Source organism: Paraburkholderia largidicola, from assembly GCF_013426895.1.
Lineage (GTDB): Bacteria > Pseudomonadota > Gammaproteobacteria > Burkholderiales > Burkholderiaceae > Paraburkholderia > Paraburkholderia largidicola.
Genome location: NZ_AP023174.1, coordinates 3,618,400 through 3,733,742 on the forward strand (window position 1 = coordinate 3,618,400; position 115,343 = coordinate 3,733,742).

A 115,343-nucleotide genomic window follows, 5' to 3' on the forward strand; every position below is an offset into this window, starting at 1 on the left:
AAATAGATCCACGGCTGCGATCTTTTCCTCGCGAGGAATCCGTCGGCTGCTAGATGTGGGAATACGCTTCATTCGTGGCTAGATTATGTGTGTAGCTGTTGGATCCAGCGTAAGTTTAACAGGGCTTTGTTTTTCGCTGACATACGGAATAATCGCCGCTCCGTGAGGATCACGGTGCGGCGTCTGGTAGACGAAGCCGGGTTCCAGAGCGACCCACTTTCTTGCATAACTCAGTCTGCCGATCGAGTGGGCCTCCAACTGACTCGCGCATCAATTGGGTTGCTTGGCGGATTCGAAGACTCAACGACCTCTTAAAGAAGATCGTCCCAACGTTGGGGATAGCCCGGCTACCGCACTCGGGCCGCTAGCTCATTGCTCCGTTCCAGACTGCCCGCGAAATCGTCCCAGAGCAAAAATGGCTCGAAATGCCTCGATCTAGGGCCGCCACGAAGCGACGCATTTGCTCGAGGCGGTCTCGAAAATCTACGAGGCTGAACCCCGGCGGTACCTTTCCTTCATGCGCTATACCGGTTCGTAGGTCGTTGAGTGACGTCAGAATCAACTCGCCGTTCATTTTTCCCGCTTTGCCGACTACTGCCCAAATTTTCTCCACCCCCAGTCTTTTGAATAGTTGTGGCAGATTTTTCGGCGATGGGTACTTCTTCTTCTCAAGAAAGTCTGCAGCATCAGCCGCAGTCAGCCCGGGGACGCCAGTGCTCCATGATGCGATCTTCCTCGCCGCCTGGGCGACTTTGCCTAGTATTGCACCTTCGTCTTCGTCAACGCTGTAGCGCCGGTAGTCGGCGGCTAGCTTCTCGCTCTTATGCAGCAAGTAGCCCAGCATCAAGTCGGGCCATTTGTCGAACGGCGGCGATGAGGCGGCCAACGCACTGAGGGAGTCCTCCACGAAGCTTTTGATGTAAACCTCAAGCTGCGAATATGCGAAAACATAGTATGCCGCTAGCAGACGAGAACCGCCGCCATGCTTGTGCGCGAACTTGTATAAGGGGGCCAGTTCTTGCATTGCTAGGTCTAGCTGCGTTTCGAACTCGCGACGAGCCCGGCTCCATCGATAGCTCATAGAAAATTCTTCAGCAGCATCGAGACCTTGTGGATTCGCCCCTGCAAAGCAGCCTTATCGCTGGTCGCAAGAGTTACGCTTCTAGCGAATTCGGGGTTCTTTTGAAGCTTTTCGTACGACTCCCGAATAGCATCAAGTTGACCTTCGAGTGTTTGGAACTTGGTGTCCGTGAGCTTGGAACAAGCAATCATTTGTGCATCAAACACCGCAGCATTGAATCTAGAGGTTCCCTCCTTTGAGAAGGAGAAGCAGTGTGGACCGAAAAGTTGAACGGCGCGGGCGTGTGTATCCCGAATGTTTTTGCTTAATGCTTCTAATTCATCGTCGCTTGGGTTTCGGTTTGTCTCCGCATAGGTTGAGATGAACGATGCGAGCGGCTTTTCGTAGGCACCAATGCCTTCGCTAAGAGCCCAATATCTGATGACCAACTCCTCCGCCTTCATGCGCTTGTCTTTGCGGCCGCCGAAGTGGCTGTCAAGTTTTAGCTCCTTTGCCACAGACGAAGCGGCCTTCAACAGGCTTCCATAGTAGAGACCGTGCCTAAGTTCCTGCCGCGTCAATGCGACTGCGCCTGAATTGAGACGCTCGAATACATCGAACTTAACCTGTGGGTGCGTCTCCTTAAGGATGACAGTACACCGCAGAACCCGGTTACTAATGTGCCGCTGGAACCGTTTGTCGAGCTGAGAGTACTTCAGCCCAGCAAGTTCGGGATAACTGGTTAGACCAATTAATGGGAAGGCATCTCCCACAAACCGTTTCAGACTGTTTAGTCGCTGATTCCCATCAATCACCGAGAAGGTCTCGTCTTTTTCCTGATTCAGATAGATGACTGGGATTGGACATTGGATGATGAGCGATTCGACCAGTCTTGACGCTTGCCGGTCGCTCCAAACATATCGGCGCTGGAATTCTGGGATCTCCACCTCACCTTTGTCCATCATTCCGACGAGGGTGGATACGGAGAAATCGTATTGCTCTGTACGAAGGATCCGTTTCTCAGGGGGAATCGAAAGGATTGCCTCCTCAAACTCCTCCTCTTCGATGGGGAACAGCGCATCTGCAAGAGACTCTTGATCGTGTGCCAGCATCTTTTTGGTAGCCATGCCGCTCCTTGATTTTTACAAACTGTCGTTTCTAGCCCGTAGAGGATATCGATATGTGCCGGCGCGGCACAACCTCATGGCTACATCCATACGGACGCACCCCAACACGGGGGATTTCTCCGAGTGCCTTAAGTCCGAATGCACCGAAATCAGCGCCAGACAGCCACCGCACTAGAACTACGAAGCCATCCTGCAAGTCGGTGCCGACATTCGCTATTATCGAACCCTATTTGCCAGAGGAAGGATTATGCTTCAGAAAGGGGCGTCGGCGTGCCTAGCAATATTCCTTGTCACCATGTGCGCCTGAGCACAAGAACCGAAGCTGCCTCAGCCCGAAATGCCGGTCATGCTGAAAGCCGAAAAGCTTCAGTCGTTCGAGGTCTCGCCAGGAACGATCATCTCGCTAACGTTAGAGATTGCGGCCCCTGACATACTGGTCGCCGGCGTGGTTAGCAACGACGTCTACGATGCTTATGCCAACCTTGCTATCCCCAAAGGGAGCCGCTTGATCGGGAAGCAGATGCGTCAGGTCAACGACCGGCAAGAGGTTGTCTGGAATGGGTTGCAAATCCCCGCTTACGGAGGGACGCTGCGCCTAGATCCCCCTATTGAAGCAACTATGCCGGACGGAACGTCAGGTTTAGTTGACCTCGTAGCCGGCGCACGAGCCAGTGCAATCGTCGGGCATCCGTTCATCGTGCCACATTGACTCGGTTTCAAGCTTTCCCCGTTTGAAGCTCTGTCGCTTTCAAACTCAGCGTGTGAGGTTATTTGGTCGCATCTGTATAAGCTTGCCCTTAACAGGAAAGTCTTTCCCTTGCTGGGCAAGTACGTTCCATACGCTTTACATCGCCTGAATACGGGCGAATTCTTTTGCCCGACATAATAGCGCTTATGTCAGATTGCGGCCGCCGATCGTTATAATCATGACGTTATACGTAGTCGCGAATCGGCACGTCATGGTGTGACGACGCGAAGCGATGCCGCTTGGCCGTAGTAGCTGGACTCCCATCCCCCTTTTGCCGGGGTATCCACGGGTGATTTGCCACGGCGGCGTGGCGAATGCGTCGCAACGCAAGTGGCTGCCGAGCTGTCGCCGAACGGCCACAAGCGGCTGCTCGGCCAGGGCAGGAAACTGCCATTTGAACGGCTCGTCTACTCCCAAAGCTGCCCAATACTGTCGCTAGCCTTATTCACGGCGACCCGCAGCAACGCACATTCGAGACGGTCGACGCTGATGCATCCCTCGATACTGGTTGCGCCAATCGAACACCTGATTCGCGTTCACCTCGTGAATGCACGCGCAATCTCTGCAGCCGAACGGCCACCGGATAGCGCCTTGTCGGAGCGCCTCCTGACAGCAGTGCATTTCGACCCAAGCATTGCCTCAAGACCTACTGCAGCAATTTTCCGAGGCGGACCGGCGCCGATCCAAGGCTGTCTATTACCAGCAGCAGCTTCCTTAGCTGCTCTGCGTTTTCCAGTAAGGTGTCGCGGCGCGTATTCAGGCCCCGAACCATGACCTGCGTTCGTCCGTAGGCACCGCTGGCCCCGGCGACCATCGCCCAAACTGCGAGGCCCCCACAACCTACCCCGGACACACTCCAAGGGAACGGAAAGCGGTCAGCCTTTTCCAAGTTTTCGACGGTGTACGGTTCTAAGTCCATTCTCACGATCACAAACGGTTTGTCGACGCCTCCATCAATAACGCCAAAAACCAAGGTATTGCCACCTTCTCGAGGGTCGTACTGGCGGCCTGTACAGTCGAACTGGCTGTTTCCATGAAGACCGCCAATTTCCAGAGCTCCGCGGTGCGGGTAACTTGTCAAATAGGCCGTTTCCGCATTCACTGTGACGAGCAGACCATCTGCATCGGCCTTCAAAATGCTTCGCCACTCCGCAAAAGTTTTGGCGTATGTTTCAATTTGCGCCCTAGTCGTGGCCTTCGGAATTTCTAGGACGTTATGCGCGATGACCAGCATTATCAGCCCGGCCTCAATGGACGCGTAGAGCGGAATGCCCAACGGTCGGGCCGAATCCGGTTCTTGATAGTTTATGACCCGAGACAGGCCCAGTGTGAGGTCGTTCGTTGCAAGCTCGAACAGGCTCCTAAGACGTGGGTCTAGCTTTTTTGCATGTCGAATCCCCACCATGTAATCGGTCAAGGTTGAGATTGGCCCGACAAGATCGGCTTGAAGTGCCGCGCGGGTGTTAGCCCTATTCGCGTCCCTTATGTATTTCCTCAGTTCGCGGATCTCGTCGAGGATAACGTCAAGCTTTCCGATGATGGTCTGAAGATCTGCCGAGATCTGTCTTTCCCACTCGGTCGGGCCTAGCAGTGTCTTAACGACCCCTGCGGCGATCCCTCCCGCCGCGGATTCTGCTGCTCGTTGTAGTATGGTATCCCAATCAAGCGCTTCTAGCGCGGCCACGAGATCCGCGTTTGCCGAAGGCCGTCCTTCGGCAGCGAAAGTCTTGTCATTAAAGCGGTACCTGAACGGCAGGGAACTATGCTCGATCGTATTCATGCTCGCCCCAAGGAATGGTTGACCCGATTGAACCGATTTTTTCCCGATAGAGAGTGGTACCGCAGAGCGCTCTCCCAAAATTGCCCGCAAATCGCAAGCTATTTATAGGCGACTGGTAAGCTTCAGGCCGATGCAAAGTTGATCGAATCTGTGCGGTTGACCACACAGGAATCTCGAAACCGGGCCGGCCACGTAAGTTTCGCGTCCGCGAAAATGTGGATCCGCCGGTGCCGCGTCTAAACAGGCCGCCTACTGGCCGGCCAATACGGCTGATCGAATGGCCGTTCGAGTTCGGAAGCTGTCGTAGTGGTCGCGCTAGCTCGAAGGACGGCTATGGGTCGAGGCCGTGTGAAAACGCGCTCTGCCGGAAGCCTTCTTAAAAGTCGACCCTTCAGATCGCCGCGTAACAGGCTAGTGGCGACTCGTGAAGGGTAATGCGACACCCGAAAACCGAGTACTTTTGTGTTTTTACACGGCCTCGGTCGCAAGTACTCATTCGCTCGGATCGGTACTTGACATTCGAGGCTACGACGGCGCGAACGGCGGCAAAGCGCCAATCAGCTGCCTCACGGTGGCCAACACTCCAACGTCAGCTGTGGCCGAACTGTACTCGACCGTCATCAGACCGACCCTTTTTGACGGTCTGCCACCTGACAACTCTCAATCACACGGTTGTGGAGTTTGCAAGTTCAAGCACTCTGCTGAAATGGGCCTTCAATTGCGACGTTTCCCGGTCCGGGTACTGCCGGATCATCGAGTCAACAGCTTCCTTTACCTTTTCCAGACTGGATACCGAACTGACCCCGATTGCAGCCTGAAGCAGCCAGCGTTTGCGTCGCCATTCATTCGCCTGGTCAAACATTCTGATCAACAGGATCGAACTTCGTGTACCAAGTTCTTCGATCAAACTACCGTGAATGAGCCGCGCCATCTTCTGGGCAAGGCCAAAATCCGACGCCGACCACACGTCGACGGATTCCAGAAAGCTGATAACTCGGGGCACGAGAATCCGCGCAACATCGATATCATCCGATCGGTTTGTGAGCCGGACGGCGGCGCGTAAATCGTCCGCGGTATCCTCCCGTGCTTTCAGAAAGAGGGGAATTAGTGGCACCGTTTGCTTGGCTATCGACGCGTCCGAAGCATAGGTGGCGAGATAGAAGAGAGCCCTCGTTTCTTCAGAAGGGAACTGCTGCGCTATCAACCAGTTTCCGGTCTGCTCGACAGTCTGCCGCTGCTGATCAGGCGTTCCAAAGTGCTGTATTCGTTGAAGAAACCGCCGTCGACCTTGCGCTTTTTCCTGACGCCCAAAGTAGTCAAAGAGAACTGGGAACAGTGCGATAAACTCCTCGCGCACACTGGAGCGACTTAAAGCTATGCCGACGTCGACATCGTCCCTGATGCGATCGACGGATGCAGCCATAAGAACCCGCGCGGCACGCTCTTGCTCACCGATCAACTTCAATACATAGCCTAGTCGATGCACATCCGCGAAAGAAGAAGAGTCGAGCAGGCGTTCAACGGCAGCGACAAAACGCTGGTTGTAACGCACCTGTCCACGCAATGTCTGGTCCTCCGCGACGCTAAGCAGCAGACGGATGACAAAGCGTCTTTCCTGCAAGTCTGCCCGATCGCATCTTTCGCAAAAGCTGATCATACGAGCGACTATGTCCACGTTCGCCACGCTGACGACCGCCCCAGCTACAAGAGCATGTCCGACTCTCAGTCGTCTCGAGGTTTTTCCTTCCTGAATGTATACAAGCCCCTCAAAACTATGGTCAGTCCAGAATCGGGAGTCGACAGGCGTCGCTCGATCGAAGAACGAGAACGGTGCGGAATGATCGTAGGCGCCGGCAACACACAAATCTAGAAACGCGTCATACGATGCGCCTTTGTGCGTGAGTGGCTCAATAATGCTTTTCGCAAATCCGTTCAATGAACCTCGCTGCAGTGTGAGCGATAGCGCAAGTATTTGCCCAGACGCAAGAAATCGCTGGATTGTGCCTTCAGGCACCTCTGTCCCAGCTTGTGCGTCCTCGCTGACTAGTACGCGCAGCGCAGCGACTATGTCGTTCGATAGTTCGCCCATTGAGAAGCGGTGAATGAAGAGTCGTTCCGGCTCTGTCACGGGACTCCCTCCCGGTCTAGCGGTTGCCAGTACGCAAAGATTTGTACATACCCTTCGATCGAGCGCGGCAATAAACTTTTGATGGCGCCACACATCGTCGAGAACTAGAAGGACCGGCTTACCGGCAAGTTTGACGAAGTGCAAAAGAGCGCGCCACGAGGAATCATCAAAGTCCCCGGGGAAAGGCGCATGGACCACGAGAAATGCCCCACTCAAATGCGCATCCCATGCGACCCGGCGTGCCAGCGTAGATTTTCCGGATCCTCCAGCGCCCTCCAAGAGCAGTAGTCCACCCGTCGCTATCAGTTGTTTCAGTTTTTCCGCTATAACCCCCGCTTCGTTGCGCTGTACGTCCAGATCGTTCGCGACAGCGCACCACAAGGTTTGTGAGGAACCGTGAAGAAACTGGGTTTTCAAGTCCGGAGTCAAGGTGAGTTCGCGACGTGAAGGTAGTATCCGGCAAGGTGAATCATCCCTGCCCGGATGCCCCTCGGGAAGTCCTGTCAACAACCGGACAACGTCTGATAGCAGGAACGTCGCCCTAGGGGTGAGCGCCTTCTCGAGTTGCGCCAGAGACGCCGGAACGTGATCGACGGGGACGCCAAAGCACGCGAGATTCCAGGATGCCTGAGACTGGAGCGCGACCAGGACATCGTCGCTCCCCACCACTTCGTAAGTCGTTCTGCTGATTGCCTCCCGTGCAAGTCGGAGCACCTCCGCGTCGCTGTAGCCCTTTCGGTATTCAGCCTTTACCTTTGAGGCGACTGAAACCGCGTGATCCTTCGTCCTCACACCGCGAAAAAGCTCCAGCGCTTTCGGCTGATCTGGTGGATTGGTGCAGACCAGCCTGAATTCCGGCAATAGGAAGTTCTGTTCCGCACGAACACTGGCACTGATCAGATCTCGCGCGAAACCTGCGAGCACGTCATGAAGCTCCTCCGGCGTGAGATTTACAGGTTCGTAATCTTTCGCCTGCGTCAATACTTCTCGACAGTCTCCATATCTGAGGTCGACATCCTGCGCACCCTCATATCGAAGTTCGACAAGACCGCGATGTTGAGTGAGCAGCCAAGTCAGCCGCAGCAGCGCATATGCTTCCTGAAACGCGAATCCCGCCAACGCATGCACGCCGCCCATCCGGGGGCGATCATTCAAGTCGGTCCCGTCTATCGACCAGCTAGATTTCATTCTTCGCTCTGTTGTTTATGCTGACACGCGGTGTCACGTGCCCGTTTGAAGGTCCGCTTCCAGTTCCCAGAGATTGCCGTCAACATCGTTGATAGCACGTGTCGAATGTCTTTCCGCAACCGCTCGCCGCCATTCTCGACCGACCGGTGATAGCCATGCCGCGTGGTGGGGCGCCCACGATACTCGCAAACGCAATCTCTAACTGCCACCAGTTCAGGGGGGGAATGACAGGCGCAAGGCCTGTCAGATATGGGTTGCTACCCTTGCTGTAGCAGATCTGTAGCACGTGAAACTTCCCCACTTACCGCTACAGTCGGCAATTCCGCGCCTCGACTCGCGCACTCATCCGGCGATAATCGGCCATGAAGCGACCGTCGCTGCCCTACTCCTAAAGACCGCTGCGTTAGCAAGAAGCGCGATTCGCTCGCACCGTTACTCAGTCGTTGAAGCGTCGGATCCACCCTGGAAGCCGTCATTGATGTCGCGCCAGTCCAACTGGCTGCTCCGGGTCGGGTGGCGCCGATCGTCGCCTTAACGAGCGCTCGCAAACACGCGCATAATGCGTGAGGCGGTGAGCGGCAATGAAGCGTCATTCGCCCGTTGGGTTAGTCGGACACCGCAATGAAGCGTCGACTGGCAATGGGCAGGTAGACGAAGCCCGTTGCGCGTTGGATCGGGTCTCCCAACGCGCCGTCATCTGCATCGCGGCGAACTGTTTCCGCGGCAGCCGACCGGGCTGCTCCATTCACTTGCCGAAGCGCTCCATCTTCACGTTGAGAAGGTCGTTTGCGAAGCTCCGGACAAGCAAAGCCTCCAACTCGTTGATCAGCGCGTCGTCCACCCTATATGCGGAAAAATACGTCGCGAGGTGACTCAAATGACGTGTCGTCAACCTAACCTGGCGGGCGTATTCATCCGATGTCTTGAACTCGCCGCGTTCCGGATGCTGAACGCGATACACCCGTTGGGTCGTGTCGCGGTCCCGATTAAAAGCAAGATTCATCTCCTTCCACAGACTCTGGCGTTGCGCCTTGCCGACATACAGACCCCGCCCCCGCGAGTCGTAAAAGACATAAATTCCGCGACTTTCTTCCAGTGCGCTCTTGAGGCCCAGCAGCGCCTTGGTTGTACCCGGCGCACGCGTTGGAAACAGTTCAGCAGTCCCGTTAGCTGATCTTCGAGAAGCCGAAAGCTGGAAATACTCCACGACAGGCGCAATCGCGCATTCATGCGCCGACTTGACTGCACGTTGTCTCGCCTTCTGCAGCCCATCGGATATCTTTCTGCCTGTTAGGCCGTACTTCAACCAGTTGTTTACCGTCCCGGTGGAGATGCCGAGTTCGTGACTGAATCGCCCGTTCGTGCCGACGTCGAACTTGTCGCGTAGGCTGGCAATCGCTTCGTTCGCTATTTTGACACGCTCATTCTGCTCGCTGGACCGCATCGTTTTTACGATGGCACGCGCTAACTTTTCTTCGGTCAGCCCATTTGATTCCCAATCGCGGAAATTTGCCTGACTAAGACCTAATAGATTCCCGAGTTCCTGTGTGTTTTGAACGTCGAGTTTTCGCTTGAGCGCGCTAATAAGACGGTGGGCGTCTATCGAATTCTTGGTCACTTTCTCGATTCCCGTCCGATCTAGGTTTTCTGGTGGATTCATCGTGCGTCAACCGCCTTGTCATCGGCAAATTTACGAGAAAGTTTAGAGTCCCGCGTGTCCGGGCGCGGCTGTTCGGTCGTTTCTGAACTGAATCGAGCGGCCGGTGAGGTTCGGAATCCGGCCGTTCAATTTTCCGTACTCGACCGGCCGCTCCGGGTCGAAATACGTCCGCAGAGCGAGTGCGAGTAGTGTCTCAAGTCTTTGTGATGCAGCAGAGGTCGCTGGCGTCGGCCGGATACGCCGACTACCAACTTAGTATTAGTCAACATTGCGAGGTTATTTGGTCGCGCGTCGCCTTCGTGACTGTTCGATTACGACGGTCCGCAGTGCCATCCTGGCGCTATTTGCGGTGGCTTCGACGCTCTGCAAGGGTTCATGGGAGCGGCAAGCCAGCCGAACGGCTCCTGAGGCTCCGTATTTTTCCCGATTCTTTCTGCTAATCGAGGTTATTTGGTCGCACCTGCGCGCCGTGAAGCTTGAAGTCAACAAGGTTCCGCGCAGTGGCGCATGCTCGTGTCAAAAGGAGACGCGGTCATGCCAGCCGATAAACCGGGGGACTTTAAGCAAAGCCCAGAGTTTTTGAAGCCACACACGGTCGTGGCGCGCACGGACCGTAACGCGTCGCCCGCACGCCATTCCTGATGTAATTGCGAATGGTCTCGCAGTCTGAACGACGGGTGAGGGCCGCACGCGAGCGACGAGGGATAGACTGCCTGACAACAGGTGTTATGCCGGCTCGTCGGGCGACAGCAGCCCAAGCTGCTTGGCGGTGGTGGTTGGGAGGCGCAGAAGCACCGTGCCCGCCTTTGCCCATGCGCTGTCGATCATTACTATGTCTGCCAGCACGCCTTCCAGTTCGAGATAGACGACGTCGTCCTTTTCGAACGCTTCCGCATAAAGATGCCACGACGGCTCCCCGCCCTCGCCGTGGTGATGTTTGATTGATGACTTGGTGCTCATAGGATGACCGTCGCTGTATGAGTGACGATTGCCAGTGTAGCGGGGGTTGGACGCCCAACCGATCGACAAGTCTGAATTATCTCTAGCTGCTCGGTCTATGTTCGCTTCGCCAAGTGCAGGCGATGCGAGGAAATCGCAGCCACCTACCCGCAATTGCTCGATGGAACGCTCCAGATGCGCGGCGTTAGCCGGAGAGCGCAGTAAATGCGCTGTGTCCATTGACGCCTCGTAACGCTCAACAAGGATGCTCAATATCTCCAGCCTGTCGCCTTCCGGTGTGCCGGGTTCCGGGTCCTGATTGGCTAGCGCTGACACTTCTACCAACGCTGCCCGATAGTCATCCTCAGTGTGCAGCGGTCGAATATCCATTTTTGCCCCGGTGTCGCATGCCCCGAGTGTAGCCGCCCCGGCCACCGTCGCGCGAGAAGGGTGGTATGCGACGTGATTGTGACGATACGGACAGGATGTCCAACGGTCTGCAGCAGCCGCGAGGTTAATTGGTCGCGCCTGCGCGGTGCAGCAGGCCAAATCAACACTTTCGAGGGGGCGGGCAGTCGGCGTATGCTTGTACCAAAAGGAGAGCACGCCATGCCAGCCGACAAACTAGGCCGCTATATGAAGAGCTCGGGATTTCTGGTGCGAGCCAATGCGGCCGTTGCAAAAGCCGTGCGTGAGTTGGAAGCAAAGGGTATACAACCCGCCTATCTCGACAGGAAGACGGGCCGAATTGCTGGCCAATGTGATGACGCCGCGCACGCAAACGACCCTTGCGAGGGTAGGCGAGCTCCCGATATATTGAACGGCGAAGATCAGATCCAAGGAGCCAAGAAATGAACGATAACGGCGCAGCACTTGGCAGGGCGTTCGCCGCTGAGCGGAATGCGGCAGACTGGAAGGCGTACGCAAAAAAACTCGAACAGCAGCTACTAGCCGTCGAGGCAAATCTCGCGGGCAACAAGGCGTTAAAGGACGCGGCCCTTCGCGAACTAGCCAAGTCCGATCCTGCGAATTACTTAATGGCGCAACAAAATCGCCAGCGGATCTATGACAAAGATTTTGATGCTGTGATCGCGTCAACGCGTCGTTAAGCTTAGCCATGTCTATAGCATAGGGCTCGGTTGATTGACGAGTTTGCTCTACACGCGCTCGCGGGGAATATGATCGGTGTCGCGGGGATCGGTGGGCGCGCCATTGCCTCCCAAACTGGCAGGTACTTGGCTCCGTCCGGTATTGCCCCCGTGCCCGACACCTGCGCCGAACAACCTGTTGACGCGATCCTCCATTTCCGGCATGCGCGACGCCATCTGACCACCGACCCATGAGAACACCTGGTCAGGAACAATGTGGATCAGGCTGAACGTGCTGTTGCACAACGTCTGGCACATACCGACGTATAGAACGATGTAACCGATGATGCTCACGAGGCCCGTCGTGGAGTCAATTTGGGCGTTCGCCAAAGCAACCCCGAACATCGAGTTCAGCAGTGTCCCAAGCACCACGATGCCCGCTCCGGCCAGTACAAAGCCGATTTCCATGAAGACTGGTCGGAACATGACGTTCAACAGGAAAATATAGCCGTGCGTCGGCCTTTGTCCCAACCCTTCACCCTCGCCATCCAGGTGCGTCATCGCCCAAAGCGGCGACGCGACCATCGATTCACCGACGACGGCGTACCACGACACGACGCCACTAAACCAGATAATGAACGGCAGCATCGGGATGTAGATCGACAGCATCGCGCCGAAGAAAAACAGCGTGATCATCGTAACAACCACGAACGGAGCAAGCGCTTTCAGTGCGCCGCTAGCGGCGCCTGAAACGACATCCGAGAGGCCAAAAGTGGCGACGGACGTTGCAGTTGACACGATCTTTCCGGCCGAGGTCTCCTTGACCGCCGCTATACCTTCCACTGCGGTGTATGCGGCAAGTGCGGCCCACCCGGCATCAAGGATGTAGTCGCCGAGGTTCTTCATGCCGATGAGCGGATTGGTTGCGCCTACCTGCCCTTGGTCGGAGTTCAGGCTGACCATCCGCCGGATCCAGCCTTGGCCATCGAAGATCTTCCCGAGAATGCTCTTCGGGTCGGTCATGCCTGTAATCCCGCTTCCCGACAGGTTAGCGAGACCTTGCGATGTCGTCACCGATGCGTCACGCTGGTTCTGCTGCGCATAGGTCGCGATGACCTTCCGGTATACCTGCGGGTACGGCATGTTATCGGGATCAGTGCCCGGCACAGGGGCTGCTGTCGCGTTCGCGAGGCTCGTGAGCTGCGAGTTCGCCTGCGCGAACGTTTGGTACCACGCCCCCATCATGATCCAGCCATCGCGTTGAAGGTTCGACTGGATGACGGTTGCAAGCTGACTGATGTCACTTGATGAATCTGCGATCGCCTTCGTGATCGTGGCTTGGTATTGCAGCGCTGCTTGGCTGATTGTGTTCGCCGGTTCGGCGGGCTGAGCCTGCCCGTTGATCGCGGACACATAGGTTTGCGCAGCAGCGGCCAACGTTGATTGCATCGCCGTGAGCGCGCTCTGGTGCGCGGCCAGCAGTCGTGAATATGCCGGGTTTGGATCGATCGCGTAAACGGCCATGCCATCGTATTGCGGAATCGACGGCGGGGCCGTAATGTCAATTTCCGCTCCACCGCAAGAAAGACCGCGCTGATTCATTAAGACAATCTTCGTGCCGGTCGCGAGCGGGGCGAAGTTTTCGGCGGGATCAACCGACACGCCCGTATCATTTGGCATGTTCGCGATTGCCGTGTTTGCGGCCTGCGCACAGAGATTGGCCTCGAAAAGCGCTTTCGCCAAAGTAGTTGCATGAGGCGCGGCCGGGGTGGCGATCATCGAGCCGCCACTGTTTAGCACCGCTACCGCAGCGTCGAGCGACAGGTTGGCGATACCCACACCAGCCATCGTTCCCCAAAGCATGGCCATCTGCGCGCCACAGTACCCACCAAAGATCGGCACCAAACCCGTGAAGCCCACGCCTAGGCGAATAATGAACCAGGGCGAAGATTTCTTCTGTCCCATGAATTCTCCGTCCTGCCCGGTAGCGATCATTGCGGAGCCAAAGTGATACGTGGCCCAAATCGCACCAACCGCGAGCATGCACGAATTCAGCACAAGGAACAGTTGCGAAATCATGCCGCCCGAGCCGCCACCGGCTGCAAGCGGGTTGTGCACGATCGAGCCGTAAACCAGCTCGAGCAGTGACATCGACTTGTCGCCGCTTCGGTTTGCGGCGTTCTGGATCTCGCCCATCGTCACGGACGATTGGGCAAATGACGTTGCTGATGTGAGCGTGATCGATACCGCTGCTGCGGTTCGCTTGACGTTATTCATTTTTGAAACGACTCGGCGTAAGCAGAGGCCAGCTCGCGCGAAACAGCGCCTAACAAGGTCTTTGCGTGATTCCCTGCAACTCATCGTCGGATCTCCCGTGCCACCGCGTTTTCGAGCGCTATGTATGCCTGTTTCAAGAGGAACGACCAGAAAAAGACGGCCGACGCGATGGCCATCGCAACGCCGAGCCAGTTCGTCCAGCTTCCCGCGTCGCCGTCGTGATTGCGCGCCCACCACAAGGAGGCCGGCACGAAGCAATGTACGAGCGCGCCAATCTGGACAATCAGGCAGGCGTCCTTGAACTGCTCATGTGTGAGGCCGCCACGTGCGCGACGACGCCGCACGACGCGCGAAAAGGCCGCGAGCACGCGGAACACATCGTTGATCGTTCGGGTCATCCCCTCACCTCGCGTTCGTTGTGCGCACACGCTGTAGCTGCGTTTCGATCGCAGTGCGATCCGCCCCGCGCTCATTGGATGCAAGCAGTTGCCCCAAGAGCACATTCGTTTGGCGCTGTAGGTCGACGTGCACGTGCGTCTGATCGGCCAGGAACGCTGTGGTGAAAACCAGTTCGCGCATAAGCTTCGTCGGGTCAGCCAGTGCCGCAAACTCAACTTGCCAGTACGGATTACGCCATCGCCGGCCGGCTTCGAAATCTTCAAGTTCGGCGAGACTCATCGTGCCTGTGCTCTTGGCGACGCTCGATGCTGTCGCGCTGAAATACTGCGCGGCGGCGTCCGACTGCTTGAGATCCTGAATCAGTTGAGCGCTGCCGTTGAACGGCTGACGTGAGCCGATGAGGTCGTTGAGCGGCTTGATCGCGCTCGACATGTTCGCCTGATAAGCCTTCTGCATCGCAATGTACAGCTTGCCTACTTCCGTTCCCGCCTCAGCCTTCGTGATGCTCTCCGGCGGTTGCGGATCGATCGACATGCGTGCGTAAGCGCGCGCCGCGTCCTGCTGCTGCTGCGTGAACGTCAGATCAACGCCTTTTCCGGGCACGCCCGCGCCGATCAAAACGCTATCCACATCCGCATCGCCATCGGGCATCTGGGACGCCTTGCAACCGGGATAACCGAGCTGCAACTCGAGCGGCGTGCAGTAGTTATCGGCGTGAATACTCGCCGAGGCTCGACGCGACGCTTCAACCGCCGGGACCGGCGAGTTGAGCGCTTTATCGAGAGGCGTATATCCGACATGTGTACCGCCCGGACGCAGCGATGACGATGCCGAGGCAGCACCGCGAACTGCTTGCAGCGCATAGTTACTCGATGACGTGGCGCAGGGATCGATCGGCAACTCTGTTTCACGGGCGACCCGATCCATTTCCTGCTGCCGTTGAACTTCCAGCGCCATTTCGCGCTGTGTGTTCGCAGCCTGGACGACGCTATTGGACATCTTGGAGCCGACGCTGGCGATATCGGTATCGATCTCGTTGAGGAGTGTGCTCAGGGATGAACCGAGGGACGTGATCGCCGTTTGAAGCGTCAGTTGCGCCTCCGTGATCGCGCTCACAACACATCCATCGCAAATGGCAAACGCGCTGTTGCTGAGGGAAAGCAGCGCGGCCCCGGCGAGCGTGGTGCTCAATCTAGTGTTGATGACTTTCAAAGAAGCACCTCTAGTGACAATTCGACGCAAGACGCATCGCAAGCGTGGCAGGAACCAGGATTTGGAAAAGCTTTACCTTTCGTTCAAGAGCTTTGCCCTCGACCAGGTATTGCCGGATCGTGGTCTGGTGGAATGTCGAGACGCCGTTTACACAGGAGCAGGCCGTGATGGTTGTGTCGTAGTAGCGTTCCCATGCGGCCCGCTCGCTCGGGTCCGCGATGACTTCCACGCCAAGAGGATCGTTGGCCGAGTGCGCGCTTGTCAGCGGCGATATCGCGAGTAATGCGAGGCTCATCAACATAGTTTTCACGCCGGCGTCCCCAGACATGCAGCAATGGACAGACGCATATCACGCACGCCGTGCAGGTATGCACGGATTTCATTTGAAGGTGAAGAAGCGATAAGGCACTCCAGGTTGGAGGCAGACATAATCGTTACGTCAGCTAGATCGAGGAGGAGGATGGCCAAATCTGAATCAGGCGACAAAGTGGAAAACGGATGCGACGATACAATCGAGTCGATCATGACTTTCACCTCTTAGCAGGTGGGTTGTGGTCAGGCACACCGGCCGGTAGCCGCCGGTCGGCGTGCCACAGTGAGAAGTCTTCAGCCCAGTTTCAGCGCGATGTCCGTCGCACGCGGGTGGTAATACCGCTTAAGCATCTGGACACTCTTATGCCCTGTGACGGATGACAGTTCCAAGATGTTGTCGAGCCGCTCCGCAATACGGGAAGTCGCCTCGTGACGCAAATCATGAAAATGCAGATCTTCGATGCTGGCTCGCTTACACGCCCGCGTGAACACCCGCTTCAACGCCTCGCCTGTGATTGGAAAGACACGCCCGCTAGCGTCTCTGGGCAAGCGTTGAAGGGTTTCCACTGCCCGGCTTGAGAGTGGGACATCTCGCGCTTCCCCATTTTTGGTGTCGTGGAGGCGTGCGAAGCGCTGATCGAGGAATACATCGTCCCAAAGAAGCGCAAGAATTTCGCCTCGCCTCATGGCGGTCTCAATCGCAACGATGACGGCCGGAAGCGCCCATTCGTTCCTACACCCACCGTTAGCGAACCGACCGTGATGGTCACGCGGGCTATACGCCAACTCAGCAAGGATGCGTTGTTCCTCGCCAGGTGAAAGGCGGCGGGTACGGGCGCGGTTTTCGCGCGGCCGACGAATGACGGAGACTGGATTAACGTCCATATGCACGCCCCACTCTCTCCGCGCCACGTTCAACACGTGGCCCAGCAACGTGAGTTCGCGGTTGACGGTCGATCCGGTAACCGGTCGATGTTTGGCGTCACCTTTTAGACGGCGATCCCTGTACTCAGACAGGATCTTGCCGCTCAGTGCGGCAACCTTGTATTGGGCGATCGGATCGCGGCAGACCTTTCGAATTCGCAAGATCTCGTCGGCGCCTCCCTTCTTCAAGGGCGACACCTCTTTGGCGTACCGCCGCAGTAAGTCTCCAAACGTGTTGCGCTCGGCTTCAGTGCGATCAACGAAGATCCCACGGTCCATTTCCGACTCGATGCGCCGCGCCCACGCATCTGCTTCGGCCTTCGTGTCGAAGGTGCGCCATTGGGGCGGATAACCCACTCGACGAATCTCTGCTCGCCAGTATTTGCCCCGTTTCCAGATTCCCGCCATCTCAGCTCCAGACATTGAGTAATTCTTGTTGCGTCTGGACTATTCTCAACTCCGCCGCTTTTCCGCCAAATGGCGCATAAGGGGGGTTCCTGGCGGCGCACAAAATGAAAAAGGCCCTTGGCATACGCCTGAGGGCCTTGATATCTCTAGGTCATGCCGACCTAGCGTCACTTTGTATTTTGGCGCGCCCGGCTGGGATCGAACCAGCAACCCCTGCCTTCGGAGGGCAGTACTCTATCCATTGAGCTACGGGCGCATTCGGCAAAAAGCGCTGCAAAATCACACAGTTGATGCGAGATATGGCGCTAAAGCGAGACCGAGAGCATACCCGGTTTCGTGCTGCCCGTCCACCGCGAGCGGGCTTGCACAAAGCGCTGGACGCCCTGGAATTGCCACGACTAGGCCAGCCTACCCCGTCCAATCATGCAGCGAGCCCAGAAAATGTTCGCGTAAACGCCTACTGAACACCGTCCGGCCCGCTCGCCGACGCCGAAACCTTCCGTCTATAATCGTCCGTGGCTGATCAAGAACAAAGTTGTTGCCGTCGCGCTGTACCGCTCACAATACCCACGGGAGACGAGACAAGCATGAGCGAAGCACCACACGGAGCCCCGATCAAAACCCCCGGACAGCTGATCGCCGCAGTCATCGCTGGTTTTGCTGTCCCCATCATCATCATCATCCTGCTCGCCTATTACGTCGACAATTCGACCCGCACGGGAGCGGGCACCGACGGTCTGTCAGATGCTGCAGTCGATGCGCGCACCGAACCCCTCGCCAAAGTCGACATCCGCGACGCCAATGCGCCGCGCGTCTACAAGACAGGCGAGGAAGTCTACAAAGCCGTGTGCTCGACGTGTCACGCGACGGGCGCAGCAGGCGCGCCCAAATTCACCAACACGGGCGACTGGGCGCCGCGCATCGCCGAGGGTTTCGACACGCTCTGGCACAACGCGCTGACGGGCAAGGGCGCGATGCCCGCGCGCGGCGGCACGAGCCCGGACGATTACAGCGATTACGAAATCGGCCTCGCCGTCGCGTACATGGCGAACAACGCGGGCGCCAAGTTCGCAGATCCACCGAAGCCTGTGCCCGGTCAACCGGCTGCGGGACCGGCCGGCGCTTCGGGCGCAGCGGCGGCTTCCGGCGCCGAAGCCGCGTCGGGTGCCGCGGCATCGTCAGGCGCAGCGGGTGCTTCCGATGCAGCAGGCGCCCAGGCCGCCGCCGCGATGGCTGCCATGGCCAGCGTGCCACAAGGCGCGGCGCCCGCATCGGGCGCGACGCAGAGCGCGGACGCATCGCAGGCGGGCAAGGCGCTGTATCAGCAGGTCTGTCAGGCCTGCCACGCGGCGGGCGTGCTGAATGCGCCGAAGTTCGGCGACAAGGAAGCCTGGGCCCCGCGCCTGAAGGAACCGATGGAAACCGTCTACAACTACGCGCTGCACGGCAAGGGCGCGATGCCGCCAAAGGGCGGATCGAACGCGTCGGATGCCGATGTGAAGGCCGCCGTCGACTACATGGTCAACGCGTCGAAATAAGCAGCTCGCAGCTTTCAAGACGCAAACAAAAATCCCCGCTTCGAAGAGCGGGGATTTTTTTATGCCTTCAGCATGTACGCACAGCGGGCGTTCGTGCCAGTCAAGCCTTCTGCAACAGCGCCTTGAGACTCGCCAGACGATCCTTCGGCGACATCGGCGCTTCTTCCGGCGTCGGCGGCGGCGCTTCGTCGAGACCCATCTCGGGGATGAAGCGTGACGGTTCGCACACTACCGTCTCGCGCGCCCGCTTGCGCTTCTTGCACCAGTTCAGATGCAGGCTGCGCTGCGCACGCGTGATCGCGACATACATCAGCCGACGCTCTTCCTCGATGCGCTCGTCGTCGATCGGGCCATCGTCTTCCGTGCCGCCTCGATGCGGCATGATGCCTTCCTCGACGCCGACCAGGAACACGTGCGGATATTCGAGCCCCTTCGATGCATGCACCGTCGACAGCCGCACCGCATCGGGGTCTTCGTCCTTGCCTTCGAGCATCGACATCAACGCAACCGTCTGAATCAGTCCGAGCAGATTCTTGCCAGTGTCGGCCAGACCATCGGCGTTGTCGTAGCCGGTCTGCTCCGTGCCCGCTGCCGGTTCAGGCTTCGTGCCCTTGCGCTTCAGCCACTCCAAAAACTCCAGCACGTTTTGCCATTTCGACTGAGCCTGACGCTCGTCGAAAGCGTCGTACAGATAGGCTTCGTAGTGGATCGCTTCCATCATGTCATCGAGCACGGACGTCGCCGCATCCTTGTCCGCCCGGTCTCGCAGACGCTGCATGAAATCGCAGAACATGCGCAGCGGCTCGACCTGACGCGCCGACAACCGCGCTTCGAGGCCGCCCATGTACACCGCTTCGAACAGCGACACCTTCGCCTGCCCGGCGAACGCGCCGAGCGCTTCGAGCGTCGTGTTGCCGACGCCCCGGCGCGGCGTCGTGATCGCGCGGATGAACGCAGGATCGTCGTCGGCATTGGCGATCAAACGCAGGTACGCGCAGATGTCCTTGATCTCGGCCTTGTCGAAGAACGACTGGCCGCCCGACAGCACATACGGAATCCGCTCGCGGCGCAGCACCTGTTCGAAAATGCGCGCCTGGAAGTTGCCGCGGTACAGGATCGCGTAATCGCGAAACTGCGCGCGCCGCTCGAACTTGTGCGCCGACAGGCGAAACACGACCGATTCCGCTTCATGCTCTTCGTCGTTGCAGCCCGTCACGGTGATTGAATCGCCCATGCCGTGCTCGGACCACAGCTTCTTCTCGAAGAGCTTCGGATTGTTCGCGATCACATTGTTCGCCGCCGTCAGGATGCGGACCGTCGAGCGGTAGTTCTGCTCCAGCTTGATCACGTGCAGCTTCGGAAAGTCCTTGCCGAGCTGCGCGAGGTTTTCGAGCGTCGCGCCGCGCCAGCCGTAGATTGCCTGATCGTCGTCACCGACGGCCGTGAACGCGGCGCGCGGGCCCGCCAGCAGTTTCACCAGCTCGTACTGACACGCGTTGGTGTCCTGATACTCGTCGATCAGCAGATAGCGCAGCTTGTTCTGCCAGCGGTCGCGCACCTGCTCGTTGGCCTTGAACAGCTCGGCGGGCAGGCGGATCAGATCGTCGAAATCGACGGCCTGATAGGCGTGCAGCGTCGCGACGTAGTTGCGATAGACGATGGCCGCCTGGTGCTCGTCCTCGTTCGAGGCGATCGCCATCGCTTCGTCCGGCATGATGAGGCCGTTCTTCCACAGCGAGATGATCGTCTGGATCTTGCGGATGAAGCCTTTGTCCGTCGAGCCGACCTGCTCCTGGATCATGCCGAAGCAGTCGTCGGAATCCATGATCGAGAACTGCGGCTTCAGGCCGACATGCTCCGCCTCCTGACGCAGAATCTGCACACCGAGCGAGTGGAACGTGCACACCGTCAGCTGATTGACGGGCACCTTGCGGCCTTCCTTGCCGGGCGTCGTGAGCGTCTTGCCTTCGAGCAGCTTGCTCACCCGCTCGCGCATTTCGGCGGCGGCCTTGTTCGTGAAGGTGACGGCGGCGATATGGCGCGGCTCGAAGCCTTTGTTTTCGATCAGGTGCGCGATCTTCTGCGTGATCACGCGGGTCTTGCCGCTGCCCGCGCCGGCGAGCACGAGGCACGGACCGTCGAGATAGCGCACCGCTTCGCTTTGGGCGGAATTCAGGCCTGCGGACATCGTGTGTGGATGAGTAGTCGATTGAGGGCGCGATTCACAAGGAATGGCCCGAGAACATGCAGCGAGACGGCGCTAGCGGCGCAGCGTGGCGGGTGGCCGCGCGGTACATTGCCGAACCATCAGCCGATGCGCCACGCAATTGATTCCATGCGCTTTTTGCCGTTCGCGTGAGAACCGCGATGTTAACACGAATGCCCTTTCCGATGCCTCGGCTCATGCCTGTCGGACGACGTCTGCGAGGCGCGCGCCACCCGCTGCGCCACGAACCGAAGTGCGGCTATGCCAAAATTGCGATGTTGTGCGCCGCCCCCGCGGCGCGCCGGTTTTGCAGGGAACACGCATGTCTTCATCGCTGAAAATTGGCTTGATGGGCTACGGCTTTGCTGGCGCCACGTTTCACGCGCCGGTGATCGAACACTGCGGACGCGCGAGCGTCGCGGCGATCGCCACGGGCCAGCCGGACAAGGCGCGTGCCGACTATCCGAACGCGAAGATCGTCGCCGATATCGACGCGCTGCTCGCGCTGTCGGACGTCGAATGCGTCGTGATCGCGACGCCGAACGACACGCACTTCAATCTCGCGCGCCGCACGCTCGAAGCGGGCAAGCATGTCGTCGTCGACAAACCCGTCACGCTCTCCGCCGCCGATGCACGCACGCTCGCCGATCTCGCGCAAAGCAAGGGGCTCGTATTCGCGCCGTTCCACAACCGTCGCTGGGACGGTGATTTCATGACCGTGCGCGACCTGATCGCAAGCGGTGAACTCGGCCGCATCACGCATTTCGAATCGCACTTCGACCGCTTTCGTCCGGGTATCCGGCAGCGCTGGCGCGAAGAGGCGTCGCGTGGCGGCGGCCTGTTGTTCGATCTCGGCCCGCATCTGATCGATCAGGCATTGTCGCTGTTCGGCGCGCCCGAAACGGTCTATGCAACGGTGAAGGCGTATCGCGATAACGCGAGCGCGCCGGATTACGCGCATCTGCTGCTCGGTTATGCGAATCACGAGGTGGTGCTGCACGCGAGCGCGCTGACGGCAATCGTCGCACCGCGCTATACGATTCACGGCACGCGCGGCAGCTACGTGAAGAACGGGCTGGACACGCAGGAAGACCAGTTGAAGGCGGGCTTGCGTCCGGGCGATGCCGGTTTCGGCGGCGGCAACGAAGCGGGCACGCTGCGCGTGCTCGAAGGCGAACAGGAAGTACAGCGCGAACTGCCGACGCGCGATGGCGCGTACGTCGAGTTCTATCGCGCGTTGGCTGCATCCATTCAGGATGGCGCGCCGTTCCCGGTCAGCGCTGCCGACGCGGTGGATGTCATGGCCATCATCGAACTCGCTAATAGAAGCGAGCAAGAGGGCGTGCGACTGCCTTTCCGGCGCGGCGCGTGATCCGTGGGCGGCGCTCACGCCGCCTTTTTTGGATCTGGCCTTCATTGCACCTTCAGGGGCGCGCACCTCGCCAACCCTTTTGCTCTCGCCCACGATCGGCAACCAATGGTTACACACTGTGCCTGCGACGCGTCATCGCGCGTTGCGGGCCGACCGTTGCTTCCCATACTTACCGGGATCAACCAGAAAGGAGAATTCCATGCAACGTATCGTTCGCGCGCTCGGTAGCTTCGCGCTAGTTTCTTCGCTCGCCGCATGCGTGGCCCCACCGTCGCGACAGCTTGCCGAGCCAGGTAACGCGCCGAATCCGCACGAACTGGCCGTGCACCGCCTCGAACAGGTCGACGGCCGCATCGACAATATGGGCCGGAATATCGACACGCGCGTGAGCCAGGGCCGTTATCCGCCGCCCGAAGGCGCCGCGCTGCATCACCGGCTCGATACGATCCGCCACGAAGCGCACGACATGGCCGGCCAGCACGGCGGCGGCCTCACGGGCGACGAGCAGCGCGTGCTGAATCAGGAACTGGATACGGCGTCGGCGGCCATCAACCGCTAGAGACGACAACCTTTCACTTCCAGTCATCGCCACATCGGCGCGTGGGCAGCATTGAAACGCCCATGCGCCCGCCTATGCCGTCACATCGCGGCGACCACACGCTCCCGCAACTGGGTGTAGACGGTCAGGTATTCGCCGCGCCCCGTCGCAACGGCCGATCGCTTCAGCGCGTCGAGCATCACCAGTTCTTGCGCGGCACGCGCTGAATTCGGGTAGACAAGCGGGAGCGCGATCGGGTTGAACGAGACCGTGCGCCACCCGTTCTGCGTGGCAAGTAGCAAAGAGATCAGTCGCTCGATGACGAACACCTTGACGGGCGTTTCGCTCAGGTTATGCCGCGTTCCTTCGTTCAGGGCGTGGCCAAGCGGGGAGCAATTGCTCTCTGCGATATTGAATATGATCTCTGCCTGACTGAACCAGTGCCGCCAGAAACGAGGCTTTGCAACAAAATAGTTGCAGTACACCGTGTTCGAAGAATCCATGATCAGCGTGCGGAGATCGACACCGGGCGTCAACAGCGATGCGATTTCCACGAACGACTCCCATGCGTTCGGATGCTCGGCTCTTCCCTGCAAGAAAACGTTGGGGAACAATGCGCCCGCATCGAAAAACGGCGAGAAGGAGACAATATCTGTCGATTCAGGCTGAGTCGCGAGGAACGCGTAGACATCGCTTGCCTCGAGATTCGTCTTCATCGCGAACTTGGGCGACAGAAATCCATAGAAAGCGTTGTCGTCCAGTTCGTTGCCGAGAAGAAAGTTCCGGATCGGCCAGTACTCACACCAGTCGGGCCGTTGACCCACGTTGTCGAGCGGAATAAAGCCCTTATCCAGAATGGCTCGGGTCGGCTCCGAGTAGAAGATCTGATAAATGTGCGCTTGGGTCATCGCTTGATGTCGAACTAATTGGGGACGCAAGTTGCCACCTTGTCAGAAGTATCCAACACGTCCTTCCTTGGTAATTGGTCAATCAATTGCCATGTTCGAGGTCAATTCGGTCGATAGCGCGTCCCTGTAGACGACCATATTTTTGAAATCATTGTCGCGTCCGCGGCCGCTACGCTTGCGTCCGCGCAGGCCCGGCGCCGCAATTTGACATCCCTCCGCCCCTCGCGTACATTCGCCGCACGCGTCGGGAGAGCGCGCCGTCCGCTGTCGTTTTCAGAACGCCCAGCAGCCAGCGCCGCCGAAGGGGCACACCCGCAAACTCTCAGGCAAAAGGACCGACCGCGTCGAAAAACCCGCTCGTCATCCGGTCATAGCGACCCCAAATTGACTGAGCGCCCGTTTTTCGCACTCTGGAGAGCGGCAGTAGCGCCGGTGCACTCAACCGCACGCGCAGGCTGCCCACCGAAGGGGCGCGCGCCAGCCCATCAGCACTCGCTGACGGCAGCGCAATCTCTCAGGTATCGAGGACAGAGGGGGCATGCAGTTATCGCTCGTTGGCCCGAGATGGGATCAGGCCGCGAGGGTTTCGCCGCATGGCCTTTCCTGTTTAGCGACGCCCCGAGGCCCCGATGACCGAACTCAAACACACCCCGCTCCACGCCACGCACCGTGCGCTCAATGCCCGCATGGTCGACTTCGGCGGGTGGGACATGCCCGTCAACTACGGCTCGCAGATCGAAGAGCATCGCGCCGTTCGTACGGACGCCGGCATGTTCGACGTCTCCCATATGTGCGTCGTCGATTTCACGGGCGAGCGCGTCCGCGCTTTCTTCGAGCGCGCGCTGGCGAACAACGTCGGCAAGCTGCAAGCCCCGGGCAAGGCGCTCTACTCCTGTCTGCTGAATCCCGAAGGCGGCGTGATCGACGATCTGATCGTCTATTACTTCGGCGAAGATCATTTCCGCGTCGTCGTGAATGCCGGTACGGCTGAGAAAGACGTCGCGTGGTTCAACAAGCTCAATGACGACAAAGGCTTCGGCCTGACCATCAAGCCGCGCCGCGACTACGCGATCGTCGCCGTGCAAGGCCCGAACGCGCGCGAAAAAGTCTGGGCGACCGTGCCGCACGCACGCGCCGCCAGCGAAGCCCTCAAGCCCTTCAACGCCGCGCGCGTCACCGATACGCCGTTTGGCGAACTCACCGTCGCGCGCACCGGCTACACGGGCGAAGACGGTTTCGAGATCATCGTTCCCGCCGATCACGTCGAAGCGCTGTGGAACGCGCTGCAGGCACAGGGCGTGCGCCCCGCCGGTCTCGGCGCGCGTGACACGCTGCGCCTCGAAGCCGGCATGAATCTGTACGGCCAGGACATGGACGACGACGTGTCGCCCCTCGACGCCGGTCTCGCATGGACGGTCGACCTGTCCGCGCCGCGCGATTTCATCGGCCGCGCAAAGCTGGAAGCGGACGGCTCGAAGTCGTCGTTCGTCGGCCTGATCCTGCACAAGGACAACGGCAAGGCGGCGGGCGTGCTGCGCGCGCACCAGAAGGTCGTCACGGCCGCTGGCGACGGCGAAATCACGAGCGGCACCTTCTCGCCGACCATGCAGGAATCGATTGCGTTTGCGCGCGTGCCGAAGGGCGTGCAGCCGGGCGATGTCGTCCACGTTCAGATCCGTGACAAGGCACTTCCCGCCAGCGTGGTTAAACTGCCATTCGTGCGCAACGGCAAAGTGCTCGTCGGCTGATCGGTCACTCGATGAGCGTCACGAGACAGACACCGGACAGACACGAAAGCGTCGCGTGCGACCCACCATTTAAACCAACCGAATTACCGCATAGGAGCATCCGATGAGCATCCCGGCCGATCTGAAATACACCGAATCGCACGAATGGGTCCGCACCGAGGCGGACGGCACGCTGACGGTCGGCATCACCGACCACGCGCAGGAAGCGCTCGGCGACATCGTCTTCTTCGAAGTGCAGCAACTGGGCCAGACCGTCTCGGCAGGCGATACCGTCGCCGTCATCGAATCGGTGAAGGCGGCTTCCGATATCTACGCGCCGGTTTCGGGCGAGATCATCGAAGCGAACCCGAACGTCGCCGATACGCCGGACGCCGTGAACAGCGCGCCGTACGACAACTGGCTGTTCAAGATCAAGCCGGCTGCGGGCGCATCGGAAGACCGTCTGATGGACGCCGCCGCCTACGGCAAGTCGATCGGCGAATAAGCCACTCACTCACGACAGGCGCGGCGTTCGCCACGACAGAAGAACGCCGCGCCAGCAGGAACATTCAATGAAGCTCGAACACCCGGATCGTCTGATGAACCGCACTCCTCTCTCGCTCGCCGCGCTCGAAGTGCATGACGCCTTCGCCGAACGGCATATCGGCCCGGATACGGCCGATCAGCAGTCGATGCTCGAAGCCCTCGGCTTCGCATCGCGCGCCGCGTTGATGGACGCGGTGATTCCGAAGACGATTCGCCGCCTGGACGCGCTGCCGCTCGGCCCCTTCGCCCAGCCGAAGAGCGAAGCCGAAGCGCTCGCCGCGCTGCGCGAACTCGCGGACAAGAACCAGGTGTTCCGCTCGTACATCGGTCAGGGCTACTACAACGCGCACACGCCCACCGTCATCCTGCGCAACGTGCTCGAAAATCCGGCGTGGTACACGGCTTACACGCCGTACCAGCCGGAAATCTCGCAAGGCCGCCTCGAAGCGCTGCTGAACTATCAGCAGATGATCGTCGACCTGACAGGCCTCGCGATCTCGAACGCGTCGCTGCTCGACGAATCGACGGCCGCCGCCGAAGCGATGACGCTGCTGCAACGCGTCGGCAAGCCGAAGTCGAACATTTTCTACGTGGCAGACGACGTGCTGCCGCAAACCATCGAAGTCGTGAAGACGCGCGCGAAGCCCGTCGGCATCGAAGTGAAGGTCGGTCCGGCTGCCGAGGCGGCGAGTTCGAATGCGTTCGGCGTGCTGCTGCAATATCCGGGCGTGAACGGCGACGTGCTCGACTACCGCGCGCTCGCTGAAGCGATCCATGCAGCGGGTGGCCACGTGGTCGCCGCCGCCGACCTGCTCGCGCTGACGATGCTCACGCCGCCGGGCGAATGGGGCGCGGACGTGGCCGTCGGCAACTCGCAGCGCTTTGGCGTGCCGGTCGGCTTCGGCGGCCCGCACGCGGCGTATCTCGCCGTGCGCGACGAATTCAAGCGTCAGATGCCGGGCCGTCTGGTCGGCGTCACCGTCGATGCGCAAGGCAACCCCGCGCTGCGTCTCGCGCTGCAAACGCGCGAACAGCACATCCGCCGCGAAAAGGCGACGTCGAATGTGTGCACGGCGCAAGCACTGCTCGCGATCATGGCCAGCATGTACGCCGTCTATCACGGCCCGCGCGGCCTGAAGATGATTGCGCAACGCGTGAACCGCATCGCCGCGCTGCTCGCGGAAGGCGCGAAGCAACTTGGCTATACGCTCGTCAACGAATCGTTCTTCGACACGCTCACCTTCGAAACGGGCGCACGCACCCAGGCGCTGCACGACGCCGCGACGGCCAAGGGCATCAATCTGCGTCACGTGAGCGAAACGCGCGTCGGTCTGTCGCTCGACGAAACCACCACGCGCGCCGATCTCGCCGATCTGCTTGCCGCTTTCGCGCAAGCCGCATTCGTCGAAGCCGTGCCGCAAATCGACGAACTCGACGCAAAGCTCGGCGCGTCGAACACGTTCCCGAAGACGCTCGAACGCGAGAGCGCGTATCTGACGCACCACGTATTCAACCGTCACCATTCGGAAACGGAAATGCTGCGCTATCTGCGCAGCCTGTCGGACAAGGACCTCGCGCTCGACCGCTCGATGATCCCGCTCGGCTCGTGCACGATGAAGCTGAACGCGACGTCGGAAATGCTGCCCGTCACGTGGCCCGAGTTCGGCCAGATCCATCCGTTCGCGCCCGCCGAGCAAACCGTCGGCTACCGCGAAATGATCGATCAGCTCGAACAGATGCTGGTCGCCGCCACCGGCTACGCGGCCGTGTCGCTGCAACCGAACGCCGGCTCGCAAGGCGAGTACGCGGGTCTGCTGATCATCCACGCGTATCACGAGTCGCGCGGCGAAGGTCATCGCAATGTGTGTCTGATTCCCGCTTCGGCGCACGGCACGAACCCCGCGTCGGCGCAGATGGCAGGCATGCAGGTCGTCGTCGTTGCGTGCGACGCGCAAGGCAACGTCGATATCGAAGACCTGAAGAAGAAGGCCGAACAGCATTCGGCCAAACTCGCGGCGATCATGATCACGTATCCGTCGACGCACGGCGTGTTCGAGCAGAACGTCCGCGAAGTCTGCGAGATCGTGCATGCGCACGGCGGCCAGGTGTATGTGGACGGCGCGAACATGAACGCGATGGTGGGTCTCGCGGCGCCGGGCCAGTTCGGCGGCGATGTTTCGCACCTGAACCTCCACAAGACGTTCTGCATTCCGCACGGCGGCGGCGGACCGGGCGTTGGCCCTGTTGCCGTCGGCGCGCATCTGGCGAAGTTCCTGCCGAACCAGACGTCGACGGGCTATGAACGCGACGCGAACGGCATCGGCGCCGTCTCCGCTGCGCCGTATGGCTCGGCGTCGATCCTGCCGATCTCGTGGATGTACATCGCGATGATGGGCGCGAAGAACCTGACGGCCGCTACCGAAACCGCGATCCTCAACGCGAACTACGTCGCGAACAAGCTCGCGCCGCATTACCCGGTGCTGTATTCGGGCCCGGGCGGACTGGTCGCGCACGAGTGCATTCTCGATCTGCGCCCCATCAAGGAAACGAGCGGCATCTCCGTCGATGACGTCGCGAAGCGCCTGATGGACTACGGCTTCCACGCGCCGACGATGAGCTTCCCGGTGCCGGGCACGCTGATGGTCGAGCCGACCGAATCGGAATCGAAGGAAGAGCTGGATCGTTTCATCGAAGCGATGATCGCGATTCGCAACGAAATCCGCGATGTCGAGGAAGGCCGCAGCGATCGCGAAGACAATCCGCTCAAGCACGCACCGCATACGGCGGCAGTGGTCGTCACGAACGACTGGAAGCATGCGTATGCGCGTGAAACGGCGGCGTATCCGCTGCCGTCGCTGATCGCGAAGAAGTACTGGCCGCCCGTCGGTCGTGCGGACAACGCGTACGGCGATCGCAACCTGTTCTGCTCGTGCGTGCCCGTGGCAGACTACGAGGCATAAACCATCCTGCGGAACGCCCCACGAGGCGTTCCCCCTGAACGGCCGCTGCTTCCGCCTGAGTGCGGGGACAGCGGCCGTTTTGTCTGGTTAGCGCTTTTTCGCGGGTTCCGTTGGCGGCCGACTCGCCGTTCCCTCTCCCTCCCTCCTTCCCCTGCGCTGACCGCCTCCCGGCTCACGCCTGAGCAGCCGGCTTCCACGCCTCTCCGCTGCTGCCGCCCATGCGATGCCCGCGAAATGGGCCGGAATCCCGTCGCTATTCGCCGAAATGAGTAAACGGTGATTCCGTAAACTGCCCATCAGATTCCACTAATGCAGTTCCCATTCGACGCCTCGAACTATCACCATGACGCACATTGCCATTACCGGCGCGACGGGCTTTATCGGTCGGCATGTACTCGCGCAAGGGGCAGCTCAAGGCCTCGACGTCGTGGCCGTTACGCGTGGCCCCGCGCCAGCCCGGCAGGACAACGTCAGGTGGGTTTCGCTCGACGTCGCGTCCCCTCCCGATAACGCGTTCGACTTGCTGGGCAGGCCCGACGTACTCATCCATCTCGCATGGGGAGGCCTGCCGAACTATCGCGCACGGCGTCATTTCGAAGTCGAGCTGCCGACCCATTACGCCTTTCTGCGCCAGCTCGTCGAGGCGGGGCTGCCGTCGCTCGTCGTGGCGGGAACCTGCCTGGAATATGGCCTGCGCGATGGCGCGCTCGACGAGACCCATCCCGTTGCACCCGTGACGCCATATGGCTTCGCAAAGGATGCGCTGCGCCAGCAGCTTGAATATCTGCAACGCGATCACGCATTCAATCTGGCGTGGGCGCGGCTTTTTTACATGCACGGCGACGGCCAGGCGCCCACGTCGCTCCTGTCGCAACTGCGTGCTGCCGTCGAGCGCGGCGACCATTCGTTTGCCATGTCGCGCGGTGACCAGTTGCGCGACTACCTGAGCGTGACGGATGTCGCGCGGAATCTGGTGGCTCTCGCCACGAGCGGCAAGAACGTCGGCACAGTCAACGTCTGCTCGGGCACGCCGCGCTCGGTGCGCGGCCTGGTCGAGCAATGGCTGCATGACCACGACTGGAATATCCAGCTGGAACTGGGCCGCTATCCGTATCCCGACTACGAACCAATCGCCTTCTGGGGAACCCGGACCAAGCTCGACCGCGTACTGGAGACCTTATGACTGTCGTACGAGAACTGTATCGCGCAAACGCCCTGCCCGTGTTTCAGAACCGCATGTACGAGACCAGCACGGAAGCACGCAACTCGCCCGTCGGCGATGTACGCCTGGTGGAAGACCTGAGAACGGGCCTCGTCTACAACGAGGCGTTTCGCCCAGAGCTGCTCGACTATGACGAGCACTACCAGAACGAGCAGGCCGTCAGCGCCAATTTCCGCCAGCACCTCGAGGAGGTCGCGGACATCGTCACACGCACGCTCGGCAAGCACTCGATCATCGAGGTGGGCTGCGGGAAAGGCTATTTTCTGGAGATGCTGGAAGAGCGCGGCTTCGACATCACCGGCTTCGATCCCGCCTACGAAGGCTCGAACCCGGCAATCGAAAAGCGCTACTTCGACGCTCACGCGGGCATGCAAGGCGAAGCTCTGGTGCTACGGCACATCCTCGAGCATGTCGCCGACCCCGTCACATTTCTTGCACAGCTACGCGACGCCAATGGAGGCTGCGGCAAGATCTACATTGAAGTGCCGTGTTTCGACTGGATCTGCGAGCGCGGTGCATGGTTCGACATCTTCTACGAGCACGTCAACTACTTCCGGCCCATTGATTTCGAGCGCATGTTCGCCGTCGTGCATGAAAGCGGACACCTGTTCGGCGGGCAGTATCAATATGTCGTCGCGGAACTCAGCAGCTTGTGCGCACCGAGTTACGACGAGCGCGCCGCCGTAGATTTTCCCGCGATCCTGTCCCCAGTGGTCGAGCGCCCCGCTCAAGGCGATGCCGCTGTGGTCATCTGGGGTGGCGCGTCGAAGGGTGTGATCTTCGCGCTGAACTGCCTGCGCAACGGCACGCCCGTATCCGCCGTCATTGACATCAATCCCGCAAAGCAGGGCAAGTATCTGCCCGCGACCGGGCTGCTCGTGCAGGCGCCGCACGATGTGCTGCCCAGCCTGCCCGCCGGCTCTGCGATCTACGTCATGAATTCGAACTATCTCGACGAAATCCGCGCCCAGGCCGGGTCTCAATTCACCTATATCGGTATCGACACATGAATACATTCGAACAGGAAGTCCGCCAACGCATCGACGCAAACGGGCGCGATGCGGCTTTGCGCGAGGTCGGCCTGACCTTCGTCCGCGAGACGACCGGGCCGCGCTACTCCTATAACTTTTCCTGGTTGGGCCGCCCGATCATTCAGTATCCGCAAGACATGGTTGCCATGCAGGAACTGATCTGGGAGGTTCGCCCCGACATCATCATCGAAACGGGTATCGCCCATGGCGGCTCGCTCATCCTGAGTGCCTCGATGCTCGCGATGCTCGATCTGTGCGATGCCATCGAGCGAGGCGAAATGCTGGACCCGTCGAAGCCGCGCCGCCGCGTCGTGGGCGTCGACATCGATATCCGCGCACATAACCGGGCGGCAATCGAAGCGCACCCGCTCGCGAACCGCATCGATCTGATTCAGGGCTCGTCCGTCGCGCCCGACGTGCTCGAACAGGTCTACAAACACGCCGAAGGTTGCAAGAGCGTGTTGGTCTGCCTCGATTCGAATCACACGCACGAACACGTGCTAGCCGAACTCGAGGCCTACGCGCCGCTCGTCACGCCTGGCAGCTACTGCGTGGCATTCGACACGATTATCGAAGACCTGCCTCGCGACGCATTTCCGGACCGCCCGTGGGATCACGGCGACAATCCGAAGACGGCCGTATGGGCGTTCGTCGAGAAGCATCCCGAGTTCGAGATCGACCGCCAGATCGATAACAAGCTTTTGATTTCAGTCGCGCCGGAAGGTTATCTGAAGCGCGTGCGTTGAACAAGCGCGCACTGCCGTCACGGACCCACCACGTACTCATTCACGAAGCATACCGAAATGAAAGTTGTCATTCTCGCTGGCGGACTGGGCTCGCGCCTGTCCGAAGAGACTCAGGCACGTCCGAAGCCGATGGTGACCGTTGGCGACCGCCCCATTCTGTGGCACATCATGAAGATCTATGCGTCGCACGGCATGACGGACTTCATTATCTGCTGCGGCTACAAGGGCTACGTGATCAAGGAATATTTCGCCAACTATTTCCTGCACTCGTCCGACGTCACGTTCGACCTCGCGCAAAACAAAATGGAAGTGCATCAGCGCAATGCCGAACCGTGGCGCGTCACGCTGCTCGATACCGGCGAGCATTCGATGACGGGCGGCCGCCTGAAACGTGCGTCGCATCTGCTGCGTGAAGAAGAAGCGTTTTGCCTGACGTACGGCGACGGCGTCGGCAACGTCGACATCACGCGCCTCGTCGAATTCCATAAGCGTCACGGCAAGCTGGCGACCGTCACGGGCGTGCAACAACCTGGGCGTTACGGCGTGCTTCAGCTGGCCGACGACGAACGCGGCGTGATCGGGTTCGCCGAGAAGCCGCAGACGCAATCGTCGTGGATCAACGGTGGCTTCTTCGTCCTGTCGCCGCGTGTGCTCGACTATATCGACGACGACAGCATCCCGTGGGAAAGCGAGCCCATGCAACGGCTCGCATCGACCGGTCAGTTGCAAACCTATCGCCATGACGGCTTCTGGCAGCCGATGGACACGCTTCGCGACAAGCATCAGCTCGACGCGATATGGGCGACGGGCAAAGCCCCCTGGAAGACGTGGTGATGAACCCATCCTTTTGGCACGGACGACGTGTGTTCGTCACCGGGCACACGGGTTTCAAGGGAAGCTGGCTGTGCCTCTGGCTGCAGCGCCTGGGCGCACAGGTCACCGGGTACGCGCTGCAGCCGCTCACTGAACCATCGCTATTCGACGCCGCTCAGGTCGCGTCGGGCATGAACCACCTGGCTGGCGACGTACGCGACGCGGCGGGCGTGCGCCACGCGCTCGAAGCGGCGCGTCCCGAAGTCGTTTTTCACCTCGCGGCGCAATCGCTCGTCCGGCAATCTTATGCGGACCCCATCGAGACGTACTCGACTAATGTCATGGGCACGGTACATGTGCTCGATGCAGTCCGTCATGTGAACAGTGTGCGCGCGGTCGTCAACGTCACTAGCGACAAATGCTATGAAAACCGCGAGATCACACGCGGATACGATGAAAGCGACGCCCTAGGCGGACATGATCCTTACAGCAACAGCAAGGGCTGCTCTGAACTGGTGACGGCGTCGTACCGACAATCGTTCTTCAATGGAAACTCCCACGCCGCCATTGCCAGCGCTCGCGCCGGCAATGTGATCGGCGGAGGCGACTGGGCGCGCGACCGCCTCGTGCCGGATCTGCTGCGCGCGTTCGATCGCGGCGAGCATGCCGTTGTGCGCCGGCCGCATTCGGTCAGGCCCTGGCAACATGTGCTCGAGCCGCTTGCGGGTTATCTGATGCTGGCGGAACGTCTCGTCGAAGGCGACGCGTCGTTCGCGGGTGCGTGGAACTTCGGCCCGCTCGCCGACGACATGCGATCGGTCGAAGAAATCGCTTCGCAACTCGTTTCGGCGCTTGGCAACAATGCCGCATACGAAGTGCAACAGGAAGCGAACGCACCTCACGAAGCGGGCCTGTTGTTACTCGATGCGAGCAAGGCGCGCCGCGAACTCGGCTGGAATACGCTGCTCAAGCTCGATGAAGCATTGCAATGGATCGCGCAATGGCATCTTGCATACCGTACGGGATCGGGGGCGAGGGTCGCCACGCTGGCGCAGATCGAACGCTACGAGGCTCGAATCAATGCGGCGGCTGCCGTGCAATACTGAGGAACACATCTTGAACTGCCGTCACTGTGGTGAACCGCTCACCCTTCCATTCGTCGATCTCGGCTTCGCGCCACCGTCGAATGCCTATCTGACAGCCGACGACCTGACACGCCCCGAAGGTTACTACCCGCTCAAGCTGTTCGTCTGCACGGATTGCTGGCTGGTGCAGACGGAAGACTATGCGGCGCGCGAAGCGCTGTTCGACGCCGACTATGCCTACTTCTCGTCGACATCCGAAAGCTGGCTCGCTCACGCGCGCCGCTACGTGTCGTCCATTACTGAAGATCTGTCGCTCGACCGCGACTCGTTCGTCATCGAGGTCGCCTCGAACGACGGCTACCTGTTGCGCAATTTCGTCTCCGACGGTGTGCCCTGCCTCGGCATCGAACCGACGGCGAGCACGGCTGCCGCAGCCGAAAAACTGGGTGTGCCCGTGCTGCGCGAATTTTTCGGCGCTGCGCTCGCCCGAGATCTCGCGGAACGCGGCCAACGCGCCGACCTCATTATCGGCAACAACGTGTTCGCACACGTTCCGGACGTCAACGATTTCACGCTAGGCCTGAAAATCGCGCTGAAGCCCACCGGCACCATTACGCTGGAGTTTCCTCACCTCGTCTGCCTGATCGATGAAGGTCAGTTCGACACCATCTATCACGAGCACTTTTCGTATTTCTCGCTTCTCGCCGTCGATCGCATCTTCGCGAAAGCGGGCCTGCGCGTGTGCCGCATCGAACAGCTGCCTACCCATGGCGGAAGCTTGCGTGTCTATGGCTGCCACGCGGATGACCCGCGCGCGGACGACGCATCGGTCGCACGCATCCGCGCGCTGGAAAGCGAACGCGGAATGGAAAAGCGGGAGACCTATCAGGGCTTTCAAAGCCGCGTCAACAAGACGAAAGATGGACTTCTGCGATTTCTGATCGACAGCAAGGAAGCCGGCCTGGCCGTCGCTGCATACGGCGCGGCAGCAAAGGGCAACACGCTTCTGAACTACGCGGGTGTCAAACCCGATCTGCTCGCCTACGTGTGCGACTTCGCTTCGTCGAAGCAAGGCAAGTTCATGCCCGGCAGCCACATTCCCATCGTGTCGCCAGAAGAGCTTGCGCAATTGCAACCCGATGTCGTGCTGATCCTGCCGTGGAATATTTCTGAAGAAATCGTGTCGCAGCATGCTGCGACATTCGGGAAGCATGCACGCTTCGCGGTCGCCGTTCCCGAGGTGCGTTACCTCTGATGCGTCGTGGCGCCGGCGTATCGGCGCCTCCCGACTCAAACGTCGAGCCACCCTGCGTTTGCGCTAGCGGAGATCGCTCAGATATTGCGCGACGCCCGGCAGCGAACGGTCGCGCTCGGACATCATCGTCACCGCTCGCGGCCACGCGATCGCAAGCTGCGGATCGTCATGCGCAACGCCGCGCTCGGCGGCGGGCGCATAAAACTGCGTGTGCAGATAGAGAAGACGGCTATCGGACTCGAGGGTCTGGAAGCCATGCGCACAGCCTTCCGGAATGAATACGGCACGCGCGTTATCCGGCGCAAGCTCAACGGCATGCCAACGCATGAACGTGGACGACGCCGGCCTCAAATCGACGATCACGTCCCAGACGCGACCTTCCATGCAGCGCACCCACTTCGCATCGGCATTTTCGCCCGCCTGAAAGTGCATGCCGCGCACGGTTCCTGCCGTCACCGTATGCGACCAGTTGATCTGCACGATATCGCGCGTGCCGTGCGCGTCACCGAAATCGTGCGCGCAAAAAAGACGCATGAAGCTGCCGCGCGAATCCGCATGCGGCTTGCTCTGTGCGACGTATGCGCCTTCGATGGGTAGCTGCGTCAGCTCGTTCGTACTCATGCGCCACCACTGCCGGTGACATAGATCGCCGCCCCGTCGCTGTTGAACAGATTGAGCTGGCCGACAAATCCCGCTGCGGCATCGATCTTGCCATAGCGCATGGCAATGTATTTGAGCAAAAGATAGCTGCCGAGACGTTCGACGCAGAATGCCCACTGCCGTGTCTGGTAACCTTCGCGCGGCGTGGGGTAACGTTTGACACAGGCAAGCACGACACGCTCGATCGCGTCCATTGCCGCCAGCCAGAATGCAGTCGGGAAGACACCCATTTCAATGCCGCCGGGAATGAAGACCGTCGCATTGAAGAACAGCGCGACTTCCTGCGGTCCGAGGACGCCGAGTTCTACCGCTTCCGACACGAAGCGCAGCATATCTTCGACATGATGCGCAGTGCTGTACTGGTTGAGATAGCCGTCCGGCAGGGTGAGCAACTTCCCGATCAGCAGATCGTCGTTCGCGGGCAGCATCGCCGCGGCCAGATCGACGCTGGCGAGAATGGAATTCCCGATCACATCCATCACAGGATAGTTGGGCGCAGGCGCGCCCCCGATCTTCGACGTCGAGACGAACTTGCGGTATTGACACATGCCGACGCGACGGAACTGCTGTCCGCTGTGGATGAGGTAGTTCTTCAACGCGAAGCAGCCGGCCAGCGAGCCGAGCTGGGGATGATAGGGCTCCCACGCGGGCGCCAGGTCGCGCAGGTTGGTACGACCTGGCGCCTGCGACTGGCCCAGGTAAATCGGCGTGACGAACGACGGATACTCGAAAGGTAAGTCGACGTGCGTGTAGCACACGTACAGCACATCCTGCACGTCGAGCTGCGCGGTCGTCATGAAGCCGTCTTCCGCGTGTCTGAAGCGTTGGCCATCGCATGCCTTCAGAATCGCGCCGCGCAGCTTGAGAAAATTTCTCAGGAACGCCTCGTTGTTCGACTTCAGGTACTCGCGCTTGATCTCGTTCAGAAACGCGACCTGATTGGCGAACGGCTGCATCGCCGCATTCGTCCATGGCATGCCAGACGCATCGAAGCCGCGAACCTGAATGTCCGGGCACATCGCCAGCACCAGCGCGGCGAAGCGCTGCACGAGCGCCTGCTTGAGCGTCGCGCGCGGCGTGTGCTGTTCGGCCTTTGCCAGCACGGCGTCGACTTCGGCATCGCCGGACTCCAGAATTTCGTGGAGCTTTTCGGTCAGCGCAAACCAGGTTGTCCAAAACGACCGGCGCGCAACGATTTCAGAGCCGATGACCGTAGAGCGGGCATCCATGACCAGGGTTTGCAGGTCGATATCGAGGCCGATCCGTCGCAGGCAAACCGATGCCGCTTCGACCAGACCAGGATACGCCGCATTGGCCTGCTCGAACACGTTGAAGTAGCAGGCTCCCTCCCGCGACGCCGCAGAGAACACAAGCACATCGGCGTCTGGGTTGCCGGCGATGAACGCATGGACGTCCGCCGCACCGAGCCCCGTCGTCTGCCGGAAATCCGCGCCGAAGAAGCCGTAAAGCTCGTCGTCCTGAACGGGATGACTCAGAAAAAACTGACGAATCGCGTGATATTCGCCCCAATCGCTCCCACTGAGACCCGTTGCGTCGAGCGTGACAAAGCCCGCGTCGCATTGGCCGCGGGCCGCTTCATCGAGGAGAATCTGGAACGTGTTTGCTTTCATAGTGGGTCGCCCGGTCGGGATGCGCGACGGACCTGACCGTTGCGCATCCATGCGGGAAAAGCCGGTTTAGACGTGGAAATAGCCAGCGGCTGCGTCGAAAGGCAGACGCTTGAGCTCGACCTTGTTCAGATCGAGGACCTCGCGCAGCGCCTTCGTTTCGCCCGGGAAGTTCCGGTAGGCCACTTCGTCCAGAACCACGACGGCGCCCTTCGGCATGTAAGGCAAGAAGGTTTCCAGCGCGACCTTCGTCGACTCATACAGGTCGGTGTCCAGAATCAGCATTGCGACGACGAGATCCGGGCGCGTCTTGACGAACTCCGGCGCCGTCCTGGCGATATCGCCCTTGACGAGTTCGCAACGCGGAATGCGATTGACGGGACGGACCAGGTCGTTCGCTTCGATCATCTGCTCGATGAGCGACATATCCGTGTCTGAGAACATCGACGTATTGATGTCGCTCGGATCGTGCTCGGGATCGATGCCGGTGAAACCGGAGAACGTGTCGAAGCCGACGATCGAGCGATTGATCGCGTACGGTTCCAGAATGGTCGACAGATGCATGTAGAGCATCAGCGAATTGGCCTTGTACACGCCGCATTCGATGATCGCGCCGGGAATGTCCTGAATTTTCTTGAACAGCTCGATGCGCGACAGCGCTGCCGTGACGGTGATCCGGTCGGCAAACACGAACGGCGCGCTCGCCACGTAGGCCGCGTCGACGCGGTCCAGCACCTCGGCGCGCTTCGCTGCGAATGCCTTTTCGGCTTCGGTGAGTCGGCGCTTGGTCATGCAGATATCTCCTGAAAACGGTCGAAGTTGCCAGCGTAAAAATAGTCCTTGAAGCCGGCCTCGGGATCCGGGCAGCCGTTGTCGACGTTGATCGCGCCCCGTCCGGCCTTCAGGTCTTCGATATGCATGAGACGGAAATCGATGCTGAAGCGCGTCTGGCCGCTGCGGTTCGGCACGGTACCGTGCAGGTGCGCGCCAGAGAACACGATCATTTCGCCGCCGTTCAGACCGATGCGCAGTTCGTTCGACGTATTGATGTCTTCGAGCGGTACCGGGTGAACACGCGCTTCTTCGTTCAGCGACTGCGAAGCCTTCCAGCGTTCGTTGTTGATCCAGTCCGCAAGATGCCAGTCGACCGAGGAGTTCTTGACGGGTACGCTGAAATATTCGGGGTTGATGCTCATGGTCGTGTCGGGCGTCACGCCGTACACGGGCATCCATGTGTTGAGCTGGCATTGCACGGAGCCGTACCAGGTATCACGATGCGGTTTGTACGCGTAGCTCACGCCCGCGTGCAGGTAGTCATAATGCGGCACGACGCGCAGCCGGGGCACGTCGAAAAGATAATCCGCGGGATTCTCGCCCAGTTCGACGATGAAGTCCCGGATGATCTCTTTCGCTTGCGCGCTGTTGGTAAACTGCCCTTTGATGCGCGAGACAACCTGGACGAACTCCTTCACAGGCATGAGCGTGTGAAGAAGACGCGAGTCGGTGTCCTGCCCGAGCTCCCGGGTAATGCTGTCCTTCGCGAGCTCACGCAACTGCTGTGCTGTCTTCAGTTGTGTTTCGAGAAAGATGGCGCCTGTATAGATAGCATCCTTCAGACTGCCGTGACTTCGAGCTTGATTGATATGTAGATCCATCGTGGTCCCTCGAGCGCGCCGTCACGCCGTCGGCATCCACTGTGGGCCGACAGCTGACACGCAAACATTTGCATCATCGCGAAGTATCGGCTAGGTTTGCGGGTCGTCAGGCGTCAAATTGAGGCCATAAGCGGGTCCAGTTCACCGATTGGAGCGTCCTGGCGCGGTGATACTGGATGGAACGGCGAACTGGGAACCAAAAAGTCATGCCTCTGTCACGACCGTGACAGTACAAGAACCGTTAATATCACACCCCATTCCGCCCATTGAAGGAGCGTCGAAGAGTGCAACCGGTGCGAATGCTCAAAACCCGTCTGGCGCCGTCAACGGGGACGGCGCGGAAGTTTGCCAGCCGGATGACGGCGACGTCGATTCTGGCGAGCTTCGCAATGCTGTCCCTGCACGCCCACGCCGCAATGAACCTCTGCGCCGCGCCCGCGCTGCAAACCAGCGAGCGCACCAATTCCGATCCGGGCGTCAAGGCTTTGGTGAGCAATGTCCAGGCGCATCTGAACGAGCCTGCGCACGCAGTGCGTCAGTTGCACACGGAAGGCACGCTGCCTCACGAAGGCATCTACGACCAGAGCAAGGAAGCGGAGAAAGACCTCGACCTGTTGCGCGATGCCGCCCTCGCATGGCGTGCTACCAGCGACGACCGCTATCTGAAGCTGGTCGACCGCCTGCTGTATGCGTGGGTCACGACCTACCAGCCGTCTTTCAATCCCATCGACGAAACGCCGTTCGAAGGGCTGATTCTCGCGTACGACATGACGGCGAGCGCGCTGCCCGTGAAGACGCGCAACGCGACGATGACGTTCCTCGCCAAGCTCGCGAACGGCTACATCGCGCAGATCGACGCGCAACAGCGGCCGCTGACGGGCACGTTCCGCAACAACTGGCAAAGCCATCGCGTGAAGCTGATCGCCATGGCGGCCTTCACGCTCGACAACCGCAAGATGATCGAGGCGGCGCAGCGCCTGTACGTCGAGCACGTGAACGACAACATCGCGCCCGACGGCACGACCGTCGATTTCGGCGAGCGCGATGCGCTGCACTATGTGACCTACGATCTTCAACCGCTCGTGACGGCCGCGCTCGCCGCGCGCCGCCACAACCGCAACTGGCTCAACGAACGCGCGCCGAGCGGCGCGACGCTCGCCGCCGCGTTGAACTGGCTCACGCCGTATGCAACGGGCGCGAAGACGCACGACGAATTCGTGCGTTCGACCGTGCCTTTCGACGCAAAACGCCGCGAGGCCGGTTTGCCGGGCTATAGTGGTCAGTGGGACCCAAAAAATGCGGCCGAACTGTATCACCTCGCCGCGCGGCTCGACGGACGCTACACGCCCGTCGCGCTGAAACTGGCACCGACGCCGCCCGCGTGGCTCGCCGTGTGTCTGCCCTTGCCGGCGCGTTGATCACGCGCGGCATCTTCTGCTGCCGCGCTACCCGCGCAGTGCAGCACAAACGAATTTCCAGTTAGCAGGAGCAGTGATGGCAGTCAGCGTTTTCGATCTCTTCAAAATCGGCATTGGCCCGTCGAGTTCACACACGGTCGGTCCCATGCGCGCGGCGTTGATGTTCGCGCAAGGGCTCGAGCGCGACGGCCTGCTCGACAACACCGCATCGGTGAAGGTCGATCTGTATGGTTCGCTCGGTGCGACGGGCAAAGGCCACGGCACCGATCGCGGCGTGATGCTCGGCCTGCTCGGCGACGCGCCCGACACCGTCGATCCCGACACGATTACGGCCCGCCTCGAACAGGTCCGCACGTCGCGCACGCTCGCGCTGCTCGGCACGCACGTCATCCCGTTCGTGCAGAAGGACCACATTTCGTTCTACCGCCAGGCGCTGCCGGAGCATCCGAACGGCCTCAAGCTGCGCGCGTTCGATGCGAACGGTGAAACGCTGCGCGAATCGACGTATCTGTCGGTTGGCGGCGGCTTCGTCGTGACGGCGGGCGCGCCGAATACGAAGGTGCTCGCCGCCGTCGAACAGTTGCCGCATCCATTCCGCAGCGGTGCCGATTTGCTGGAGATGTGCAAGACGACGGGCAAGAGCATCGCGCAACTGATGTGGGAAAACGAGCGCGCATGGCATACAGATGAAGAAACGCGCGCGGGCCTGCTGAAAATCTGGGACGTGATGCAATCGTGCGTCGCGCGCGGCTGCGGCATCAACAACCCGGGCGCGGACGGTAATCTGCCCGGCCCGTTCCAGGTGAAGCGGCGCGCGCCGCAACTGTATCGCGCGCTGACGGGCAATCCGGAGCGCGGATTGCAAGATCCTCTTTCGATGATCGACTGGATCAATCTGTACGCGATTGCCGTCAACGAAGAAAACGCAGCGGGTGGCCGCGTGGTCACCGCGCCGACCAACGGCGCGGCGGGCATCATCCCCGCCGTGCTGCATTACTACACGCGCTTCATGCCGAACTCGAACCAGCAGGGCGTGTTCGACTTTCTGATGACGGCAGCCGCGATCGGCATTCTGTACAAGCTGAACGCGTCGATCTCCGGCGCGGAAGTGGGCTGCCAGGGCGAAGTGGGCGTCGCGTGCTCGATGGCGGCGGGCGCGCTCGCGGCCGTGATGGGCGGCACGCCGTTGCAGGTCGAAAATGCTGCGGAAATCGGCATGGAACACAATCTCGGCCTCACGTGCGACCCCGTGGGCGGCATGGTGCAGATTCCGTGTATCGAACGTAACGCAATGGCGTCGGTGAAAGCCGTGAACGCCGCGCGCATGGCGCTGCGTGGCGACGGCAGCCATTATGTTTCGCTTGATTCCGTCATCAAGACGATGCGCGAGACGGGCGCGGACATGAAGACCAAGTACAAGGAAACGTCGCGCGGCGGGCTGGCCGTGAACATCATCGAATGTTGATGCCGCTTTTACGAATGACATCGGCGAGGGTCTCGGCGTAAGCTGTCGAAGCTCTTCTGACTGGAGGTGTCTTCGCAATGTCGCTGTCTTCCGATGCTTCAAATATGACTACTGGCGCGCGGCTCATGGTCGACGCGCTGCTGACGCATGGCGTCGAGCGCGTGTTCTGCGTGCCCGGCGAGAGTTTTCTGGCAGTACTCGATTCGCTGCACGACGAGACGTCGCAAATTCAGACGGTCGTGTGCCGCCACGAAGCGGCCGCCGCCAACATGGCGGAAGCCGTCGGCAAGCTGACGGGCCGGCCCGGCATTGCAATCGTCACGCGCGGCCCGGGCGCGACGCACGCGTCGATTGGCGTGCACACCGCGTTTCAGGATTCGACGCCGATGATCCTGCTGATCGGTCAATGCGCGCGCGAGCATCTGGACCGCGAGGCGTTCCAGGAAATCGACTATCGGCGCATGTTCGGCCAGATGGCGAAGTGGGTCGCGCAGATTGACGACGCACGCCGCATTCCCGAATACATGAGCCACGCGTTCCACACGGCGACATCGGGCCGGCCGGGCCCTGTCGTGCTGTCGCTGCCGGAAGACATGTTGAGCGATGCGTGCGCCGCGATGCCGGGCGCACCCGCTTATCAGCGCGTTGCAGCAGCGCCTGCGCCGCAGCAAATCGAGCGTTTGCGCGGCCTGCTTGAACGCGCAAAAAAACCGATGGTGATTGCAGGCGGCAGCGGCTGGACACCGCAAGCGTGCGACGACTTGCGCACGTTCATCGAAAACTGGCAGCTTCCGATTGGCCTCGCGTTCCGCTTCCAGGACACGCTCGACAACGAGCATCCGAACTACGCGGGCGACGTCGGACTCGGCGTCAACCCTGCGCTTGCGAAGCGCATCCAGGACGCGGACGTACTGCTCGCGCTCGGCCCTCGCCTGGGCGAAGCGACGACGAACGGCTACACGCTCTTCGACATTCCGAAGACGAAGCAGACGTTGATCCATGTTCACCAGGGCGCGGAAGAACTGGGCCGCGTCTATTCCGCCGATCTCCCCATCGTCTCCGGCATGCCGGAAATCGCGTCGATGCTGGCGCAACTGAAGCCGTCGACGAAGCCCGCGTGGGAAGGCGCTGCAAAAGAAGCGCACGACGCGTACCTCGAATGGCGCAAGCCGCGCAAGATTCCCGGCGACGTACAGCTTGGCGAAATCATGTTGCAGTTGCGCGAGCACTTGCCGAAGGACGCGATCCTGACGAACGGCGCGGGTAACTATGCAACGTGGCTGCACCGGCACTTTGCGTACCGCCACTTCCGCTCGCAGCTTGCGCCGACGAGCGGCGCGATGGGCTACGGCGTGCCGGCGGCGATTGCGGCGAAGTCGCTGTATCCGGACCGCGCGGTGGTGGCTTTTGCGGGCGATGGCTGCTTCATGATGTCGTCATCGGAAATCGCGACGGCGATGCAATACGACCTGCCCGTGATCTTCATCGTCGTGAACAACAGCCAGTACGGCACGATCCGCATGCATCAGGAGCGGCACTATCCGAACCGCGTGCACGGAACGGGGCTGACGAACCCGGACTTCGCAGCGTTCGCGAAATCGTTCGGCGCGCATGGGGAAACAGTGGAGCGAACGGAAGACTTCATGCCGGCGTTCAAACGCGCACAGGAATCGAAGAAACCGGCGGTGATCGAAATTCGCCTGCTTCAGGAAGCGAGCACACCGGGCGCAACGCTGGAACAGGTTCGCGAGCAGGGCAAGAAGTTGCGCGGGGAGTAACGAGGCACGCGCACCATACGCAGCCCCGGGCCGTTGAGGGCCCGTGGGCAAACGTCAGGCGGCTCGGTGTGAGCCGCTTTCTTTTTGCCTGCTTTTCTTTGCGGCGGCAAAGAAAAGTAGGTGCCGCCCCGCACAGGGGCGACGCTTGAAGCACCAATAACAAAACGCGGACGCCATCGCCAGGCTCAAAAAACACAAAAGCCTCGCAGAGCAAAAAACCCTGCGAGGCTTCGAAAAATCAGCAACGCTCAGCTAATCACCAAGCGCCGCAAAGGCAAAAAACTTACTTACCGCCCACGCTCTGCAGCGTCGTCCACTTCCCATCGACGACCTTATACAGCGTGATACCGCCGTTCTTCAGATCGCCCTTCGGGTCATAGGCCAGATCCTTGGTGGTGACAGCCGGCATGCTCGTCTTCGCCAGCACCGGCAGGTACTTCGCCGGATCCGTCGAATTAGCCTTCTTCATGGCATCGAACATGGCCATTGCGCCGTCATAAGCGTACGGCGAGTACGTCTGAACGTCTTCATTGAAACGCTTCTTGTACTTGGCAACATAGTCCTTGCCGCCAGGCATCTCTTCAAGCGGCAGACCAGCCAGCGAAGCAACCGTACCATTAGCCGCATCGCCTGCGACTTGCAGGAACGTCGGCGTGTGCACCATTTCGCCGCCCATCAGCGGAGCCTTGATGCCCAGCGTCTTCATCTGCTTGACCATCGGCGCAGCTTGCGAATCAGCACCGCCGTAGTAGATCAGATCCGGCTGAACCGACTTGAGCTTCGTCAGGATCGACTTGAAGTCGACAGCCTTGTCGTTCGTGAATTCACGATCGACGATCGTGCCGCCTGCAGCCTTCGCTGCCTTCTCGAACTGGTCGGCGAGGCCCTGGCCATAAGCCGTACGGTCGTCGACGATCGCGATCTTCTTCATGCCCAGCGTCTTCACAGCGAACGTGCCCGCGACGGAGCCTTGCTGCGTGTCCGAGGTCATCATGCGGAACGTCGTCTTGAAGCCTTGCTGCGTGTATTCCGGCGCCGTCGCCATAGCGATCTGCGGAATGCCCGCGTTCGCGTAGATGCGCGATGCCGGGATCGTCGTGCCCGAGTTGAAGTGGCCGAGCATGCCCTTGATGTTGTCGTCGACGAGCTTTTGCGCGACCGTCGTGCCCGTGCGCGGGTCAGCCTGGTCGTCCGCCGTGTCGAGCACGAAGCGAACCTGCTTGCCGCCGATCATCGGCTTCGTCGCGTTCATGTCTTCGACTGCGAGCGTGATGCCGTTCTGGAAGTCCTTGCCGTAGTGCGCCTGCGCGCCCGTCATCGGGCCGGCGAAGCCGATCTTCACGTCTTCGACCTGCTGTGCATGCGCAGTCCCCGCCAGCGACATGGCAGCGAACAGCGTCGCGCCTGCCAGCTTTTTCATCGTATGTTGCATAGCTTCTCCTTGGTACCAGGTGTGGACGGCGCGGTGATCGGGGTCGCCGTCTCGCGCCATTTTTTTGAATCGATCAAGCAAGGTTCGCTCAGCCGATCGTCATCAAATTCGCATTACCGCCTGCTGCTGCCGTATTCACGCTCACCGAACGCTCCGTCAACAGACGTTCGAGCGCGTAATCTTCATCGCCGCTTTCCAGCGCCCGCGCCGCAACGCCCTGCACCGACACGATCGGGCCCGCGCGTTTCGCGATGTCCTTCACGAGCGTCAGCAGCTCGTCGCTGTCGCCTTCGAAGAGCGCGGCATCGAACGATGTTTCCGCGTTCTTCTTCACGCTAGCGTACTGCTTGAGCGGCACCGGCAGCGCAGCATACAGCTGCTCGCCCGCCGCGCCTTCGAACAGCGCCTTGTTGCCCGTTGCAAGCGCCGCCGCGAACTGCACGCGTGCGCCGCTTGCCGTCGACGCAACGCACAGCACCGTGCCGCGCGCACCGAGCGTGTACGTGTTGCGCTCGCCCGTCGGGCCGGACAGCACGGCCGTCGCGCCCGCCGGAATGTTTGCCAGATAACCGTCGCAACGCGCGGCCAGCACAGGCTCGCGTTCCGCGATCAGCCAGTCGCGCAGCGCTGTCAGCGCTGCGGCAGGATTATCGCTTGCCGCGTTGCCGTTCTGTGCACCATTCGACGCAGCTTGCGAACCGTCGACCATCAGCGTTTGCGCGAGCGACTTCGGCAGACCAGCGGGACGCGTCGCGAGCAGACGTTGCAGATACAACGCGCCGCCCGCCTTCGGACCCGTGCCCGACAACCCTTCGCCGCCGAACGGCTGCACGCCGACCACGGCGCCGATCACGTTGCGGTTCACGTAGATGTTGCCCACGTGCGCGCGGCTGATCACATGCGCGATGGTTTCGTCGATACGCGTATGGATGCCGAGCGTCAGGCCATAACCCGTCGCGCGGATCTGCTCGAGCAGTTTGTCGAGCGCGCTGCGGCGATAACGCACCACGTGCAGCACCGGACCAAACACTTCGCGCTTCAATTCGTCGATGCTGTCGAGTTCGATCAGCGTCGGCGGCACGAACGTACCGGCGTTGCAGCCATCCGGCATCGGCAGTTGCGTGACCTTGCGGCCCTTCTCGCGCATCGTGGCGATGTGCGCGTCGATGCCGCGCTTCGCTTCTGCGTCGATCACGGGGCCCACATCGGCCGACAGACGATCCGGGTTGCCCACCGCCAGTTCCTTCATCGCGCCCGTCAGCATTTCGAGCGTGCGGTCCGCGACGTCGTCCTGCAGACAGAGAACGCGCAGCGCCGAACAACGTTGACCGGCGGAATCGAACGACGACTGCAGCACATCCGCCACCACCTGTTCCGCGAGCGCCGACGAATCGACGATCATCGCGTTCTGGCCGCCCGTTTCGGCGATCAGCGGAATCGGCTTGCCTTCGGGGTCGAGACGGTTCGACAGCGTCTTGTTGATCAGACGCGCGACTTCCGTCGAGCCAGTGAACATCACGGCACGCGTGCGCGCATCGGCCACCAGCGCAGCGCCGACCGTTTCACCATCGCCCGGCAGCAGTTGCACCGCGCCCGCTGGCACGCCCGCTTCGCGCAGAATGCGCACGGCTTGCGCGGCGATCAGCGGCGTCTGTTCAGCAGGCTTCGCGAGCACCGTGTTGCCTGCTGCGAGGGCAGCCGCAACCTGACCCATGAAGATCGCCAGCGGGAAGTTCCACGGGCTGATACAGACGACGGGACCGAGCGGACGGTGCGTGTCGTTCGAAAATTCGTCGCGAATCTGCGTGGAGTAGTAGCGCAGGAAGTCGATCGCTTCGCGGATTTCAGCGACGGCGTTCGGCAGCGACTTGCCCGCTTCGCGCACGACGAGGCCCATCAGCGTATGCATCTGCGCTTCGAGCAGATCGGCGGCACGCGCGAGGCAATCGGCGCGCGCTTCGACAGGCGTCGCCTGCCAGATCGGCGCGGCGGCGACAGCGTGCGAGAGCGCGGCGCTCACATGTTCCGGCGTCGCTTCGACAACCGTGCCGACGAGGTCGCGATGATCCGACGGGTTGCGCACGTCGCGCGCATTGCCGACTGCGATCTCGTTGTCTTCGAGCATCGGCGCAGCGCGCCACGGATGATTCGCGCTCGCCAGCAGCGCTGACGACAGCGACGCGAGACGATGCTCGTTCGACAGATCGAGGCCCATCGAATTGGTACGTTCCGTGCCGTACAGATTGCGCGGCAGCGGAATCTTCGCGTGCGGCGCGCCGAGCGGCACGACCCTGGATGCCTCTTCCACCGGATCGGCAACGAGATCCTTGATCGCCACGCTTTCGTCAGCGATGCGGTTCACGAACGACGTGTTCGCTCCGTTTTCCAGCAGACGACGCACGAGATACGCGAGCAGCGTTTCATGCGTCCCGACGGGTGCATACACGCGGCACGGACGGTTCAGCTTGTCGCGGCCCGTGACTTCTTCGTACAGCGGTTCGCCCATGCCGTGCAGGCACTGAAACTCGTACTGGCCGGGATAGTAGTTCTGGCCCGCGAGGTGATAGATGGCCGACAGCGTGTGCGCGTTGTGCGTCGCGAACTGCGGATAGACGGCATCCGGCGCGCCGAGCAGCTTCTTGGCGCAAGCGAGGTACGACACGTCCGTATAGATCTTGCGCGTGTACACCGGATAGCCTTCGAGACCATCCACCTGCGCGCGCTTGATTTCCGTATCCCAGTACGCGCCCTTCACGAGACGGACCATGATGCGGTGACGGCTGCGGCGTGCAAGATCGACGATGTAGTCGATCACGAACGGGCAGCGCTTCTGATACGCCTGCACGACGAAGCCGATGCCGTTCCAGCCTTGCAGCTCCGGATCGAAGCACAGCGCTTCGAGCAGATCGAGCGAAATTTCGAGGCGGTCTGCTTCTTCAGCGTCGATGTTCAGGCCGATGTCGTAGCGGCGCGCGAGAATAGCGAGCGCGCGCACGCGCGGCAGCAGCTCGTTCATCGTGCGTTCCTGCTGCGAACGCGAATAGCGCGGATGCAGCGCGGACAGCTTGATCGAAATGCCGGGGCCTTCGTAGATGCCACGGCCGCCTGCCGCCTTGCCGATCGCGTGGATCGCCTGTTCGTACGACGCGTAGTAGCGCTGCGCGTCGGCTTCCGTCGTCGCGGCTTCGCCGAGCATGTCATACGAGTAGCGGAAACCGCGTGCTTCGAACTTGCGGCTGTTCGCCAGCGCTTCGGAGATGTTCTCACCCGTGACGAACTGCTCGCCCATCAGGCGCATCGCCATGTCGACGCCCTTGCGGATCAGCGGCTCGCCGCCCTTGCCGATCATGCGCGTCAACGCCGACGAAAGCCCCGTTTCGCTATTCGTCGTCACCAGCTTGCCGGTGATCATCAGGCCCCACGTCGCCGCGTTCACGAACAGCGACGGTGCATGGCCGACGTGCGAGCGCCAGTCGCCCTTGCTGATCTTGTCGCGGATCAGCGCGTCGCGCGTGGCGCGATCGGGAATGCGCAGCAGCGCCTCGGCGAGACACATCAGCGCGACGCCTTCCTGGCTCGACAGCGAGAACTCGTGAATCAGCCCTTCGACGCCGCCGCCCTTGCTCTTGCCGCGCAGCGTTTCGACGAGCTTGCCCGCCAGGGTCTGCACGTCACTCGCGATGTTCGCGGGCAGGCGCGCCTGGCCGAGCAGGAACGGCACGCACTCCGGCTCGGGACGGCGATACGCCGCCGTGATCGCCGCGCGCAGCACCGATTGCGGCTGCACGCTCTGCGCAAATTCGAGGAACGGATGCAGCCCGTCGCTTTCGTCGGAATCGGCGGCACTGTCGGTCAGTTCGGTCGCGTGATGGTGGCCCGACAGTTCGGCGGGCAGCTGACCGTGTTCGATCTTCTCCAGATACGCGAAGATCGCCTGCTTGATCAGCCAGTGCGGAGTGCGTTCGAGACGCGTGGCGGCATCTTTCAGCCGGGTACGCAACAGGTCGTCGACTTTGACGCCAAGGGTGGTGCTCGCCATGGTTCCTTCTTTATGCGCCGACGGACGCCGGCCAAAGACTAAAAAGTTGGCCGAATCGTACCCCTCTCAATAAAAAGGTGCAACCAGTTGCGAGAAACGGTTGCACCCTTCGGTGAGGCTTGTTGCACAAGGCTGAGCGGAGAACGTGCACCGCCACGAGGCACGCGGTTGCGCTCGGTGTTTTCCCTGGATCGGTTTATTTTCTGGCAACCCTTATCGAAACGAAAATCCCGCCGTTATACCGGTTATGAGATGCGCAATGACGCACGGTACGGGGTTTGAAGTCTCGCTATACGGGGTGACCAAAATGGAAAAATGGCTGGTAATAACGGGCGTCTGGATGATGTTCGCAACATGCATGGTGCTGTTCATTCGCGGGGCGACGGGCGTGTCGCGCAGTGAACTGGTGCCCGTCGAAGTACGCGACGACGAGCACGACGCGCAGCCGAAGTCGATTCGCGGCTAAGCCTTTCGAGGTGAGAGGCGCGCTGCACGCGCGCCTCGATGACGCGGATGCCGTCTCAGCGCATCCGCGAGAACTGGCTGCAGCTGTCGCGTGGAGCGACGAGCTGGTCGTGAATCAGGCACAGACGGCTGTCGGCGACACTGGCGCCGAAGCCCGACCCGAACACTGCGAGGCCCGGAATGCTCTGCTCAAGCGAATGCCGATCGTCGGCGCGAAACCGGCAATCCGCGCAGCACGGCGGGCGCTCGCCGCGTTGCGCGCCGATGGCTTCGTCGAGGACAGGCGTGCTCATGAGCCCTGCCCCAAGCTATTCCAATACGGTGCGAACACGTGCGCGGACAGCGCGTAGCCGATGGCGATATTGACGGCGACGCCGACCGTGAACGCGATAAACGGCTTGATGCCCGTGGCCGCCAGTGAACGTACTCGCGTCGTCAGTCCGATGCTGAAGAAGCAGAAGATGAACGCCCACGTGCGCAGCGCGGTAATCGGCGCGACGAATTCGGGCGTCACCACCTTGCGGTAGTCGGCGAGCGAGTAATGGCTCGCGATCCACGTGACGAGCGCCGACGCGATCACGAAGCCGATCACGAACTTCGGAAAGCGCGCCCAGATTTCGCGCGCGTCGGCCTTCGCGCTCACGCCGCTTTCACTGGACTCCCAGCGCGTCGTTGCGACGATCGCAAGCAGGAACGCCCAGATGCCGATCCAGATGTCGCGGCCAACCACCTTCATCAACGTGAACGCCTGAAGCGACGCTTCGGGCGATCCCGCGATCGCGCCGCCCGCGTGCTTCGCGAAGTCGCCGTAGGCTTGCGCGGCGGCGATACCCGCCGCGTCGGCGAATTCCGAGGTGCCGATCCATGCACCCGCGACAGCCGTCGACAATCCCAGCGACCGCGACGCGAATGGCAGCACGAAAATCATCACGATCGCCCACAGGATCACGAGCGTGATCGCCACCGAAGCATGCTCGCGCTTCGCGCGGACCGCGCCCGCAATCGCGATCGCCGCCGACACGCCACACACCGCGCCGCCAACGCCGAGCACCGCAGCGAAGCGCTTGTCGAGCCCGAGCGCCTTCGCGGCGAAGAAGATCACGAAGAACGTGACGAGCGACACGATGGTCGCCTGTCCCACGGCAACCGGGCCCGCCCAGACGAGCAGCGTGAACGGCAGCGTCGCGCCGAGCAGCACGATCCCGACCTTGATGTAAAACTCGACGCGCAATCCCGCCGAAAACCATTCGGGCAAACGGAACACGTTCGAGATCAGCAGCCCGAGGGCGAGCGCGACGAGCGGCGGTTCGAGGTTGTACTTCGATGCATTGGCCCACGCGCCGACTTCGAAGATCAGCACCGACACGGCGAACAGGATCGCGAACGACGCCACGAAATGCACGATGCGCTGCTTCAGCACGCTCAGGCTGACCCCGAACAGCACGGCAAACACGACGAACAGCGCGACGTAGTTCGGCAGATGTTTCACCAGGTCCTGTGCGGCTGCACCGGGATCGGACCATTTCGCGGGCGCAGTCGCAAGCCACTTGATGCTGCTGCCCGACGCGAACAGCGCCCACGCGACGACGATCACCAGCAGGCCGACCCACACGGCCCACCAGTCTTCCGTCGAAAAAAGCCCGCCGCCGCCTGTCGTGCTTTCCCGTCGAGAAGGCTGCGCGCCTGCCGGCAAGGTATGTCTCGTATCGCTCATCGTTGTGCCCCGATCAAGGTTGGCGGCGCACGCGCTATCGATTGTTGTGATTCATGCGCCGATCCGGCGAAATATAGTCGAGCGATGTCGCGAAACGAAACGACCTTTCGTTTTATCGATATGACTTAAATGGATTTGCTCGCAGATGCGTGCAGTTTGCCGACAAACGGCTTACAGCACGGCTCGCTAGATGTCGAGCGGATCGACCTCGATGCTCCAGCGCAGCACGCCCTTGAGCGTGCGCAACACGGGTTGCCAGGCGCGCAGCGTGGACTGCAACGCCGCCCGCGACGCGCTTTCGATCAGCAATTGCGCGCGATGCACGTGCATCACCTTGACGATGGTGAGCGGCACCGCGTCGTAGACGGTCACGCGGCTGGCGGCGGGAATGTCGGTCAAGGCCCCGGCCGCCTGCTGCAGGAACGTCAGCGCGGCGTCCAGTGTGCGGCCTTCGGCGCGAAGCATCGCCTGATAGACGAACGGCGGAAGATGCGCGTCGCGCCGTTCGGCCAGCGTCGAATTGGCGAAGCCGACGTAATCGTGACGAGCCAGCGCGTGATACAGCGCATGGCGCGGATAGCGCGTTTGCACCAGCACTTCGCCCGGCAAACCGCCGCGGCCCGCCCGGCCGCTCACCTGCATCAGTTGCGCGAAGAGGCGCTCGCTCGCGCGGAAGTCGTGGGAAAACAGTGCTGTGTCGGCGTTCAGCACGCCTACCAGCGACACCCGGCGGAAATCGTGCCCCTTCGCGATCATCTGCGTGCCGACGAGAATATCCACTTCGCCCGCGTGCACGTCCGAAAACAGCGCTTGCGCGCTGCCCTTGCGCCGCGTGCTGTCGGCATCGATACGCAGCACGCGCGCGCCCGGCACCGCGCCGGCGAGCGCTTCTTCGATACGCTGCGTCCCGCGTCCGAGCGGCGCGATATCGACGTTGCCGCACTCGGGGCACGAACGTGGAATGCGCGACTCCCAGCCGCAATGGTGACAGCGCAACGCGCGCTCCGGCTTGTGCAACACGACATAGGCGCTGCATCGCGGGCAGCCCGCGACCCATCCGCATGCGTCGCACGCCAGCTGCGGCGCGTAGCCGCGACGGTTCAGGAACACGAGGCTCTGTTCGCTTCGCTCGAGGCGCGCCTTCAACGCCGCGATCAGCGGCCCCGACAAGCCTTCCACTGAAGCACGTCCGCGCCGCCGCTCGTCTTCCAGGTCGACGAGGCGGACGGTTGGCAGCACTGCGTCGGCGACCGCGCGGCGCGATAACGTGAGCCGCTTGTAGCGTCCTTGCTCGACCTGCCACCAGCTTTCCAGCGACGGCGTCGCAGAGCCGAGCACGACGGGCACGCCGAGTTGCTTCGCACGCCAGATGGCGAGATCGCGCGCGGAATAGCGCAAGCCTTCCTGCTGCTTGTACGCCGGGTCGTGTTCCTCGTCGACGACGATGATCGCCAGATGCGGCAACGACGCCAGCACCGCGAGCCGCGTGCCCAGCACGATGCGAGCGCGACCGGTGTGCGCAGCAAACCAGTTGCGCGCGCGCTCGCCCTCGGCGAGACCGCTGTGCAGCGTGACGATTTCGGTATCGTCCATCGACGCGAACCGCGCGCGAAACGCGGCCTCGAATTGCGGCGTCAAGTTGATCTCGGGCACGAGGACGAGTGCCTGCGCCTGCGGATTGGTCGCCAGCAGTCCCGCCAGCGCACGCAGGTACACCTCCGTCTTGCCGCTGCCCGTCACGCCATGCAACAGGAACGGCGCGAAGGATTGCGCGTCGCGGATTGCTTCGACGGCTGCCGTTTGCTCGTCCGTGAGCGTCGGCAGCGTCGCGCTGTGCGGTGTGTGATCTCGCGACAGGCTGTGCGCGGCAGGATCGACCACTTCCAGTGCGACCCAGCCTTCCGCTTGCCACGCTTCGAGCGTCGCGGTTGCCTTCGCGTGCAACGCGCGGGCATCGGCGGCGGGTAATGTGTCGGCTTCCGCGAGCGCGGCCGCAAGACGGCGCAGCGCCGTGGCGCGCGCCGGAAGCGCGTCGGGTAGCGCGGCGCGGCCTGCGGGCAACAGACGATAGCGTTCCTCGGGCGCGAGAAGCCGCGTCCAGCGCGCCGCATCGCGCAACGCCTGAGGGAGCGCGGGCAGCGCGACTTCACCGATGCCGCGCTGGTAGTAGTCGGCGGCGAACTGCGTGAGTTGCAGCCAGTGTTCGGATAGCGGCGGGCATGCGGCGCAGACGCTATGGACCGACTTCAGACGGTCGGCGGGCACGTCACTGTGAGCAGTCACTTCCATGACGAGGCCCACGATATGCCGCTTGCCGAACGGCACGCTGACGAGCATCCCCGGCGCCGGCGCCAGTGAGGCGTCACAGCGGTAGTCGAACAGCGTCGCCAGCGGGTGGTCGAGTGCGACGCGGACGTAGGTGCTGGTCAGATCGACGACCCGCATAGGCACCGTTCGCAGGGAAAGTTATTCACAGGCCGGGAACTGCCGCCGACACACTTAAAGTAAAACTTCAATTTCGGCGCTAAGTTTTGATTTTGCATCGACAATTGCGCCCGACCTCGCCTGCCTGTGGATAACTTTGTTGAGAACTTGGCCCGGGTGTCCCGCAAGCGCCGTCGTACGGGCCTCTGTGTGGGAAACCGCACATTTGTCTTAGGAACCCGGAAACCCTTGTCGCTCAAGGCCTTCAACAGATTTCCGCGAACTTTTCAAGGCGGCTGCGACGATCCATCCCTCTACCGCGCCGCAGCGTGACAAGTGTGCATAAGTCAAGTCTTGACAACGCCAAGAGGGCCTCGGGGCGGACTTTGGAACGCTATTTTCCCCTCACGCCGAGAGCCCACGTCGTTGCATCGCAACAAAAACGTCACAATCCGGACGATGCCTCATGCCTTGGCATCGCCACCTGCCGCCCGGATCGTGCGGCTATGCCGGTGCACTTCGTCGACCAGCTCGGCGACGTTCTCGGGCGGCGTGAACTGCGAAATACCATGCCCAAGATTGAAGACGTGACCGGGGAAATTGCCGAAGCTGTCGAGCACCGCACGCGCTTCGATGCGAATCGTCGACGGCGGCGCGAACAGCACGGAAGGATCGATGTTGCCCTGTAGCGCCACCTTGCCGCCGACGCGCTCGCGCGCCTTGCCCAGATTCACCGTCCAGTCGAGCCCGACAGCATCGACGCCCGTCGCGGCAATCTCTTCGAGCCACAGGCCGCCGCCCTTCGTGAACGTGATCACGGGCACGCGGTTGCCGTCGTGCTCGCGCTTCAACTGATTCACGACCTGCTGGATGTAGTGCAGCGAGAAGCGCTGATAGATGCCGTCGGCGAGCGCGCCACCCCACGTGTCGAAAATCATCACGGCTTGCGCGCCGGCTTCGATCTGCGCGTTCAGATAGGCCGCGACGGCCTTCGCGTTGACATCGAGGATGCGGTGCATCAGGTCCGGACGGCCGTACAGCATCGACTTCACGGTTCGGAAATCGTCGGAGCCGCCGCCTTCGACCATATAGCACGCGAGCGTCCACGGGCTGCCCGAAAAACCGATCAGCGGCACGCGCTGCCGGCCTTGCGCGTCGGTGAGCGCAGTGCGGATCTGGCGCACGGCGTCGGTGACGTAACGCAGCGTGCTGTCGATATCCGGTACGGCCAGACGTGCGACATCTTCTTCAGTACGCACCGGACGCGCGAACTTCGGCCCTTCGCCGACCTGGAAATCAAGGCCCAAGCCCATCGCATCGGGGATGGTCAGGATGTCGGAGAAGAGAATCGCAGCGTCGAGCGGATAGCGGTCGAGCGGCTGCAGCGTGACTTCCGTCGCGTAATCGGGATTCTTCGCGAGGCCGAGAAAACTGCCCGCGCGGCTACGCGTCGCGTTGTACTCGGGCAGATAGCGCCCTGCCTGGCGCATCAGCCAGATCGGCGTGTACTCGGTCGGCTGGCGCAACAACGCGCGCAGGAAGGTGTCGTTGAGGAGGTTGTGGGCCACGGCGCTCGCGACTGAAGGCAAAGAGACATTTTAACCGTTGCGCGCCCGACGCCGCCTCCGTAATCCTGGCAATTGCTGTTTGTCCTATGCCTTCCGGTCGATGGTCACAGGCAGTGGCGCGGACTATTATCGATTCCGTTGCACCCACATAGATAACGATAAAGGAGACTCAATGAAGAAAGCTGCTTTGGCGCTTCTTGGCGCCATATGCTGTGTCGGCGCGGTGCAGGCGCAAAGTGTCGCACCTGCGCCGGCGTCGCGGCTGGATGAGATTCTCGCGCGCGGCACGATGCGGGCGTGCACGACGGGCGACTACAAGCCGTACTCGTTCTATAAACAGGACGGCCAGTTCGAAGGCATCGACATCGATATGGCCGAGTCGCTGGCGAAATCGCTCGGCGTCAAAGCGGAGTTCGTAAAAACGTCGTGGTCGAACCTGATGACCGACTTCGTGGCGAAATGCGATGTCGCCGTCGGTGGTGTGTCGACGACGCTGGATCGGCAAAAGCGGGCTTTCTTCACGGTTGCGTATCAGGTGGACGGAAAGTCGCCCATCGTGCGTTGCGACGACGTCGACAAGTACCAGACAGTCGCGCAGATCGACCAGTCGACTACCCGCGTGATCTTCAATCCGGGCGGCACCAATGAGCGATTCGCAAAGCAGTTCTTTCCGCATGCGAACCTCGTCGTCTATCCCGACAACGTGACGATCTTCAAACAGATTCTCGCGGGCAAGGCGGACGTGATGGTGACGGACGCGTCCGAGACGCTGTTGCAGCAAAAGCTCAATCCCGGTTTGTGCGCGGTGCATCCCGACAAACCGTTCCAGTACGGAGAAAAAGCGTGGCTGGTGCCGCGCGGCGATGTGGTGTTCCAGCAGTACGTCGACCAGTGGTTGCACCTCGCTCGCGCGTCGGGGGAATACCAGTCGATATCTGACAAATGGCTGAAATGACGCCGAGATTGTGACGGCCGAGGCAGTCGCACTTACCGATTGGTACGAGCGGCTGCCTTGTGCTCCGTGTGACGTATTGGAGTATTTGTGGAGTCGCTGACAATTCCCGTCAGGACGGTCGGTGATTGCTGCAATGCACCATTTCAACGTCCGATGGCAAACACCAGTTTTAAACAAGTAGCGGCGCAATCCGTATGAGCATTGGACTTCGAACCCTTGCGCAGATGAAGTGGACACATGATGAACGGCTAAATATGCGGTAGCGCAGCGCAGTATCCGATTCGAACGGGTGGGCGAAAGATGAGCCAATGGCCCCGAAAGGTATCGGTAATAATTGCCGAACATGCGTTTCGATATCGCAAAAAATCCCGCAACGCCTTATCTGGCGGGCGTTACAACCTGAAACACTTTGTTACCGCGCGAGCGGGGTAATTCGCCCACAATGCCTTTCACGGGTTCAGCACGGATGCGGCCGGGTAGTGGTGTCTTTGAAGACCATTTCCTGGACGGTCGACGGAAAGCGTCGAAGCTCTTCACAGGGGCATCTCTGCTGGAATCGTGATCGGCGTCGATCGCGCCGAGTAGTCGGTTCCTCCAATGGTCTCCTCGCGCTAACCCCGTAGCGTGTGGTTTTTAGCGGGCTCCAGGCCCGCTTTTTTTTTGCCCTGCCAAACGTTTGCGCGCTATCGAGCTTCTGTGCGCGAGCGGGCACTTCCCCTGTAAGCGAAACGCCGTGTGCAGTGCACACGGCGTTTCGCCTTTTCTGCTTCGGGATACAGCTGCGCTACGTTACGCAGTCTTGTCTTCTTTCAAGCGAAGCTCATCGATCATCCGTTCGCGCATCACGAATTTCTGAACCTTGCCCGTCACCGTCATTGGAAGCTCGTCGACGAAGCGGATGTATTTCGGAATCTTGTAGTGGGCAATCTGGCCGCGGCAAAACTCCTGCACGTCTTCAGCTGTGAGATGCTCGCCAGCGCGCACGACGATCCACGCGCACACTTCCTCGCCGTACTTCGAATCCGGCACGCCGAACACCTGCGCGCTCTGAATCTTCGGGTGGCGGAACAGAAATTCTTCGATTTCGCGCGGGTAGATGTTTTCGCCGCCGCGAATCAGCATGTCCTTCAGGCGGCCGACGATGTTGCAATAGCCCTCGGCGTCGATCGTCGCCAGGTCACCTGTGTGCATCCAGCCGTCGACAACGCTTTCACGTGTCTTCGCCTCGTCTCCCCAATAGCCGTCCATCACCGAATAGCCGCGCGTGCACAGCTCGCCCGTTTCGCCCACGGGCACGATGTTGCCGAGCGGATCAACCACCTTCACTTCCAGATGCGGTTGAATCCGGCCAACCGTGGTCGTACGCTTGTCCAGGGGATCGGTCGTCGAACTCTGGAACGACACCGGGCTTGTCTCGGTCATTCCATAGGCGATCGTGATTTCGGCAAGGTGCATCTGGGATACGACACGTTTCATCGTTTCGATCGGGCACGGCGAGCCTGCCATGATGCCGGTGCGTAGCCGCGTCAGATCGAAAGTCGCGAAGTCCGGATGATCCAGCTCGGCAATGAACATGGTCGGCACGCCATGCAGCGCCGTGCATTTCTCCTCGGCGACGGCCTTGAGCGTCGCGCCGGGATCGAATGCCTCGCCCGGAAAGACCATTGCGGCTCCCACCGAGACGCATGCCAGCACGGCGAGCACCATCCCAAAGCAGTGATACAGCGGTACCGGGATGCACAGGGAATCCTGCTCCGAGAGCCGCATCGCCATCGCGATATAGCGCGCGTTATTCACCACGTTCCGGTGCGTCAGCGTCGCGCCTTTCGGATTGCCCGTCGTACCGCTCGTGAACTGGATGTTGATCGGGTCGTTCGCGTTGAGCGTCGCGCCGATTGCGTCGAGCTTTGCGGGATCGAATGCGGTGCGCCCCTGTTCGATGACATCCGAGAACGTCAGCATGCCTGGCGTCTCGGTGTCGCACATCCGGATCACGATGCGCAAGTCGGGCAGCCGCGCAGCGTGCAGATCTCCCGGCGTTGCCGACGCCAGTTCGGGCGCCAGCTCCTGCAGCATCTGCAGATACATCGACGACTTGAATTTCTCGGCCGAGATAATCGCCTTGCAACCCACCTTGTTCAGCGCGTACTCGAGCTCGGCCAGGCGATATGCGGGATTGATGTTCACGAGCACGGCACCGATCCGCGCCGTCGCAAATTGCGTCATTAGCCACTCGACGCGGTTCGGCGACCAGATGCCGACTCGGTCGCCCGTCTGGATGCCAAGCTCCAGCAATCCCGCCGCCAACGTGTCGACTTCTTGCTGAAACTCCCTCCAACTCCAGCGAATCTCCTGCTCACGAAACACCACAGCCTGCCGTTCGGGGAAGCGTCGTGCCGTATCGACAAGAAATTGTCCGACGGTCGACTCACTCAGCGGCACGTCAGTCGAACCCCGCACGTAAGACAGCCCGTCTTTCGGTTCGATGACTGCGCCCACTCCTGTCGCTTGCGTTGCCATGGTGTTGTCTCCAGAGATGAATCCCAGTATTGGAATGAGTTTGCGACCGATTGTGCCCCGCGGATGATCCGTCCGGCATCAAGTCTTACCCGCAGCTTTCTAGCTGTTTCGGGCATCGGTACGATTTTGCTGACCTTTCCGTAAACGTCAAGTAGACGACGAAAAAAAAGCAGCCACGAGGGCTGCTTTTCAATTGTGCTGCTTATTGCTGTCCGCGCAGCTTGCGCAGACGCTGGATCGCGGCCAGCTGAGCCGTCGCGTACGCGAGTTCCGCTTGTGCAGTCGCGTATTCGAGGTTCGAGCCGGTGTTCTGCAGCGCTTCTTCTGCGCGCTTGCGAGCCTGCTCGGCCTTCGCTTCGTCGAGATCCTTGCCGCGGATCGCCGTGTCGGCCAGAACCGTCACCGCGCCCGGCTGAACTTCGAGAATGCCGCCAGCGACGAACACGAATTCCTCTTCGCCGTTTTCAGCTTCGATGCGCACCGCACCCGGACGAATCCGGGTGATGAGCGGCGTGTGGCCCGGCAAAATGCCGAGTTCGCCCGCCTCGCCCGGTAGCGCAACGAACTTCGCCTCGCCCGAGAAGATCTGCTCTTCCGCGCTGACGACGTCTACCTTGATGGTTGCCATTTATGTCGACTCCTGTCGACCAGAGTTGGCGCTTGCGTGCCTTGCTCTGGTCCCATGGTTGAGCGTAGGACGTGGCGCCCGCTTTGCCCGACAACCGTCTTGCGACGGCAGCCGCGCGCGAGCCGGCGCCCGCTTCATTACACCCAGCCGTTACTGGATCTTCTTGGCCTTTTCGAAGGCTTCGTCGATCGTGCCGACCATGTAGAACGCCTGCTCCGGCAGGTGATCGCACTCGCCGTCGACGATCATCTTGAAGCCACGGATCGTTTCCTTCAGCGGCACGTACTTGCCCGGCGAGCCCGTGAACACTTCAGCGACGTGGAACGGCTGCGACAGGAAACGCTGGATCTTACGAGCGCGCGCGACCGACAGCTTGTCTTCCGGCGACAGTTCGTCCATGCCCAGAATCGCGATAATGTCGCGCAGTTCCTTGTAGCGCTGCAGCGTCTGCTGAACGCGGCGCGTGATCGTGTAGTGCTCTTCGCCGATCACGTGCGGGTCGATCTGACGCGAGGTCGAATCGAGCGGATCGACTGCCGGGTAGATACCCAGCGAAGCGATGTCACGCGACAGAACGACGGTTGCGTCCAGGTGGCCGAAGGTCGTTGCCGGCGACGGGTCCGTCAAGTCATCCGCAGGGACGTACACGGCCTGAACCGACGTAATCGAGCCCGTCTTCGTAGACGTAATACGCTCTTGCAGCTTGCCCATTTCTTCAGCCAACGTAGGCTGATAGCCCACTGCGGAAGGCATACGGCCCAGCAGTGCCGACACTTCGGTACCGGCCAGCGTGAAACGGTAGATGTTGTCGACGAAGAACAGCACGTCGAGGCCTTCGTCACGGAAGTGCTCGGCCATCGTCAGGCCCGTCAGCGCGACGCGCAGACGGTTGCCCGGCGGCTCGTTCATCTGGCCGTACACCAGCGCGACCTTGTCCAGAACGTTCGAGTCCTTCATTTCGTGGTAGAAGTCGTTCCCTTCACGGGTACGCTCGCCCACGCCCGCGAACACGGAGTAACCGCCGTGCTCCTTCGCGATGTTGTTGATGAGCTCCATCATGTTGACGGTCTTGCCCACGCCAGCACCGCCGAACAGGCCAACCTTGCCGCCCTTCGCGAACGGGCAGATCAGGTCGATAACCTTGATACCCGTTTCGAGCAGTTCCGTCGACGGCGACAGCTCGTCGAACTTCGGCGCCTTCTGGTGGATCGAACGCGTCGTTTCGCTCGAGATCGGGCCGGCTTCGTCGATCGGACGACCCAGCACGTCCATGATGCGGCCAAGCGTCGGCTTGCCGACGGGCACGCTGATCGGCTTCGCGGTGTTCTTCACCACGACGCCGCGGCGCAGGCCGTCCGACGAACCCAGACAGATGGTACGGACGATGCCGTCGCCCAGCTGCTGCTGGACTTCGAGCGTCAGGTCCGAACCTTCGAGAATGAGCGCGTCGTAAACCTTCGGCATGTTCTCACGCGGGAATTCCACGTCGATCACCGCGCCGATGCACTGTACGATCTTGCCTTCTACCAAAGCAGTAGTACTCATCGCTTTTCCTTTAGATACTCAATTCTTCACTCGCGCAACGGCGCAGTTTCGGTGGAATCGCCCTAAGGCGCTTCCGCGTGTCGACGTTAGCGTCAGACTGCCGCGGCGCCACCGACGATTTCCGACAGTTCCTTCGTGATCGCTGCCTGACGGCTCTTGTTGTACACGAGCTGCAGTTCGTTGATGACCGTCTTCGCATTGTCCGAAGCGGCCTTCATTGCGACCATCCGTGCCGACTGTTCCGATGCCATGTTTTCCGCGACGGCCTGATAGACCAGCGCTTCGACATAACGCACCAGCAGTTCGTCGACGACGGTTTGCGCGTCCGGCTCGTAGATGTAGTCCCACGACGTTTTCGGCGTCGGACCATCCTTGTCGTCCTTGCGTTCGAACTGTTCCGCCGACAGCGGCAGCAACTGCTCGATCACCGGCTCCTGCTTCATCGTGTTGACGAAGCGGGTGTACGCGATGTACACGGCGGAAACCTTGCCTTCCGAGTACATGTCGAGCTGAACCTTCACCGCGCCGATCAGCTTTTCGAGGTGCGGCGTGTCGCCCAGTTGCACGACGTTCGACACGACCTTCGCGCGCAGACGGTTCAGGAAACCGAGACCCTTGCCGCCGATTGCCGTCGCTTCGACCGTCTTGCCCTGGCCTTCCAGCTCCTTGAACTTCTGGAGCGAAGCGCGCAGCACGTTCGTGTTCATACCGCCGCACAAACCCTTGTCAGTCGTGACGAGGATGAAGCCTGTCGACTTCGCCCCTTCGTTCGTGACCATGAACGGGTGACGGTACTCCGGAGTAGCACTGCTCATGTGCGCAGCGATATCGCGGACCTTGTCGGCATACGGGCGAGCAGCGCGCATGCGCTCCTGAGCGCGGCGCATCTTCGATGCGGCCACCATCTCCATCGCTTTCGTGATCTTGCGCGTGTTTTGCACGCTCTTGATCTTGCCGCGAATTTCCTTCATTCCAGCCATTGCTTGCTCCTTGATCGAAGCAGCGCGGATGCGCTTTCACGCGCCCACGCTGCTTCAAGGTCCGTTTATGCCTTGCGGATCACTCGCGGATCAATAAGCGCCCGACTTCTTGAAGTCCTTGAGAGCGGCATGCAGCGCGCCTTCGTCGTCCTTCGAGAGGTCTTTGTTGTCTTCGATGCGCTTGATCAGGTCAGCGTGCTTCGACTTCAGGAAATCGCGCAGGCCCTTTTCGAAAGGCAGCACTTGCGACACTTCCAGATCGTCGAGGTAGCCGTTGTTCGCTGCGAACAGCGACACCGACAGTTCCCACACTTGCAGCGGCTGATACTGCGGCTGCTTCAGCAGTTCCGTCACGCGGCGGCCGCGCTCCAGCTGCTTGCGGGTGGCTTCGTCGAGGTCCGATGCGAACTGCGCGAACGCTGCCAGTTCACGGTACTGTGCGAGGTCGGTACGGATACCGCCCGACAGCTTCTTCACGACCTTCGTCTGCGCCGCACCACCAACGCGCGACACCGACACGCCGGCGTTAATTGCCGGGCGGATACCTGCGTTGAAGAGGTCGGTTTCCAGGAAGATCTGGCCGTCGGTAATCGAGATCACGTTCGTCGGAACGAATGCGGTCACGTCGCCTGCCTGCGTTTCGATGACGGGCAGTGCCGTCAGCGAGCCGCTCTTGCCCTTCACTTCGCCGTTCGTGAACTTTTCGACGTACTCTTCCGAGACGCGAGCAGCACGCTCCAGCAAACGCGAGTGCAGATAGAACACGTCGCCCGGGTAAGCTTCACGGCCCGGCGGACGGCGCAGCAGCAGCGAGATCTGGCGATATGCCCAAGCTTGCTTGGTCAAGTCGTCATAAACGATCAGCGCGTCCTGGCCGCGGTCGCGGAAGTATTCGCCCATCGTGCAGCCGGCGTACGGTGCGAGGTACTGCATCGCTGCCGATTCCGAAGCCGAAGCGGCGACGACGATCGTGTATTCCATCGCGCCCGTTTCTTCGAGCTTGCGAACCACGTTCACGATCGACGAAGCCTTCTGGCCGATTGCGACGTAGATACAGAAGAGGTCTTTGCCCTTCTGGTTGATGATCGTGTCGACTGCGACGGCCGTCTTGCCGCACTGGCGGTCGCCGATGATCAGCTCGCGCTGGCCACGGCCGATCGGCACCATCGAGTCGATCGACTTCAGACCCGTTTGCACCGGCTGCGACACCGACTTACGCCAGATCACGCCCGGAGCGATCTTTTCGATTGCGTCGGTTTTCTTCGCGTTGATCGGGCCCTTGCCGTCGATCGGGTTGCCCAGTGCGTCGACCACGCGGCCGATCATTTCCGGGCCCACCGGCACTTCGAGAATGCGGCCCGTCGTCTTGACGATGTCGCCTTCCGAGATGCTTTCGTATTCGCCCAGAATCACCGCGCCGACCGAGTCACGCTCGAGGTTCAGCGCGAGGCCGTACACGTTGCCCGGGAATTCGAGCATTTCGCCCTGCATCACTTCCGACAGGCCGTGGATACGCACGATACCGTCGGTCACGGAGATCACGGTGCCCTGGTTGCGAACGTCTGCGCTCGCTTCAAGGCCCTGGATCCGGCTCTTGATCAGCTCGCTGATCTCAGAGGGATTGAGTTGCATTATTCGCTCCTGATAGTCAATTCTGTTGCGTGCCAGCCGTCACAACCACGTGAGGGCTTCAGGCCGTCAGAGCCGTCTGCATGCTGGCGAGCCGCGCGCGGACCGAGGTATCGAGCACTTCGTCGCCAACCGTCACGCGAACGCCGCCGATCAGCGACGAGTCCACCTGGACCGTCGGCTTCAGCTTGCGCTTGAATTTGCGTTCGAGGCTTGCGACGAGGTCGTTCAGCTGCGCACCTTCGAGGGGGAATGCGCTGACGATCAGCGCATCGGCCGCACCTTCGCGGGCGTTCTTCAACTCTTCGAACTGCGTGGCGATTTCCGGCAAAAGCGGCAGACGATGATTGTCGACCAGCATCTGAACCAGATTCTTCGCCTGCGGGTTGTCCTTGAGCGGCGATTTCACCGCGGCCAGCAGCAGTTCGCTGATCTGGGCACGGCTGACTTTCGGGCTCGAGGCAATCGACAGCACTTCGGGCAGACGCGCAACCTGTGCCAGCTCCTGCACGAGCGTGGACCAGGCGGCGGTGTCACCAGCTTCGGCCACGCCAAACAGCGCTTCTGCGTACGGACGGGCGATGGTTGCAAGTTCGGCCATGATCAGAGCTCGGCTTTGAGTTGATTCAGCAGGTCAGCGTGAGCTGCCTGGTCGACTTCGCGCTTCAGGATCTGCTCGGCGCCCTTCACGGCGAGCGCAGCGACTTCGCCACGCAGCGTTTCACGGGCCTTCACGACCTGCTGTTCCGCGTCGGCTTTCGCCTGAGCGATGATGCGCGCCGCTTCGGCTTGCGCCTGTGCCTTGATTTCGTCAGCGACCGCGACTGCACGCTTTTCGGCGTCAGCAATACGTTGCTGGCCGTCGTTGCGTGCCTGAGCGAGTTCCTGGTCGACGCGCTTGTGCGCGGCTTCGAGTTCCAACTTGCCCTTTTCAGCGGCCGAGAGGCCGTCGGCGATCTTTTTCGAGCGCTCGTCGAGGGCGTTGATCAGCGGCGGCCACACGAACTTCATCGTGAACCACGCGAGGATCAGGAACACGACCATTTGCGCAAACAGGGTTGCGTTGAGATTCACGGTGTTTCCTTAAACGTTGCTTGGTCGGAGGAGGAAACGGCAAGGCGCTCATCGATTCGTTGGTCGATCAGCGCCTTAGTGCCCGTTCCGCTTCGCGCCTTATCAGTTATAGATCAGGCGCACACTTCCGAGGAACCTCAGCCTGCCAGCTTCGACAGCAGCGGGTTCGCGAACGCAAACAGCATTGCCACACCAACGCCAATCAGGAACGCCGCATCGATCAGACCAGCCAGCAGGAACATCTTGGTTTGCAGCGGGTTCATCAGTTCCGGCTGGCGAGCGCATGCTTCGATGTACTTGCCGCCCATCAGACCGATACCGATACAGGCGCCGATAGCACCCAGGCCGATGATGATGCCGATACCGATGGCGGTCAGACCCTGGATGTTGGCGATGAAAGCTTGCATGATCACTCCTTTGTGAAAAGTCTTTTTGGAACTGGGATTTAAAAAACTACGATTCTTTCTTTACGACGCCACGTTAATGGGAGTCGTGTGCCTGGCCGATGTACACCAGCGTCAGCATCATGAAAATGAACGCCTGCAGCAGAACGATCAGGATGTGGAAGACCGCCCACACGCTGCCCGCGATCACGTGGCCGATGAAGCCAAGCACCGTCGTGTCCGCGCCGAAGCTCCAGATGCTGCCGAGCAGGGCAATCAGCAGGAACAACAGCTCGCCCGCGTACATGTTGCCGAACAGCCGCATGCCGAGGGAAACCGTCTTCGCGACGAACTCGATGATGTTCAGTGCAAGGTTCGGGATCCACAGCAGCGGATGCGCGCCGAACGGAGCGGACAGCAGCTCGTGCACGAAGCCGCCTGCGCCCTTGATCTTGAAGTTGTAGTAAATCATCAGCGCGAACACGCCGAGCGCGATGCCGAGCGTGCCGTTCAGGTCGGCAGTCGGAACGATGCGGTGGTGCGGGATGACTTCCGACAGACCCAGCCAGCCAATCACGCGGCCCGGCAGGTCTACGGGGAGAAAGTCGAGCGAGTTCATCAGCGCGACCCAGACGAACACGGTCAGCGCGAGCGGTGCGATGAAAGTGCGGTTGCCGTGGATCATCGACTTCGATTGATCCTCGACCATCTCGACCAGCATTTCGATTGCGCACTGGAAGCGGCCCGGCACGCCGGACGTCGCCTTACGCGCAGCGAGACGCAAGATGAGGATGGTGACGAGACCGCATACGATCGACCAGAAAAGCGTATCGAGATTCCAGACGTGAATGTCGAAAATCGACGTCTGATGAGCGGTGGAAAAATTCTGCAAGTGGTGCGCAATGTACTCGGACGGATCCAGAGCGCGCGTTCCTTCGCTAGCTGCCATATCGTTAATGCCACCCAAATTGTCGAAAATCTTTCTGGGCCGCTCCCGCCGCAATGCTCTATTGCGGGAACACGCCAGCGCGGACCTTTGTCGAACCCGCGCGCCTCGTTGGTGACGCCGCGCCGTTCGCGCCTTGCATCAACCTGTTTGTCTCGTTTGCTTCACCGCCAGGCGAGCGCAATCCAGTACGTCTTGAGAGCGATGAGATAGGTCACGAGCAGCGGAATCCACCGTACGTCGTGATACCAGAAGGCGATGGCAATAAACATCGCGATCGTTGTCCCCATCTTGAGCGCTTCGCCGATCATCCAGCTCATCGCTGTCTGGGCGCCGCTCAACTTCTTAAGACGTGCCGCGAACAATGCGCTCGGCACCCAGCAAATCGCTCCTCCCAGAAAGGCGGACAGCGCAGCATCGCCCGGCGGCTTGTAGAACAGCCACCACAGCAGCGTCGCACCCAGGGACAAAACCATTTGCGCAATCACGACCTTGAACGGTGTAACGCGCGATGGACGACTCACGTTCGGGCCAAACAGTTTTTCGGCCTCGGCCCGCGTGAGCGGAACGATATTGTTATCTTGCTGCTCGGCATCCCACGCCTCGTCATGCTCGGCGCGCTGACCACCAGTCGCATGCGGGCCGCTGCGCTCGTCGCGGTGTTCGTCGTGCCGTTGTTGCGGCGTTTGGTTCGACGTTTTGACCGCCATCGCAGTGTTCCGCAGAGTCCTGTTCAGTCCGCGAGCTTTCGCACCGCTTACGGGATTGCCTAGCAAATAAATCCGGGCGATTGTAAGCGATAGTTGCAGGCAATTCAAGACTTTAGCCCGACCAATAACCCGCATGAAACGGTGCTTCACGATACGGGAAAACTCCGATTTTCATGCTGTCGGACTGCAAATGTAAGGAGGTCGCGGCAGAGCAGGAAATGCGGGGCAGACTGTGCTAAGTCGGCGGGTTGAGATGCGTGTTTTCGCCGCACTCAGCAGTGTCAAAAATGCAACAGAAGCCACCCGCCGACGGCACCACCGATCACCCAGAACGGGATCGAAAAGAGGTGAAATTGCGCCCACATTCCTCGCTGTCCTGAAAGCCTCATTGCAATCAGATTCGCCAACGAACCGATCGCGAATCCAAAGCCGCCGACGCTGACACCGAACGCAAGCGCTCGCCAATCCTTCGAAAACTCGGCCAGCATGATCGCAGCGGGCACGTTGCTGATGAACTGCGAGAGGACCGCGCCCGCCGCGTAGGCGCGCAATGGCGTCGAGAGATGCAGCTCCCCGACGGCGTTGTGTACCCAGGGCAATGCCGCGACGCTTCTCAACACAATGAACATGAACACGAAGATCAGCAGCAGAAGCCAGTCGATCTTCAGGACGATTCGCGGTCGCCAGAAGATGAATCCGATGCCGACGCCAATCAGTCCGATGCCCGCTCGATGAGAATCGGCGAGCAGCACGAACGCCGCAAACAACACGACAGCCACGCCAAGCAGCGGACGATCGACAGGATGCGGTTCGGTGTCTTTCGACAAATCAAGCTCGGTGCGCTTGAACGACACCGTGGCCAACGCGTACAGCATCGCCATTAACGCCAGACACAAGGGCGCGAGCGCCAGCACGAATCCGCCGAACGAGACGCCGCTCGTCTGCCAGAGAAACAGATTTTGCGGATTGCCCAAAGGCGTGAGGATCGAGCCTGCGTTGACCGCTATCGCGATGAAAATGACGAGACGTTTGAGCGGCAGCGGCGTCAATTCATTCAACGACAACGCGAGCGGTACGACGACGAACAACGCGACATCGTTGGTGAGCAATGTCGACAGCGCAGCGGCAAGCGCGATCAACAGATACGCGAGTGCGCGCTGCGACCGGATGTGATGGACGACGCGATGCGCGAGCCACATCAGGAATCCTGAATATTCGACGGCCTTCGTCAGGATCAGGAGACCGGCAAGCGTCATCACCGTCTGCCAGTCGACCAACCCGGGCAACGATTCCCATGGACGCGGATGAAAAACCTGCAACGCGACCAATGCAACGACGAGCACGGTGAGAACCGGCTCCTTCGTTGCACAGTGGATGATCGTGCGTAGCAGGTTGCGATGTGGTTTTAGCGCTTGCTCGGCAGCGGGCATTGGCGACGTTGCTTATGCAGCCGCTGCGTTGCCCCGCAAGCGGGCGAGAATCCCTTCCAGCGCATCGAGGTCGCCGAAATCGACGAGCACCTGCCCTCGCCCCCGGCGTCCGAGCTTGATCTTCACCGTAGCGGCGAGCAGATCCGACAGTTCCTCTTCGAGCCGTCGCGTGTCGCGGCCACCGTCGTTGTTCGCTTTCGCCTTGACAGCGGGTACCGCCTTCGTCGTCGCCGTGACCAGCTTTTCGGTTTCACGCACCGACATGCGCTTGTTGACGACCTGGTTCGCGAGTGTGATCTGCGTGGCACCGTCCACGGCAAGCAGTGCACGTGCGTGGCCCATGTCCAGATCGCCGGCGAGCAGCATCGTTTGCACGGGCGACGCCAGATTCAGCAGACGCAGCAGATTCGACACCGCACTGCGCGAGCGCCCTACCGACTCGGCCGCCTGCTCGTGCGTGAAGCTGAACTCATCGAGCAGCCGCTGGATACCCTGCGCCTCTTCCAGCGGGTTCAGGTCCTCGCGCTGGATATTCTCGATAAGCGCCATCGCGGCAGCAGCCTGATCGGGCACATCGCGTACGAGGACAGGCACTTCTTCGAGACCAGCAAGGCGCGCAGCGCGAAAACGCCGCTCACCCGCAATGATTTCAAACTTTTCCGCAGAGACAGGCCGCACCAGAATCGGTTGCATCAGACCCTGCGCGCGAATGCTAGCCGCCAGTTCCTGCAGTGCACCCTCGTCCATGCGGGTGCGCGGCTGATACTTGCCCGCCTGCATCTTGTCGAGCGGCAACGTGTGAGGTGCGCCGTTGATCTTCACCGCTTCCGTGATATCCGCGCTTCCGCCGAGCAGTGCCTCCAGCCCCCTGCCCAACCCCTTCTTCCGTGCTACTGCGTTCATCGTGGTTCCTCGATCCGCTTTGGATGATTGACGCTGCGTCATAGCAGGCGCACCCGCTCGATCATTTCCGCGCCGAACTGCACATAAGCCTGCGCGCCGCGCGATGCGCGGTCGAACACGACACCCGGCAGGCCGTAACTCGGCGCCTCGGCGAGTCGCACGTTGCGCGGAATGACGACGTCGAACACCTTGTCTCCAAAATGCTCTTTCAGTTGTTCCGATACCTGCTGTTGCAGCGTGATGCGTGGATCGAACATAACGCGCAACAGGCCGATCACCTTCAAGTCACGGTTCAGGTTCGCATGCACCTGCTTGATCGTATTGATGAGGTCCGACAGGCCCTCGAGCGCAAAATATTCGCATTGCATCGGGATAACGACGCCGTGCGCGGCGCAAAGGCCGTTCAGCGTCAGCAGCGAGAGCGCGGGAGGACAGTCGATCAGCACGAAGTCGTAGTCCGCCACGACGTGAGAAATCGCCTCCTTGAGCTGACGCTCGCGATTCTCCATGCCCACGAGTTCGACTTCGGCACCGGCAAGTTCGCGGTTCGCCGGCACGACATCATATGAAACGGCTTCCGACTTCACTCGCGCGTCGGCCACCGACACGCCGTCGACCAGCACTTCATATACCGTGTTCTCGCAAGCGGCCTTGTCGACGCCACTACCCATGGTGGCGTTGCCTTGCGGATCGAGATCGATGAGCAGGACCCGCTGTCCCTGCGATGCGAGGCTCGCGGCGAGATTGACCGCGGTCGTCGTTTTGCCGACTCCACCCTTCTGGTTCGCAACGCAGAAGATTTTTGCCATCTGTTAGGTGTCCCTTTGCAGCCTGTTTAATGAAATTTCGATGTGGAAATCAGCCTACCGTGACTTCGATCAGATGCCGCTCGGCATCCAGCGCAGGCACTTTGAGACGAATCACTTGCTTCACGTGGGCGCCATCAGGCAAGCGCTCGATTTCCCCGTCCGGTCGAACGCCCTTCATTGCCCAGATCGCGCCATCGTCCGCGACGAGGTGACGGGCCAGTGTAACGAAATCCGCAAGCTCTGCGAACGCGCGCGAGACAATTACATCGAACTTTCCTGGAACCTCGGCTCCCGGCCGCAGATTTTCGACGCGCCCCGTGACAACCGACAGATTTCCCAAGCCTAGCTCCGCCTTAGCCTGAGACTGGAACGCAGACTTTTTCTGAACGATGTCGTTGACGGTGATCGACCATTCGGGAAACACGATCGCCAGGACGATACCCGGCAGCCCGCCTCCCGAGCCGACGTCCAGCAGCGTCGCGGGGCCAAGTGCGGCCAGATGTGGAACGATCGAAAGTGAATCGAGGATGTGCTGAATCAGCATTTGCCGCGGATCGCGGATCGCCGTCAGGTTATAGACAGCGTTCCACTTGGCCAGCAACGCGACGTAGTCGAGCAATTTGCCCTTTTGTTCCGGGCTCAGCTGGATGTCCAGTTCACGCAGGCCCTCTTCCAGCAGCGCGGCGAGTGCCTCGCGCCCCGCCGTCGTGTCGATACGCGCCGTCATTGAGCCACCGGCGAGTTGTCGGTGCCAGCGCCAGCAGGCTTCTGAGCGCGCCGACCGAGGCCACGCTTCAGGTGAACCATCAGGAGCGAGATAGCGGCTGGCGTGATGCCCGAGATGCGCGACGCCTGGCCGATCGTTTCCGGGCGGAACTGCGTCAGCTTCTGACGCGCCTCGAACGACAGCCCACGGACCTCCGCGTAGTCGAGGTTTTCCGGCAATTTCGTGTTCTCGTGTGCCTCGTTTCGTTCGATCTCACCCGCTTGCCGCTCGATATACCCCTGATATTTGACGCCGATCTCGATCTGCTCCTTGATCTGTGCGAGCAGCACTTCGTCGTTGGCGAGCGCTTCGGCCGGACCGCAGGCGCCTTCGCGCAGCGCGCAGACGCCGTCGTACGACACGCCCGGACGCCGCAGCAGATCGGCGAGGCTGTACTCGTGGTCGATCGGCTTGCCGAGCAATGCCGTCGCTTCCTCAGACGAAAGCGTCTTCGGATTGACCCACGTGGTACGCAGCCGCTCTGTTTCACGTGAAACAGCGTCGCGTTTCCGGCTGAATGCATCCCACCGCTCGTCATCCACCACGCCGAGTTCACGCCCGATCTCGGTCAGACGCATGTCGGCGTTGTCTTCGCGCAGGCTCAAGCGATATTCCGCGCGGCTCGTGAACATCCGATACGGTTCGGAGACGCCACGCGTCACCAGATCGTCAACCAGCACGCCGAGGTAGGCCTGATCGCGGCGCGGGCACCACGCTTCCTTGTCCTGTACATACAGGCCAGCATTGATCCCCGCCAGCAGCCCTTGCGCCGCCGCCTCTTCATAGCCCGTCGTTCCGTTGATCTGACCGGCAAAGAACAGGCCGTTGATCACCTTCGTTTCCAACGATGCTTTCAATCCGCGGGGATCGAAGTAGTCGTACTCGATTGCATAGCCCGGACGCAGGATGTGTGCATGCTCCAGACCGACCATCGAACGAACCAACTCCAGCTGGACGTCGAACGGCAGGCTCGTCGAGATCCCGTTCGGATAGAACTCGTTCGTGGTCAAGCCTTCCGGCTCGAGAAAGATCTGATGCGACTCTTTCGACGCAAACCGATGAATCTTGTCCTCGATCGACGGGCAATAACGCGGGCCAACGCCCTCGATCACGCCCGTGTACATGGGCGAACGGTCCAGACCGCTACGGATGATGTCGTGCGTTTGCGAATTCGTGTGCGTGACCCAGCACGGAACCTGACGCGGATGCTGTTCGACACGCCCAAGGAACGAGAACACGGGGACCGGATCGAGATCGCCCGGCTGCTCTTCCAGCTTCGAGAAATCGATCGTACGGCCGTCGATACGCGGCGGTGTGCCCGTCTTCAACCGGCCCTGCGGCAGCTTCAACTCCTTGAGCCGCGCTGACAGCGACACCGCTGCCGGGTCCCCTGCTCGCCCGCCCGTATAGTTATTGAGGCCGACGTGGATTTTCCCATCGAGGAACGTGCCGGCCGTCAACACGACCGCACGCGAGCGGAAACGAACCCCGACCTGCGTCACAGCGCCGACGACGCGGTCGCCTTCGACCATCAAATCGTCGACAGACTGCTGAAACAGCCAAAGATTCGGCTGATTTTCGAGGCGATGGCGGATCGCCGCCTTGTACAGAATGCGGTCAGCCTGTGCGCGGGTCGCCCGAACGGCGGGCCCCTTCGACGAGTTGAGAATACGGAACTGAATCCCGCCTTCGTCAGTGGCAGCCGCCATTGCGCCGCCGAGCGCGTCGACTTCCTTGACCAGATGGCCTTTGCCAATGCCGCCAATCGACGGATTGCAGCTCATCTGACCGAGGGTTTCGATGTTGTGCGTTAGCAAAAGCGTCTTGTTGCCCATGCGCGCGGACGCCAAAGCGGCTTCCGTGCCGGCATGACCGCCGCCAACGACGATTACGTCAAACTCTGTGGGATAAAGCATCGCGGATCTCACGCGGGATCCAGCGTGAGCCTAAAAGAAAGTATGGGCGAAATTATAGCGGGTTCGCTTTTGGCCCGAATTCCGTCCAGATGGTATAGGACGAAAAAACGGCGTGTTTCACGTGAAACACGCCGCTCGTTTGACAGCCAATCCGCCAAAAATTCCTTTCGCTAGGCGACTTTCTTTGTCAGGCCCAAATATGTTTCGATGACACGCGGATTCTGCGCCAACTCATTCGCCTCCCCTTCCAACGCTAGCTCTCCTGTTTCGAGAACATAGCCATAGTCGGAGATCTGTAGCGCAGCGCGTGCGTTCTGCTCGATCAACAGCGTGGCGACACCCGTCTGACGCAATGCGCTGATGATATGAAAAATCTCTTTCACAATGAGTGGCGCCAGACCCAAGCTCGGCTCATCGAGCATCAGCAGATCCGGCTTGCCCATCAGCGCGCGCCCAACCGCCAGCATTTGCCGCTCGCCGCCCGACAACGTGCCAGCAGCCTGTTTGCGTCGCTCCTTCAGCCGCGGAAAAAGCTGGAACACCGGCTCAAGTTGGTCGAGATAATTCCGCTCGCCAGCGCGCTTGCGCCGATAAGCGCCCAAAACCAGATTGTCCTCGACCGTCATTGCTGAAAACAGCTCGCGCTTCTCCGGCACAAGACACATTCCACGCGCCACGCGCTTCTCGATGGGGACATGGCTGACATCCTCGTCCCGATAGGTGATCGCGCCCTTGGCATGCCCGGTCACGGGCAGCGCGCCCATGATCGCGTTCAGCAGCGTCGACTTGCCCGCGCCGTTCGGACCGATCACCGAGACGATCTGGCCGGGGCGCACCGCGATCTTCGCGCCATGCAGCGCTTCGACCTTTCCATAACGCACGGAAAGGCTGCTCACTTCGAGAATCGGTGCAGCTGTTGTCTGATTCGCCATCACTCCACCCCGCCCAAGTACGCTTCCAGCACGGCCGGATCGTTCTGCACGTCTTGCGGCAAACCTTCCGCGATACGCGTCCCAAACTCCATGACCACCAGCCGATCCGTCAGATTCATCACGAAATCCATATCGTGTTCGACGAGCAGAACGCTCATGCCTTCCTCGCGAAGCTTGCGCAGCAGCGTCGCCAGTTGCTGCTTTTCCTGATAACGCAGGCCGGCTGCCGGCTCATCGAGCAGCAGAAGCGTCGGATCGCAGCACAGCGCCCGTGCAATCTCCAGAATCCGCTGTTTGCCCAGCGCGAGGCTACCCGCCTCATCGTACATATGCTCTTCGAGGCCAACGCGCCGAATCTGGCGAGCCGCTTCCGCCATCAGCCGCGCCTCCTCGGCCGCGTTCAGGCGCGCCACGCTGCGCCACACGCCGGCATGCCCACGCAGGTGCGCGCCGATCGCGACATTCTCCAGCACGGTCATCCCCGGCAGCAGCTTGACATGCTGAAAGGTGCGCCCAATGCCCCTTCTGACGATTTCACGTGAATTGAGCGCATCGATACGTTGGCCCTGAAATGAAATCGAGCCGCTCGTCGGCTGCAGGACGCCTGTGACCAGATTGAAGGTCGTCGATTTGCCTGCGCCGTTAGGCCCAATCAAGCCAATGATCTGCCCCGCCTTCACTTCGAAGCTGACATCGTTCACCGCGACCAGACCGCCGAACTGCTTACGCGCCTTGTCCACCACCAGCAGCGATTCACCCGCAGTCGGCTTGCTGCGCTGCGGCAAAGCATCCGCATGATCTGGCACATGCGCGCGCGGGCCGCGCGGGAACATCCGCGCGACGAACGGCCACACACCTTGGCGCGCATACTGCAAAAGCAGCACCATCAGGACGCCAAACACGATAATTTCGAAGTTGCCGTTTTCACCGAGCAGTTTCGGCAGCAGGGTCTGCAAATAGTCCTGCAGAATCGTCAGGATCGCCGCACCCAGCACCGCGCCCCAGACGTGCGCAACGCCCCCGACCACGGCCATGAACAGAAACTCGATGCCGTGATTGAGGCCGAACGGCGTCGGATTCACCGCGCGCTGCAAATGCGCGTAGAGAAAGCCCGAAATCGCTGCCAGCACCGCTGCGTAGACGAAGATCACGACGCGCATCCACGCCGTATTCACGCCCATTGCCTCTGCCATCAAGCCACCGCCGCGCAGAGCGCGAATCGCACGCCCCGGCCGGCTATTAAGCAGATTCTGAACAGACACCACGGCGCCGAGCACGACGATCCAGATCAGGTAGTAGATATGGCGGCCCGATTCCAGATTGATGCCGAGCACGTTCAACACCGGTATTCCGTTGATCCCGTCGTACTTGCCGAGCATCTCCATATTGCCGAACAGGAAGAACAGCGCGAGACCCCATGCGATCGTTCCGAGCGGCAGGAAGTGGCCCGACAGCCGCATCGTGACGGCGCCCAGCAGCAGCGCAATCAGCGCCGTCAGCACGACGCCGACGATCAGCGCGAGCCACGGTGACACGCCGAACTGCGTCGTCAGATACGCCGTCGTATACGCGCCGACGCCGACGAATGCCGCCTGCCCAAAGCTCGTCATTCCGCCGATACCCGTCAGCAGCACGAGGCCGATCGCCACGATCGAATACAGCCCGATGTAGTTGAGCAGCGTCACCCAGTACTCGGGCACGCGGATCGGCTGCGGTAGCACGGGCAGCGCGAACATGACGACGAGGAACAACCAGAAGAACCTGTTTTTCATGATGCGTTTCATCGCGTCACTCCTCCTCTTCTTCCGCGTGCGGGCTGGCTAGACTCCGCCAGAGCAGCACGGGAATGATCAGCGTGAACACGATCACTTCCTTGTAGGAACTGGCCCAGAACGATGAATAAGACTCCAGCAAGCCGACGAGTATCGAACCCGCAAACGCCAGCGGATAACTGACCAGCCCGCCGATAATCGCCCCTACGAAGCCCTTCAGACCGATCAGGAAGCCCGAGTCGTAGTAGATGGTCGTCAGCGGCGCGACGAGAATCCCGCACAGCACGCCGAGGCCGGCCGCCAGCGTGAACGCGAGCCGACCCGCCTGCGTCGTGCCGATGCCGACCAGCTGCGCGCCGAGCCGGTTCACCGACGTCGCGCGCAATGCCTTGCCGGAAATCGAGCGATCGAAATACACGTACAGCACACCGATCAGCACCACGGCCACACCGATCACCCACACGCTCTGCCCTGAGATCGCCAGGCTGCCGATGTTGAAGGTGGAATCGGTGAAGGCGTTGGTCCGCGAGCCTTCCGCGCCGAACATCACGAGCCCGAGGCCGACCATCGCGAAGTGCACGGCGACGGAGACGATCAGCAGCAACAGCGTCGTCCCTTCGGCAACTGGCTCGTAGGCGAGGCGATAGACGAACGGCCCCATCGGCACCACGATCAGCAGCGTCAGCGCGATCTGCGCGAGCATCGGCAGCGGCTGCATGAATACGCCGCGCGTGACCGCGTAGACGGCAACGGGAAACAGCAGATACTTGCCGACCAGCATCACGAGTGCGCGCGCCGCATGACGCCGCCGCTCCGCGTGCCGCGCCATGCCGATCACCTCGACCACGAAGCACGCGAGCCCCATCGCCATCAGCAGCCAGCATGTCGCCGGAAACTTCTGTGTCTGCAATGCGGCGAGCGTCAGCGCGCCATACGACACGAACTCCCCTTGCGGGATGAAAATGGCGCGCGTCACGGAGAACACCAGCACCAACGCGAGCGCGAGCAATGCGTAGATCGCGCCGGTCGTGATGCCGTCCTGCGCGAGGATCGCCGCAATTGATAGATCCATACTTCCTCGTCCTGGAACGTCGAAATCGAAACTAAGAAACGATGAGAGCTGGCTGACCGACCACCAGCCACGAAGCGAAGCTGAAACACATAAAACAACTGCCGCGCCTGAGATACGGCGCGGCAGGGCTTGCCATTGTTATCGATCAGAAATGGCCGCGTGGCTTAAGAGTCTTCGCATACGCCGGCCACCACGCATTGCGCGAGAGGCGCGTACCGTCTTAGTCGTTTTGGAGTTTCCACTTGCCATCAGAAATCTCGACGATTACGCGTGCGCGCTTGTCGAGACCGTTGTGGTCGGTGGGCGTCGTGTTCATGATGCCGTGCGAAAGTGGCAAGTCCTTGACGTTCTCGAGCGCTTCACGCAATGCGACGCGGAACGCTTCCGTGCCCGGCTGGCCCTTCTTCAGCGCCTCGGGAATCGCACGCTGGAGCATCTGGCCGGCATCCCACGCGTGACCGCCGAAGGTCGCCACCGTACCCACGCCATAGGCCTTCTCATACGCGTTCTTGTACGCGAGCGACGACTTCTTCACCGGGTTCGAATCGGGCAACTGATCGGCGACGAGAATCGGGCCTGCGGGCAGCAATTCGCCTTCGCAATCCTTGCCGCACACGCGCAGGAAGTCGTTGTTCGCGACGCCGTGCGTCTGATAGATCTTGCCCTTGTAGCCGCGCTCCTTGAGCGCCTTCGCTGGCAGCGCGGACGGCGTGCCCGCGCCGGCGATCAGCACCGCGTCCGCATTCGATGCAGCGAGCTTCAGCACCTGCCCCGTCACCGATGCATCGGTGCGGTTATAGCGTTCATTCGCGACGATCTTCAGATGATGGGCTTCCGCCGCCTTGCTGAACACGTTGTACCAGTTCTCGCCATAGGCATCTGCGAAGCCGATGAACGCCACCGTCTTCACGCCGTGCTTCTCCATGTACTCGGCGATCGCATCGGCCATCAGACCGTCGTTTTGCGGCGTCTTGAACGCCCATGAACGCTTCGCATCCATCGGCGAGATGATGGCCGCCGATGCCGCGAGCGAGATCACCGGCGTCTTGCCTTCGGAAGCGGGGTCTAGCATGGCGAGCGAGTTCGGCGTGACCGTCGAGCCGATGATCGCATCGACGTGATCTTCATCGATCAGCTTGCGCGTGTTCTGCACGGCGCGGCTCGTATCCGATGCGTCGTCGAGCACGATGTACTGCACGCTCTTGCCCGCGATTTCCTTCGGCAGCAGCGCAATCGTGTTTTTCTCAGGGATGCCGAGCGATGCAGCCGGTCCCGTCGTGGACAGCGTGACCCCGATCTTCACCTGCGCCATCGCCGCACTTGCTCCGCACACGAGCGCCATCGCGATCGCGGTACGGACCCATTGCTTTGTCGTTTTCATTGCTCGTCTCCAAACGCTTTAAATGCGTGTCGTAATCCGGTTCAGGAACCGGGTAACTGAATCTAGTTATCGGGTATAAGCCTGCCAAGCATGGTTTTCCCTGCTCGTTGCAATTGCGTCAAACGTCAAACGCAGGCTCTACCGCTTTCGTCACTCCCCTACCCATTGCACGGCTTTTTTATTCAGACATCTCGCGTGCAATAAAAAAGACGCGTCAACTGCTCGCGTCTTTTTTTGTGAATTCGAGTTCGTTAATTCGCCTCGTTTAATCGGAAGCAAGCTTCCATTTGCCGTCGACGATTTGCACCATCACACGTGCGCGCTGATCGAGACCCGCGTGATCGTTCACGCTCATGTTGAAGATACCGTGCGAGCCCGGCAGATCTTTCGTGTCTTCGAGCGCGACGCGCAATGCTTCACGGAATTGCGGCGTACCCGGCTGGCCCTTCTTCAAAGCGATGGGAATGGCGTGCTGCAGAAGCAGACCCGCGTCCCATGCGTGACCGCCGAACGTCGAGATCGAACCCGCGCCGTTGGCGCCTTCATAGGCGTGCTTATAGGCGAGCGAAGCCTTCTTCACAGGATTCGAATCGGGCAGCTGATCGGCGACGAGCAGCGGGCCGGCGGGCAGATACGTGCCTTCGCAATCCTTGCCGCACACGCGCAGGAAGTCGTTATTCGCAACGCCGTGCGTCTGATAGTACTTGCCCTTGAAGCCGCGCTCGCGCAGTGTCTTTTCCGGCAATGCGGCCGGCGTGCCCGCACCGGCGATGAGCACGGCATCCGGGTTCTGCGACATCATCTTCAGCACCTGGCCCGTCACGGACGCATCGTTGCGCGCGAAACGTTCATTCGCGACGACCTTGATCTTCTTGAGATCGGCGGCCTTGGTGAATTCCTTGAACCAGCTCTCGCCGTACGCATCCGAGAAGCCGATGAAAGCCACCGTCTTCACGCCGTGGTTCGACATGTGTTGTGCAATCGCCGTCGCCATCAGAATGTCGTTCTGCGGCGTCTTGAAGACCCACGAGCGCTTCGCATCCATCGGCTCGACGATCGACGCCGCTGCCGCCATCGAGATCATCGGCGTTTGCGTTTCGTTGGCGATGTCGATCATGGCCAGCGAGTTCGGCACGACAGTCGAGCCGATCAACGCGTCGACGTGATCTTCACTGGTGAGCTTGCGTGCGTTCTTGACGGCTTGCGTCGAGTCGGTTGCATCGTCGAGCACGATGTAGTCGATTTTCTGGCCCGCGATTTCCTTCGGCAGAAGTGCGCTGGTGTTCTTCTCCGGAATGCCGAGCGAGGCCGCGGGCCCCGTCGCCGATACCGTCATGCCGATTTTCACGTCCGCGAATGCCGCGCCGCTATAGGTTGCGCACACGCCTGCCGCGACGAGTGCCGCGCTGATCCACCGCAATGCCGACTTCATTCCGCTCCTCTACGCCCCGATGTTCGAATGGATTCGAATGTTTCCAAAGGCCGACCCGATGGTCGGCGAATGGCGAGTGTAGCGGAGGCATACCGCAGGCGGCAAGCGCTTTGAAGGCTTTGAATCTTTGGGGAAAAATGCCGGGCGCAGCGAGAGAGAAAACGCCAGATTTACAACGCCGCGCGACGCAGAAAGGCGCGCTGAAGAAGATGAGTTTTGAACGGAAAAAGTAAAAAGCGCTGTTGGATTTCGTCCAACAGCGCTTTTGTATGGGCACTTATGCGCCTCATGTCTCCTCGTTCTCCACCTGCAAAATTCGGTGCATCAGAACTGTGTGAAGATTAAACGGGGGACGCTTCACGAGCAACTAGCATTTACCCTAGTGGTGCAGCGCCGCACAAAATTGGGGCGCATTCTTGTAGTTTCGCTCCATGTTCGCGTCATTTCGCAGCGGCTAACCCTTACTTCGGATCGCAAACTAATTTCCTGGCCCACTCAGGCGCGCAACGGTTTGACCCGCTGCACGATCTCGCCGACGATGCCGCGCCGGAACGCCAGCACGCACGCGATGAAAATAAGCCCTGTGACGATCGTCGCCGACTCACCGAGTGAACGGAACCACTCAACACCCGTCACCGACGCCAGCCCGCTGCCGATATCGCCAAGCCGGTCTTCCAGCGCGACGATCAACGCGGCGCCGAGCAACGGACCGAACAGCGTGCCCATGCCGCCCACCAGCGTCATCAGCACGACGAGGCCCGACATCGTCCAGTACGCATCGCCGAGCGTTTCGAAGCCAAGCACCAGTACCTTGAGCGAGCCGGCAAGACCCGCAAGACCCGCCGACAGAATGAACGCCAGCAGCTTGAAGCGGTTCGTATCATAGCCGAGCGAGATCGCGCGAGGCTCGTTCTCCTTGATCGCGATCAGCACCTGCCCGAACGGCGAATGCACGATCCTCACGATCAGCAGGAACGCGAGCACCATCACGGCCAGCACGACGAAGTACAGCGTCAGGTCCGAAGACAGGCTCAACGTGCCGAACAGCTTGCCGCGCGGCACGCCTTGCAGGCCATCTTCGCCATGTGTGAACGGAGCCTGCAGGAACACGAAGTAGACCATCTGCGCGAGCGCGAGCGTCACCATCGCGAAGTAAATGCCCTGTCGGCGAATCGCGAACAGACCGACCACAAAGCCCAGTAGGGTCGCCGCCGCCACGCCCGCTATCACGCCAACTTCGGGCGACATGCCGAGCGTCTGGATCGTGTAACCGGTGATATAGCCGGCCGTCGCGAGAAACATTGCGTGTCCAAACGACAGCAGGCCCGTATAGCCGATCAGCAGATTGAACGCGGCCGCGAACAACGCAAAGCACAACACCTTCATCACGAACACGGGATACGCGCCAACAAACGGCGCGACGATCAGCGCGACCAGCAGCAGAACGTAGAGCGCTTTTCTCTGCATCATTTTTCCTTGCCGAAGAGACCCGCCGGACGCACGAGCAACACGAGCGCCATGATCACGAAGACCACGGTCGCCGACGCTTCCGGATAGAACACGCGCGTGAACCCTTCGATCACGCCCAGCAACAGGCCCGTGAGAATCGACCCCATGATCGAGCCCATGCCGCCGATCACGACGACCGCGAACACCGTGATGATCATCGGCTGGCCCATCAGCGGCGATACCTGAATGACGGGCGCCGCCAGCACGCCGGCAAACGCGGCCAGCGCGACGCCGAAGCCATACGTGAGCGTGACCATCATCGGTACGTTAACGCCGAATGCCTCGACGAGCTTCGGGTTCTCCGTGCCCGCGCGCAGATACGCGCCAAGACGCGTCTTCTCGATCACGAACCACGTCGCGAAGCACACGATCAACGACGCGACGACCACCCACGCGCGATAGTTCGGCAGAAACATGAAGCCGAGATTGGTTGCGCCCGCAAGCGCCGACGGCACGTCGTACGGCTGCCCCGACGAACCGTAGATCGAATGGAACACGCCTTCGACGACGAGCGTCAGCCCGAATGTGAGCAACAGGCCGTAGAGGTGGTCGAGCTTGTACAGCCAGCGCAGCATCGAACGTTCGATCACGATGCCGAACAGCCCGACCAGCACGGGCGCGAGCACGAGCATCACCCAGTACGGCAGACTGAAATACGACAGGCCCATCCACGTGAGCATCGCACCCAGCATGAACAACGCGCCATGCGCGAAGTTGATCACGTTGAGCAGACCGAAGATCACCGCCAGCCCCAGACTCAGAATCGCGTAGAACGAACCGTTCACGAGACCGAGCAGCAACTGGCTGAGCATCGCCGGAAGCGGAATGCCAAAGATATCCATTGAATCCGCCGTCAGAATGATATCGACGCAGTTCACTCACGAGACACAACGGGCGGCGCTGCGCCGCCCGTTACATCTTCGCTGCGAACCGCTTACTTCCAGAGCGCGCAGCGCGACTCCGCTTTCGTTCCGAATGCCTGATCGCCTGGAATCGTCGCGGTGATCTTGTAGTAATCCCACGGCTCTTTCGATTCCGACGGCTTCTTCACTTCCATCAGGTACATGTCGTGGATCATGCTGCCGTCCTGACGGATGTAGCCCTTCGCGTAGAAATCGTCGATCTTCGTCTTGCGCAGTTGATCCATCACCTTGTCGCTGTCGGTCGTGCCAGTTGCCTGCACGGCCTTCAGATAAGTGGTGACGGCCGAATAGTCCGCTGCCTGCAGGCTGGTCGGCATCTTCTTCATCTTGTCGAAGTAGCGCTGCGCCCACTTGCGGGTATTGGCGTCCTTGTTCCAGTACCAGCTATCGGTGGCGACCAGACCTTGCGTCGTTTCAAGTCCGAGGCTGTGAATATCGGTCAGGAAGATCAGCAGCGCGGCGATCTTCATCGACTTCGTCACGCCGAATTCCTTGGCGGCCTTGATCGAGTTGATCGTGTCGCCACCCGCGTTCGCGAGACCCAGCACCTGCGCCTTCGATCCTTGCGCCTGCAACAGGAACGACGAGAAATCCGATGCCGACAGCGGATGACGCACCGTGCCGAGCACCTGTCCGCCATTCGCCTTCACCACGTCCGACGTGTTCTTTTCGAGCGCCTTGCCGAACGCGTAGTCCGCAGTCAGAAAGTACCAGGTCTTGCCGCCCTGCTTCGTCACGGCCGAACCCGTGCCTTTTGCGAGCGCCATCGTGTCGTACGCGTAGTGCACCGTGTACGGCGTGCATTGCTCGTTGGTCAGGTTGTCCGCGCCTGCGCCGATGTTGATGTACGGAACCTTCTTTTCACCCGCAACCTGATTGGTCGACAACGCAGTGGCCGAATTCGTGCCGCCGATGATCACGTTGACGCCGTCGCGGTCGATCCATTCACGTGCACGCGACGCGGCGATATCCGCCTTGTTCTGGTGATCGGCGTAGACCAGCTCGACCGTCTTGCCGTTGACCTTGCCGCCGAAATCGGCAATCGCCATGCGGATCGCCTCGAGGCCACCCTGGCCATCGATATCCGCATACAGACCGGAAAGATCGGTGATGTAGCCGATCTTGACGGTCGCGCCATCCGCGGCCTGCGCGTTACCCGCAGCGAACATCGTGCCCGCGGCGGCCGCAAAGCAGACTGCTGACAACCTGGCGAAGTTCTTCAGTTTCATGCGTGTCTCCTGTTTCCATGCTTGTGGTTATCAGAGGCATCTGGGTATGTCGTGCGTCGCAGTTCCCATGACGACCCCGATTGCTGGTCGGGATGCGTCCACCCCACTTAGACGCCGAGCAAATCGTGCAGCACCGGCATTTTGCTTTCGAGTTCCTTTGCTCCGAAATGCTCGACGATGCGTCCATGCTCCATCACATAGAAACGATCGGCGAGCGGCGCGGCAAAGCGGAAGTTCTGTTCGACCATCACGATCGTGTAGCCGCGCGCTTTCAATGTGACGATCATGCGCGCGAGCGCCTGGACGATCACGGGGGCAAGGCCTTCGGAGATTTCATCCAGCAACAGCAGGTTCGCGCCCGTGCGAAGGATGCGCGCCACGGCCAGCATCTGTTGCTCGCCACCCGACAGGCGCGTGCCCTGGCTCATGCGCCGTTCCTGGAGATTGGGAAACATCTGGTAGATCTCGTCGATCGACATCATCAACGACTTGTCGCCGACGGGCGGCGGCAACATCAGATTTTCCTCGCACGACAGGCTCGAAAAAATGCCGCGCTCTTCCGGGCAATACCCGACGCCGCAATGCGCGATGCGGTGCGTCGCCATCGAAATCGTTTCGCGTCCGCCGACGCGGATCGAGCCCGTACGCCGGCCCGTCAGGCCCATGATCGCGCGCAGCGTCGTGGTGCGGCCCGCGCCATTGCGGCCGAGCAGCGTGACGACTTCACCGCGGCTGACGGTCAGATCGACGCCATGCAGGATGTGCGATTCGCCGTACCACGCCTGCAGCCCCGCGATTTCCAGCGCGGGTTCGCCGCTCACCACACTGACCGATGCGTCTTCCTGTTCGCTCACTGTGCTCATGCATGCGCTCCGGCAAGCGCCGCGTCCGCACTGCCCATATAGGCCTGCATGACGAGCGGGTTCTTCGAGACTTCCGCGTACGTGCCTTCGGCGAGCACCTCGCCGCGTTGCAGGACGGTAATCGTGTCGGAGATGCCGGCTATCACATTCATGTTGTGTTCGACCATCAGGATCGTGCGACCCGCCGATACTTTTTTGATCAGCGCGGTCACGCGGTCGACGTCTTCATGCCCCATGCCTTGCGTCGGTTCGTCGAGCAGCATCAGTTCGGGTTCCATGCCGAGCGTCGTGGCGATTTCGAGCGCGCGTTTGCGCCCATACGACAGTTCGACGGCGGGCACATCGGCGAAATCGGTCAAGCCTACCTGAGTGAGCAGATCGATCGCGCGGTCGTCGAGTTGACGCAATGTGCGTTCGCTTCTCCAGAAATGAAACGCCGAGCCGAGCTGACGTTGCAGACCCACGCGCACATTCTGCAATGCCGTCAGATGCGGAAATACAGCGGAAATCTGAAAGGAGCGGATGATGCCGCGACGCGCGACCTGCGCTGGACGTTCGCCCGTGATGTCGATACCGTCAAAGACGATCTGACCCGCAGTGGGCACGAGAAATTTGGTGAGCAGATTGAAGCAGGTGGTCTTGCCTGCGCCGTTCGGCCCGATGAGCGCATGGATCGAACCGCGCTTCACGCGCAGGTTCACACCGTTGACTGCGGTAAAACCCTTGAACTCACGAGTGAGCCCGCGCGTTTCGAGTATCGTATCGCCGAGAATCATGTTCCCTTCCATGCGAAGTAAGGCGAAGCATTACCGCGTTTTATTCCGCGCTGAAACGGCGCGACTGTTATTGGCGATGACACCCCCGTGCCAATCGTGGCGTGGTGCACCAATGCGGACGGTAATCCATGCCGCACCACGCAGCATGGATGCCATTGTCGCGCCAATGATGCAGCGCAATCATTGGGATTTGCACTTAGTGTTTAATTCGACCTTCACTGCGCAAAACGTTAAACGTTGCGTGTCATGCAACGGACATCGGAGACGGGGCGCGGGTTTCGATGCTGTGACTGTCTCTTTGCGCACGACGGTCTGCGCGAATCATGTCGCTCGCGCGTTCCGCGATCATCAGTGTCGGCGAGTTCGTGTTCCCTGAGGTAATCGTGGGCATCACGGATGCATCGACCACGCGCAGTCCTTCGACACCGATCACACGCAAGCGGCTATCCACGACCGCGCCGGGATCATTCAATGTGCCCATCCGGCATGTACCGACGGGATGGAAGATGGTGGTACCGACCTGCCCCGCCGCGATCTGCAATTCTTCCTCGGTCTGAAACTGGATGCCGGGCAAGATCTCTTCGGGCCGATACGGCTTCAGTGCAGGCGACGCCGCAATGCGCCGCGTGAGACGCAACGCGTTCGCAGCGACGTGACGGTCATACTCCGTCGAAAGATAGTTCGGCGCGATCAGCGGCGCGGCGTGCGGATTGCGTGATTCGATATGCACGCTGCCGCGCGAAGTCGGACGCAAATGACAGACCGATGCCGTGAACGCGTTGAAGCGATGCAAAGGTTCGCCGAACTTGTCGAGCGAAAGCGGTTGCACGTGATACTCGAGATCGGAACGCGTCAACGATCTGTCGTTCACATCGGACTTCGCAAACGCGCCGAGTTGCGACGGCGACATCGACATCGGCCCGCTTTGCATCAGCAGATACTGCAGCCCGATCATCATCTTGCCCCACCAGTGCGCGGAGGCCGTATTCAACGTGCGCACGCCGTGCACCTTATACGCCATACGCAACTGCAAATGGTCCTGAAGATTTTCACCGACGCCGCGCAGATCGTTCACGACCTCGATGCCGAGATTCTGCAGACGCGCGCCATTACCGATGCCCGACAGCTCGAGTAATTGCGGCGAGTTCACCGCGCCCGAACTCATGACGACTTCAATGCGCGCCTTCGCGATGTACTCGACATCGCCGCCGCGATATTCGACACCGACGCAGCGCTTGCCTTCGAATACAACGCGTTGCGTGTGCGCGCCCGTGATGACCGTGAGATTCGGCCGCTGCATCGCAGGCCGCAAAAAAGCCTTCGATGCATTCCAGCGAATGCCGCGCTTCTGGTTCACATCGAAATAGCCGACGCCCGTGTTGTCGCCGCGATTGAAATCGTCGGTGGCGGGAATGCCGGCTTCCTGCGCGGCCTCGGCGAACTTCTCCAGAATCTTCCATTTGAGGCGCTGCTTTTCCACGCGCCATTGACCGCCCGCGCCGTGGAATTCATTTGCACCGCCATGATGGTCTTCGCTACGTTTGAAGACAGGCAGTACGGCATCCCACGACCACGACGAATCTTCCGTCACACGCGCCCATTCGTCGTAGTCTTCGCGCTGGCCGCGCATGTAGATCATGCCGTTGATCGACGAGGAGCCCCCCAATACACGGCCCCGCGGATACGACAATGCACGTCCGTTGAGTCCCGGTTCTGCCTGCGTTTTATAGAGCCAATCAGTGCGCGGATTGCCGATGCAATAGAGGTAACCGACAGGCACGTGAATCCAGTGATAGTCGTCCTTGCCGCCTGCTTCTAGCAGCAGCACGGTGACGTCGGGATCTTCAGTCAGGCGATTCGCAAGCACACAACCTGCCGTGCCCGCACCAATGACGATGTAGTCGAATTCGCCTTCGAGTTTTCTTGCTGTCGTGCTCACCCTTGTCTCCTTCGCATGGCCACGTTGCATGGCATCTGATTGCGCTTTGGGCGTTTGTGTCGCTACTGCTTTTTGTTTATCAACACCACATGCGATGCGCACGGCACTGCGCTATTGAAAACGCAATGCCGTGACCATTCCAATCTACTGATTCGCGTTACTTCGCAACAGGCATCGTGAACTCGGCGCCCTTCGCGATACTGTCCGGCCAGCGCTGCATGATGCTCTTGTAGCGCGTATAGAAGCGCACGCCTTCTTCGCCATACGCGTGGTGATCGCCGAACAGCGACCGCTTCCAGCCGCCGAACGAGTGCCATGCCATCGGTACGGGAATCGGCACGTTGATGCCAACCATGCCGATCTGAATCTGACGCGAGAACGCACGCGCGACGCCGCCATCCGACGTGAACAGCGACACGCCGTTCGCAAACTCGTTCTTGTTGATGAGTTCGACAGCCGAAGCAAAATCGGGCACGCGCACCACGCACAACACCGGGCCGAAGATTTCTTCTCGATAGATCTTCATGTCGGTCTTCACATCGTCGAACAATGTGCCGCCGAGGAAGAAGCCTTTCTCGTGACCCGGCACCTTGTGCCCGCGTCCATCGACCACCAGCTTTGCGCCCGCCTCGATGCCCGCGTCGATATAACCCGACACTTTCTCGCGATGCGCCGCCGTCACGAGCGGACCCATTTCGGCTTCGCCTTCCATGCCGTTCATGATCTTCAGCGTCTTCACGCGCGGCGTGAGCCTGTCGATCAGTTCGTCGGCGATATGACCGACTGCGACTGCAACCGAAATCGCCATGCAACGCTCGCCCGCCGAACCATAGGCCGCGCCGATCAATGCATCGACGGCCTGATCGAGATCCGCATCCGGCATTACGACGAGATGATTTTTCGCACCGCCCAAGGCCTGCACGCGCTTACCGTGCTTCGTGCCTTCCGTGTAGATGTATTCGGCGATCGGCGTCGAGCCGACAAACGACAATGCGCTGACATCGGGATGCGCGAGCAATGCATCGACGGCCACCTTATCGCCGTGCACGACGTTGAACACGCCATCCGGCAAGCCCGCTTCTTTCAGCAATTCGGCAAGGCGGATCGACGCCGACGGATCGCGCTCAGACGGCTTCAATACGAACGTATTGCCGCATGCGATCGCGACCGGGAACATCCAGCACGGGACCATCATCGGAAAGTTGAACGGCGTGATGCCCGCGACCACACCCAACGACTGACGCAGATTCCAGTTGTCGATGCCACCGCCGATCTGATCGGTGAAGTCGGTCTTCAACAGATTCGGAATGCCGCACGCGAATTCGACGATCTCGATGCCGCGCATGACTTCGCCCTTCGCGTCCGAAAACACCTTGCCGTGCTCGCGCGTGATCAGTTCGGCGAGTTCGTCGTGGTGACGGTCGAGCAATTCCTTGAACTTGAAGAGCACGCGTGCGCGCTTGATCGGCGCGGTTTCGCTCCACGCGGGAAAAGCGGCCTTTGCGGCGGCAACGGCTGCATCGACTTCGGTGACGCTGGCGAGCGGCACGCGCGACGACACTTCGCCTGTCGCCGGATTGAACACGTCGCCGAAACGCTGGCTCGTGCCATCGATAGGATGGCCGTTGATCACGTGCGTCAGCGCGCGCACCTTCCCTTGATCTGTCTCGCTCATGGTGTCTCCTGTATAGGGCTTTCTGATGGTCGATGCTGCGGCGCAATGCGGCGCGCTTTCGCATGATCGTTCCAGCGTAATCGGCAAGTGCATCGCAAATCCAATCAGAAATGCTCAAATGCGATATAAGGCGCGTTAATATCAGCGGATGGATCTCACCCTGCTCCGCGCCTTTGCGACGGTGGCGCGCGAAGGCAATCTGACGCGCGCTGCCACGCAATTGCATTTGACCCAGCCCGCCGTCAGTCTGCAGATCAAGAACCTGCAGACGGCGCTCGGCGTGACGCTATTCACGCGCACATCGCACGGGCTTGCGCTCACGCGCGACGGTCAGGCGCTGTTGCCGCATGCAGAGCGCGCGCTGGCGGCCGCGAACGACGTCGAACGGGCGGCCGCCACGCTGCGCCAGGAAGTGCGCGGGCGGCTGCGCATCGGCACGATTCTCGACCCCGCGTTTCTGCGGCTTGGCGGGTTTCTTAAGCAGCTTGTCGAGACGTGGCCGCACATCGAAACGCAACTGCGGCACGGCATGTCCGGCTGGGTACGCGACCAGGTCCGCGCGGGCGAACTCGACGTCGGTTATTACATCGGCCAGCCGGACGAGGACGAACCGCGCGACAGCGCGATCTTCCACGCCGTTACGCTGACCCACTTCCAGTACCGCGTGCTGGCGCCGCCCGGCTGGAAAGATCGCATGAAAGGCGCGCGCGACTGGCGTGCGCTCGCTTCGTTTCCGTGGATCTGGACGCCCCCCGCGTCCGCGCACAACCGGCTGCTGACGCGCCGCTTCGCCGATGCCGGCGTCAAGCCCATCAAGGTTGCGGAAGTCGATCAGGAACCGTCGATGCTCGATCTCGTCAAATCGGGCGTAGGACTCACGCTCGCGCGCGATTCGACCGCGCTTGCCGAGGCGCACGCGCACGCGCTGACGATCGTCGAAGGCATCACGGTGCCGACGGAGTTGACGTTCATCACGCTCGCCGCGCACAAGGACGAGCCGGCGATCGCCGTGGCATTGAAGCTGATCGAACAGCAGTGGTCGGCATAAGCGAAGCGAGTGGAACGAGCATCGCGTAGCGCGAAAAGCAGCGTCGCGCGATATGAGCCGACCTCATGACACAGCGACGGTTTTGCACCCTTCACGTGCCGTGGCCTTTAACCACATCGTCATGGGCTTTTTGCTAGATTGACGCTTTGCCCGCTTTTCCCCCGCTGTTTTCCGTACCCCTTTGGTCTCTGCCGACCGGTTTGCGCACTCAGGCAATCGGGGCGAACCCGTTGTCGTCAGAAGCCGTCCACGTTCACCTTTCGACAGGAGCTTCACATGGCACGCAACATCGAAATCAAAGCTCGCGCGCAGCACTTCGAGCAGCTTCGCGAGCGCGCCGCTGCGCTTTCGCCTGACGCTCCTCTGATTTTTCGCCAGCAGGACTTTTTCTACGACGTGCCGCGCGGCCGTCTGAAGCTGCGCCAGTTCGACGACGGCACGCCCGCCGAACTGATCTTCTATCAGCGCGACGACCGCGACGGCCCGAAGGCGTCGTACTACACGCGCAGCCCGGTGACGAACCCCGAAGCGATGCACTCGCTGCTCGCCACTGCACTCACGACGCGCGGCATCGTCACGAAGGAGCGCCACGTCTATATCGTCGGGCGCACGCGGATTCACCTGGATCGCGTCGACGGTCTCGGCGATTTCGTCGAACTTGAAGTCGTGCTCGCGCAGGATGACGACGAAGAAGGTGGCGAAAAGGAAGCGCACGCCGTGTTCTCGAAGCTCGGCGTGCCGGAATCGGACCTGGTCGCCGTCGCCTATGTGGATATGCTGAATCAGGAGCCGTTGAAGGCCGCCTGATCGCCGATATGCCGCGAGGTCAGACGGCGGCCGCGCCCGGCGTCAGATGACCGAGCGGCAATGGGCCGTTGCGCTTGAAGGTGGTCAGCACGATATACGAGCGCACGCTGTCGACGCCCGGCACCCGCATCAGCTTCTTCATCACGAACGACGACAGCGCGTTCAGATCCGGCGCGACGATGCGTAGCAGGTAATCCGCGTCGCCAACCACTGCGTGGCACTCCAGCACCTCGGGCAGCACGTCGATCTGCTGCTGGAACTGCTCGATGATCGAATCGCCGTGGTGTTTCAGCTTCAGGCTCGTGAAGGCCGTCACGCCGAGCCCGAGCTTTTCCGGCCGCAGCACCACGCGATACCCGTCGACCACGCCGATCGACTCCAGCCGCTGCAAGCGCCGCCCGATCTGCGATGGCGACAGCGGCACCTGCTCGCCGAGTTGCTGGTGCGTCGCGCGCCCGAAGCGTTGCAGGACATCGAGCAGCGCCAGATCGAAGTGATCGAGTTCTAGCATGTAAATTCTCCGCATGAATTGGCGATCTAATGCACGATTATCGCATCATCGCCGTGCGATTCGGAAAACATGCGCCCTTTCCGCGCGTTACCCGCTCTAGACTTGCACGATATCCACTTAGCCGGCGAGCCGCGCCAGTCAGTCATTCGTCATGTCAGTCCCGAACACCGCGAAGCTCAAGGAGCAATTCGACGCCGGCCTCGAAACCCGTGCCGACTTCACCATCGACCAGCCGACGCATCGCTACGGCGCCGTCGATCACGCGGTGTGGAAGCAGCTCTATACGCGGCAGACGGCGCTGCTCAAAGGGCGCGTGTGCGACGCGTTTCTGGAAGGCGTCGAACGGCTGAATCTGTCGCCGGAACGCGTGCCTTCGTTCGAAGCGATCAACGAACAGCTAATGCCCGCCACTGGCTGGCAGATCGTTGCCGTGCCTGGTCTCGTGCCGGATCAGGTGTTCTTCGAGCATCTGGCGAACCGCCGCTTTCCCGTGACGTGGTGGATGCGCCGCCCGGACCAGCTCGACTATCTGCAGGAGCCTGACTGCTTCCACGATCTGTACGGCCACGTGCCGCTGCTGATCAACCCCGTGTTCGCCGACTACATGCACGCGTATGGCCGCGCGGCCCTCGCTGCGAACGACGCGAATGCGCTGCCGCTGCTCGCGCGCCTGTATTGGTACACAGTCGAGTTTGGCCTGATCCGCGATGAAGCAAGTCCGAATGGCGTGAAAATCTACGGAGCGGGCATCGTGTCGAGCAAAGGCGAAACGCTCTACAGCCTGCAAAGCGACGCGCCCAATCGCATCGGGTTCGATCTCGAACGCGTGATGCAGACGCAGTACCGGATCGACACGTTTCAGAAGACCTACTTCATGATCGACGATTTCTCGCAACTGTTCGACGTCGCGCGTACCGATTTCGCGCCGCTGCTGGCCAGGCTCACGCATGCGGCACCGTTCCCGGCAGGCGTAGTACTCAGCACCGACACCGTCATCACGCGTGGCACAGGCGAAGGCTGGGAGACGGACGGCGACATCTGACGTAACGCGCTGCAGCAACCCTTCAACCGTGAAAAAATAGGACGACCGCGCATGCGTCGATGCATGCGGCATCGGCGCGGCCAGGCGCGCCTTCAAGAGGTGACACGATGATCCAGAAACTCTCTCCCGAGCAACGCACGACGCAGGTCGCTCAACTCGACGGCTGGCAAAACGTCGAAGGCCGCGACGCAATCAAACGGCAATTGAAGTTCGTGGACTTCAACGCAGCATTCGGCTTCATGACGCGCGTCGCGATCAAGGCCCAGGAGATGGACCATCATCCGGAATGGTTCAACGTCTACAGCAACGTCGAGATCACGCTATCGACGCACGAAGCAAATGGAATCACCGAGCGCGACATTCGCCTCGCACGTTTTATCGATGAAATTGCGGCGGGAAGTGACTTGAGCCGTTGATCGGACGAATGCCGGTGACGCTCCAAAACCCTGACGAAAACCCGTTATGAAAGCGTTTTGCAGGTAATCAGGCCACCAAACCTTCACTTCTTTAGGCGATTCTTAAGGGACACGTAAGAATCCCACGCGGCGCGGGCAATCTCGTCCATTCCTTCCTGCGGCAGCACGGTCTGTCGCTGTACAATCATCAGCGCATACGGCTTGGAGAGCGCGCTTGCCTCCTTGCACAGAACGAGTTCGTCACCGCTCGAAGGCGAGCGGGAACGCCAGAAATTGATCGCGGCTTCCAGTTCGTAGATCGTAATATCGGACATGGCTGGCAGATCTGTTGAAGGCCGCATCGACGGCACGCCGCACGGCATTCTGTGCAGCAGGCGCCCCGGCGAACCGCGTGCCCCTTGCCCAACCCATTGTACTTGAGCGAAACCCATGCGACTCCTTCTGATCGAAGACGACCGCCCTATCGCGCGCGGCATCCAAAGCAGTCTCGAACAAGCCGGCTTCACGGTCGACATGGTCCACGACGGCATCTTCGCCGAACAGGCCCTCACACAAAACCGCCATGAGCTCGTGATCCTCGATCTGGGTCTGCCCGGCATCGACGGCATGACGCTGCTCTCGCGTTTCCGTCAGAGCAACCGTCATACGCCCGTGATCGTGCTGACCGCGCGCGACGAACTGAACGACCGCGTGCAAGGCCTCAACTCCGGCGCCGACGACTACATGCTGAAGCCGTTCGAACCCGCGGAACTCGAAGCGCGTATTCGCGCCGTGATGCGCCGCAGCGGACCTCATGGCGACATGCCGCGTCCGGAAGTGTCGCTGGGTGGCGTGCGTCTGTCGGGTGTGGATCGCCGCATCTTCAACGACGACAAGCCGCTCGAACTGTCGCCGCGCGAATTCGCGGTGCTGGAAATGCTGTTGCTGCGCCATGGCCGCGTGGTCAGCAAGGCGCAACTGCAGGATCACCTGACGCACTTCGGCGGCGATCTCGGCGACACCGCGATCGAAGTCTATGTGCACCGGGTGCGCAAAAAGCTCGAAAACTGCCGCGTCGAAATCGTCACGGTGCGCGGCTTCGGCTATCTGCTCCAGGAAATCCGCCAGGCGTCATAATGGTCGCCAGGACCGTTGTGGTCTGACGGCGTCCGGGTTGTCCGACGGGCGGCCGCAAGCGCATCTTCATCCATGCGCGGCGGCCGCCTGTGTCATTCAGCCCGGATGTGAATTGCCGTTTCAACTGTATTTGGAACGCATGACTGACGCGGTCGATCATCCCTCGGCGTCGGTCTTTTACCGCGGGTTCGATCATGCCCTATCCCGCCGCGAATAGCCTGCGCCGCCAGTTGTTGCGCCGGCTCGCCGCTCCCCTTTCGCTGCTCGCGCTGATGAGCGGCCTCATCGCGTACTGGCTCGCGTGGCAATACACGCAGCATGTCGTCGACCGTTCGCTCGCCGACCTCGCCACGGCCATTTCGAAGCAGATCCAGATTGCCGGCCCCGAGGCGCCGATCACCGTGCCGCCGCTCGCGCAGGCGATGTTCTCGGATCCCGTCGAACAACTGGTGTATCGGATCAGCAATGGCGAAACAGAAATTGCCGGCGATCCGAAGCTGCCGCTGCAAGGCACCAACGTGCGGCGCATGCACTACGCGTACGTGTTCGAGACGCAGCATGAAGGCACAGCCGTGCGGGTCGCGCAGGTTCGCGTCGATCAGCCGACGGGCAATCCCGTCGTTATCGAAGTCGGCCAGCCGGTGCATCACCGCTTCCGTATCGCCGCCGAATTTCTGGTTGCGATCATGATGCCGCTGCTGCTGTTGCTGCTCGCGGGCTGGGTGATCGTGTGGCGCGTCGTGAACCAGCAGTTGAACCCGCTGACCGATCTCGCCGATTCGCTGAACCGCCAGACGCACACGTCGCTGGAACCCGTCGACGAAACCTTCGTCCCCGTTGAAATCCGTCCGCTGACGGGCGCGCTGAACGGTTTGCTCGACCGGCTGAAATCCGCGCTCGACGCGCAGCGCAAATTCATCGCCGACGCTGCGCATCAGCTGCGCACACCGCTCACTGCGATCAAGCTGCACGCGGAACAGGCAGCCATTGCGCGCGATCCGCAACAGACGCTCGCCGCCGTCAAGGAACTGCGTGCGGCTGCCGATCGCGCGGTGCGTCTGTCGAACCAGCTGCTGTCGCTGGCGCGTGCTGAGCCGGGTGAACAAGCCGCGCGTTTTGTGAATCTGGACGTCGCATCGCTCGCTTTCGATACTGGCGCCGAGTGGGTGCCGCGCGCGCTTGCCGTGCATGTGGATCTCGGATTCCAGCGGCTCGACGATCCGTCGAACGATCACCCGTTGATTGCGCGCGGCAACCCTGTGTTGTTGCGCGAAGTGATCGCGAACCTGCTCGACAATGCGCTGAAATACGTGCCGCCGTCACGGATGAACGGCGCGCGGATCACGATGACAGTCGCGCAATCGGTCGTCGATGGCATTCCGATGGCGGAAGTCACCGTCGAGGACAACGGCCCCGGCGTGCCTCACAAGCAGCAACCCGATCTGTTCAAACGCTTCTTCCGCGGCGACGGCCAGGGACTGAGCGACGGCACCGTCGACGGTGGCGCGGGTCTCGGCCTTGCGATCGTGCACGACATCATGGCGCTGCATCACGGCAGCGTGCATTACGAAGATGCCGCTGATGGCGGCGCACGCTTTATCGTGAGGCTTCCCGTTGCGGCGGGCGCCGTGCTGCGCGCGCCGGAACCGCAGCGTGAAACAAAAAAACCGGCGCATCATGCGCCGGTCGATCCCTGAAGCGTGTCCCAAGAAGTGCGCTGCGTTCGATACGAACGGCAGCGCACATGGGTCACTTTTTCTTCTTCGCTTTCTTCTCGTCCTTCTTGTCCGGTGCGGCGAGCATCGTGCCGCGGCACTTGCGCGCGCCGCAACGGCACTCGTATTCCTTCTTCAGCTTCTTCGTCTGACGCGCGTCGATCACGAGCCCGTAGTCGTAGAACAGCTCTTCGCCCGCGTCGATATCACGCAACGCGTCGATAAATACGTGGCCGTCGATCTCTTCCGCTTCGCAGTTCGGCGCGCACGAGTGGTTGATCCAGCGTGCGCTGTTGCCCTTCACCTTGCCGTCGATCACGTCGCCGCTATCGAGTGCGAAGTAGAACGTGTGATTCGGTTCGTCCGGATTGTGAGGATGCCGCCGCAGCGCTTCCTTCCAGGAAATCCGTTGGCCCTTGTATTCGATCAACCGCTCGCCGGCTGCGATCGGTTCGAGTGCAAACACGCCTTTGCCGTGCACGCCCGATTGACGCACAGCGATCCTGCGTGAACTCATTGAATCAATCCTTGTAGAACGGTGGATGAATAAACGCCTTGTTTGCCGATGCCTCCGCGTTCGAGGCGCCTTCGCAGATGCGTGGCTTTTCTGACGCGGATAGCAAACGCGGCGCCTTGCTGGCGCCGCGTCGACATGCGACGCACACAGCGTCACAACCGAAATCGTACACGGATGATGTGGCTTCGTTCAACCGTCTTACGTACAGATCCACATCGCATGTGCGCGTGATGCGTATTCTACGTAGTCGGTCGAACGCAGCGTTCAGCGCTGACCGAAGGAAATATCGCCGAACAGCGCCTTCTGTTCGCGCGGTTGCGAGCGCCAGTATTGCGGCGGAGCGTCCACCGTCGCGCCGAGTTGCGCGGCCGCGTGCCACGGCCAGCGCGGATCGTAGAGCATCGCGCGGGCCATCGCGATGAGATCCGCGTCGCCCTCTTCGATCAGCCGGTTCGCGTGCTCGGGGTCCGTGATCAGGCCAACGGCCATCGTCGTCATGCCTGTCGCTTCCTTCACTGCCTTTGCGAACGGCACCTGATAGCCGGGTTCGAGCGGGATCTTCTGCAACGGCGACACGCCACCCGACGACACATCGACCCAGTCGCAGCCGCGCTTCTTCAACTCTTGCGCGAACGCGATCGTGTCTTCGATCGTGATGCCGCCATCCACCCAGTCGATTGCCGAGACGCGCACGCCGACGGGTTTGTCGGCGGGGAATGCGGCGCGCACGATGTCGAAGATTTCGAGCGGAAAACGCATACGATTTTCGCGCGAGCCGCCGTATTCGTCGCTGCGCTGGTTCGCAAGCGGCGACAGGAACTGATGCAGCAGATAACCGTGTGCGGCATGCACTTCGAGTGCATCGATGCCCAGACGCGCAGCACGCCGCGCCGACGCTGCGAACGCCTCGCGGATGCGGTTGAGACCCGCGTTGTCCAGCGCGAGCGGCGGCTCCTCTCCGGCCTTGTGCGGCAACGCGGACGGCGCATGCGGCAGCCAGCCGCCGTCGGCGACGGGAATCAGTTGCCCGCCTTCCCACGGCACGTTACTCGAAGCCTTGCGCCCCGCGTGCGAGAGCTGCATCGCGACGTGCACTTTCGAGTGCTTGCGGATCGCGGCGAGCACAGGCTTCAGGGCTTCTTCCGTCGCGTCGTCCCACAGGCCGAGGTCGGCAGGCGTGATGCGGCCATCGGGCTCGACGGCCGTCGCCTCGATGCACAGCATGCCCGCGCCCGACAGCGCAAGATGGCCGAGATGGATCATGTGCCATGCCGTCGCTTCGCCGCGTTCGGCAGAGTATTGACACATCGGTGACACGACAATGCGGTTCGGCAGCGTCACGCTACGCAGCGTGAGCGGAGTGAAAAGTGCGCTCATGGTGGTGGGATTACCCATCGAAACTCAAGAGCGATCGAGGATAGCACCGGGTCCGATTTGCTGCAGACGGCCAGGCGCGTCCCTTTCAACAGGGTGAGTCAGCTTTGACTGTGAGGCGTATCGAGGCGCTTCGACCACGATTCGACTTCGCCGCTTTCGAGGCGCTTCATCGCGGTCTTGCGCCACGATGGCGTCAACGTGTCGAGCTGTGCCATCGCCTCCAGCGCCTGCCGGTCGTCGCGATCGACATAGAGCACGCGCAACAGGCGCTCGACGCTCCACTGCGCGTGAGGACGCGCGAGCCGCTCGATTGAATCGCCTGCGCCGACTTCGCCCGCTTCGAGCACGCGGTAATACCAGCCCGTGCGGCGCGTGTTCTGCACGGCGCGCGACATGTCGGCGCGCGCGAACCGCAGGTTCAGTTTCCAGCACGGCTGGCGAGGCTGCGATACCTGAACGATCGCCCCGCCGATCCGGTACACGTCGCCGACGCAAACATCCGCTTCCGTCAGGCCGCGCGTGCTGAGGTTTTCGCCGAATGCACCGCATCCGTCGAGCGTCGACAGACCGGAGGTGCCCGCCTGCCATTCGCTGCGCCAGGTTGCGTAGTGGTCGAACGGATAGTGATGCAGCGCTTTTTCCGGGCCGCCGTGATGCTTGAGTTCGGCCTGCTGATCACCTTCGAGGCCTGTTTCGCCCAGCCACACACGGCCATCGACAGGCGTCTTGCCGATCGCACTCGTCTTGCCCGGCAGGTCACCGTCCAACGGGGCGATCTTGCCGGTCAGCACGGCATCGACGGTAGAAGCGCGGTGATCCACGACGGTCATTGGGATGTGTTCAGGGTCGCGCGGCCAGCTGATCGAGCCATTCGCCGAACATGCTGGTCGCCGCGGCCTCCAGCTTCGGGCCATGCTTCGCGGTATCGGCGCGCAGCGTGCGCACGTCGATGCCGTGGCCCGCGATTTCGCCGGCGTTGCCGATCAGCCAGGGCTCGAAACGGTCAGTGCGGATTTCAGGGTGACATTGCAGGCCAAGCACATGCTTGCCCCACGAGAACGCCTGGTTCTCACAGGCCGGCGTGGAGGCGAGATGCACCGCGCCTTGCGGAAGATCGAATGTATCGCCGTGCCAATGAAGCATCGACGTGTGCGCTGCATCCAGATGCCGCAGCGGCGACTGCTTGCCGGCATCGGTGAGCGTCAACGGCGTCCAGCCGATTTCCGTCTGCCCCGACGGATAGACTCGCGCGCCGAGCACACGCGCGATCAGTTGCGCGCCGAGACAGATGCCGAGCGTCGGCAAGCCTGCGGCGATACGCTTTTCGATCATGGAGACCAACGGCGCGATGGTCGGATAGCGATCGTCGTCGTAGGCGCTGATTGGACCGCCGAGCACCACCATCAGCGACGGCATCACGGGGTTGGGCGCCTCGATGCGCGCGAAGCCGACATCCAGATAGCGGACAGGACGCCCCCGCTCGCCGAGCACCCGTTCGAGACTGCCCAGATCCTCGAAGTGCACATGGCGGATGGCGAGAACTTCGTGATGCATCGGCAAATCCCACCGTCAGGTTGACTGGACGCGCCCAAAGGCGCGCCGGAAGACACGCCGTCTGCCGATGCGCAAAACGGCGCAAGCTCGCCCGCCCCGCTCGCGCAAACCCACGAGCGGCGGCCGGCTCAGCAGTTTAGCCGACTCAGGCTTGCTGCGCGAAGATCTTCCAGGTCTTTTTCTGCGTGGCGGCGTCGGCCGTTTCGTGTACCGAGCAGTCCAGGCGCAGATCGGTATCCGACATCGACAGATCGAGCAGCATGCAGCGATGCGGCGTTTTCTTCGGGTTCTTGCTCGGCTCGAAATGCGTGCAGGTCACGCACATCCGGTGCGGCGGAATGTGGCCTTGCACTTCGAGCTGACGCACGGTCTTCAGCAACGTGCGATAGAAGATCGATTGCTCTTCGTCGCGCAGCGTGCCGACCGCCTTCGCGAGGAAGTCGGGCCATTGCGCGGCGCGCTTGGCCGCAGTGCGGCCGCGAGCCGTCAGACGCACGGCCAGCGCGCGCCCGTCGTCGAGCGCGCGGCGCTTTTCGACGAGACCCTTGCTTTCCAGCGTGCTCACGGCATCGCTGGTGGTCGCGGCCGTCAACGCCGTTTCGCGTGCGATTTCGCCGAGCCGCATCGGCCCCTTGCGCTGCATCAGCAGCACGAGGATTTCGCCCTGGGTAGGCGTCAGACCCGCGCCTTCCGCCCATTCCCATGCCTGGCTCCGCATGGCCGTGCTGAGTCGCAGCAGGCTGTGGGTCACCCGCCCGGTTGCCTGCTCTCCGTATACGCCTTCGCTCATAGTCTTTCGTTCGTTGTTGACAGCGTGCCGTTGCCCGTCGACATCCGATTTCCGATGCCGGCGCGCCGACAGTCTGTGGGGGGAAGCTTCGCCGGTCAATCCGGCTCGCCGATTCCTACTATCTCAAAAACTTCCTGCGATGCGGGCCTTGTCCCGGCCGCTTACTCAGGCTTTGCAAATGTTCATGCAGTGCGACTGCTGCAATCTGGGCCACGCATCGACGTGATCCTGGCAGGCCGCAACGACGAAAAACGACATTCTATGCGAGAGCGGCAAATCGTACAGCTAAGTTATCCAATGCAATCTGTGGATAACCACGGGATAAGACGGGGGACGACATGTGCGTCGATTCTTGATAACTCCCTCGACCCCAGCAGCGATGAGAATCGTTCTCCCAGGTTTACGGCCGGGATGCACGCCCGATCCGCGTGGTTATAGTTTACGCAGCCTCTTGAGTTTGCAGGGAATTATTTGGTTGTCCACAGGCAAACGCAATGCTTGTTAACTACTACTACGTATGTATACGTAAACTTTGAGAAAAGCTGGAGAGCGTCCTATCGGTCTTCGATAAAAAGAAAAAAACCCGCAAAAAGCGGGTTTCGTTGAGTCTGCCTGACGACGAGGCAATGACATGCGACGCGCCAGCCGCGCCGGATTGCATCGTGCGGCCTGTACGCGCCAGCTTTTAGGCGCGCCACTGCAGGCACTGCTGCCGCACCACTTCATGCAGCGATTGTTCCTGTTCGGACACATTGCGCAACCAGGTCGCATCGTTCACCTGCCCACGCGCGATCGCGCCGATTTCTTCGAGCGCCTTGCCCGAGCCGAGCGCATCCGCATGCGGCGCGATGCGCTCGAGCGTGTGAATGATGTCTTCGGAGATCGTACGGCGCTCACCCGTCTGAGGATCGATACACGTGCCCGCCAGACCGAAACGGCAGGCCTCGAAACGGTTGAACGTGTAGACGAGATAGTCGTCTTCCTTTGGCATCAAAGGCTTGTCGAGCAGCAGATGACGCGCGAGCGTCTGGATGTAGCAGGCAATTGCGGCCGCGCGATCGACGGAAAGCGGCGTGTCCATCACGCGCACTTCGATGGTGCCGAAGCCGGGCTTCGGCCGGATATCCCAGTAGAAGTCCTTCATGCTGTTGACGACGCCCGTGTGCACCATCTTCGAAAAGTACTCTTCGAAGCTGTCCCACGTGAGGACGAACGGTGCGCGGCCCGACAGCGGGAACGCGAACACGGAATTCAGGCGTGCCGAGTGAAAGCCCGTATCGACGCCCTGCACGAACGGCGACGACGCCGACAGCGCGATGAAGTGCGGTATGTAGCGCGACATCGAATGCAGCAGGAACAACGCGCTATCGGCATCCGGGCAGCCGATGTGCACGTGCTGGCCGAATACCGTGAACTGCTTCGCGAGGTAGCCGTAGAGTTCCGAAAGGTACTGAAAGCGCGGCGTGTCGACGATCTTCCGCTCGCTCCATTGCTGGAAAGCGTGCGTGCCGCCGCCGCACAGGCCGACGTTCAGCCGGTCCGCCGCGGCGACCAGCGTGTCGCGAATGGTGCGCAGATCGGCGACGGCCTGTTCGTGCGTCGTGCAGATGCCCGTCGACAGCTCGATCATGCTTTCGGTGATTTCCGGCGTGATATTGCCTGGGATCTTTTCGTCCTTGATGAGCCGGAGCAGGTCGGTTCCGGCTTTGGTCAGATCATAGTCATGGGTATTGACGATCTGCATCTCGAGTTCGACACCGAAGGTGAACGGTTTCGAATCGACGAAGGCTTCGAGTGACATAGCGTTTCCTGATTCATGTCGGCATCAGCGCCCGATACGGGCGGCGCCGGCTGGATTGACTGTCGAATGCTGCAGCCGAACGCTCGAGCTGCATGAAAAATAGAGGGTGCCGGCTTTCCGCTTTACTCGCGGCGTTCGCCCACCAGCGCGAGCGAGCGGTAGACGAGCCAAGGCCCGACCAGCTGCAACACGACGATCGAGCACATCGTGACCGCGCGCAGTGTCGGATCGAAATTCGGATAGAGCTGGTAGGTATCGTCGACGAGCAGATACGCGAGCGCCGACATTGGCGACAGCGATAATCCCAGCGCCATGCCCTGCTTCATGTCGAGTCCGCTCGGCTTGGCGAACGCGAGCACGCCGACCAGCTTGGCCACCAGCCGCGCGACGATCAGTCCGACGGCGGCCAGGCCGCCCAGCGCCACGTCGTGCCATTCGAACGTCGTCAGCGTGAGCACGAACAGAATCACCGTCAGCAGCCAACCCGCCGTGCCGAAATGCTCCGGCCAAAGTTGCGGGCGCGCTTCCAGATTCTTCACGATGATGCCCGCCGCGAGCAGGCTGAGAATCGTCGACAGTTTGAAGATATGCGCGACGGCAATGGCGAGCAGCACGAGGCCGAACAGCGCGACGAACGAGTGCTCGTCCTGCAGATTCACACGCTTGTAAAAGAACGTGATGGTGCGCGCGAGCAGGTACGCGAGGATCAGCGAGCCGATCAGCAGATACAGCGGCTGAAGAATGGTCGCGAGCACGTTGCCGTAGGCTTCCTGATGCAGCCAGCCGGACGCGAGCTTCTCGACGATCACCGCATACATGCTGTTGAGCGCCGTCAGCGTCAGCAGGCGCTGCGTGACCTGGCCTTCGGCGCGCACCTCGGTTTTCAGCTGGATGACCATCGCGGGTGAAGTCGCCATCGCGATCGACGCAAGCACGAGCGCCGTCACCGACGACACGTTCAGAAACAGCAGCACCAGCAGCACGAGCACGAACGTGAGCGTCGATTCGGCGATGCTCGACACGATCAGCCACGTATTGCGGCGAATCCAGCGCAGATCCAGCCGGCTGCCGAGCTCGAACAGCAGCAGGCCGAGCGCGACATCGAGCAACGGGCGCGCGGTGCTTGCCGAGTCCGCGTCGATCACGCCAGAACCCGCCGAGCCCGCGATCAGCCCGATCACGGCATAGCCGGAAATGCGCGGCAGATGCCACGCGCGATAGCACAGCTCGCCGACGAGGCCTGCGGCGAGCAAAGCGAGGCCTGCCCAGAAAATGGCATCGGGCGTGAGCGGCCAGCCTGGAAAGAATGAAAACGCCGACTTCATCGTGGTGGCTTCTCCTTGGCAGCAACACCCGGCAACGCGAACGGGCAGACGACGTCGGCACGCAAAGCGCGCGCCGCGTCCGTTGCCGCGATCGGTTCGCGTCTGCCGGCGTTGCGGGTTGTCAACGATCGGGTGAAAAACTGAAACGACCACGCCGATGCCGCATGACTACGGGCAGCCCGACGTGAGTGAAAAGAGCGCCGTCGACTTTTGAATCAGATTCTGTGGGTCCGGCAACCGTTCCATTTGGCGCGTCGGTTGCGGGGGCAAAACGCGACGCGGAAGAACGGCGATTGTGCCATAGCTTTTTTACACTTGACGGAAAAGCGTCGAACGAGCGCTCAAAGCGGTAAAACGTACGCTAACTTCAGGGCAACAGGAAAAAGCGACCGGAAAATGCGTGTGCTTTGGGGAAGATCGGCCTTATCAGTCGCGCATTTGCAAGTCTGAGAGGGACCTCGCGCAACGCATGTTCACCGTGCTTGCGTTTGAGTGCCGTTCCGCTCAGGCGTTCCGGCTTCTCAACGATGAACAGCAAACAAGACGGTCCGTGAAGCGAAGCGGGTATTGCGAAATTCTTAATAGGAAAGAGGATGCCGCCGGAGGCCGACCCACTGAGGGCTCTTCATCAATAGGTTTACTGTACGTATACGTAGTAGAAGTTAACAAGGCCGCTGCATTTCTGTGGATAACCCGGGTTTACCGAAGCGAATCAGCGTCTTGCCGAACGCATAACCGGATGCACTTGATGTGCGCGCCCGGCTGGGTTCGATGAATAACTTTTGGCCAAAGTTTACGTCCGGCGAGTTACCCCGTTTACGTCCACATCCGATCCACACGAGTTTCGCCCGCATTTTTCCCGGTTATCCACAACGCGCCGTGGATAACTTTTCCACAGGAAGATAGTCAGTTCGCGGTGCCCTGCCGTAGCGCACGCAAGAGAAAGCGCGCGGGATCGAGCGCTTCGGCGAGATCCCGTTCGATGGGCCACGGCTCGCCCTCGATCTGCGAAGCGATCAGTTCCGCGCCCAGCGACGCCCATACGAGTCCGCGCGAGCCAAACGCGAATGCGCCATATAGCCCTTGCGCGCGAGGCAGATCCAGTGGCCACGCGCCGCGCAGCTTGTCTGCTTCATGAGTCGCGGCGGCTTCGTCGGCGAAGGCGCCGATCATCGGCAAACGGTCACTCGTCACGCAGCGAAACGCGACGCGCCCTGCCAGCGACGAAGGGACGTGCATATCGGTTGCATCGCGCATGTCGGGCAGCATCTGTGCAACGCGCTCGATGTTCTCGGTGTGCGCGTCATCGCGTATTTGCGTGTCGGGATCGTCGATGTCATAGGTTGCGCCCGTCAGCGTGGTGCCATCGGGCAGCGGCACCGCGTACCCTTCGCCGATCACGGGGACCCGCAACGCGTGCGTCGCATCGCTGGGCAGCAGCGTCAATTGACCTCGCACACTGCGCGTCGGCGCGTGGCGCAAGCCGGCGATGCGCGCCGCTTCATGCGCGTTCGCAAAGATAACGACAGGCGCGGCGGCGATCGCGGCGCCGTTTGCATCGAAGACAATCCATTGATTTTCAACACGTTCGACGCGCGAGGCCTCGAGATTGAAGCGGCGTTCGAGCAACCCGCCCGCCGCCTCGCATTGCGCCGCGCAGAGCGACGCCGGATCGATCCAGCCGCCATGCGGAAAGAACCAGCCGCCTCTCTCGACGCGCATGTCGGCGAGACGCTGCGCTTCTTCGCGGGACACGGGCGTCACGTAATCCCGTGGATAAGCAAACGACGCAAATGTCTGCGCCAATGCCGAGGCTTCGTCTTCATCCGCGGCGATCTGCAGCAGACCTTCGGGGCCACGCAACGGACGATAACCACGCCCCTCGAGCGCAGACCATTGCCGCAACGCATAGAGAAAGCCCGCGCGCGTGATGCGCGAACCGACGCTGTCGTCGCGTGACATCATCGGATGAAACACGCCAGCGGGATTGCCCGACGCATCGCGCGCGACGCCCGCATGCCGTTCAAGCGACGTGACGCGCCAGCCGCGCGCCGTGAGTCGTTCGATCGCTGCGCATCCCGCGAGCCCGGTGCCGATCACGATGGCATGCCGTTCGTCGACGACAAGAGGAAGCGGCGGCTCGTGACGTCGCACGCGATAGCGCGGCGCAAAGCGTCCGACCAGCATCGCGCGCTTCCATCCGAAGCCGTCCACCTTCCGGTACTCGAAGCCCGCTTGCTGTAAGCCGCGTTTTACGTCGCCGGCGCTGGTGTAAGTGGCGAAGGTCGCGTCGTCGCCGGCGAGGCGTGCGAGCGCCTTGAAGATGGCGGGCGTCCACAGTTCCGGATTCTTCGCGGGAGAGAAACCGTCCAGATAGAAGGCGTCGGCGCGTAGCCACAGCGAATGCAACGTCTGAGCCGCATCGCCGAACACGAGCGTGAGCGTGACGCGTCCTTCCTCGAACTCGAGGCGATGCGTGCCAGGCACCAGCGTCGGCCATGCATCGGCGAGCCGTTGCACAAGCGGTGCGATCGATGCGTCCGCAACGGCCGTGGTGCTCGCTGCCAGCAGATCGTCGCGCGAGAACGGATGTTTTTCCGTCGATACGAAATGCAAGCGCTCGCAACGATCCGGGTCTGCGCGCCATGCGGCCCACGTCACAAGAAAGTTGATGCCCATGCCGAAGCCCGTTTCCAGCACCGTGAATACGCGCCGCTTTTGCCAGCGCGACGGCAACGCATTGCCTTTCAGAAAGACATATTCAGCCTGCGCCAGTGCGCCGACGGCGCTGTGATAGACGTCGTCATGGCTTGGCGAATACGGCGTGCCGTTGTCGCGAAACGCGAGGATGGCGGGAACGAGCGGGTCGGTCATGCGCGATGAAATGCGGTGCAAGGAAGAGAACGGGACGACGGCAAGGCACTGACTGGAAGCACGAATTCACAGCCGATACGCCACGCGGACACCCGTCACAGCCCGTCCAGACGGCGTCCGCAGCCTGTCGGAGAGGGGGCGAACGTTGGCAAAAACCAACGCTGACGGGGCTTTGGACGACTCGGATAGCATCTATTCGATGGTCTGCATGCCAAAAATGCTGTTTTCCATGCTGTATCAGGCGTTGCAGCGTGTAATTCTTCGAAACCCTTATCCAGATTGGGTTTGCGCTGCGCTATCATAGCAAGCGCCGCGAGGGAAGCGGCAGCACGGTGCTCCACGCGGTGCCAGGCGCGCTGCGGGAGTCGGGGGTATTCCCGAGCCGTCGCTGCTCGACGGCGCGGCGCGCGCACGTATAATCGGCGCGTTCGCGCTGTTCGTGTCAACCTAAACCAGAAAGGAACCTTAATGAACAAACAGGAACTGATCGACGCCGTCGCAGGTCAGACGGGCGCCAGCAAGGCTCAAACCGGCGAGACGCTGGACACGCTGCTTGAAGTCATCAAGAAGGCAGTGGCGAAGGGTGATGCAGTCCAGTTGATCGGCTTCGGCAGCTTCGGTTCGGGCAAGCGCGCAGCACGTACGGGCCGCAACCCGAAGACGGGCGAAACCATCAAGATTCCGGCCGCAAAGACCGTTAAGTTCACGGCTGGCAAGGCGTTCAAGGACGCAGTCAACAAGCGCTAAGCATCAGCGCCTGAGTTGTTGACACCCGCCATTGGCGGGTTTTTTTTTCGTCTGCGTTTTCGATGACGGCGTTACGTCAATCCATCACGTTCAATGATGGTGATGATGATGGCCGTCGTCATCGTGCCCGTGATGATGGTGATGGTCGTGGCCATGATCGTGGTCGTGATCATCGTCGTCGAGATCCCACGCGGGGAACGGATCGGCCAGTGCGCGCCAGCCGTCTTCACCCAATGCGTACTCGTCGTCGGTCAAGAGACACGCATCGAACTTCGCGCGCCATTGCGCCGGATCGATGTCGACGCCGATCAGTACCAGCTCCTGGCGACGGTCGCCGATCGTGAAGTCATCGGCATCGCCGTACCAGTCCGCGGCGATTTCTTCCAGCAGCTCGGCATCGCCTTCGGGCCATTCGCTGCGATCCTGCGCGGCCCACCATGTTCCCGCTGGCGCCGGCCGGCAAGCACCGCCCGCTTGCGATAGCGAACCGCCAATCTCGTTGCGCGTCGCGAGCCAGAAGAAGCCTTTGCCGCGCAATACGCCCTTCCACTCTTCATGCAGCAGCGCCCACAGCCGTTCAGGATGAAACGGCCGCCGCGCGCGATAGACGAGATGCCCGACACCCCGGCCGTCGCTGTCGCTTTCATGGCTCGAAGGATCGTGCAGCAACTCGAGCCAGCCGGCCGCGTTCGATGTCGCGTCGTAATCGAAGCGCGCCGTGCCGATCACTTCCTCGAACGGTGCATTGCCATAACTGCTCACGATCTGCGCGGCACGCGGATTGAGCGCGGCGAGTATCGCCTGCAGATGCGCGAGATCGTCTGCGGAAACGAGGTCTGCTTTGTTGATGACGAACACATCGCAGAACTCGACCTGTTCGATCAGCACTTCGACGATCGTGCGATCGTCCTCTTCGTGAGCGGCAATGCCCCGCTCGGATAGCGCATCGGCCGACGCGTAGTCGCGCGGAAAGCCCGCTGCATCGATCACGGTAACAGCCGTATCGACACGCACGAGCGCAGCAAGCGATTCGTCTTCGATGATCGACTCGACGAGGCTCATCGGCTCATCGATAGCGGCCGCCTCGATGACGATCGCATCGAAGCGGTTCGCCGACGCCAGTTCGGCCAACTGTTCGAGCAGGTCTTCACTGGCCTGCGCGCAGAGACATCCGTTCGGCAATTCAACCTGCGAGGCAGGCGACGACGCAGGCGCCGCATTGTCGATATCGAGGCGCACGGCGGCGAGATCGGTGACGATCGCGGCAACACGCGGGCCAGTGCGGTTCGACAGAAGCTGATCGACGAGCGCGGTCTTGCCCGCGCCCACGAAACCGGAGATCACGGTGACGGGCAAAAGCGGCTGGTTCATCGCGGTACGGAAAACTTGAAGGTGAATGACGCATGTGCCGGCGGAGGTTCAAATGGACCCGGACTGGCAGCAGCACGAAGCCGCATTGTGCATCAACTGGAGCGAGGCGACGCCTTCACTGAAGTGCAGTCACTGTGGAACTGGATAAGCGGCGCTGCCCAATTATTTGGCAGGCATCAGATTCCACTTACGAAGAATGGCCACGATTTGCCGCGCGTACTCGTCGCGCAGCGACGGCGTCTCCGAGTGATAGGCGCCGACGGCCGCCCACGTGTTGCCGTACTTGTTCATCTTCTGGCGTAGATGCCAGGCGGCGATGTACACGTTCTTGCACGGCTCCATCAGCGTGCCCTGCGAGATGCCGTATTGCGCGAGCACGGGCAGATGCACGGAGTTGATCTGCATGACGCCGTAGTCGGTCGAACCGTTGGCGTTCTTGTGCACGGCCGCGGGACGGTTATGCGATTCCTGCCAGGCAATGGCCCGCAGAATCAACGGGTTGACCTTCTGATAGCCAGCCGCTTCGTCGAAACAGTCGGCGCGTGCTGAACCGGCGCTGATTAGCGCGGCCAAACCAACGGCGACAGTGACGGCGATTGGCTTCATCGGTCAAGATGACGAACTATGTTCGATTCCTAGGCAAGAGACGGTAAAGACGACTTGACACCTATATCCGGCGGGCGCGAACTCGGGAAAACCCGTTACCTTCGGGATACTCCAACCATCATTCCGCCCGTATCATACCGGCTGGACATGACGCGTTAAAGTTGGCCAGCCGACATAAGCGAGTAACTTGCGGCCAAAGGCGGGCAGAAATACGCACCGGTCCGGAACGCAAAACTTTCAAGAACGTAACAGATTGCGCAATCCGCGCGGCGTTGGATCGCAAACGTTAGAGGAATCGTACGGAACTCCCCGGTTCTGTGACATTTCCGACATGAAAAGCTGTTACTGTTCGTTGTTTTTGATTACAGGGAGGCAAGGCATCCTTGGCACTGGCTGCCACGGAAGCGTTTTGCCGGACTGGGGACGACCAGGTGTCGGCCGGTCGTCCACTGTGCATGACCGTCGGCGGATCACAACGTCGGCTTCGAAACCACATCCATGAGAAGAAATCGTATGGCATTGCGTCGCGTCGCGACAGCGTTGCTGGTCGCTGGCATGATCACCGCGCAGATCGCCCACGCTCAGGTGACGCTCAACTTCGTCAACGCCGACATCGATCAGGTGGCGAGGGCGATCGGCGCGGCGACGGGTAAAACGATCATCGTCGACCCGCGCGTGAAAGGGCAATTGAACCTGGTGTCCGAGAATCCCGTTCCGGAAGACCAGGCGCTGAAGACCTTGCAGTCCGCCTTGAGAATGCAGGGCTTTTCGCTGGTGCAGGACCATGGCGTCCTGAAGGTCGTGCCCGAAGCCGATGCGAAACTGCAAGGCGTGCCGACCTATGTCGGCAACGCGCCCGCGGCGCGCGGCGATCAGGTGATCACGCAGGTATTCCAGCTGCGGAACGAGTCGGCCAACAACCTCTTGCCCGTATTGCGTCCGCTGATCTCGCCGAACAATACAGTCGCGGCCTATCCGTCGAACAACACGATCGTCGTTACCGACTACGCGGATAACGTGCGGCGTATCGCGCAGATCATCCAGGGCATCGACACGGCAGCGGGCCAGCAGGTGCAGGTCGTGCCGTTGAAGAACGCGAATGCGATCGACGTCGCGCAACAGATGTCGAAGATGCTCGACCCCGGCTCGATCGGCAACACCGATGCGACCTTGAAGGTTTCCGTCCAGGCCGACCCGCGCACCAACTCGCTGCTGCTGCGTGCGTCGAACGCGGGGCGTCTCGCGGCGGCGAAGTCGCTCGCGAAGCAGCTGGATGCGGCAACCGCCCAGCCCGGCAACATGCACGTCGTGTCGCTGCGCAACGCGGACGCCGTGCGTCTCGCGAAAACGCTGCGCGGCATGCTCGGCAAGGGCGGCGGCGGTGGCAACGATTCTTCGTCGTCGGGCGGCAACAATGCGGCGAATTCGTTCAACCAGAACAATTCGCCCTCGTCGACGGGCAGCTCGGGCACGCCGCCTCTGCCGTCGGGATCGATGGGCGGTTCGTCGGGGTCGTCGCTGGGAAGCAATCCGCTGGGCGCCGGTGGCGCCGGCGGTGGCTATGGCGGTCAGGGCGGCAACAACTCGGACTTTCTCGGCGAGAAGGAAGGCAGCGGCGGCGACGACAATCAGCCTGGCGGCATGATCCAGGCCGACGCGTCGACGAATTCACTGATCATCACCGCGTCCGATCCCGTCTACCGCAATCTGCGCACGGTGATCGACCAGCTCGACGTGCGCCGCCCGCAGGTCTACATCGAAGCGCTGATCGTCGAGCTGAACTCGAACACGAACGCGAACCTGGGTATCCAGTGGCAGATCGGCAGCGGCAACCTGCTCGCGGGTACCAACCTTGCCACGGGCGGCGGCAACAGCATCGTCAACCTGACGGCGGCAGCAGCAGCCAATGCCACCACGGGTGGCCTGGCTTCCGCGCTTGCCGCGCAGAATCTCCAGCAGGGTCTGAATGTAGGCTGGTTGCACAACCTCTTCGGTGTGCAGGGGCTCGGCGCGTTGCTGCAGGCGCTGTCGCAGACGAGCGACGCCAACGTGCTGTCCACGCCTAACCTGATCACGCTCGACAATCAGGAAGCGAAGATCGTCGTGGGTACCAACGTGCCGATCCAGACGGGCTCGTATTCGAACCTCACGAGCAGCACGGCGACCAACGCGTTCAACACGTTCGACCGTATCGACGTCGGTCTGACGCTGCACATCAAGCCGCAGATCACCGAAGGCGGCATCCTGAAACTGCAGCTGTATACGGAAGACTCGGCGATCGTGGCAGGCACCACCAATGTGGCGACCAATCCCGCTGGGCCCGAGTTCACGAAGCGCTCGATCCAGTCGACCGTGCTTGCCGACAACGGCGAGATCATCGTGCTGGGCGGCCTGATGCAGGACAATTATCAGGTCAATAACAGCAAGGTGCCGCTGCTTGGCGACATCCCGTGGATCGGCCAGTTGTTCCGCTCGGAAAACAAGATTCGCGCGAAGACCAACCTGCTGGTCTTCCTGCGTCCGGTGATCATCAACGACCGCGACACGGCGCAAGCGGTGACGGCGAACCGCTACGATTACATCCAGGGCGTGACGGGCGCATACAAGTCCGATAACAACCTGATCAAGGACAAGGACGATCCCGTCGTGCCGCCGATGCCGGTTGGCCCGAGCCAGGGCGGATCGACGTTGAACCTGTTCGATCTCGACGCGATGCGGCGTCAACAGGCGCTTGGCGTGCCCGTCCCGGCCCCCGCGTACGTTCCGCCGCAGCAACCTCAACCGCAAATGCAACCGCAGATGCAGGCCCAGCCGCCCGTACAAACGGTCCCGGCGCAACCGGCCACGAGCGCGCCGAAGGTGCAGCCGTGAGCACGCCGCATGTGCCCGGCAGCGCGCCGCTCGATTCAGCGGCCACGGGCGGAACGCATCGCGAGCCGCCCTCTGCGCTAGCCGCGCGACTCGTGCCGTATGGCTTCGCGAGAAGCGGCCAGATTCTGGTCGCGCATCAACACGCCGATTCGATGGAAGTCTGGATCAGCGAACGCACGACCCAGGCCGCGCTCGCAGAAGTCGCGCGCAATTTTGGCGCGGTGTCGGTTGTGCGGCTCGAAGCGGATGAGCTCTCGCAGGCGATCAATCAGGCCTATTCGCGCCAGGACGGCAGCGCTGCGCAGGTGGTTGGTGAAGTGGAAGGCGAAGTCGATCTGTCGCGTCTGATGCAGGACATTCCCGAAGTGGAAGACCTGCTGGAATCCGAAGACGACGCGCCGATCATCCGCATGATCAACGCGCTGCTTACGCAAGCTGCGCGCGAACAGGCATCGGATATTCACATCGAGCCATTCGAGAATGCCTCCGTGGTGCGCTTTCGCGTCGACGGTACGCTGCGCGACGTGGTGCGTCCGAAGAAAGCGCTGCACGGCGCACTGATTTCCCGGATCAAGATCATGGCGCAGCTCGACATCGCCGAGAAGCGTCTGCCGCAGGATGGCCGCATTACGTTGCGTGTCGGTGGAAGACCTGTCGACGTGCGTGTCTCGACCTTGCCGACAGGCCACGGCGAACGCGCCGTGCTGCGTCTGCTCGAAAAAGACGCACAGCGTTTGAACCTCGAAGCGCTCGGCATGGCGTCCGATACGCTCGGCCAGTTCGACAAGCTGATTTCGCGTCCACACGGCATCGTGCTCGTCACGGGCCCGACGGGCTCGGGCAAGACGACCACGCTGTATGCGTCGATGTCGCGGCTCGAAACGGCGACGACGAACATCATGACCGTCGAAGACCCGATCGAATACGACCTTTCCGGCATTGGCCAGACGCAGGTCAACGAGCGGATCGGCATGACGTTCGCCCGCGCGTTGCGGTCCATTCTGCGTCAGGACCCCGACGTCATCATGATCGGTGAAATCCGCGATCTCGAAACGGCGCAGATCGCCGTGCAGGCGTCGCTGACGGGCCACCTCGTGCTCGCCACATTGCACACCAACGACGCCGCCTCCGCCGTCACGCGTCTTACCGACATGGGCGTCGAGCCGTATCTGCTCGCGTCATCGCTGCTTGGCGTGCTGGCGCAGCGTCTCGTGCGGCGTCTGTGTCCCGTGTGCAAGGTCGAGCGCGAAGAAGCAGACGGGCGCAAGCTCTGGCATCCCGTCGGCTGCGACAAGTGCGGACATTCCGGCTATGCGGGACGGCGCGGCGTGTACGAACTGTTGAACGTCGACGAATCGATCCGCTCGCTGATTCACCGCAACGCCTCCGACGCCGAGATTCTCGAAACCGGCCGCAAGCAAGGCATGCGCACGTTGCGCGAGGACGGCGACCGCTGGCTCGCATCGGGCCTGACGTCGCTCGAAGAAGTGATACGCGTGACGGGCGGGGTCTAAAGCGCATGCCCGCATTCCGTTTCGAAGCGATCGATGCAGCAGGCAAGGCGCAAAAAGGCGTGCTCGATGCCGACAGCGCGCGCGGCGCCCGCACGCAGTTGCGCACGCAAGGTCTCACGCCGCTCGTCGTCGAACCGGCGGCGACGCGCACGCGTGGTGAGCGCACCCAGCGGCTGTCGTTGGGCCGCAAGCTGTCGCAGCGCGAGCAGGCAATTCTCACGCGGCAACTCGCGAGTCTGCTGATCGCGGGTCTGCCGCTCGACGAAGCGCTCTCGGTGCTCACCGAGCAGTCGGAGCGCGACTACATCCGCGAACTGATGGCGTCGATCCGCGCGGAAGTGCTGGGCGGTCATTCGCTGGCGAACGCGCTGTCGCAGCATCCGAAAGATTTTCCCGAGATCTATCGCGCGCTCGTCGCAGCGGGTGAACATACGGGCAAGCTCGGACTCGTGCTGTCGCGCCTCGCCGATTACATCGAGCAGCGCAACGCGCTCAAGCAGAAGATCGTGCTCGCGTTCACGTATCCGACCATCGTGACGATCATTGCGTTCGGCATCGTCACGTTCCTGTTGAGCTACGTCGTGCCGCAGGTCGTCAACGTGTTCGCAAGCACGAAGCAGCAGTTGCCGATCCTCACGGTGATGATGATGGCGCTCTCCAGCTTCGTGCGTAACTGGTGGTGGGCGGGGTTGATCGCACTGGTGATCGTGATCTACGTAGTGCGCGCGATACTCGCGCAGCCAGGACCGCGTCTCGCGTTCGATCGCTGGACGCTGACGGCGCCCCTCTTCGGCAAGCTGGTGCGCGGCTACAACACGGTGCGCTTCGCGAGCACGCTCGGCATTCTGACGGCGGCGGGCGTGCCGATTCTGCGCGCGCTGCAGGCGGCGAGCGAAACGCTCAGCAACAAGGCGATGCGTAACAACATCGACGATGCGATCGTGCGCGTGCGCGAAGGCACGTCGCTCTCTCGCGCGCTCGGCAATACCAAGACGTTCCCGCCTGTGCTCGTGCACCTGATCCGTTCAGGCGAAGCGACGGGCGACGTGACGACGATGCTCGACCGCGCGGCCGAAGGCGAAGCACGCGAACTCGAACGGCGCACGATGTTTCTGACGAGCCTGCTCGAACCGCTGCTGATTCTGGCGATGGGTGGCGTGGTGCTGGTGATCGTGCTCGCGGTGATGCTGCCGATCATCGAGTTGAACAACCTGGTGCAATAACGGCGCTGCGGTGAGGCCGCGTTAGCGTCCGAAAGACTTGCAAGCCAGGCCGATGCTTTCTGGTTGCGTCAGCCGGGCAGAGAATGACATCAGCGCACGTAGATGGTCGGGCCAGGCGGGTTCGCGGGAAGGAAGACTTCGGAGTGGGAGCCGTTGCGGTCGATGATGATCGAGCGGGCGCGCACTTCGGCGAGCTTGACGCCTTGCATGATCATGCTGCCCAGCGAGACGGCGTGCGGCGGTTCGCCGCCCGTGCTGATGATCGCGGCGGCGCCTTCGCTGAGCGCGAGAATGCCGAACAGATGGATGTCCTGATTCGCGGTGCGCGTGAGTTGACCGCCGAACAGCGCCGCGGCCTGATCCGTCGAAACGGGCGCGCGCACGGCAGCAGCGGGCACGGGCGCGCCGGAATGCGACGTGAGCGTGACGACCCAGTAAGTGAGCGTCGCGCAGAACACGGCGAAGACAGCGAGCGAAATCAGGCGGATCTGGAGTGCGTTCATGCTTGTGATTGTACGGACTATTGTGAATTTTGCGGCATCCCGATCGGCAGATCGGAAGCCTTCAACTGCATGACATTAAAATGACCGACCGGACGTGCAGAGTGCTGAATTCTCAACGCATTACGTGACGTCTGATCGATCGACCCTTCATTCAAACGAGGTAGCAAGCTATGCAAATGTGGACCAGTCGCCGCAACGAGATCGCGGCCATGCGCGCGGGCCAGCGCGCCCGCTTTCAACGCGGGTTCACGCTGATCGAAATCATGGTCGTGATCGCGATCCTCGGCATTCTGGCCGCGCTGATCGTGCCGAAGATCATGAGCCGTCCGGACGAAGCACGACGCGTCGCCGCAAAGCAGGACATCGGCACGATCATGCAGTCGCTGAAGCTCTATCGTCTGGACAACGGCCGCTATCCGTCGCAGGAGCAAGGCCTGCGCGCACTGATCGAAAAGCCGTCGACGGACCCGGTCCCGAACAACTGGAAGGACGGTGGCTATCTCGAGCGTCTGCCTAACGATCCGTGGGGCAACACGTACCAGTACCTGAACCCGGGCGTGCACGGCGAGATCGACGTGTTCAGCTACGGCGCGGACGGCAAGGCGGGCGGCGAAGGCAACGATGCCGACGTCGGCTCGTGGCAATGAGCGCATCACGCTGATTGAATCGACATCGATCGTTACCGGCACCATGCGATTGCACCACTGCATGCCGCGCGCTTTTCATGAGGCCGCCCGTGTCGACGACGCGCGCGGCGGCATGACGCAGCATGCAATGCGCACGGCAGCACGCGAGCGCCAGCGCGGCTTCACGCTGCTCGAAATGCTGGTCGTGCTGGTGATCGCAGGCCTGCTGGTGTCGCTCGCATCGCTGTCGCTGACGCGCAATCCGCGCACGGATCTGAACGAGGAAGCGCAGCGGCTCGCGCTGCTGTTCGAGTCGGCGGGCGACGAAGCACAGGTGCGTGCGCGCCCTATTTCGTGGCTGCCGCTGGATGGCGGCTTTCGTTTCGATATCCACACGAACGACGGCTGGCGTCCATTGCGCGACGATCTGCTCGGGCCGCGCCACTGGGAAGGCGGCGTGACGGGCGTGACCATCGAGTATCCCGGCTCCGACACGCATTCTGACCGCATCGTGTTCGGCACCGAGAGCATCGATACACCCGTGCAGGTAACGCTCTTTTCCGCCGTGGGGCGCGTGACGATCATCGGCACGGGCAACGGCCGGTACGAGGTGCGCTGATGACATGTGCGCTTCGTTTTCGCCGCGTGCGCGGCGCTGTGCGTAACCCGAACCGCAAGCGGGCGGGAGGCTTCACGATGATCGAAGTGCTGGTCGCGCTGGCGATCATCGCGGTCGCGCTGGCCGCTTCGCTGCGCGCGGTCGGCAGTCTCGCGACGGGCGAGGCCGATCTGCATCGGCGGCTGCTGGCGGGCTGGAGCGCAGACAACGCGCTCGCCCAGCTGCATCTG

Annotated in this window: 98 protein-coding genes, 1 tRNA gene and 2 riboswitches (2 of these 101 only partly in view); of the genes, 33 read left to right on the forward strand and 66 right to left on the reverse strand. The window is 61.2% G+C overall.

Annotation, left to right across the window (positions count from 1 at the left end):
• The 3 genes from PPGU16_RS16135 to PPGU16_RS16145 form a co-directional block, all read right to left on the reverse strand.
• Positions 1-72, reverse strand: the beginning of a protein-coding gene (locus tag PPGU16_RS16135; protein WP_180721022.1) for a DNA cytosine methyltransferase. It extends 1,047 nt beyond the left edge of the window; the window shows 72 of its 1,119 coding nt (coding positions 1-72); the start codon lies at positions 70-72; its stop codon lies off the left edge, out of view.
• A gap of 292 nt (positions 73-364) precedes the next feature.
• Positions 365-1,024 (reverse strand): HEPN domain-containing protein, encoded by a 660-nt coding sequence (locus tag PPGU16_RS16140; RefSeq protein WP_180721024.1) that lies wholly within the window; start codon positions 1,022-1,024, stop codon positions 365-367.
• 53 nt (positions 1,025-1,077) lie between these two features.
• The gene (locus tag PPGU16_RS16145) at positions 1,078-2,187 is read right to left on the reverse strand and encodes a DUF262 domain-containing protein (protein ID WP_180721026.1); all 1,110 of its coding nucleotides are present in this window, start codon (positions 2,185-2,187) and stop codon (positions 1,078-1,080) included.
• Between the two features lie 346 nt (positions 2,188-2,533).
• Here PPGU16_RS16145 and PPGU16_RS16150 point away from each other — a divergent pair, with 346 nt between their 5' ends.
• A complete protein-coding gene (locus tag PPGU16_RS16150) occupies positions 2,534-2,896 on the forward strand; it encodes a TraB/TrbI/VirB10 family type IV secretion system protein (protein ID WP_180721028.1) in 363 nt (120 codons plus the stop codon).
• A gap of 685 nt (positions 2,897-3,581) precedes the next feature.
• Here PPGU16_RS16150 and PPGU16_RS16155 read toward each other — a convergent pair.
• The 4 genes from PPGU16_RS16155 to PPGU16_RS43410 all read right to left on the reverse strand — a co-directional run bounded on the left by PPGU16_RS16155 (position 3,582) and on the right by PPGU16_RS43410 (position 11,020).
• Positions 3,582-4,715 carry a hypothetical protein gene (locus tag PPGU16_RS16155; RefSeq protein ID WP_180721030.1) on the reverse strand — a complete coding sequence of 378 codons (1,134 nt, stop codon included), beginning with the start codon at positions 4,713-4,715 and terminating at the stop codon, positions 3,582-3,584.
• A gap of 664 nt (positions 4,716-5,379) precedes the next feature.
• Positions 5,380-8,031, reverse strand: a complete 2,652-nt coding sequence (locus tag PPGU16_RS16160; RefSeq protein ID WP_180721032.1) for a P-loop NTPase — start codon at positions 8,029-8,031, stop codon at positions 5,380-5,382.
• A 745-nt stretch (positions 8,032-8,776) separates the two neighbouring features.
• Positions 8,777-9,691 (reverse strand): GIY-YIG nuclease family protein, encoded by a 915-nt coding sequence (locus tag PPGU16_RS16165; protein WP_180721034.1) that lies wholly within the window; start codon positions 9,689-9,691, stop codon positions 8,777-8,779.
• A 726-nt stretch (positions 9,692-10,417) separates the two neighbouring features.
• Complete coding sequence (locus tag PPGU16_RS43410) at positions 10,418-11,020, reverse strand: hypothetical protein (protein WP_434064405.1); 603 nt, start codon at positions 11,018-11,020, stop codon at positions 10,418-10,420.
• A 219-nt stretch (positions 11,021-11,239) separates the two neighbouring features.
• Here PPGU16_RS43410 and PPGU16_RS16180 point away from each other — a divergent pair, with 219 nt between their 5' ends.
• Positions 11,240-11,485 carry a hypothetical protein gene (locus PPGU16_RS16180; protein ID WP_180721035.1) on the forward strand — a complete coding sequence of 82 codons (246 nt, stop codon included), beginning with the start codon at positions 11,240-11,242 and terminating at the stop codon, positions 11,483-11,485.
• Positions 11,482-11,739: a hypothetical protein gene (locus PPGU16_RS16185; RefSeq protein ID WP_180721037.1), complete on the forward strand. Its 258-nt coding sequence runs from the start codon at positions 11,482-11,484 to the stop codon at positions 11,737-11,739. The genes PPGU16_RS16180 and PPGU16_RS16185 overlap by 4 nt, the downstream gene beginning before the upstream one ends.
• Positions 11,740-11,787: 48 nt before the next feature.
• Here PPGU16_RS16185 and PPGU16_RS16190 read toward each other — a convergent pair whose 3' ends face one another.
• From PPGU16_RS16190 to PPGU16_RS16220, 7 genes are all read right to left on the reverse strand, one after another.
• A complete protein-coding gene (locus tag PPGU16_RS16190; protein WP_180721038.1) occupies positions 11,788-13,995 on the reverse strand; it encodes a DotA/TraY family protein in 2,208 nt (735 codons plus the stop codon).
• Positions 13,996-14,075: 80 nt separating this feature from the next.
• Positions 14,076-14,393 carry a hypothetical protein gene (locus PPGU16_RS16195; protein ID WP_180721040.1) on the reverse strand — a complete coding sequence of 106 codons (318 nt, stop codon included), beginning with the start codon at positions 14,391-14,393 and terminating at the stop codon, positions 14,076-14,078.
• A 4-nt stretch (positions 14,394-14,397) separates the two neighbouring features.
• Positions 14,398-15,606, reverse strand: a complete 1,209-nt coding sequence (gene traW / locus PPGU16_RS16200; RefSeq protein WP_180721041.1) for a conjugal transfer protein TraW — start codon at positions 15,604-15,606, stop codon at positions 14,398-14,400.
• A gap of 10 nt (positions 15,607-15,616) precedes the next feature.
• Positions 15,617-15,907 carry a hypothetical protein gene (locus PPGU16_RS16205; protein ID WP_207795226.1) on the reverse strand — a complete coding sequence of 97 codons (291 nt, stop codon included), beginning with the start codon at positions 15,905-15,907 and terminating at the stop codon, positions 15,617-15,619.
• Between the two features lie 5 nt (positions 15,908-15,912).
• Positions 15,913-16,131, reverse strand: coding sequence for a hypothetical protein (locus PPGU16_RS16210; RefSeq protein ID WP_180721045.1), 219 nt, complete (start codon positions 16,129-16,131; stop codon positions 15,913-15,915).
• 81 nt (positions 16,132-16,212) lie between these two features.
• Entirely contained in the window at positions 16,213-17,250 is a 1,038-nt protein-coding gene (locus PPGU16_RS16215; RefSeq protein WP_180721047.1) for a site-specific integrase, read from the reverse strand.
• 180 nt (positions 17,251-17,430) lie between these two features.
• Positions 17,431-17,506 (reverse strand) — tRNA-Arg (locus PPGU16_RS16220).
• Positions 17,507-17,837: 331 nt separating this feature from the next.
• On the opposite strand from PPGU16_RS16220, the gene PPGU16_RS16225 reads away from it, so the two are divergent.
• A complete protein-coding gene (locus tag PPGU16_RS16225) occupies positions 17,838-18,788 on the forward strand; it encodes a c-type cytochrome (RefSeq protein WP_180721049.1) in 951 nt (316 codons plus the stop codon).
• Between the two features lie 100 nt (positions 18,789-18,888).
• On the opposite strand, the gene PPGU16_RS16230 is transcribed toward PPGU16_RS16225, so the two are convergent.
• Positions 18,889-20,976: a UvrD-helicase domain-containing protein gene (locus tag PPGU16_RS16230; RefSeq protein ID WP_180721050.1), complete on the reverse strand. Its 2,088-nt coding sequence runs from the start codon at positions 20,974-20,976 to the stop codon at positions 18,889-18,891.
• Between the two features lie 340 nt (positions 20,977-21,316).
• Here PPGU16_RS16230 and PPGU16_RS16235 point away from each other — a divergent pair, with 340 nt between their 5' ends.
• Together PPGU16_RS16235 and PPGU16_RS16240 are read left to right on the forward strand one after the other, a co-directional pair.
• Entirely contained in the window at positions 21,317-22,366 is a 1,050-nt protein-coding gene (locus tag PPGU16_RS16235; RefSeq protein ID WP_180721052.1) for an oxidoreductase, read from the forward strand.
• 199 nt (positions 22,367-22,565) lie between these two features.
• Positions 22,566-22,925 carry a hypothetical protein gene (locus tag PPGU16_RS16240; protein ID WP_180721054.1) on the forward strand — a complete coding sequence of 120 codons (360 nt, stop codon included), beginning with the start codon at positions 22,566-22,568 and terminating at the stop codon, positions 22,923-22,925.
• An 80-nt stretch (positions 22,926-23,005) separates the two neighbouring features.
• Here PPGU16_RS16240 and PPGU16_RS16245 read toward each other — a convergent pair whose 3' ends face one another.
• Positions 23,006-23,620 carry a hypothetical protein gene (locus tag PPGU16_RS16245; protein WP_180721056.1) on the reverse strand — a complete coding sequence of 205 codons (615 nt, stop codon included), beginning with the start codon at positions 23,618-23,620 and terminating at the stop codon, positions 23,006-23,008.
• A 427-nt stretch (positions 23,621-24,047) separates the two neighbouring features.
• Positions 24,048-24,160: riboswitch (glycine riboswitch) on the forward strand.
• 52 nt (positions 24,161-24,212) lie between these two features.
• Positions 24,213-24,353: riboswitch (glycine riboswitch) on the forward strand.
• Between the two features lie 88 nt (positions 24,354-24,441).
• On the opposite strand from PPGU16_RS16245, the gene gcvT reads away from it, so the two are divergent.
• The 9 genes from gcvT (at position 24,442) to PPGU16_RS16290 (ending at position 35,197) form a co-directional block, all read left to right on the forward strand.
• Positions 24,442-25,560 (forward strand): glycine cleavage system aminomethyltransferase GcvT, encoded by a 1,119-nt coding sequence (gcvT, locus tag PPGU16_RS16250; RefSeq protein WP_180721059.1) that lies wholly within the window; start codon positions 24,442-24,444, stop codon positions 25,558-25,560.
• Between the two features lie 103 nt (positions 25,561-25,663).
• Positions 25,664-26,044, forward strand: coding sequence for a glycine cleavage system protein GcvH (gene gcvH / locus PPGU16_RS16255; RefSeq protein WP_042305124.1), 381 nt, complete (start codon positions 25,664-25,666; stop codon positions 26,042-26,044).
• 67 nt (positions 26,045-26,111) lie between these two features.
• Complete coding sequence (gene gcvP / locus PPGU16_RS16260; protein WP_180721061.1) at positions 26,112-29,045, forward strand: aminomethyl-transferring glycine dehydrogenase; 2,934 nt, start codon at positions 26,112-26,114, stop codon at positions 29,043-29,045.
• A gap of 343 nt (positions 29,046-29,388) precedes the next feature.
• Positions 29,389-30,228 carry an NAD-dependent epimerase/dehydratase family protein gene (locus PPGU16_RS16265; protein WP_180721063.1) on the forward strand — a complete coding sequence of 280 codons (840 nt, stop codon included), beginning with the start codon at positions 29,389-29,391 and terminating at the stop codon, positions 30,226-30,228.
• Positions 30,225-31,277: a class I SAM-dependent methyltransferase gene (locus PPGU16_RS16270; RefSeq protein ID WP_180721064.1), complete on the forward strand. Its 1,053-nt coding sequence runs from the start codon at positions 30,225-30,227 to the stop codon at positions 31,275-31,277. Before PPGU16_RS16265 ends, PPGU16_RS16270 begins: the two co-directional genes overlap by 4 nt.
• Positions 31,274-32,044, forward strand: coding sequence for a cephalosporin hydroxylase family protein (locus PPGU16_RS16275; protein ID WP_180721066.1), 771 nt, complete (start codon positions 31,274-31,276; stop codon positions 32,042-32,044). Before PPGU16_RS16270 ends, PPGU16_RS16275 begins: the two co-directional genes overlap by 4 nt.
• 57 nt (positions 32,045-32,101) lie before the next feature.
• Positions 32,102-32,878, forward strand: a complete 777-nt coding sequence (gene rfbF, locus PPGU16_RS16280) for a glucose-1-phosphate cytidylyltransferase (protein WP_180721068.1) — start codon at positions 32,102-32,104, stop codon at positions 32,876-32,878.
• Positions 32,878-33,963 (forward strand): CDP-glucose 4,6-dehydratase, encoded by a 1,086-nt coding sequence (gene rfbG, locus PPGU16_RS16285; protein ID WP_180721069.1) that lies wholly within the window; start codon positions 32,878-32,880, stop codon positions 33,961-33,963. Before rfbF ends, rfbG begins: the two co-directional genes overlap by 1 nt.
• Positions 33,964-33,973: 10 nt before the next feature.
• Positions 33,974-35,197, forward strand: coding sequence for a class I SAM-dependent methyltransferase (locus tag PPGU16_RS16290; protein WP_180721071.1), 1,224 nt, complete (start codon positions 33,974-33,976; stop codon positions 35,195-35,197).
• A gap of 63 nt (positions 35,198-35,260) precedes the next feature.
• Here PPGU16_RS16290 and PPGU16_RS16295 read toward each other — a convergent pair whose 3' ends face one another.
• From PPGU16_RS16295 to PPGU16_RS16310, 4 genes are all read right to left on the reverse strand, one after another.
• Positions 35,261-35,818 carry a dTDP-4-dehydrorhamnose 3,5-epimerase family protein gene (locus PPGU16_RS16295; RefSeq protein WP_180721073.1) on the reverse strand — a complete coding sequence of 186 codons (558 nt, stop codon included), beginning with the start codon at positions 35,816-35,818 and terminating at the stop codon, positions 35,261-35,263.
• Positions 35,815-37,488, reverse strand: coding sequence for a hypothetical protein (locus tag PPGU16_RS16300; protein WP_180721075.1), 1,674 nt, complete (start codon positions 37,486-37,488; stop codon positions 35,815-35,817). Before PPGU16_RS16300 ends, PPGU16_RS16295 begins: the two co-directional genes overlap by 4 nt.
• Positions 37,489-37,554: 66 nt before the next feature.
• Positions 37,555-38,277, reverse strand: coding sequence for a TylF/MycF/NovP-related O-methyltransferase (locus PPGU16_RS16305; protein WP_180721076.1), 723 nt, complete (start codon positions 38,275-38,277; stop codon positions 37,555-37,557).
• Complete coding sequence (locus PPGU16_RS16310) at positions 38,274-39,140, reverse strand: 2OG-Fe(II) oxygenase family protein (RefSeq protein WP_180721078.1); 867 nt, start codon at positions 39,138-39,140, stop codon at positions 38,274-38,276. The genes PPGU16_RS16305 and PPGU16_RS16310 overlap by 4 nt, the downstream gene beginning before the upstream one ends.
• A gap of 356 nt (positions 39,141-39,496) precedes the next feature.
• Between PPGU16_RS16310 and PPGU16_RS16315 the strand changes: the two genes are divergently transcribed.
• The 3 genes from PPGU16_RS16315 (at position 39,497) to PPGU16_RS16325 (ending at position 43,801) form a co-directional block, all read left to right on the forward strand.
• Positions 39,497-40,558, forward strand: a complete 1,062-nt coding sequence (locus tag PPGU16_RS16315; protein ID WP_180722651.1) for an alginate lyase family protein — start codon at positions 39,497-39,499, stop codon at positions 40,556-40,558.
• A gap of 76 nt (positions 40,559-40,634) precedes the next feature.
• A complete protein-coding gene (locus PPGU16_RS16320; RefSeq protein ID WP_180721080.1) occupies positions 40,635-42,023 on the forward strand; it encodes an L-serine ammonia-lyase in 1,389 nt (462 codons plus the stop codon).
• Positions 42,024-42,100: 77 nt separating this feature from the next.
• On the forward strand, positions 42,101-43,801 hold the full coding sequence (locus tag PPGU16_RS16325; RefSeq protein WP_180721081.1) for a thiamine pyrophosphate-binding protein: 1,701 nt from the start codon (positions 42,101-42,103) through the stop codon (positions 43,799-43,801).
• Positions 43,802-44,084: 283 nt separating this feature from the next.
• Here the strand turns inward: PPGU16_RS16325 and PPGU16_RS16330 are convergent, their stop codons facing one another.
• Positions 44,085-45,233, reverse strand: coding sequence for a branched-chain amino acid ABC transporter substrate-binding protein (locus PPGU16_RS16330; RefSeq protein ID WP_042305112.1), 1,149 nt, complete (start codon positions 45,231-45,233; stop codon positions 44,085-44,087).
• Between the two features lie 88 nt (positions 45,234-45,321).
• Positions 45,322-49,272: a trifunctional transcriptional regulator/proline dehydrogenase/L-glutamate gamma-semialdehyde dehydrogenase gene (gene putA, locus PPGU16_RS16335; RefSeq protein ID WP_180721083.1), complete on the reverse strand. Its 3,951-nt coding sequence runs from the start codon at positions 49,270-49,272 to the stop codon at positions 45,322-45,324.
• A 259-nt stretch (positions 49,273-49,531) separates the two neighbouring features.
• On the opposite strand from putA, the gene PPGU16_RS16340 reads away from it, so the two are divergent.
• Positions 49,532-49,738: a hypothetical protein gene (locus tag PPGU16_RS16340; protein ID WP_180719568.1), complete on the forward strand. Its 207-nt coding sequence runs from the start codon at positions 49,532-49,534 to the stop codon at positions 49,736-49,738.
• A 55-nt stretch (positions 49,739-49,793) separates the two neighbouring features.
• Here PPGU16_RS16340 and PPGU16_RS16345 read toward each other — a convergent pair whose 3' ends face one another.
• From PPGU16_RS16345 to hemE, 4 genes are all read right to left on the reverse strand, one after another.
• Entirely contained in the window at positions 49,794-50,030 is a 237-nt protein-coding gene (locus tag PPGU16_RS16345; RefSeq protein WP_180721085.1) for a hypothetical protein, read from the reverse strand.
• Positions 50,027-51,451 carry a YeiH family protein gene (locus PPGU16_RS16350; RefSeq protein ID WP_180721086.1) on the reverse strand — a complete coding sequence of 475 codons (1,425 nt, stop codon included), beginning with the start codon at positions 51,449-51,451 and terminating at the stop codon, positions 50,027-50,029. Before PPGU16_RS16350 ends, PPGU16_RS16345 begins: the two co-directional genes overlap by 4 nt.
• A 186-nt stretch (positions 51,452-51,637) precedes the next feature.
• Complete coding sequence (locus PPGU16_RS16355; protein WP_180721088.1) at positions 51,638-53,896, reverse strand: primosomal protein N'; 2,259 nt, start codon at positions 53,894-53,896, stop codon at positions 51,638-51,640.
• Between the two features lie 443 nt (positions 53,897-54,339).
• Positions 54,340-55,443 (reverse strand): uroporphyrinogen decarboxylase, encoded by a 1,104-nt coding sequence (gene hemE, locus PPGU16_RS16360; RefSeq protein WP_180721090.1) that lies wholly within the window; start codon positions 55,441-55,443, stop codon positions 54,340-54,342.
• A gap of 172 nt (positions 55,444-55,615) precedes the next feature.
• On the opposite strand from hemE, the gene PPGU16_RS16365 reads away from it, so the two are divergent.
• Positions 55,616-56,398 (forward strand): transporter substrate-binding domain-containing protein, encoded by a 783-nt coding sequence (locus PPGU16_RS16365; RefSeq protein WP_180721092.1) that lies wholly within the window; start codon positions 55,616-55,618, stop codon positions 56,396-56,398.
• A 789-nt stretch (positions 56,399-57,187) separates the two neighbouring features.
• On the opposite strand, the gene PPGU16_RS16370 is transcribed toward PPGU16_RS16365, so the two are convergent.
• From PPGU16_RS16370 to PPGU16_RS16500, 27 genes are all read right to left on the reverse strand, one after another.
• The gene (locus PPGU16_RS16370; protein ID WP_180721094.1) at positions 57,188-58,918 is read right to left on the reverse strand and encodes an AMP-binding protein; all 1,731 of its coding nucleotides are present in this window, start codon (positions 58,916-58,918) and stop codon (positions 57,188-57,190) included.
• A 202-nt stretch (positions 58,919-59,120) separates the two neighbouring features.
• Positions 59,121-59,546 carry a F0F1 ATP synthase subunit epsilon gene (locus PPGU16_RS16375; RefSeq protein WP_180721096.1) on the reverse strand — a complete coding sequence of 142 codons (426 nt, stop codon included), beginning with the start codon at positions 59,544-59,546 and terminating at the stop codon, positions 59,121-59,123.
• A 150-nt stretch (positions 59,547-59,696) separates the two neighbouring features.
• On the reverse strand, positions 59,697-61,091 hold the full coding sequence (atpD, locus tag PPGU16_RS16380; protein WP_180721098.1) for a F0F1 ATP synthase subunit beta: 1,395 nt from the start codon (positions 61,089-61,091) through the stop codon (positions 59,697-59,699).
• A gap of 92 nt (positions 61,092-61,183) precedes the next feature.
• On the reverse strand, positions 61,184-62,071 hold the full coding sequence (gene atpG, locus PPGU16_RS16385; protein ID WP_091778763.1) for a F0F1 ATP synthase subunit gamma: 888 nt from the start codon (positions 62,069-62,071) through the stop codon (positions 61,184-61,186).
• Positions 62,072-62,161: 90 nt separating this feature from the next.
• A complete protein-coding gene (gene atpA / locus PPGU16_RS16390; RefSeq protein ID WP_131240906.1) occupies positions 62,162-63,703 on the reverse strand; it encodes a F0F1 ATP synthase subunit alpha in 1,542 nt (513 codons plus the stop codon).
• A gap of 58 nt (positions 63,704-63,761) precedes the next feature.
• Positions 63,762-64,301 carry a F0F1 ATP synthase subunit delta gene (locus tag PPGU16_RS16395; RefSeq protein WP_054929316.1) on the reverse strand — a complete coding sequence of 180 codons (540 nt, stop codon included), beginning with the start codon at positions 64,299-64,301 and terminating at the stop codon, positions 63,762-63,764.
• 2 nt (positions 64,302-64,303) lie between these two features.
• Complete coding sequence (locus PPGU16_RS16400; protein ID WP_054929317.1) at positions 64,304-64,774, reverse strand: F0F1 ATP synthase subunit B; 471 nt, start codon at positions 64,772-64,774, stop codon at positions 64,304-64,306.
• Positions 64,775-64,911: 137 nt separating this feature from the next.
• Positions 64,912-65,181, reverse strand: coding sequence for a F0F1 ATP synthase subunit C (gene atpE, locus PPGU16_RS16405; protein ID WP_007180033.1), 270 nt, complete (start codon positions 65,179-65,181; stop codon positions 64,912-64,914).
• 73 nt (positions 65,182-65,254) lie between these two features.
• The gene (gene atpB, locus PPGU16_RS16410) at positions 65,255-66,106 is read right to left on the reverse strand and encodes a F0F1 ATP synthase subunit A (RefSeq protein WP_042305100.1); all 852 of its coding nucleotides are present in this window, start codon (positions 66,104-66,106) and stop codon (positions 65,255-65,257) included.
• Between the two features lie 161 nt (positions 66,107-66,267).
• The gene (locus PPGU16_RS16415; RefSeq protein WP_180721100.1) at positions 66,268-66,813 is read right to left on the reverse strand and encodes an ATP synthase subunit I; all 546 of its coding nucleotides are present in this window, start codon (positions 66,811-66,813) and stop codon (positions 66,268-66,270) included.
• Positions 66,814-67,094: 281 nt separating this feature from the next.
• Positions 67,095-68,243 (reverse strand): sodium:proton antiporter, encoded by a 1,149-nt coding sequence (locus tag PPGU16_RS16420; protein WP_243460552.1) that lies wholly within the window; start codon positions 68,241-68,243, stop codon positions 67,095-67,097.
• A gap of 12 nt (positions 68,244-68,255) precedes the next feature.
• Positions 68,256-69,146 carry a ParB/RepB/Spo0J family partition protein gene (locus PPGU16_RS16425; RefSeq protein WP_180721102.1) on the reverse strand — a complete coding sequence of 297 codons (891 nt, stop codon included), beginning with the start codon at positions 69,144-69,146 and terminating at the stop codon, positions 68,256-68,258.
• 38 nt (positions 69,147-69,184) lie between these two features.
• Positions 69,185-69,955, reverse strand: a complete 771-nt coding sequence (locus PPGU16_RS16430) for a ParA family protein (RefSeq protein WP_180721104.1) — start codon at positions 69,953-69,955, stop codon at positions 69,185-69,187.
• Between the two features lie 49 nt (positions 69,956-70,004).
• Complete coding sequence (rsmG, locus tag PPGU16_RS16435) at positions 70,005-70,682, reverse strand: 16S rRNA (guanine(527)-N(7))-methyltransferase RsmG (protein WP_180721105.1); 678 nt, start codon at positions 70,680-70,682, stop codon at positions 70,005-70,007.
• Positions 70,679-72,637: a tRNA uridine-5-carboxymethylaminomethyl(34) synthesis enzyme MnmG gene (gene mnmG / locus PPGU16_RS16440; protein ID WP_180721107.1), complete on the reverse strand. Its 1,959-nt coding sequence runs from the start codon at positions 72,635-72,637 to the stop codon at positions 70,679-70,681. Before mnmG ends, rsmG begins: the two co-directional genes overlap by 4 nt.
• Before the next feature lie 170 nt (positions 72,638-72,807).
• Entirely contained in the window at positions 72,808-73,569 is a 762-nt protein-coding gene (locus PPGU16_RS16445; RefSeq protein WP_180721109.1) for an ABC transporter ATP-binding protein, read from the reverse strand.
• Positions 73,569-75,353: a branched-chain amino acid ABC transporter ATP-binding protein/permease gene (locus tag PPGU16_RS16450; RefSeq protein WP_180721111.1), complete on the reverse strand. Its 1,785-nt coding sequence runs from the start codon at positions 75,351-75,353 to the stop codon at positions 73,569-73,571. The genes PPGU16_RS16445 and PPGU16_RS16450 overlap by 1 nt, the downstream gene beginning before the upstream one ends.
• Before the next feature lie 4 nt (positions 75,354-75,357).
• Positions 75,358-76,413 (reverse strand): branched-chain amino acid ABC transporter permease, encoded by a 1,056-nt coding sequence (locus PPGU16_RS16455; protein WP_180721113.1) that lies wholly within the window; start codon positions 76,411-76,413, stop codon positions 75,358-75,360.
• 220 nt (positions 76,414-76,633) lie between these two features.
• Positions 76,634-77,794, reverse strand: coding sequence for an ABC transporter substrate-binding protein (locus PPGU16_RS16460; protein WP_180721115.1), 1,161 nt, complete (start codon positions 77,792-77,794; stop codon positions 76,634-76,636).
• Positions 77,795-78,059: 265 nt separating this feature from the next.
• Positions 78,060-79,226, reverse strand: coding sequence for an ABC transporter substrate-binding protein (locus PPGU16_RS16465; RefSeq protein ID WP_180721117.1), 1,167 nt, complete (start codon positions 79,224-79,226; stop codon positions 78,060-78,062).
• A gap of 495 nt (positions 79,227-79,721) precedes the next feature.
• Positions 79,722-80,693 (reverse strand): branched-chain amino acid ABC transporter permease, encoded by a 972-nt coding sequence (locus PPGU16_RS16470; RefSeq protein WP_180722653.1) that lies wholly within the window; start codon positions 80,691-80,693, stop codon positions 79,722-79,724.
• On the reverse strand, positions 80,693-81,577 hold the full coding sequence (locus PPGU16_RS16475) for a branched-chain amino acid ABC transporter permease (protein WP_035987376.1): 885 nt from the start codon (positions 81,575-81,577) through the stop codon (positions 80,693-80,695). Before PPGU16_RS16475 ends, PPGU16_RS16470 begins: the two co-directional genes overlap by 1 nt.
• Before the next feature lie 92 nt (positions 81,578-81,669).
• Positions 81,670-82,887: an ABC transporter substrate-binding protein gene (locus PPGU16_RS16480; protein WP_405031754.1), complete on the reverse strand. Its 1,218-nt coding sequence runs from the start codon at positions 82,885-82,887 to the stop codon at positions 81,670-81,672.
• Between the two features lie 107 nt (positions 82,888-82,994).
• The gene (locus tag PPGU16_RS16485) at positions 82,995-83,750 is read right to left on the reverse strand and encodes an ABC transporter ATP-binding protein (RefSeq protein ID WP_035987372.1); all 756 of its coding nucleotides are present in this window, start codon (positions 83,748-83,750) and stop codon (positions 82,995-82,997) included.
• Positions 83,747-84,526, reverse strand: coding sequence for an ABC transporter ATP-binding protein (locus PPGU16_RS16490; protein WP_035987717.1), 780 nt, complete (start codon positions 84,524-84,526; stop codon positions 83,747-83,749). Before PPGU16_RS16490 ends, PPGU16_RS16485 begins: the two co-directional genes overlap by 4 nt.
• A gap of 244 nt (positions 84,527-84,770) precedes the next feature.
• Positions 84,771-86,495 carry a GMC family oxidoreductase gene (locus PPGU16_RS16495; RefSeq protein ID WP_180721118.1) on the reverse strand — a complete coding sequence of 575 codons (1,725 nt, stop codon included), beginning with the start codon at positions 86,493-86,495 and terminating at the stop codon, positions 84,771-84,773.
• A 127-nt stretch (positions 86,496-86,622) separates the two neighbouring features.
• On the reverse strand, positions 86,623-88,140 hold the full coding sequence (locus tag PPGU16_RS16500) for a CoA-acylating methylmalonate-semialdehyde dehydrogenase (protein ID WP_180721119.1): 1,518 nt from the start codon (positions 88,138-88,140) through the stop codon (positions 86,623-86,625).
• Positions 88,141-88,288: 148 nt separating this feature from the next.
• Here PPGU16_RS16500 and PPGU16_RS16505 point away from each other — a divergent pair, with 148 nt between their 5' ends.
• Both PPGU16_RS16505 and PPGU16_RS16510 read left to right on the forward strand, forming a co-directional pair.
• Positions 88,289-89,188, forward strand: coding sequence for a LysR family transcriptional regulator (locus tag PPGU16_RS16505; RefSeq protein WP_180721120.1), 900 nt, complete (start codon positions 88,289-88,291; stop codon positions 89,186-89,188).
• Between the two features lie 276 nt (positions 89,189-89,464).
• Complete coding sequence (locus PPGU16_RS16510; RefSeq protein ID WP_007581718.1) at positions 89,465-89,995, forward strand: class IV adenylate cyclase; 531 nt, start codon at positions 89,465-89,467, stop codon at positions 89,993-89,995.
• Between the two features lie 19 nt (positions 89,996-90,014).
• Here the strand turns inward: PPGU16_RS16510 and PPGU16_RS16515 are convergent, their stop codons facing one another.
• A complete protein-coding gene (locus tag PPGU16_RS16515) occupies positions 90,015-90,506 on the reverse strand; it encodes an Lrp/AsnC family transcriptional regulator (protein WP_035987364.1) in 492 nt (163 codons plus the stop codon).
• 151 nt (positions 90,507-90,657) lie between these two features.
• On the opposite strand from PPGU16_RS16515, the gene phhA reads away from it, so the two are divergent.
• Both phhA and PPGU16_RS16525 read left to right on the forward strand, forming a co-directional pair.
• The gene (gene phhA, locus PPGU16_RS16520) at positions 90,658-91,548 is read left to right on the forward strand and encodes a phenylalanine 4-monooxygenase (protein ID WP_180721122.1); all 891 of its coding nucleotides are present in this window, start codon (positions 90,658-90,660) and stop codon (positions 91,546-91,548) included.
• Positions 91,549-91,655: 107 nt separating this feature from the next.
• Positions 91,656-91,964 (forward strand): 4a-hydroxytetrahydrobiopterin dehydratase, encoded by a 309-nt coding sequence (locus PPGU16_RS16525; protein WP_180721123.1) that lies wholly within the window; start codon positions 91,656-91,658, stop codon positions 91,962-91,964.
• Between the two features lie 83 nt (positions 91,965-92,047).
• On the opposite strand, the gene PPGU16_RS16530 is transcribed toward PPGU16_RS16525, so the two are convergent.
• Complete coding sequence (locus tag PPGU16_RS16530) at positions 92,048-92,278, reverse strand: DUF3717 domain-containing protein (RefSeq protein WP_180722655.1); 231 nt, start codon at positions 92,276-92,278, stop codon at positions 92,048-92,050.
• Positions 92,279-92,393: 115 nt separating this feature from the next.
• Between PPGU16_RS16530 and PPGU16_RS16535 the strand changes: the two genes are divergently transcribed.
• Together PPGU16_RS16535 and PPGU16_RS16540 are read left to right on the forward strand one after the other, a co-directional pair.
• Complete coding sequence (locus PPGU16_RS16535) at positions 92,394-93,080, forward strand: response regulator transcription factor (protein WP_007581727.1); 687 nt, start codon at positions 92,394-92,396, stop codon at positions 93,078-93,080.
• Between the two features lie 194 nt (positions 93,081-93,274).
• Entirely contained in the window at positions 93,275-94,777 is a 1,503-nt protein-coding gene (locus PPGU16_RS16540; protein ID WP_180721124.1) for a sensor histidine kinase, read from the forward strand.
• 52 nt (positions 94,778-94,829) lie between these two features.
• Here PPGU16_RS16540 and PPGU16_RS16545 read toward each other — a convergent pair whose 3' ends face one another.
• The 8 genes from PPGU16_RS16545 to mnmC form a co-directional block, all read right to left on the reverse strand.
• On the reverse strand, positions 94,830-95,312 hold the full coding sequence (locus PPGU16_RS16545) for an SET domain-containing protein (protein ID WP_090835018.1): 483 nt from the start codon (positions 95,310-95,312) through the stop codon (positions 94,830-94,832).
• 264 nt (positions 95,313-95,576) lie between these two features.
• The gene (locus tag PPGU16_RS16550) at positions 95,577-96,689 is read right to left on the reverse strand and encodes an NADH:flavin oxidoreductase/NADH oxidase (RefSeq protein WP_180722656.1); all 1,113 of its coding nucleotides are present in this window, start codon (positions 96,687-96,689) and stop codon (positions 95,577-95,579) included.
• 98 nt (positions 96,690-96,787) lie between these two features.
• Complete coding sequence (locus PPGU16_RS16555) at positions 96,788-97,519, reverse strand: MOSC domain-containing protein (RefSeq protein WP_180721125.1); 732 nt, start codon at positions 97,517-97,519, stop codon at positions 96,788-96,790.
• A 10-nt stretch (positions 97,520-97,529) separates the two neighbouring features.
• Positions 97,530-98,243 carry a glutamine amidotransferase gene (locus PPGU16_RS16560; protein WP_180721126.1) on the reverse strand — a complete coding sequence of 238 codons (714 nt, stop codon included), beginning with the start codon at positions 98,241-98,243 and terminating at the stop codon, positions 97,530-97,532.
• A 145-nt stretch (positions 98,244-98,388) separates the two neighbouring features.
• Positions 98,389-99,033: a MarR family winged helix-turn-helix transcriptional regulator gene (locus tag PPGU16_RS16565; RefSeq protein WP_028363966.1), complete on the reverse strand. Its 645-nt coding sequence runs from the start codon at positions 99,031-99,033 to the stop codon at positions 98,389-98,391.
• 685 nt (positions 99,034-99,718) lie between these two features.
• Positions 99,719-100,834 carry a YbdK family carboxylate-amine ligase gene (locus PPGU16_RS16570; protein ID WP_180721127.1) on the reverse strand — a complete coding sequence of 372 codons (1,116 nt, stop codon included), beginning with the start codon at positions 100,832-100,834 and terminating at the stop codon, positions 99,719-99,721.
• A gap of 122 nt (positions 100,835-100,956) precedes the next feature.
• Complete coding sequence (locus tag PPGU16_RS16575; RefSeq protein ID WP_180721128.1) at positions 100,957-102,159, reverse strand: cation:proton antiporter; 1,203 nt, start codon at positions 102,157-102,159, stop codon at positions 100,957-100,959.
• Positions 102,160-103,065: 906 nt separating this feature from the next.
• Positions 103,066-105,033, reverse strand: a complete 1,968-nt coding sequence (gene mnmC / locus PPGU16_RS16580) for a bifunctional tRNA (5-methylaminomethyl-2-thiouridine)(34)-methyltransferase MnmC2/FAD-dependent 5-carboxymethylaminomethyl-2-thiouridine(34) oxidoreductase MnmC1 (RefSeq protein ID WP_180721129.1) — start codon at positions 105,031-105,033, stop codon at positions 103,066-103,068.
• Positions 105,034-105,501: 468 nt separating this feature from the next.
• On the opposite strand from mnmC, the gene PPGU16_RS16585 reads away from it, so the two are divergent.
• Positions 105,502-105,780: an HU family DNA-binding protein gene (locus PPGU16_RS16585; protein WP_007581741.1), complete on the forward strand. Its 279-nt coding sequence runs from the start codon at positions 105,502-105,504 to the stop codon at positions 105,778-105,780.
• A 90-nt stretch (positions 105,781-105,870) separates the two neighbouring features.
• Here PPGU16_RS16585 and PPGU16_RS16590 read toward each other — a convergent pair whose 3' ends face one another.
• Together PPGU16_RS16590 and PPGU16_RS16595 are read right to left on the reverse strand one after the other, a co-directional pair.
• Positions 105,871-107,151, reverse strand: coding sequence for a GTP-binding protein (locus PPGU16_RS16590; protein ID WP_180721130.1), 1,281 nt, complete (start codon positions 107,149-107,151; stop codon positions 105,871-105,873).
• Between the two features lie 162 nt (positions 107,152-107,313).
• Positions 107,314-107,757 (reverse strand): lytic transglycosylase domain-containing protein, encoded by a 444-nt coding sequence (locus PPGU16_RS16595; RefSeq protein ID WP_180721131.1) that lies wholly within the window; start codon positions 107,755-107,757, stop codon positions 107,314-107,316.
• A gap of 513 nt (positions 107,758-108,270) precedes the next feature.
• Between PPGU16_RS16595 and gspD the strand changes: the two genes are divergently transcribed.
• From gspD to gspF, 3 genes are read left to right on the forward strand one after another with little or no spacing between them, the layout of a single operon-like run.
• On the forward strand, positions 108,271-110,628 hold the full coding sequence (gspD, locus tag PPGU16_RS16600; protein WP_180721132.1) for a type II secretion system secretin GspD: 2,358 nt from the start codon (positions 108,271-108,273) through the stop codon (positions 110,626-110,628).
• Entirely contained in the window at positions 110,625-112,142 is a 1,518-nt protein-coding gene (gene gspE / locus PPGU16_RS16605) for a type II secretion system ATPase GspE (protein ID WP_434064406.1), read from the forward strand. The genes gspD and gspE overlap by 4 nt, the downstream gene beginning before the upstream one ends.
• 5 nt (positions 112,143-112,147) lie before the next feature.
• On the forward strand, positions 112,148-113,365 hold the full coding sequence (gspF, locus tag PPGU16_RS16610) for a type II secretion system inner membrane protein GspF (RefSeq protein WP_180721133.1): 1,218 nt from the start codon (positions 112,148-112,150) through the stop codon (positions 113,363-113,365).
• A gap of 89 nt (positions 113,366-113,454) precedes the next feature.
• On the opposite strand, the gene PPGU16_RS16615 is transcribed toward gspF, so the two are convergent.
• Positions 113,455-113,868, reverse strand: a complete 414-nt coding sequence (locus tag PPGU16_RS16615) for a type II secretion system protein N (protein WP_180721134.1) — start codon at positions 113,866-113,868, stop codon at positions 113,455-113,457.
• A gap of 170 nt (positions 113,869-114,038) precedes the next feature.
• Here PPGU16_RS16615 and gspG point away from each other — a divergent pair, with 170 nt between their 5' ends.
• The 3 genes from gspG to gspI all read left to right on the forward strand — a co-directional run.
• Positions 114,039-114,515, forward strand: coding sequence for a type II secretion system major pseudopilin GspG (gene gspG / locus PPGU16_RS16620; RefSeq protein ID WP_180721135.1), 477 nt, complete (start codon positions 114,039-114,041; stop codon positions 114,513-114,515).
• Positions 114,516-114,627: 112 nt separating this feature from the next.
• Entirely contained in the window at positions 114,628-115,113 is a 486-nt protein-coding gene (locus tag PPGU16_RS16625) for a GspH/FimT family pseudopilin (protein WP_224028595.1), read from the forward strand.
• Positions 115,113-115,343, forward strand: partial view of a type II secretion system minor pseudopilin GspI gene (gene gspI, locus PPGU16_RS16630; RefSeq protein WP_180721137.1) — the 5' portion only. The gene runs 201 nt beyond the window's last position; 231 of the gene's 432 nt are visible here — the first part of the coding sequence; its start codon is at positions 115,113-115,115; its stop codon lies beyond the right edge, outside the window. Before PPGU16_RS16625 ends, gspI begins: the two co-directional genes overlap by 1 nt.

Coding starts and splice junctions, on each gene's coding strand:
- PPGU16_RS16140 (WP_180721024.1), bottom strand. CDS start 1,024: ATGCAAGAACTGGCCCCCTTATACAAGTTCGCGCACAAGCATGGCGGC.
- PPGU16_RS16145 (WP_180721026.1), bottom strand. CDS start 2,187: ATGGCTACCAAAAAGATGCTGGCACACGATCAAGAGTCTCTTGCAGAT.
- PPGU16_RS16150 (WP_180721028.1), top strand. CDS start 2,534: ATGCTGAAAGCCGAAAAGCTTCAGTCGTTCGAGGTCTCGCCAGGAACG.
- PPGU16_RS16155 (WP_180721030.1), bottom strand. CDS start 4,715: ATGAATACGATCGAGCATAGTTCCCTGCCGTTCAGGTACCGCTTTAAT.
- PPGU16_RS16160 (WP_180721032.1), bottom strand. CDS start 8,031: ATGAAATCTAGCTGGTCGATAGACGGGACCGACTTGAATGATCGCCCC.
- PPGU16_RS16165 (WP_180721034.1), bottom strand. CDS start 9,691: ATGAATCCACCAGAAAACCTAGATCGGACGGGAATCGAGAAAGTGACC.
- PPGU16_RS43410 (WP_434064405.1), bottom strand. CDS start 11,020: ATGGATATTCGACCGCTGCACACTGAGGATGACTATCGGGCAGCGTTG.
- PPGU16_RS16180 (WP_180721035.1), top strand. CDS start 11,240: ATGCCAGCCGACAAACTAGGCCGCTATATGAAGAGCTCGGGATTTCTG.
- PPGU16_RS16185 (WP_180721037.1), top strand. CDS start 11,482: ATGAACGATAACGGCGCAGCACTTGGCAGGGCGTTCGCCGCTGAGCGG.
- PPGU16_RS16190 (WP_180721038.1), bottom strand. CDS start 13,995: ATGAATAACGTCAAGCGAACCGCAGCAGCGGTATCGATCACGCTCACA.
- PPGU16_RS16195 (WP_180721040.1), bottom strand. CDS start 14,393: ATGACCCGAACGATCAACGATGTGTTCCGCGTGCTCGCGGCCTTTTCG.
- PPGU16_RS16205 (WP_207795226.1), bottom strand. CDS start 15,907: ATGTTGATGAGCCTCGCATTACTCGCGATATCGCCGCTGACAAGCGCG.
- PPGU16_RS16210 (WP_180721045.1), bottom strand. CDS start 16,131: ATGATCGACTCGATTGTATCGTCGCATCCGTTTTCCACTTTGTCGCCT.
- PPGU16_RS16215 (WP_180721047.1), bottom strand. CDS start 17,250: ATGGCGGGAATCTGGAAACGGGGCAAATACTGGCGAGCAGAGATTCGT.
- PPGU16_RS16225 (WP_180721049.1), top strand. CDS start 17,838: ATGAGCGAAGCACCACACGGAGCCCCGATCAAAACCCCCGGACAGCTG.
- PPGU16_RS16230 (WP_180721050.1), bottom strand. CDS start 20,976: ATGTCCGCAGGCCTGAATTCCGCCCAAAGCGAAGCGGTGCGCTATCTC.
- PPGU16_RS16235 (WP_180721052.1), top strand. CDS start 21,317: ATGTCTTCATCGCTGAAAATTGGCTTGATGGGCTACGGCTTTGCTGGC.
- PPGU16_RS16240 (WP_180721054.1), top strand. CDS start 22,566: ATGCAACGTATCGTTCGCGCGCTCGGTAGCTTCGCGCTAGTTTCTTCG.
- PPGU16_RS16245 (WP_180721056.1), bottom strand. CDS start 23,620: ATGAAGACGAATCTCGAGGCAAGCGATGTCTACGCGTTCCTCGCGACT.
- gcvT (WP_180721059.1), top strand. CDS start 24,442: ATGACCGAACTCAAACACACCCCGCTCCACGCCACGCACCGTGCGCTC.
- gcvH (WP_042305124.1), top strand. CDS start 25,664: ATGAGCATCCCGGCCGATCTGAAATACACCGAATCGCACGAATGGGTC.
- gcvP (WP_180721061.1), top strand. CDS start 26,112: ATGAAGCTCGAACACCCGGATCGTCTGATGAACCGCACTCCTCTCTCG.
- PPGU16_RS16265 (WP_180721063.1), top strand. CDS start 29,389: ATGACGCACATTGCCATTACCGGCGCGACGGGCTTTATCGGTCGGCAT.
- PPGU16_RS16270 (WP_180721064.1), top strand. CDS start 30,225: ATGACTGTCGTACGAGAACTGTATCGCGCAAACGCCCTGCCCGTGTTT.
- PPGU16_RS16275 (WP_180721066.1), top strand. CDS start 31,274: ATGAATACATTCGAACAGGAAGTCCGCCAACGCATCGACGCAAACGGG.
- rfbF (WP_180721068.1), top strand. CDS start 32,102: ATGAAAGTTGTCATTCTCGCTGGCGGACTGGGCTCGCGCCTGTCCGAA.
- rfbG (WP_180721069.1), top strand. CDS start 32,878: ATGAACCCATCCTTTTGGCACGGACGACGTGTGTTCGTCACCGGGCAC.
- PPGU16_RS16295 (WP_180721073.1), bottom strand. CDS start 35,818: ATGAGTACGAACGAGCTGACGCAGCTACCCATCGAAGGCGCATACGTC.
- PPGU16_RS16300 (WP_180721075.1), bottom strand. CDS start 37,488: ATGAAAGCAAACACGTTCCAGATTCTCCTCGATGAAGCGGCCCGCGGC.
- PPGU16_RS16305 (WP_180721076.1), bottom strand. CDS start 38,277: ATGACCAAGCGCCGACTCACCGAAGCCGAAAAGGCATTCGCAGCGAAG.
- PPGU16_RS16310 (WP_180721078.1), bottom strand. CDS start 39,140: ATGGATCTACATATCAATCAAGCTCGAAGTCACGGCAGTCTGAAGGAT.
- PPGU16_RS16315 (WP_180722651.1), top strand. CDS start 39,497: ATGACGGCGACGTCGATTCTGGCGAGCTTCGCAATGCTGTCCCTGCAC.
- PPGU16_RS16320 (WP_180721080.1), top strand. CDS start 40,635: ATGGCAGTCAGCGTTTTCGATCTCTTCAAAATCGGCATTGGCCCGTCG.
- PPGU16_RS16325 (WP_180721081.1), top strand. CDS start 42,101: ATGTCGCTGTCTTCCGATGCTTCAAATATGACTACTGGCGCGCGGCTC.
- PPGU16_RS16330 (WP_042305112.1), bottom strand. CDS start 45,233: ATGCAACATACGATGAAAAAGCTGGCAGGCGCGACGCTGTTCGCTGCC.
- putA (WP_180721083.1), bottom strand. CDS start 49,272: ATGGCGAGCACCACCCTTGGCGTCAAAGTCGACGACCTGTTGCGTACC.
- PPGU16_RS16340 (WP_180719568.1), top strand. CDS start 49,532: ATGACGCACGGTACGGGGTTTGAAGTCTCGCTATACGGGGTGACCAAA.
- PPGU16_RS16345 (WP_180721085.1), bottom strand. CDS start 50,030: ATGAGCACGCCTGTCCTCGACGAAGCCATCGGCGCGCAACGCGGCGAG.
- PPGU16_RS16350 (WP_180721086.1), bottom strand. CDS start 51,451: ATGAGCGATACGAGACATACCTTGCCGGCAGGCGCGCAGCCTTCTCGA.
- PPGU16_RS16355 (WP_180721088.1), bottom strand. CDS start 53,896: ATGCGGGTCGTCGATCTGACCAGCACCTACGTCCGCGTCGCACTCGAC.
- PPGU16_RS16365 (WP_180721092.1), top strand. CDS start 55,616: ATGAAGAAAGCTGCTTTGGCGCTTCTTGGCGCCATATGCTGTGTCGGC.
- PPGU16_RS16370 (WP_180721094.1), bottom strand. CDS start 58,918: ATGGCAACGCAAGCGACAGGAGTGGGCGCAGTCATCGAACCGAAAGAC.
- PPGU16_RS16375 (WP_180721096.1), bottom strand. CDS start 59,546: ATGGCAACCATCAAGGTAGACGTCGTCAGCGCGGAAGAGCAGATCTTC.
- atpD (WP_180721098.1), bottom strand. CDS start 61,091: ATGAGTACTACTGCTTTGGTAGAAGGCAAGATCGTACAGTGCATCGGC.
- atpG (WP_091778763.1), bottom strand. CDS start 62,071: ATGGCTGGAATGAAGGAAATTCGCGGCAAGATCAAGAGCGTGCAAAAC.
- atpA (WP_131240906.1), bottom strand. CDS start 63,703: ATGCAACTCAATCCCTCTGAGATCAGCGAGCTGATCAAGAGCCGGATC.
- PPGU16_RS16395 (WP_054929316.1), bottom strand. CDS start 64,301: ATGGCCGAACTTGCAACCATCGCCCGTCCGTACGCAGAAGCGCTGTTT.
- atpE (WP_007180033.1), bottom strand. CDS start 65,181: ATGCAAGCTTTCATCGCCAACATCCAGGGTCTGACCGCCATCGGTATC.
- atpB (WP_042305100.1), bottom strand. CDS start 66,106: ATGGCAGCTAGCGAAGGAACGCGCGCTCTGGATCCGTCCGAGTACATT.
- PPGU16_RS16415 (WP_180721100.1), bottom strand. CDS start 66,813: ATGGCGGTCAAAACGTCGAACCAAACGCCGCAACAACGGCACGACGAA.
- PPGU16_RS16420 (WP_243460552.1), bottom strand. CDS start 68,243: ATGCCCGCTGCCGAGCAAGCGCTAAAACCACATCGCAACCTGCTACGC.
- PPGU16_RS16425 (WP_180721102.1), bottom strand. CDS start 69,146: ATGAACGCAGTAGCACGGAAGAAGGGGTTGGGCAGGGGGCTGGAGGCA.
- PPGU16_RS16430 (WP_180721104.1), bottom strand. CDS start 69,955: ATGGCAAAAATCTTCTGCGTTGCGAACCAGAAGGGTGGAGTCGGCAAA.
- rsmG (WP_180721105.1), bottom strand. CDS start 70,682: ATGACGGCGCGTATCGACACGACGGCGGGGCGCGAGGCACTCGCCGCG.
- mnmG (WP_180721107.1), bottom strand. CDS start 72,637: ATGCTTTATCCCACAGAGTTTGACGTAATCGTCGTTGGCGGCGGTCAT.
- PPGU16_RS16445 (WP_180721109.1), bottom strand. CDS start 73,569: ATGGCGAATCAGACAACAGCTGCACCGATTCTCGAAGTGAGCAGCCTT.
- PPGU16_RS16450 (WP_180721111.1), bottom strand. CDS start 75,353: ATGAAACGCATCATGAAAAACAGGTTCTTCTGGTTGTTCCTCGTCGTC.
- PPGU16_RS16455 (WP_180721113.1), bottom strand. CDS start 76,413: ATGGATCTATCAATTGCGGCGATCCTCGCGCAGGACGGCATCACGACC.
- PPGU16_RS16460 (WP_180721115.1), bottom strand. CDS start 77,794: ATGAAAACGACAAAGCAATGGGTCCGTACCGCGATCGCGATGGCGCTC.
- PPGU16_RS16465 (WP_180721117.1), bottom strand. CDS start 79,226: ATGAAGTCGGCATTGCGGTGGATCAGCGCGGCACTCGTCGCGGCAGGC.
- PPGU16_RS16470 (WP_180722653.1), bottom strand. CDS start 80,693: ATGCAGAGAAAAGCGCTCTACGTTCTGCTGCTGGTCGCGCTGATCGTC.
- PPGU16_RS16475 (WP_035987376.1), bottom strand. CDS start 81,577: ATGGATATCTTTGGCATTCCGCTTCCGGCGATGCTCAGCCAGTTGCTG.
- PPGU16_RS16480 (WP_405031754.1), bottom strand. CDS start 82,887: ATGAAACTGAAGAACTTCGCCAGGTTGTCAGCAGTCTGCTTTGCGGCC.
- PPGU16_RS16485 (WP_035987372.1), bottom strand. CDS start 83,750: ATGAGCACAGTGAGCGAACAGGAAGACGCATCGGTCAGTGTGGTGAGC.
- PPGU16_RS16490 (WP_035987717.1), bottom strand. CDS start 84,526: ATGATTCTCGGCGATACGATACTCGAAACGCGCGGGCTCACTCGTGAG.
- PPGU16_RS16495 (WP_180721118.1), bottom strand. CDS start 86,495: ATGCAACGTGGCCATGCGAAGGAGACAAGGGTGAGCACGACAGCAAGA.
- PPGU16_RS16500 (WP_180721119.1), bottom strand. CDS start 88,140: ATGAGCGAGACAGATCAAGGGAAGGTGCGCGCGCTGACGCACGTGATC.
- PPGU16_RS16505 (WP_180721120.1), top strand. CDS start 88,289: ATGGATCTCACCCTGCTCCGCGCCTTTGCGACGGTGGCGCGCGAAGGC.
- PPGU16_RS16510 (WP_007581718.1), top strand. CDS start 89,465: ATGGCACGCAACATCGAAATCAAAGCTCGCGCGCAGCACTTCGAGCAG.
- PPGU16_RS16515 (WP_035987364.1), bottom strand. CDS start 90,506: ATGCTAGAACTCGATCACTTCGATCTGGCGCTGCTCGATGTCCTGCAA.
- phhA (WP_180721122.1), top strand. CDS start 90,658: ATGTCAGTCCCGAACACCGCGAAGCTCAAGGAGCAATTCGACGCCGGC.
- PPGU16_RS16525 (WP_180721123.1), top strand. CDS start 91,656: ATGATCCAGAAACTCTCTCCCGAGCAACGCACGACGCAGGTCGCTCAA.
- PPGU16_RS16530 (WP_180722655.1), bottom strand. CDS start 92,278: ATGTCCGATATTACGATCTACGAACTGGAAGCCGCGATCAATTTCTGG.
- PPGU16_RS16535 (WP_007581727.1), top strand. CDS start 92,394: ATGCGACTCCTTCTGATCGAAGACGACCGCCCTATCGCGCGCGGCATC.
- PPGU16_RS16540 (WP_180721124.1), top strand. CDS start 93,275: ATGCCCTATCCCGCCGCGAATAGCCTGCGCCGCCAGTTGTTGCGCCGG.
- PPGU16_RS16545 (WP_090835018.1), bottom strand. CDS start 95,312: ATGAGTTCACGCAGGATCGCTGTGCGTCAATCGGGCGTGCACGGCAAA.
- PPGU16_RS16550 (WP_180722656.1), bottom strand. CDS start 96,689: ATGAGCGCACTTTTCACTCCGCTCACGCTGCGTAGCGTGACGCTGCCG.
- PPGU16_RS16555 (WP_180721125.1), bottom strand. CDS start 97,519: ATGACCGTCGTGGATCACCGCGCTTCTACCGTCGATGCCGTGCTGACC.
- PPGU16_RS16560 (WP_180721126.1), bottom strand. CDS start 98,243: ATGCATCACGAAGTTCTCGCCATCCGCCATGTGCACTTCGAGGATCTG.
- PPGU16_RS16565 (WP_028363966.1), bottom strand. CDS start 99,033: ATGAGCGAAGGCGTATACGGAGAGCAGGCAACCGGGCGGGTGACCCAC.
- PPGU16_RS16570 (WP_180721127.1), bottom strand. CDS start 100,834: ATGTCACTCGAAGCCTTCGTCGATTCGAAACCGTTCACCTTCGGTGTC.
- PPGU16_RS16575 (WP_180721128.1), bottom strand. CDS start 102,159: ATGAAGTCGGCGTTTTCATTCTTTCCAGGCTGGCCGCTCACGCCCGAT.
- mnmC (WP_180721129.1), bottom strand. CDS start 105,033: ATGACCGACCCGCTCGTTCCCGCCATCCTCGCGTTTCGCGACAACGGC.
- PPGU16_RS16585 (WP_007581741.1), top strand. CDS start 105,502: ATGAACAAACAGGAACTGATCGACGCCGTCGCAGGTCAGACGGGCGCC.
- PPGU16_RS16590 (WP_180721130.1), bottom strand. CDS start 107,151: ATGAACCAGCCGCTTTTGCCCGTCACCGTGATCTCCGGTTTCGTGGGC.
- PPGU16_RS16595 (WP_180721131.1), bottom strand. CDS start 107,757: ATGAAGCCAATCGCCGTCACTGTCGCCGTTGGTTTGGCCGCGCTAATC.
- gspD (WP_180721132.1), top strand. CDS start 108,271: ATGGCATTGCGTCGCGTCGCGACAGCGTTGCTGGTCGCTGGCATGATC.
- gspF (WP_180721133.1), top strand. CDS start 112,148: ATGCCCGCATTCCGTTTCGAAGCGATCGATGCAGCAGGCAAGGCGCAA.
- PPGU16_RS16615 (WP_180721134.1), bottom strand. CDS start 113,868: ATGAACGCACTCCAGATCCGCCTGATTTCGCTCGCTGTCTTCGCCGTG.
- gspG (WP_180721135.1), top strand. CDS start 114,039: ATGCAAATGTGGACCAGTCGCCGCAACGAGATCGCGGCCATGCGCGCG.
- PPGU16_RS16625 (WP_224028595.1), top strand. CDS start 114,628: ATGACGCAGCATGCAATGCGCACGGCAGCACGCGAGCGCCAGCGCGGC.